The following is a 112584-nucleotide window of genomic DNA, read 5'->3' as shown; positions in this document are numbered from 1 at the left end:
GCACCGGCCAGCCATCCGGGCGGTGCGGGCAGCAGGTGCAGCCGACGTCCCGCCGGCCGCCACACGCCCACGCACGTGCCGCCCGCCACCCCGTCCACACGGAAGGCCACGGCGCACGTCTCCGGTGTGAGCACCAGGCCGGGCTGCGCCGCGAACGGGGCCGGCTCGCGGCCGTCCGCCGGCCGCAGGCACTCGGGGAAGCGCACCGGTCGCGTACTGCCCAGCACGCCCCAGCCGATCCTGTCCTCTCCCGGCGCGTTCGAACGGATCAGCAGCAGGCCGCTGTCCGGATCGGCCAGCAGCAGCCGGTCGTCGCTGTCCTCGGCGATCTGGAGCAGCGGCGACATCTCGCCGCCGCGCTCCAGGTCCACGGCGACGGTCTTCACGACGCCGCCGGCCTCGCGGTCGAGCGCGAGCAGCCGGCCCGTCCGATCCAGCCAGGCGCCGCCCGTGCAGTGTCCCGGTACCCGGGTGACCAGCTCGGGCCCGAAGGCGCCGCCCGCGACAAGCCAGACGTCCGTCGTGCGCGCGCCGGGTACGAGCGCGTACGCGCGGCTTCCGCCCGGCGCGGGCGGGAGGAGCGTGAGCCGCTCGCACTCGACGGCGCCGAGCGGCACCTCGCCCGTACCCGGGCCCGTCGGGTAGAGCAGCGAGAAGACGTAGCTGTCGGCGACGCGGCGGGAGATGAGGACGCGGCCGTCGGACAGCGGCTGCACCTGGCTGTCCGGCTCCTCCGGCTGCCCGAGGGGGAGGGGGACGGCATACGGCTCAGGACCCGCGAGGGTCCAGCGCTCCGGAAACCAGACGGCGGCGCCGGCCCCGGGCCCGGCGGGTGCGACGGGGGCCAGGCGGGCGGCGTACGAGCCGTCCGCGGCGATCGCGATGCCGGCGGGCGCGGCCGCGCCGACGCTCCGGAGAGCGCTGCGGGTGTCCGCGGTCCCGGAGGGCCGAGCGGCTCCCGGCACCCCCGCGGCGCCCGCGGGGCCGGACGCCGGGGACGCGCCGAACGCACCCGGTACATCGGCCGGCCCAGCCGCCCCGCCGACGGCCACCGCTGCCCATGCGACGGACTCCGACCCGGCGCCGTTCGCCCCGGCGGGCCGCGCCGGGACGGCCTGAGCCCGCGGGAATCGCACCTCGACGGCCCGCGTTCCGGCGGGTTCCCACCCGGCGGGCTGCGAGCGGGCACGCACCCGGGCGGCCGGTTCGTCAGCGGGCTCCGCTTCGACGGCCTGCCCACGGGCGGCCTGTGCCCGAGTGGATCGCGCCTGGGCGGGATGCGATGCGGCAGCTTGTTCCCGAGCAGCCGGTGCGCGGAAAGGCTCTGTCCCGGGGGCCTTTGCCTCGTCGGGTTCCCGTCCGGCGGGACGGGGCCGGGCGATCGGTGCCTGGGCCGCCTGCGTCTCGGCGGCGGTCCGCACCCCGGCGGGCTGTGCCTCGACAGTCCGCGCCCCGACGGACTGTGTCTCGGGAGGCGTTGGGGCGGTGGCCTCCGTCCCGGCGGCCCGCGCAACCGAGGGCCGAGCCCCGGCGGGGCGCGGCTCGCCGGGCTCGCCGGCGTTTTCGGCCTGCTCGGCCGAACCCGGCTCCGCCGGCCCGGCCGGTTCCGGGCCGGCCGGCCCGGAACCGGCGCGCTCCTCCTCGACGGTGAGAGCCGTCATCGATGTCATCGGTCCGTCACCTCCGGCCAAGAAGCTAGTTTTCGTACTTCCTGCCGAACAACGCGAGTCGACCGTCTTCACACGTACGAGTGGCGGCGGCCGGATTTGCCGGGGGCTGTCCCGTCGACTGTGCTGCTCCATGAGAATGCGCTTAAGGTAAGGTTCGCCTTACCTAATAGAACCACCGGGAGTCACCATGTCCCTGCGCCGTCGCGCCTCGCTCACCGCGGTCGCCCTGGCCACCGCACTGTCCCTCGCCGCCTGCGGCTCGTCCGACGGGAAGGGGTCGGGCGGCAGTGGCAGCGGCAACGGCAAGAAGGCCGACGTCGCGACCGGCGGCAAGGACTTCGCCAAAGCGGGCGAGCGGACGGCCGCGTTCGGCACGAAGGCGAAGGCCGGGCAGTTCCCCCGCACGGTCACCATGGCGATGGGCAAGGTGACCATCCCCGCGAAGCCGAAGCGGGTCGTGGTGCTGGACGTCGGGGAGCTCGACAACGTGGTCTCGCTCGGCGTGAAACCGGTCGGCTGGGCGCCCACGCAGGCGGGCCAGGGCATCCCCGGGTACCTCAAGAAGGACGCGGGCGACCCGAAGCAGGTCGGCACGATCAGCAACCTCAACCTGGAGGCCATCGCCAACCTCCACCCGGACCTGATCCTCGGCAGCGAGCTGCGCGCCGCGGACAAGTACAAGGAGCTGTCGAAGATCGCCCCGACGGTCTTCTCCATACGGCCCGGCTACACCTGGAAGAGCAACTACCTGCTGAACGCCGCGGCCCTGGACAAGACGGCGGAGGCGAACGCCGAACTCGCCGCCTACGGCAAGAGGGCGGCCGCCCTGAAGAAGGAGCTCGGCCCGCACGAGCCGACCGTCTCGATGGTCCGCTACATGCCGGGGCGCCTGCGGCTGTACGGCGAGGACTCGTTCATCGGGACGATCCTCAAGGACGTCGGCCTGCCGCGGCCGAAGAACCAGCAGGAGGACGAGCTGGCGATCGAGATCAGCCCGGAGAAGATTGACGAGGCGAACGCCGACTGGGTCTTCACGGGCGTCTACGGGGACCCGGCGAAGACGGACGAGGCGGCGGCGACGTCCAACCCGCTGTGGAAGAACCTGCCGGCAGTGAAGGACGGCCACGCGAAGACGGTGAAGGACGAGACCTGGTACCTGGGCCTCGGCGTCACGGCCGCGAACTCGGTCCTCGACGACCTCAGCACGTACCTGACGCACTGACCACTGACGTGCTGACTCGCCGGCGTGGCGCCGCCGTCGCGGGCGCGGGTGACCGTCCTGCGGGCCGGCAGTACGGACAGCGCTGTGATGGCGGCCGACGACGGCCCCATGAGGACGTGGAGGAGCCCGGGCCAGGCCAGGTCACTCCAGCGGTACAGAGCCACCTGCGCGGCCAGGTTCACGAAACTCACCAGTCCGATCACCACCGTCGACACCGTGGAGAAGCGGTGCAGCGCCCGGTGCGAGCGCCACGTGGCAGGGCCGCCCACGACCTTGTTCGCGACCAGGCCGGACAGCGGGCGGTCGGCAACGGCCGCGCACGCGGTCGCCACGCGAGGACGAGCACGGCGGTCAGCGCCGCGGCCGCACCGGTGATCGCGGACAAGGCACGTGATGACATCGTCACGCCGGCTCGGCAGTGCCGGCAACGCCGGCCGCGTCGTGGGAGCGGCGCCGGCCGGTGACCTTGGAGGACGGGAGACGGCCGGCCTTGGAGCTGCCGGTCATCGTGTCCCCGTCCACGGTGACGGTGAAGACCAGGTCGAGGTGCATCGGGCGGGTGATGGACTGCTTCCAGGCCAGTGTGTGGCCGTCGAAGGAGATGTCCTTCAGCGGCAGGCTCTCGCCGGCGCCGTGGGCGGTGCCGGCCGGCACCCCGTCCAGCGTGTGCAGCTCGACGACGGGCCGCACACGCCCGATGGGCGTCACGATGGTCAGGTCCCAGACACCTTCGATTCCAGTGGACATGCGGCAGTGCTTCCTTGCTACGTGACGTACAGGACGGGGGAGGCGTTCAGAAGGCAGCGGGCTCAGGACCGCCCGGGCGCCAGGTCGTGCCGCGGCGCTCATGCGCGAACAACTCCTCCACGGCATGGGCGATCCGCGAACCCACCTCGCGTTCCAGGAGGTACAGGCCGAGATCGAGCCCGGAGGTGACCCCCGCGGCGGTGATCAGGTCGCCGTCGTCGACGACGCGTGCGCGCACCGCGTGGGCACCGGTCGCGTCGAGCAGGTCGAGGCCCAGGTGGTGGGTGGTGGCATGGCGCCCCTGAAGGAGACCGGCCATGGACAGGACGAGCGAGCCGCCGCAGACCGTCGCCACGGTGATGTCCGGGTCCTCCATGGCCGCCTTGAGGAGCGCCGGCAACCCGGTCCTCAGCGTTCGGCCCAGGCGTACCGGGATGGCGTCCTCCTGCGTGCCTCCGTCGTCCGGCTCCGTGCCGTCCGTGCCGTCCGTGCCGTCCGTGCCGTCCGCACCGTCGCCGGGAGCGCCGACGCGCCCCGAGGCGCCGGGTACCAGGACGACACCGGGACGGCCGGGGTCGAGGGCGCCGCCGGCGCGCAACGTCAGGCCGCCGGTGCCGCTGACGACCGCCCGCGGCCCCTCGGCGCTGACCAGTTCCACGCTGACGGCGCCCCCGGAGGCCGTGCCTCCGGCGTGGAGGACCTCGAACGGTGCGATGGCGTCGAGCGGGTCGAACCCGTCGAACAACACGATCTGGACGTGCATGTGCGTGTTCTTTCGTGAGAGCGGCGGCCGGTGATCACCGGCCTCGCCTCGATGCTAGGAACGGCCGCGCACAGGGGGGATGGGCTCGATGGACAGGTTGCAACGGGATCTCGCCACAAGACCGTCAGACACGTTCGCTGCTGCGGAAAGCGGCCCGGTAACTCTGCGGCGTGGTGCCGGCGACCTTTTTGAAGCGTTCGCGGAAGGCGGTCGGGGAGCCGAAGCCGGCCTGGTCCGCGACGCGGTCGATGGTGTGGTCGGTGTTCTCCAGGAGGTACTGTGCCCGCCGGACCCTGGCCCTCAGCAGCCACTGCAGCGGGGTGGTGCCGGTCTGTTCACGAAACCGGCGGCTGAAAGTGCGTCCGCTCATACCGCTGTGCCGGGCCAGACGGCCGAGTGTCAACTCCTCACCGAGGTGCTCCTCCATCCAGGCGAGCACCGGTTCGAGCACGGAGCCCTGGGGCACGGGTGGCCGCGGATGGACGATGAACTGCGCCTGGCCGCCCTCGCGTTCCAGCGGTGTGACCGCCAGGCGGGCCGCGTCTGCGGCCACCGCGGAGCCGAAGTCGCGGCGAATCATGTGCAGGCACAGGTCCAGCCCCGCCGACGCTCCGGCGGAGGTGAGCAGTTGCCCGTTGTCGACGTAGAGGACGTCGGGGCGCACTTCGACCTCGGGGAAGCGGCGGGCCAGGTCGGGGGCGGCCACCCAGTGCGTGGTCGCCGCCGATCCGTCGAGCAGTCCGGTCAGGGCGAGATCGAACGCGCCGACGCAGATGGAGGCGATCCGGGCGCCCCGCGCCGCCGCCGCGCGCAACGCCCGCAGCACTTCCTTACCCGGCGGAGGCGCGCCTTCCGCGCGGCCGGGGACGACGATCGTGTCCGCGTCCGCGAGTTCCTCCAGCCCCCAGGGGGCGGTGATCACGAACCCGGCCGCGGGGACCTGGGCGGCGGGTCCGCACACACGCACCCGGTAGGGGCAGCGTCCGTCGGGCAGGCGTACCCGGGCGAACACCTCCATCGGCGTCGAGAGGTCGAAGGGGATGACCTGTTCGAGCGCCATGACCGCGATGGTGTGCACCTGGCGACTCCTCGGCAAAGGGCTGGCGAGAACCGGATGGATTCTGGCATCCACTCGGGCTGCCGCCTGGTGCGGGTTCGCCGCGCGGCCTGGCTTCGGGGTTGCCGCCCGGCGCCGATCCTGCGGGCTGCCGCTGCTCCCGATCCCCGGGCCGCCCGGCCGGCCCGGGCCCGGGGGCCCGCCGACTGCGGCCTTTCACGCGAGGGGCGGCCGGTCGCTCGGCGGCATCCCGCTCCGGGCGCCGCCGGGGGCAGGCCGCCGGCCCCACGAGCACCGGCCGTGGCTCCCGGGCGCTCCCGCCGTCCCGGCGGTGCGCCCGCCGGCCGGCAGGGGCGGCCCGCGACCGCCCCGTACGCGTGGCGCTCCGTGGCAGGTAGCCTTTCGGGCGTGCCCCGTCTGTCCGAAGTCCTCGCCGAGCTCAACGCCCTCTGGCCGCCGTCGCGGGCCGAGGAGTGGGACGCCGTCGGCACCGTCTGCGGTGATCCCGGCCTGCCGGGGGACCCGGCACGGCCCGGCGCGTCCGTCGACCGGGTGCTGTTCGCCGTCGACCCGGTTCAGGAGATCGCCGAGGAGGCCGTCGCGCTGGGCGCGCAGCTCCTCGTCACGCACCATCCCCTCTACCTCCGCGGCATGCACGGCGTCGCCGCCGACACGTTCAAGGGCCGCGTCGTCCACACGCTGATCGAGAACGGCGTCGCCCTGCACGTCGCCCACACCAACGCCGACAGCGCCGACCCCGGTGTCTCCGACGCACTCGCGGGGGCGCTCGGCCTGCGCGTCCTGCGGCCCCTCGTGCCGGACCCCACCGATCCCGAGGGCCGCAGGGGTCTCGGCAGGGTCTGCGAGCTCGACGCCCCGACCACTCTCGGCCACTTCGCGGCGCGCGCCGCCCACCGCCTGCCCGCCACCGCGCAGGGCGTCCGCCTCGCGGGCGACCAGGACGCGGCCGTCCGCACGGTCGCGGTGAGCGGCGGCTCGGGCGACGGCCTCTTCGCGGCGGCCCGCGCCGCGGGCGTGGACGCGTTCCTCACCGCTGACCTGCGCCACCACCCGGCCTCAGAGGCCACCCAGCACTCCCCACTGGGACTCGTCGACGCCGCGCACTGGGCCACCGAGTGGCCGTGGTGCGAGCAGGCCGCCGCCCAGCTGGACGAGATCTCCGACCGCAACGGCTGGGACCTGCGGGTCCACGTCTCGAAAGCGGTCACCGACCCATGGTCGTCGCACTTCGCGTCCTCGACGCCCGCCTTGACCACCAACCCACCGGGAGCCCCCAACTGAACGCCGCGCCTGCCGACCAGCTCCGACTCCTCGACGTCCAGGCACTCGACGTGCGGCTGTCGCAGCTCGCCCACCGCCGCTCGGCCCTGCCCGAGCACGCCGAGCTCGACTCGCTCGCCAAGGACCTGGCCCAGCTGCGCGACCTGCTCGTCGCCGCGCAGACGGAGGAGAGCGACACCGCACGCGAGCAGACCAAGGCGGAGCAGGACGTCGACCAGGTGCGCCAGCGCGCCGTGCGCGACCAGCAGCGCCTCGACTCCGGCGCAGTGACGTCCCCGAAGGACCTGGAGAACCTCCAGCGCGAGATCGCCTCGCTCGCCAAGCGCCAGGGCGACCTGGAGGACGTGGTGCTCGACGTGATGGAGCGCCGCGAGTCCGCGCAGGAGCGCGTCACCGAGCTCACCGGGCGCGTGTCCGCCGTCGAGACCAGGACCGGGGAGAGCCGCGCGAAGCGCGACACCGCGCAGGAGTCCATCGACGCGGAGAGCGCCGACGTGACGAAGGAGCGCGCGGCCGTCGCGGCCTCCGTCCCCGCGGACCTGCTCAAGCTGTACGAGAAGCTGCGGGAGCAGCAGGACGGCGTCGGCGCGGCCCGGCTCTTCCAGCGCAGGTGCGAGGGGTGCCAACTGGAGCTGAACATCACCGAGCTGAACGACGTACGGGCCGCCGCGCCCGACGCCGTGGTCCGGTGCGAGAACTGCCGCCGCATTCTCGTGCGCACGGCGGAGTCGGGGCTGTAGGCGACGGTGGCCGCACACGACGACACCCTGGCCGGCGGCGGTCAGCCCGCAGAAGCACGAGCACAAGCACAGGCGCCCGCACCCGCGCCCGCCGTCGGCTGGGGTGCAGGCGCCGACATGGGCGCGCCCACGACGTTCCTGCTGCTGCGGCACGGCGAGACGGCGCTGACGCCCGAGAAGCGGTTCTCGGGCAGCGGCGGCTCGGACCCCGAACTGTCCGCCACAGGACGCCGCCAGGCGCAGGCCGCGGCCGCCGCGTTCGCCGCGCGCGGCAGCGCCTCGGACATCGTCTGCTCCCCGCTGCGCCGCTGCCGCCAGACCGCGGACGCGGTCGCCGAACGCCTCGGGCTCGCCGTCACCGTCGACGAGGGCCTGCGCGAGACGGACTTCGGCGCGTGGGAGGGCCTGACCTTCGCCGAGGTGCGCGAGCGGTACGCCGACGACCTCACCGCCTGGCTCGCGTCGCCCGAGGCGGCGCCCACCGGGAGCGGCGAGAGCTTCGTCGCGGTCGGCGAACGCGTCGAGGCGGCCCGCCTGCGGCTCGTGGCAGGCCACGCGGGGCGCACGGTCCTGGCCGTCACACACGTCACGCCGATCAAGACGCTCGTCCGCCTCGCACTCGGGGCCCCTGCGCAGGCCATGTTCCGCATGGAACTCTCGCCCGCGTCGGCTTCGGTCGTGGCGTACTACGCGGACGGCAACGCGTCCGTGAGGCTCTTCAACGACACGTCCTACCTGGACTGACCGGGCCGGCGACCGCACCGGCCGCCGGGTCGGGTCGGGGACTTCACGCCCTGCGGCTGTCCTGGAGCGTCGACGCCTCGCGGGCGAGCGCCTCGACGCGGTCCCAGTCGCCGGCCTCGACGGCGTCCTGCGGCACCATCCACGTGCCGCCGACGCAGCTGACGTTGGGCAGCGCCAGGTACCGGGGCGCGGACTCGGCGGTGATGCCGCCGGTCGGGCAGAACCGGGCGCGGGGGAGCGGGCTGCCCAGGGACTTCAGGTAGGGGATGCCGCCCGCGGCCTCCGCGGGGAAGAACTTCATCTCGGTGACCCCGCGCTCCAGCAGCGCCACCACCTCGCTCGTGGTGGACACGCCGGGCAGGAACGGTACGCCCGACGCCTCCATGGCCGTGAGCAGGCGGTCCGTCCAGCCGGGGCTGACCAGGAAGCGGGCGCCCGCCGCGACCGACTCGGTCACGGCTTCCGGCGTGAGGACCGTTCCCGCGCCGACGACCGCCTCGGGAACCTCGGCGGCGATCGCCTCGATGGCGCCGAGCGCGGACGGCGTGCGGAGCGTCACCTCGATCGCGGGGAGCCCGCCCGCTACCAGGGCACGCGCCAGCGGCACTGCGCCCTGCGCGTCCTTGAGGACGACGACGGGGATGACGGGGGCGAGATCCAGCACGGAGGTCATGCCCTCATCCTGCCGCGCCATGGGCACGTAACGCAACGCCCGTTGCGCAGTACGCAACGAAGCAGGTGGGGGCCGGATTCGTTCAGTGAACCTCGGTCACCACCACGTCGATGCGCCAGGTCCTGCCCGCGCGCGCGGGCTCCTCGGCCTCGACCGTATGGCCGAGGTCCCGCAGCGCTCCGACGAGTCCGGCCGGCGTCTTCGGCGCGGCGCCCGACGTCAGCAGGTCGCGGACGATCCGGCCCTTCGTCGCCTTGTTGAAGTGGCTGACGACGGACCGCTTCTCCTCGCCCGTCCGCTCGTCCACGCGCGCGTGGAGCACCCGCACCGTGGCCGTACGCCCCGCGAGCTCGCCCTTGGGCTGCCAAGCCGCCGCGTACGCGGACGAGCGCAGGTCGAGCACGAGCCCGCGGCCCGCGGCCTCCGGCATGACCGCCGCCATCGGCCCGCGCCAGTGCGCACCCAGTGCGCCAAGACCGGGCAGTTTCACGCCCATCGAGCAGCGGTACGACGGGATGCGGTCACTCACGCGTACAGCGCCCCACAGGCCGGAGAAGATCAGCAGCGACGAAGCGGCGCGGCGCTTCGCGGCGGCGTCGAGCGTGCCGAGGCCGAGCGCGTCGTACAGCACTCCCGTGTAGATCTCGCCCGCGGGACGCGTGCCCGCGGTGCGCAGCGCGGCGTTCTTCGCCACCTCGCCGCGCAGGCCCTCGCTCAGGCCCAGCACCTCGCGCGCCTTGTCCTCGTCGGCCGAGCACAGCTCCACGAGCTCGTCAAGGACGGCGGCGCGTGCGGGGGCGAGGCCCGGCAGCGACAGGGCCTCGCCCTTCAGCGGCGCACCGCGTCCGGGCGCGGCCTTTCCTTCGGACGGCGGCAGCAGCACGAGCACGGCGGTGACTCCTCGGGGCGTGACTGGGCGGGACTCCCGCCCGCAGCCAGTCAGCGTAGGCGACACCCGCACAAGGCGGCGAAGGCCTGCGCCGGTGCCGGGGACCCGCCGCGACCGGTAGCATGTCGGACACGGCAGACGAGTCGGCCGGACGGCCGCGTCGGGATCACCGGTCCCGCCGAGGAACGTCCGGGCTCCACAGGGCAGGGTGGTGGCTAACGGCCACCCGGGGTGACCCGCGGGACAGTGCCACAGAAAACAAACCGCCCGGCACTTCGGTGCCGGGTAAGGGTGAAACGGTGGTGTAAGAGACCACCAGCGCCCGAGGCGACTCGGGCGGCTGGGTAAACCCCACCCGGAGCAAGGTCAAGAGGGGCCGCCGCGAGGCGGCTCTGCGCGGACGTTCGAGGGCTGCCCGCCCGAGTCCGCGGGTGGACCGCACGAGGCCGGTGGCAACGCCGGCCCTAGATGGATGGCCGTCTCGCCGGCCGCCGCGAGGCGACCGGACGACAGAACCCGGCGTACAGGCCGACTCGTCTGCCCCCTACCTGCGCCTTCGTCGCGGGAGAGTACGCCGTCCAACGGTCCCGCCTATGATGGACGCATGGATGGGGAAACCGTGGAACCCACCGCTCCCCTGACTGCCGAGTCCATCGGCATGTACGGCTGCGCGACGGTGGGTGACGCTCTCCGGCACGCTCGCGAGATGCTCCAAGCGCAGACCGCGACCATCTACCTGCTGGCAGCGGACGGACGGTCCTTGGCGGCAGCGATGGCCGTGGACACGCCCCTGGCGTTCACGCTCACCCCGGGGATGCCCTCGGACGACATGCGCTACTCGACGGCCGAGGCCCACCGGACAGGGCAGATCGTCGTGAGCGACTTCACGGAGCTGCGTGCCCTGGTCCGCGACGAGCCGGCGCTTGTGCAGTCGGTGCCGGCCCCGATGACGGCTGCCTCCGTGCCGCTGCGCACCCCCCGTCGGCGATTCGGGGCGCTGACCCTGCGCTGGCTGCCGCCCAGGAGCATTTCCCCGGCGTCGCTCAGCCGCCTGCGGGAGGTGGCGGACGAGATCGCCGAGCGCATCGAGCGCGCCGCCGACGCCGGCAAGGCCCCGGTCGCGCCGGCGGTCCCCGCGTTCGTCCCGATCTCCTCGGGCACACCGGTCCCGCCCGGAGCACCGCAGGACGGCCCGGTGGGTGAGGGGGCGCCGTGCGACTGGCACAGGAGCACCACATTCCTCTATCAGCTCCATCGAATCGCGATGGAGCTCACCGGCGCGGTGAGTCTCCGTGACGTGATCGGCATCGTACGGCGCCACGTCGCCTTGCCGTTCGGAGCACGGTCCGTCGCGTTGTGCCTGGCCGAGAACGCTCGACTGCGTGTCACCGCTTCGGCGGGTTTCGGCGAAGGGGACCGCCGGGACATCGATGGGCTGCTGCTCACGCGAAGTGCCCCCGAGAATGACGCGGCTGTGGGCGTCCAGCCACTGCTGTTCGCGTCGGGCCGTGAGCTGCACGCGGCCTATCCCGATCTGGGCCGCTACCGGGACGCGGGCGCGACCTGGTTCCTCCCCCTGGTCGTGGACGGGCGATCGATCGGGTGCTGCGTCGCGGTGAGCGATCGCCCGGGTCGGCTGGGCAACGAGGAACTCGCGGTCATCATGATCATGATGGGCCATGTCGCCCAGTCGCTGGAGAGGACGCGCTCCCACGAGGCCGAACACCGTCTGGCGCAGAGCATGCAGCGCAGTCTCCTGCCCGGCAGGCTGCCCCACTTGGAGTCCATCGTCGCCACCGGACGCTATCTGCCGGCTGCGGAGAGCGCCCAAGTGGGTGGTGACTGGTACGACCTGATCAACTTGCCGAACGGTCGGGTCGGGCTGGTGATCGGCGACGTCGAGGGGCACAACATCGAGGCCGCGGCCGTCATGGGCCAACTGCGCAGCGCCGTGCGTGCTTACGCGCGGGAAGGCCATGACCCGGCGATCACCCTGGACCGTGCCAACGAACTCCTCGCCGGTCTTGACAGCGACCTGTTCGCGACCTGTTGCTGCATGTGGCTCGACCCGGAAACCGGAACGTCGCGCATCGCCAGCGCCGGCCACCCGATCCCCGTGCTCGTGAATCCGGACGGCCGTGTCGTCGTGCCCGAAGTCCGCGTGGGCCCGCCCCTCGGCGTCGACGCAGCGGCCGTGTACGGTCAACACCGCGAGACGCTGGAGCCCGGGGCGGTCATCGCCCTGCACACCGACGGGCTGGTAGCCGGCCGGCGCCGGCCGAACAGCGAGGCCGGCCCGGCGCGGCTGGTACGCCTCCTCGCCGAAGAGCGGGACAAGGACCTTGAGGACCTTGCCGACGACATCATGTCGGCGAACTGCGACGGCCATCGCGCCGACGATGTCGCGCTGCTGCTCGTACGCTACGAAGGCCTGCGCGACGCGCAGCGCGCACGGATCGCCAGGGTCGCCATCCAGCGCCACGACCTGCAAGAGGTGCGCGAGCTTCGGCACTTCCTCCAGGAGGACCTGGAGGACTGGCAACTCGGTTCGCAGGCCGACGAGTTGCAACTGCTGTTGTCGGAAGTCGTGACCAACGCGCTGATACACGCCGAAAGCGACGTCGACGTGAGGATGCGGCGCTACCCCGACCGGATCCGGGTCGACGTGCGGGACAGCGATCCGCGCCCGCCCGTCGTCGTGGCCGTCGTGGGGGCCGAGGAGGCGACCGACGACCTCGCCGAATCCGGAAGGGGCATGCTCATCGTCGACGCCATGGCATCCGCGTGGGGGACATCACCGTCGGGTCGCGGCAAGACGACCTGGTTCGAACTCGCCACCACGTGAAACGCGCATCACGCCAACACCAACGCCGCCGTCGGCCCCGGCGCAAGCCGGGGACGGTGTGCGGTGCTCGGCGCGCCGAGCACCGCACACCTGGCCGGGTCCGTGCCATGACCGGGCGAGTGGACCGGACATACCCTCATGTGTCCCTGGCAGACGTGCGGTTCTGCGCTGCCGCTCGCCGACAGGACCCGGGTTCGGTGCCCACGCCGGCCGCGTGGGCCGGTGGGCGGTTCAGGGGGTGCGGGGCGGTGCGAAGCGGGCGAGGTACTCCAGGGCGTGGATGTCGTCGATCGCCTCACGGTCGACGACCTGGTCCGGGCGGGAGCCTTCCAGCAGGCGCTTGACGGGGACCTCCGGCCTCTTGCCCGTACGGGTATGGGGCAGGGCAGGGACCTCGATGATCGCGTCGGGGACGTGACGGGGTGACGCCTCGGTCCTGATCGCGGAGATGACGGCTTGGCGCACTTCGCCGGTGAGGCTCAGTCCCGGCTCCATGACGACGAACAGGGGCGTCCAGTCGCCGTCGGGGTGTGCCGCCGTGACGACGAGACTCTCGCGAATGCCCGGGATGAGGTCGACCACCGCGTAGACGTCGGCACTGCTCAGGTGGACGCCGTAGCGGCTGAGCGCGGAGTCCGACCGGCCGGGGACGATGACGCTGCCCCGGCGGGTGCGGATCATCCGATCGCCGTGGCGCCACACTTCCCGGTAGACGCCGAAGTAGGCCGCCCGGTAGGAGGAGCCGTCGGGGTCGTTCCAGAAGTACAGCGGCATCGACGGCATGGGGCGGGTGACGACGAGTTCCCCCACCGCATCGGTGACGGCGTCGCCGTGGGGGTCGTAGGCCTGCAGAGCGACGCCGAGCAGCGGGGCGGAGATCTCGCCGGGCCAGACGGGGGTGGTCGGGGCGCTGCCGGCGAAGGCGCGGTGGGGCTGCCGTCGTAGAGGACGATGGTCGCGCCCACGAGCAGGCCCGAGACGACCATGTTCCACATCATCCAGTTCGTCGTGGTGTGCCAGAGGAAACGGTCACCCGGGCGCAGGTCGAGGTGGAGGCCCAGGAGCTTGCTGTGGTCGAGGAGCACGCCGCCGTGGCCGTGGACGATGCCTTTGGGGGTGCCGGTCGTGCCGGAGGAGAACAGCACCCACAGCGGGGCGTCGAAGGGCAGCTTCTCGAACGACGGCTCCGCGGGACGGGCCGTCGCCTGCCGCCAGGTGGTGGCACGGCTGTGCCCGGGCAGTGGCAGGCCCAGTACGGGGACGTGGACGACGGCGCGGACGGTGGGCAGGGCGTCGCGCAGCTTCCTGACTTCCGCCCGCCGGTCGTGGTCTCGGCCCTGCCTGCGGTAGCCGTCGGCGGTGACGAGCACGACGGGTTCGAGCCGGCCGAAGCGGGCCGCCGCGCCCGAGGCGCTGTAGTCCTGGTCGCAGACGGACCAGATGGCGCCGATGGCGGCAGAGGCGAGGAAGGCGACGACGGCGTGGACGGTGTTGGGCAGGTATCCCACCACCCGGTCTCCCGCGGTGACTCCCTGTTCGCGCAGCCAGCCGGACAAGGCGCCGACCTGGTCGCGCAGTTCCCGCCACGTGGTGGTGGCGGTGGTGCCGTCCTCGCTGACCGAGATCAGTGCGGCCCCGGCGGGGTCACCGGTACGCAGGGCGTGTTCGGCGTAGTTGAGGCGGGCGCCGGGAAACCAGCGGGTCGCCGGCATGGGGGCGTCGTCCAGCGCCTGCAGCCACACGCCGGTGGTCCGGATGTCGAAGAACTCGGCGACAGCGACCCAGAAGCCGGCGAGGTCCTCGGTCGACCACTTCCACAGTGACTCGTAGTCGGGATGGGTGATGCCGGTCTTGCGGCCCACGAGGTCGGCGAACTCGCTGATGCGCGGCCTTCCGGCCGGGTGCGTGGCGGGCTGCCAGATCGGTTCCACCGGGGCCGCGTCCGCCTGCTGGGGCGTACTCATGGTGCGTCTCCCACCTCTTGCGCTTGCGCTACAGTCTCCGCTCCATCTATCGTTAACGCAATAGATTAACGATAAGTTATCCATCTGTCGTTTTTCCTGCTAGGGTGCCTGGCCATGACCGGTGAGAAGCTGACGCGAGCGGGTGCCGTCTACGTTCGGATTCGCGAGGAGATCTTCCGGGGCGACCTGCGGCCCGGGCAGCGACTGCGGCTGGTGGAGCTGGCCCAGCGGTTCTCGGTGAGTCAGTCGGTCGTCCGTGAGGCCCTTACGCGCCTGTCGGAACAGCGGCTGGTCCGCGCGGCACCGCAGCAGGGATTCAGCGTGGTCACCGTGTCCCTCGGGGACCTCGACCAACTCACCGAGGCGCGCATCGAGATCGAGACGATCGTGCTGCGCCGTTCCATGGCGCGCGGCAACCTCGACTGGCAGGCGTCCGTGGTCGCCGCCCACCACCGCCTGGCCGGCACGCCGCTCGTGCTGCCGGACGGCACGTTGAACGGCGAGTGGTTCGCCGTCCACGAGCGCTTCCACCAGTCCTTGCTCGACGGTTGCGGCAACTCGCATCTGCTGGCCGCCGCGCTCACCCTGCGCGACGCTGCCGCGCTGTACCGCCGGTGGTCCCGGGTGGTGGGGCACGACTTCGACCGTGACATCCCCGGCGAGCACCAGCATCTGGCGGACGCCGTTCTGCGTGGCGACGTCGACGCCGCGACCACGCTGCTGGCCCAGCACACCGATCGCACGGCTCAGGCGCTGCGCACGGTGATCGCGGACGGCGACGAGGGCGCGGTGTAACGCAGTCGGACGACCAGTGGCGCAGTGATCGTTGCTTTTTTAATGCATCGATCGATGCGTTTGTGCTACGCTCCTTTTTAACGCAGTGATCACTGCGATGTTCGCGTTCGCCGAGGAACCGGCCTCCGCGGGCATCGACCTCCTGGACGTCACCTCCGGCGTGCTCATGCGCGACGCGGCGGCCCACCCGCCGGCGCGCGCGGTGTTCATGGGACGAGCCCTGCTGCGTGACATCACCGTCAAAGCTATGAAGGGAACGTCAGATGACAACCAGCTACCGTGCCTCCGGGGGCCGTGAGGCCTGGAAGTCTGACGGCGGGAGTGCCCAGCACACACTGTCGGCCCGCGGTTCGCGGCTCGGCCCGGGGAAGGGCGCCTTCGCCGCTGTCGGCGCCGTGTTCATCCTCTTCCTGGCCGCGTCCAGCGCGCCGTCACCGCTCTACGCGGTCTACCAGCAGCAGTGGCACTTCGCCGCATGGGCGCTGACCGTGGTCTTCGCCCTCTACGTGCTCGGTCTGCTCGCGGCACTGCTCACCGTGGGATCGCTGTCGGACCATCTCGGCCGCAGGCCGGTGCTCGCCGCCGCGATCGCACTGGAAGCAGTCGCACTGCTCCTGTTCCTGGTCGCCGGGAACGTGTACGTCCTGTCCGCCGCACGTGTGCTCCAGGGCATCGCGACGGGGGCGGCGACGACCACCCTGAGCGCCATGCTCGTCGATCTCGAGCCGTCACGCGGGCGGGCGGGGGTCGTCACCTCCATCGCACCGCTGGGCGGACTCGCGGCCGGCGCCCTGGGCAGTGGCCTGCTCGTGGAGCTCGCCCCCGCGCCGACCCGGCTGGTCTACGCGCTGCTGCTCGCCGCCATGGCGGCCGCGGCGGTGGCCGTCGCCCGCACGCCCGAGACGTCGCCGCGCAGGCCAGGCGCTGCCGCCTCCCTGCGCCCGCGGGTCGCGATGCCCGCGTACCTGCGCGCGGACTTCGTGCCACTGATACCCGCGGGGGTGGCCGCATGGGCCCTCGCCGGCATGTACCTCTCGCTCGGCCCTTCCGTCGCCGCCCAACTGCTCGGACTGCGCAGCCATCTCATCGGCGGCGTCGTCGTGACGCTGCTGGCGGGCACCGGGGCGCTCGCGATCACCCTGCTCCGTTCCCGGCCCGCCATGTCGTTGCTCGCGCCCTCGTCCGCGGTGCTCGGGCTCGGCACTCTGATATCGCTCGCCGGAGTGATGCAGGATCTCGCCTGGCTCGCTGCTGCCGGCACTGTGGTCGCGGGCCTCGGCTTCGGTGCTTCGGTCCTGGCGACCTTCGGAACCCTGGCCCGTGTCGCGAGGCCGGGAGAGCGCAGCGCCGTCTTCGCCCTGGCGAACGTGATCAACTACCTGGGTAACAGCGTGCCGGCCGTGCTCGGCGGAATCGCCGCCACCACCCTGGGGCTGAGGACGGCGACCGAGATCTACGCGCCGGCCATCGTGGTGATCACGCTCTCCTCCCTCGTCCTGCGCCTGAAGGCGAAGAGGCGCGGCCCGGCCCCGGCAGCCGCACACGGCACCCCGGGCGCCTGAAGCGCCGAGCAGCACCCCGCGCCCAACCGTCCAGCCCCTCACCACCTCGGGCAAGGAGTCCGACATGACCACCAAGAGCAGGAAGAACCTTCAGGTCCAGCGAGCAGGCCACACGACGATCCGGTACACGGCCACCGGCCCGGGCACGGGACCTGCCCTCGTGCTCATCCACGGATGGGGCCTGAACCGGGGCGACTTCGACGCGATCACCGACCACCTGCCGGCCGGCCGACGCGTCCTCGCGATCGACCTCGCCGAGCACGGCGAGTCGCGTTCGACGCGGGACGTCTGGACGATCGAGGAATTCGCCCGGGACGTGGCCGCCGTACTGGAGGCCGAAGCGGTGGACACGGCGATCGTGGCCGGCCACTCCCTCGGTGGAGCGGTCGCCGTCGAGGTCGGCCGGCTGCTTCCTGGCACGGTCTCCCGCGTCGTGGCTCTGGACGCGCTGCACTACATGGGCCTGTTCCCGGCGCAGAGCGCGGAACGGACCGAGGGCATGAGGCGCCTGTTCCGCGAGGACTTCGCCGCGGGGGTGCGCGGCCTGGTCGAAGGCGGCTCGCCGGCCGGGACCGACGAGGCCCTGAAGGACGCCTACTTCGAGAAGATGTCCGCGGTGCGGCAGCCGGCCGGTCTGCGCTCGATCGAGGGGCTGGTGGAGTGGGACATGGACGCGGCACTGGCCGAGACGAAGCAGCCGATCACGGTGTTCGCGATACGAGAGCTGACAGCTCAGGAGGCGATCGACCGCTACGGGGACCGATTCAAGATCGTGCTCATCGACCTGGGCAGCCACCACTTCCCGGTGGAGTCGCCCGAAGGCACCGCCCGGCTCCTGGCAGGCGTGCCGGCCGAATGACGCGCGCCGCCTTCCCGGCGGTGCTCCGGCTACCCGGCGGTGCTCCGGCTACCCGTCGCCACCGGGTGAGAGGCGGGAGGCGGAGCGGAACCCACTGGGCGTCATGCCGGTCCGCTGCCGGAAGAACCCGTTGAAGACGGACGGGTAGGTGAAGCCGACGCTCTCGCTGATCGTCCCCGGCGGCAGGTCGGTGTGCACCAGCAGTCGCTGGGCTTCGAGCAGGACCCGGTCGTCGATGTAGCGTTTCGCGCCGACCCCGACTGCCGCCTTCGTCGCCCGGGTCAGCGTTCGTACGCTGTAGCCAAGCCGGTCCGTGAAGTCCTCGACCCGGTGGGTTCGCGTGAAATCCTCCTCGACGGCCCGGCGAAAGCGGTGGAATGCCTCGCTGCCGGCAGGCTGCGATCGTCCCGAGTCCGCCAGGTGCGCAAGATGCACGACGACGACGGAGACCAGGCCGCGCATCAGCTCCAGCCGGACCGCCACCGGAAATTCCGATACGGCGGAGTACTCGCGCCGCAGCATGTCCATGAATTGGGACAGTTCGGCATGGCGCTCGGGCCCCGGCGTGATCAGCGGATGCGCGGCGCACTCGCCGTCGTGGGCGAGCGCTTCGGGACCGAGGGGCAGGAAGGCGGCTGGAAAAGCGAGCAGCCTGCCCTCGCACGCTTCCGGTCGGGAACGGAAGCGCAGCACCTGCCCCGGCCGAACCCACAACCAACTCCCGGGGTGCACCGTGCAGTTGGTGAAGTCGACGGAGCACGCCAGATCTCCGGCCCGTGCGCAGATTATCAAATGGAATTCCAGTCGCATCGGTCTGGCCAGATCGACGCCATGGCGGCCGGCGCGGGTGAGGAGTTCCTGGAAGTCGATCACCTCGGCTCCCGGTGGGAAACCGGTGCCGGCGTAAAAGGGGACGAGGGGAAACGGAGTCCGTGCGGCGGACGCCTGCGCATGACCGTTTTCATTCATGGAATGCCCGAATATATGAGTCCGGCAGGAGAACGAAGAGATAGGTTGGCAAAAGAACCTGAAGGGCGAACGCACCCGGGCCGAAGTTCCCCGGGCGGCCTTTCACTGTGAAATCAGGAGACGTGCCATGAATTCCGATCCCTCCGCCACCGGGGCACCTGAGCCCGCGGCAGTTCCCGGTGCGCCCGGCATGATCGACGTCCACGCCCACTTCCTCACCGATTCGTACGTCGCCAAGGCACGGGCCGCCGGCCGGGAGTTTCCCGACGGCATCCCCCACTGGCCCGCCTGGAGCGCGGAGGCGCACCTTGAGCTGATGGACCGCAGTGGGATCGCCACCGCGATGCTCTCGACGTCCTCGCCCGGTGTCCACTTCGGCGACGACCGGGCGGCACGCGATCTGGCCCGTGAGGTCAACGAGTTCGGTGCCGGGGTGGTGCGGGCTCATCCGCGGCGGTTCGGGCTGTTCGCCAGCCTGCCGCTGCCTGACGTCGAGGGCGCACTGGCGGAGATCGACTACGCCTACGACACCCTCGGTGCCGACGGTGTGATCCTGATGACGAACACTCAGGGCGTCTACCTCGGCAACCCCGTGCTGGAGCCGGTCTTCGCCGAACTCGACCGGCGCAACGCGGTGGTGTTCCTGCACCCCACCTCACCGGTCTGCTGGGAGCAGTCCGCTCTCGGCCGCCCCCGCCCGATGATCGAGTTCATCTTCGACACGGCCCGTACGGTCACCGACCTGCTTCTCGCCGGCACCCTGGCCAGGTACCCGAACCTGAAGGTCGTCGTGCCGCACTGCGGAGGGGCCCTGCCGGTGCTGGCCGACCGCGTCAACCTGGTCACGCAGTTGTTCCCGGCGGACGACGGATCGCAGGGGCCCGACGCACTCGCGGCCCTGCGCCGGCTGTACTACGACACCGCCGGCACGCCCTTTCCCCGGCAGGTCCCCGCCCTGATGAGCCTGGCGGACCCGGAACGGGTGCTGTACGGCAGCGACTACTGCTGGACGCCTGCCCACGCTGCCGCACAGCACACCGCCTCGTTCGACACCGCACCCGATCCGGTCGAGGGAACCAACTGGCGCCGCCTGACCACCGCCAATGCCCAGCGCCTGATCCCGCGGCTCACCGATCGGCCCCCGGCGCAACGCTGACCGGCTCGGCCGGGCCGGGGACGGCCTCACTCCAGGTGGAGATCACCGCGCGAGTAGCGGACACGGACCGAAAGGGAGCCCTCGTTCAGCATCCACGCCCGGACCTCGAAGCTGCGTGCACCGCTCGCGTGCATCGGGTCCTGCTCCGCCAATGCGATCGCGGCCGCCAGCGACGGGGCACGGTAGACGAACAGCCCTGCACCGTCCCACCTGGAGCCGTCCGTGGAGGACAGCGGGCCGGCGGCGAACATCACCCCCTCCTCTTCGAGCTTGGCCTGGTAGGCGAGGTGGGGGTCGAGGTTGGCGGTGATCGGGCCGAATCCGGCCGTGGGAGTGGAGATCACGGCGAAGAGCTGCTTGGCCAGCAGGCCCTTCTGCTCGGACAAGTCACGAAGGGCGTTCCAGCTGAGAGGTTGCTGCTCGGGGGCCGTGGGGTTGGTCATGGTCGAATTCCCTTCGGTCGGTTCATCGTCGGTGCGGTCGGCGGAACTCCGGGGAGGTCCGCGGGAAGACGGTGTGCGGCGCCCGGGAGGACAGGGCAAGAGCGCCGCACACCTGCTCGGGGGAGCGGACGGCCGGGCCCGGTGGCCCGATCAGGTGGTCGGGGTCGGAGCGAAACGGGTGAAGTACTCCAGGGCCGCGGGGTCGTCGACAGCTTCGCGGCCCGCTACCTGGTGCGGGGGAGCTCCTTGCAGCAGCCGCTTGACGGGCACCTCCAGCTTCTTGCCCGTACGGGTGTGGGGCAGAGCGGGCACCGCGATGATCGTGTCGGGGACATGGCGGGGCGAGGCCCTGGTCCGGATCGCGGAGGTGATCTCGGCCCGGAGCGCGTCGGTGAGGGTGCGTCCGGGCTCCATGACGACGAACAGCGGCATCCAGTAGCCGCCGTCGGGCAGTTCCGCGCCGATGACGAGGCTCTCCAGGACACCGGGCAGGTCGTCGAGGGCGGCATAGATGTCGGCGCTGCCCAGGCGGACGCCGTGTCGGTTGAGCGTGGAGTCGGAGCGGCCGGAGACGATGACACTGCCGCGAGGAGTGGGGGTCATCCAGTCGCCGTGCCGCCACACTCCCGGATACGTGCCGAAGTAGGCGTCGCGGTAGCGGGAGCCGTCCGGGTCGTTCCAGAAGTACAGCGGCATCGACGGCATGGGGCGGGTGACGACGAGTTCCCCCGTGTCGTGCCCGGAGGGATGCCCGTCGGCTCCGTACGCGCTCAGGGCGACACCCAGCATGGGCGCCGAGATCTCGCCGGGCCAGACGGGGGTGGTGGGGGCGCTGCCGGCGAAGCCGCTGACGGGTGGGGCTGCCGTCGTAGAGGACGATGGTCGCGCCCACGAGCAGGCCCGAGACGACCATGTTCCACATCATCCAGTTCGTCGTGGTGTGCCAGAGGAAGCGGTCGCCCGGGCGCAGGTCGAGGTGGAGGCCCAGGAGCTTGTGGTGGTCGAGGAGCACGCCGCCGTGGCCGTGGACGATGCCCTTGGGGGTGCCGGTCGTGCCGGAGGAGAACAGCACCCACAGCGGGGCGTCGAAGGGCAGCTCCTCGAACGACGGCTCCGCGGGCCCGGCGGTCGCCCGGCTCCAGGAGACGGCGCGGTCCTCGTCGGGCAGCGGCAGCCCCAGGTTGGGTACGGACACGGTGACGCGCACCGTCGGCAGAGCCCTGCGGAGCTCGTCGACCTCCGCCCGCCGGTCGTGCTCCTTGCCGTTCCAGCGGTAGCCGTCGGCGGCGACGAGCACGACGGGTTCGAGCTGGGCGAAGCGCCCCGCCGCGCCCGAGGCGCCGTAGTCCTGGGCGCAGGCCGACCAGATGGCGCCGATGCCGGCCGAGGCGAGGAAGGCGACGACGGCGTGGACGGTGTTGGGCAGGTAGCCCACCACCCGGTCTCCCGCGGTGACTCCCTGCTCGCGCAGCCAGCCGGACAAGGCGCCGACCTGGTCGCGCAGCTCCTGCCAGGTGGTGACGGTCGTGGTGCCGTCCTCGCCGACGGAGATCACGGCTTCCCGCATGCCGTCCCGGGCGCGCAGGGCGTGTTCGGCGTAGTTGAGGCGGGCGCCGGGAAACCAGCGGGTCCCCGGCATGGGGGCGTCGTCCAGCACCTGCCCCCGGGCACCGGTGGTCCGGATGTCGAAGAACTCGGCGACGGCCGCCCAGAAGCCGGCGAGGTCCTCGGTCGACCACTTCCACAGTGACTGGTAGTCGGGATGGGCGGTGCCGGTCTTCCTGGCAACGAACTCGGCGAACTCGGTGATGCGCGGCTTGCGGTCGGGGGACGGCGCGGGGCGCCAGATCGGCTCCACCTGTTCCGCGGCCGCCCGCGGGGGATGGGACACGGCCTTCCTCATCCCTGCGGGCTGTGTGCGCCGGTCATCAGCGCGGCCAGGTCGTCGGGTGCCAGGAACGACGGCGGCATGGGAGGCCCCCACGCGTACAGCGACTGGACGCCCTCGAAGACGCCCGGCTTCCACAGCGCGTCGTCGACGATGCAGTCGAGGTCGGAGTAGTACTCGGAGAAGTTGCCCGCCGGGTCCTTGAGGTACCAGAAGAAGTTGGAGCCGATGTAGTGGCGTCCAAGACCCCAGGTGTGCCGGTCGGGGTCGGCCGCCAGCATGGCGGTCGCGCCTCGCCCGATCTCGTCGACGTCGTCGACCTGCCAGGACGTGTGGTGCAAAAACGCGACAGGGGCCTGGTGCACCAGCACGTTGTGATGGTCGCTGGAACAGCGCATGAACGCCCCCTGGTCCTTCACGGAGTCGCTCACCTTGAAGCCGATGCCCTGCTCGAAGAATCGCTGCGACGCCTCATGGTCGGTGGAGCCCAGGACCACGTGCCCGAGCTTGCGCGGCCGGACCGGCCCCTCACGCAGGATGCCCGGGGCACGCTCCTGCAGACGCCCGTCCACGCCCGGCACGTTGTAGGCGGGCAGCCGGGCGGGCCGCTGCTCGTAGCGCGGGGCGATTTCCACGCGGACCAGGACCTCGGTGCCCAGGTCGACGGCCGACACGGCGGTGGGGGTGCGCTCGATCGGCACTCCCAGCCTCATCAGCGCGGAGGCGACGCGGTCGAGGTCGTCGGGGTGGTCCGCGCCGACACCGAGTTCGACCAGACGCCGGCGTGCCGAGTGCACGATGCGAAGCTGTTCACCGCCGTCCACGGTCGACAGCACAGGGGACGGCCGGGAGCGCGGCGCGGTGGGAGCGGGCTCGGCGCCGGGCGTCAGACCGAACTCTCTGTAGTACGCGGCCGTCCGCTCGACGTCGGGCACGCCCATGACGACCTGGGTCAGGCGATGCAATGACATGGATACGGCTCCTTCCGAATCGGTGTGGGATTCCTGGGCGCGGGTCAGGCAGCGACCATCGGGTTGCGCAGCGTGCCGATTCCCTCGATCCACGTGACGAGCACGTCGCCAGGGGCCAGGGACCTCTGCGGACTGCGCCCCATTCCGACACCGGCCGGGGTGCCGGTGAAGATCAGGTCTCCGGGCAGCAGGGGGCACACCGCCGACAGCCGTGCCACCAGCTCGGGCACGCCGAAGATCATGCTGGAGGTGCGGCCCTTCTGCAGGACCTCGCCGCCTTCGAGCATGCAGCCAAGTTCCAGATCGCCGGGGTCGGTGAACTCGTCGATGCTGACCAGCTCGGGACCTACGGGCCCGAAACCGGGGTAGGACTTGCCGAGGGAGAACTGCGGCGCCGGCCCCGCCAGCTGCAGCCGCCGTTCGGACAGATCCTGTCCGACGGTCAGCCCGGCCACGTAGGACCAGGCGGTCTCCCTGGTCGCGTGGTCGCAGTGGCGGCCGATGACAGCGACCAGTTCAGCTTCCCAGTCCACCATGCCATCCGGCAATGCCACCGCTGCCCCGTGCCCGGTCAGCGATGTGGCGAACTTCGTGAAGACAGCCGGCTCCTCGGGGATCCGGAAGCCCGATTCGGCCACATGATCGCGGTAGTTGAGGCCGATCGCGAAAATCTGTGACGGGCGGGGCACAGGAGGTCCCCAGACGGCTTCCGTACCGGTCCGCACACGTGCCTTGTCCGCGACGCGGCTCGCGCCCGTCTCCTGGGCCCAGGCGGTGAGATCGTCCCAGCGGGCGAAGGCTTCCTGCGGATCGGATCCGAAACGGCCCTCGCTCGCGACCTCGACATCCACGTAGCCACCGGAGTCCTTGAGAGCCAGTCGCCCGTTGAGGTTCGCCACCCGCATGTGCGTCTCCTGTGTGTCTCGCGTTCGGTGTCTGTGCCCAGCCTCGACCTTGGAGTAGCGCCAGCGCAACAGATTAACGATTATTTTTTACTTTCTCGTTTTTACGCTAGTCTGCTCGTCACACTGCGTGGCGGACTCCACAGGCCTGCCGCATACGCGAGTGTCCGTGCGCATCCGGGACCCAAGAGGGGTACAAACATGACGAAGCTCGAGATAATCGTGGCCAGCACCCGGCCCGGCCGCGTCGGCCCCGCCGTCGGCGGCTGGGTCGAGGACGTCGCCGTGCGTCACGGCGGCTGCACCGAGGTCGAACTCGTCGACCTGGCCGCGTGGAACCTGCCGTTCATGAACGAGCCGAACCACCCGCGACTGGGCCAGTACACGCACCAGCACACCCGCGACTGGAGCGCGAAGATCAGCGAAGCCGATGCCTTCGTGTTCGTCATGCCCGAGTACAACTTCGGCTACAACGCCGAACTCAAGAACGCGATCGACTACCTCCACGGGGAGTGGCAGTACAAGCCGGTCGGGCTGGTCAGCTACGGGGGCGTCTCCGCGGGCACGCGCGCTGCCCAGATGATCAAGCAGGTCGTCACCACCCTGAAGATGACACCGCTTCCCGAGGCCGTGTCGATCCCCTTCGTAGGACAGTTCGTCAACGGGGACGAACTCACACCGAACGACGTGATGGACTCCGCCGCCAAGACCATGCTCGACGAACTCGTCCGGTTCGCCTCGGCGCTCGCACCGCTGCGCACGGCCGCCCCGGCCGAGTAGCGCGGTCGCCCCGATCCGGCTTCCCGGTACGACCGTGTCCCGGTGGTGTGTCAGCCCCCGACGAGGTCGCGCAGCTGGGAACGGGCGGTGACGCCCAGCTTGGGGAAGCTGCGGTAGAGGTGCGAGCCGACCGTGCGCGGGGAGAGGAAGAGCTTCTCGCCGATCTCGCGGTTGGTCAGCCCCCGGGCGGCGAGCCGGACGATCTGCTGCTGTTGCGGGGAAAGGCCGAGGAGCGCGTCGGGCGCCGCGTCCGTGACGTCGAGGCCGGCGGCCCGCGATTCGGCCCTGGCCCGCTCGATCCACGGCCGGGCGCCCAGACGGCCGAAGGTCTCCAGGGCCTCGGTGAGCGGCTCACGCGCCTCCGCGATGCGCCGACGGCGCCGCAGCCACTCGGCGAGGTCGAGCTGGGCCTGTGCGTGCTCGAACGGCCAGTATTCCAGCACCGGGTCCGCCAGAGCCGCCCGGAAGTGCGGTTCGGCGTCCTCGGGTTCCGCCAGCAGCCCACGGGCCCGGCTGATCAGCGCACGCAGACGAGGTGAGGCGTTGTCCGCCAGTTCGGACGACGCCCGCTCGACGATCGCGGCAGCCTCCTCGCGGTGGCCGCAGCGCACGGCGGCGGCCGCCAGATCCGCGATGGCCGGGTAGGAGGCGTGGTAGTGCACAGGCGCGCCATCCGCCGTGAACGCCCTGCGCAGCCGGCCGTACGCGATCTCGTAGGCGCCTTCCGCGGCCGCCGCGGCACCGAGCGCACGGCGCGCGTAGACGGCGACCGAGCGGCTCTCCAGCGGATCGATCAGCATGAGCGCGTCCTCGGCCCGGCTGACGGCCGCGGACGTATGGCCCTGGAAGGCGAGCACGGTGGCCTCCACACTGATCGCACAGGCCACGGCGTGGTCGAGGCCTGCCGCGTGGCCGACCTCGGCGGTGCGGGCACAGGCCTCACGGGCCCGTTCCCACTGCCCCCGCTCCACGTAGGCCCAGGAGACGGCCCCGCCCAGCCCCTCGGGGAGCGTTCCGCTCAGCTCCCAGCGGTCGAAGGCCCTGTCGAACGCGCGGACCGCCCAGGGGGTCTCGTCCAGCAGCCAGGCCATGATCCCGAAGGGGACGAGCCACTCCGGCCTGGCCTGTGCCGCGCCGGACAAGCGTGGGAGCAGCGACGCGACCTCGGCCCGGCTGTTCCATGGGTCCGAGACGGCCCTCGCCCAGGCGCGAAGGCCCTCCTGCGAGGCGTCCGCGGGGAGGCGCCCCAGGATGTCCAGGACACGGCGGCGCTGGGTTTCCTCTCCGGAGTAGAAGCAGACCACGGCCGAGGAGGCCACGAGGTCGAGTCCGGCGGCCGGCCGGGAGGGCGCCAGCCGCTCCGCGGTGTCGGTCAGCCGGGAGAACACCGTCGTATGGCGCGCGGTCAGGGCCGCCAGCCGCCCGGCCTGGACGGCGGCCGAAGCGGTGATGGCCGCGTCATCCGTGCGCCCCCGGGCCGCGGCGGCCAGCTCCTCGACCCATGCGATGTCTCCGGTGAACACGGCTGCCGCGGCGGCTTCGACCAGGAGCCGCGCACTGTCCTCGCGCCGGGGTGAGAGTTCCGCTGCCCGCTGCAGGGCCCGCGCCGCCGCCGCATGGCCGCCCCGGCGGCGGGCCCGGCCGGCGGTACGTTCCAGCTCGGCCGACACGGCCGCGTCCGGCTGCCGGCAGGCTGCGGCGAGATGCCAGGCACGCCGGTCGGGTGCGTCCCGCAGCATGGCGCCCAGCGCGATGTGCGCCTCGCGCTGCGCCGCCGGGGACGCGGCGTGATACACGGCGGAACGGACCAAGGGGTGGCGGAAGCGCACGCCCCGGCCGGTCCGCAGGACCAGCCCGGCTCGCTCGGCCGGCAGCCAGGTTGATTCCCCGGCGCGCGGCAGTCCCGCCGCCGCGGCCGTCGTGGCGTCGGTGCTGTCCATGGCGGCGAGGAGCAGCAAAGCCCGCGCGGTGGCGTCGGGGAGGCCGCTCGAACGGTCGGCGAAGATCTTCTCCAGCCGCTCGGTGAGCGGAAGCGGGCCGGTTGACGGAGAACCCGCGGTTACGTGCGCGGTGGCCGTACTCGCCAGTTCCACCAGAGCCAGCGGATTGCCACCCGCCTGGTCGAGGACGAGCGCTCTCGCGCGGCCGGTGGGGCTCGCCGGCTGAAGGTCGAGCAACCGGCCGGCCGCGGCGGCGCCGAGCGGTGCGAGTGTCAGTGCCGGCACCTGACGGCCGAAGCCGGGAAGGTGATCACCGGCACGGACCCCGATCAGCACGGTGACCGGTTCACCCGCCAGCCGTCTCGCGGCGAAGGACAGCGCGTCAAGGGAGGCACGGTCGAACCACTGCGCGTCGTCCAGCACCACGACCACCCGACCGCGCTCGGCCAGGCCGGAAAGCAGAGACAGGACGGCGACCCCGACCAGCATGGGCCTCGGCTCCGACGTGGCCGGCCCCTCGCCGAAGGCGTCCCGCACCGCGGCGCGCTGCCTCCCGGGCAGGCCGTCGACCTCGGCGTGCACCGGCCCGAGCAGCTGGTGCAACGCGGAATACGCCAACCTCGACTCCGACTCGCTCCCCTCGGCACGCAGCACGCGGGCACCGCCGTCCTCGGCCCGGCGTGCCGCACGCTCAAGCAGCGTGCTCTTCCCCGTGCCCACGTCACCCGCCAGCATCAGCACCGGGTCGGCCGGCACCGAGTCCACCGCACGGGACAGCCACGCCAGCTCCGCGTCCCGGCCGACGATCAACTCCCCCTGGTCACGGCCCGGTCCCACGGCCGGCTCGCGCCCGCCCCGCCGCACATCCACGCAGTCTCCCGTAACCGTGGCTCACGGCCGGAGCCGCCTTGCCCTTGACCGTCCAGGCTACAAGCAGCCCGGCACCGTGGCCGGGCCCCGTGCGCGGGTGCAGTCATGTTGCGGATACCGCGGGTGTCCAGCCCGCTCCTACAGTCACAAGAAATCTCCGAATTGCCAAGGATTCCTCATGGAAGAAATGAAGCTGGGTGACGTCTCCGTTACGCGCGTATGGGAATACTTCGGCTCTGTCGAAATGACGCCGGAAACTTTCTTCCCGGAAGTTCCCAGGAAAGTGTGGGACGACGGATCCCCCTGGCTGACCCCGTATTTTCTGGATTCCGGCACCAATCTCGTGAATTCCGCGATCCAGACCTGGGTGCTGCGCAGCGAGGGCAGGACCATCCTCGTGGACACGGGGGTCGGCAACCACAAGGACCGTCCGTACGCGCCGGTCTGGAACCGTCTCGAGACGGGTTTCCTGGCCAATCTCGCGCGTGCGGGCGTCTCGCCCGAGGACGTCGACATCGTGATCAACACGCACCTTCACATCGACCACGTCGGCTGGAACACCTACCTGGACGGTCGGCAGTGGGTGCCCACTTTTCCCAACGCCACGTACCTGATGCCGAAGGACGACTTCGATTTCTGGAACCCTGAGAACGGCCATGAGCCGCTGCTCGGCCGGGGCAACCAGAATGTCTTCGAGGACAGCGTGGCGCCGGTGCACCGGGCCGGCCGGACGCTGCTGTGGGAGAACAGCCACCAGATCGACGCCGGCCTCCGCCTGGAGACGGCTCCGGGACACACCCCTGGTTCCTCCGTGCTGACACTCACCTCGGGCACGGACCGCGCGGTGTTCGTCGGCGACATGCTGCACAGCCCGGTACAGATCGTCGAGCCCGACGCCAACAGCTGCTTCTGCGAGGACCCCAGGGGCGCGCGGGCCACCCGCCGCAGAGTCCTGGGCTGGGCGGCCGACAACAACGCACTGGTGATCCCCGCGCACCTGGGCGGCCACGGCGCCGCCGAGGTGGCCCGCGAGGGAGACGGGTTCGCCCTGAAGGGCTGGGCCCCCTTCGCCCCGTACTCCGAGCAGGCCTGAGCCCCCGCGGAAAGGCACGAGACATGAGCAACCACCCGCAGCCTGTCGTGACCACCGCGCAAGGAGCCGTCCGCGGTCTGCGCCGGGGCGGCATCACCACCTTCCTGAACATCCCCTACGCCGCCCCGCCCCGCGGCGCCGGCCGGTTCGAGCCACCGCGACCGCACGAGCGCTGGGACGGCGTACGGGACGCGACCGCGCCGGGACCCAACGCGCCGCAGTCGGAGCGCCGGCTCGGCAGCGTCGACATGTCTCCGTACTTCGGTACGGGCTGGATCCCCGGCGAGGACTACCTCACGGTCAACGTCCGGGCACCCGAGGGCGGCCGCGATCTGCCCGTCATGGTGTTCGTCCACGGTGGCGGATTCGTCGCCGGATCGACGCGGGCCGCGCTGTACGACGGCTCCGGCTTCGCCCGGGACGGCGTCGTCCTCGTCACTCTCAACTACCGGCTCGGCATTGCCGGGTTCCTCGACCTCCCCGGAGCCCCGGCCAACCGCGGCCTGCTCGATGTCGTCGCCGCCCTGCGCTGGGTCGGGGAGAACATCTCCTCTTTCGGCGGCGACCCGCGCCGTGTCACCCTCTTCGGCCAGTCGGCGGGGGCGACCATCGTCGGCGGCGTACTCGCCGCCCCTGGGGCCAGGGGCCTCTTCCGGCGGGCCATCGTCCAAAGCGGCAGTGGACTGGGCGCGTTCACCTCCGAGCAGGCCGCCCGCGTCACCCGGGCCGCGGCCCGGGTGCTGGGCGTCGAGCCGCACGCCGGATCCTTCGCGGACATCCCCGACGACCGCCTGGTCGAGGCCGCGTCCCGGCTCGGGGGCATCGACCTGCGGACCGAAACGCACTACGACCCGCTGATCGGGCTCAGCCCCTTCAGCCTTGTCCTCGACAGGCAGCCCGCCGAGTCCGTCGCCGCGGGCCTGGGCAACGACGCCGACCTGCTCATCGGCACCAACACCGAGGAGGGACACCTGTATCTCGTCCCGGTGGGCACGTACGACACCTCGACGGCCCGTGACGTCGACGACGCGGCGGCGCGCTCGCACCCGGACCCCGCGCGACTCGTCGAGGCGTACCGCAAGGCGCGCCCCGGCGCGTCCCTCGGCGAGCTGCGCTCCGCCGTCATGGGCGGCGCACTCTTCGGCGCGGGCAGCTGGGCCTTGGCGGACGCGCATGCCGCCCGCCCTGGATCCGGCACCTATGCCTATGAGTTCTCGTGGCGCTCCCGCGCCCTGGACGGACGGCTCGGCGCCACCCACGCGGTCGAACTGCCCTTCGTCTTCGACGTCGCCGACTTGCCGCGGCTGCGCGGGCCCGCCGCGCTGCTCGGCCCCGAGGAGCCCCCGGCGGATCTCGCCGGCCGTATGCACGCGGCATGGGTCCGGTTCGCCAGGACGGGCAACCCCGGCTGGGACCCTTACGACGGCGAGCGTCGCGCCACGATGCGCATCGGGACCGAGTGGGCACAGGTCGACGACCCCGGCGGCCGGGAGCGGCAGGCCTGGCTCTGACCGTACGGCGACTGTTGCCCGGCCGGGCGCGGCGTCGAGGTCACCGGTTTCGACGAGGACGCCGAAGGGGTGAGCGCCACGACCGACCGGGGCACGGTACGCGGCCGGTGGCTCGCCGGGTTCGATTTCCCGGTACCGATCCGGGGACAACCGCCCACCACGCCGTCGCCGACGTGGACGGACTGCGGGACCTGGACATCGGCCGGCGGGCGACCGCGACGGGGAGCTACCTCTACGACCCGCCACGCGGGCGCATCACCGTGATCGCGTTCGACAGCCCGCCGGCCGACCGTGACACGCCCGCGACCGCCACGGACCTCGCCGCCGCCATCCGGCACGTCACCGGTGCCGACGCCACCGTCAACACGGTCACGAGCCTGACCCGGTTCACCGACAACGCCCGCCAGGCGACCACCTATCGGCGCGGCAGGGTCCTGCTCGCGGGCGGCGCGGCCCACGTCCACGTCCACGTCCACTGACCCTTCGGGGGGCAGGGGCTCAACCTGCACCGCAGAGCGGCACCCCGCCGGCGCCCGGGTGCTGGACTGGACCCGGGCCCAGATCGCGCTGATGCGCCCGGATCCTTACGCACGCGCGCTGCGCTACGACCTCCCGGGCAACCATCCGCTCGTCGGCAGCAGCGCGCCCGACTACGTGCCGGCCGGCACCGTGACGGCTGCCCCGCTCGACGACGGGGCCCGGCGGCCGCGGTCAGCCGCTGACGCTCGCGGCGCCCGTTTCGAGGTGGCCCGTGAACCGCTGGGACCAGCTGGAGTCGGTGCTCGCGGTGACGGTGAAGTCGTACCAGCCGTGGTTGTAGTAGACGGCGTTGAAGAAGTCGCTCGTGGAGGAGCCGGGCTCGACGGTGTAGGTCCAGGGGCCGTCGGTGCGGTAGGCGTTGGCCGTGATGGTGAAGGTCGTCGCTGTGCTGCCGTTGTTCGCGAGCTCGAAGAAGACGGCGAGCTTGCCGGTGGTCGGGGCGTTGGCGTAGCTCTCGGTCACGGCGAGCTCGGCGCCCGGCTTGTTCGCGTCGCCCTGGAAGCGGCGGAGGAAGCGGTTCGGCCCGACGACGGTCAGGTCGTAGGGGCCGTCGCCGAAGCCGGGGCCGCAGTTGAAGAAGTCCTCGGTCGTGCCGCCCGGGGCGACCGTGTACTGCCAGGGCCCGCCCCCGCGGTGGGCGTTGACGTACGCGGAGAAGTGGGTGGCCGCCGAACCGCCGTTGGCCATGGCGATCCAGTACTGGACGGCGCCGCCCGAGCCGAAGGTGAAGCGGTCGAGCCTGGCGCTCGGCTGGTACGGCAGCGCGCGGGCGGGGCGGCTGCCCGGCTCCTGGGCGGGCAGCGCGTTGTCGACGGGTGCGGGGTTCGCCACCGGCGCGCAGACGGCCAGGCCGATGGTGGCGGAGGTGTCCGGCAGCGACGGCAGGCCGTAGACGGGGTGGGCGAAGTCGAAGGCGCTGGTGAGGTCGCCGCAGACCCGGCGCCTCCAGTCGCTGATGTTCGGGCACTTGGCGGGTCTGCCGATGGCGGCGGTCCACTTCTCCAGGAAGCGCAGCACCGAGGTGTGGTCGAAGACCTGCGAATCGACCCAGCCGCCGCGGCTCCACGGGGAGATGACGATCATCGGGACCCGGAAGCCCAGGCCGATGTTGGTGCCGTCCACGAACTCCCCGGCGGTGCCCGACGGGGCCACAGGGGGCGGGACGTGGTCGAAGAAGCCGTCGTTCTCGTCGTAGTTGAGCAGGATGACGGTGGAGTTGAAGACGTCCTCGTCGGCGGCGAGCGCGTTGATCACCTCGTGCACGAAGTGCGCGCCGTCCTCCGGGGTGGCGTAGGGGTGCTCGGAGGAGGCCTGGTCCGAGACGATCCAGGACACCTGCGGGAGGGTGCCGGCCTTGACGTCGGCCGCGACGGCCGCCGCGATGTCGTCCGGGGTCCTGCCCGTCCTGCGCGGGACCGAGCCCATGCCCTTGGTGGCGAGCGCGCTGCCGGCCGGGGCGTCCGCGAACTGCGTGAAGTACGCGAGGGCGTTGTCCGTGAAGTTGTCGTCGGCGTTCTGGTAGAGCTTCCAGCTCACGCCGGCGTCCTCAAGGGCCTCCGCGTACGTCTGCCAGCGCAGGCCGGACTCCGACCCGCCGTCGATGGCGGGACCTCCCGCCGTACCGGCCGGGTCGATCGTGCCGCTCCAGTGGTAGGTGCGGTTCGGGCCGGTCGCGCTGATGACGGACGAGTGGTAGGCGTCGCAGATGGTCCAGGTGTCGGCGAGGGCGTAATGGAAGGGGATGTCGTCGCGCGTGAGGTGGCCGAGGGTGCGGACGTTGCCCTTGGCGGCCACCCAGGCGTCGAGCTTGCCGCCGTTCCAGGCCGTGTGCTGGTCGGACCAGCCGTGTGCGAGGTCGCCGCTGCACTGCGCCATCCGCTCGGGGTCCGCGCCGCCGGACGGCGAGGTCGCGCTGAACTGCCACGGGTACTGGCGCCCCGAGCCGTTCGGCTGGTTGAAGACGCTGTGGCCGCCGGCGATCCGGATCGCGCTGCGGTCGGCGAAGCCGCGTACGCCCTTCAGCGTGCCGAAGTAGTGGTCGAAGCCGCGGTTCTCCTGCATGACGATCACGATGTGCTTCGCGGCGGTCAGATCGCCGGCGGAGGCCGCGCCCTTTCCGGCAGCGGCGGCAGGGGTCGCGCCCGCCACGGAGGCCCCGGTCACCACCGCGCCGGCCGCGCCCGCGGAGAGGGCCACGAACTTGCGCCGCGTCAGTTCGGTCATGGTCCTGCCATCCCTCTTCCCGGGTGGCACCACGGGTGCCGGAAACAAGCGATTGGAAGATCCCATCGGCTCTCGTCGCTGTCAAGAGGCCCTCGCCGGGCGGCCGTTCACCGGCCGGCCTTCCTCAGAAGCAGGGCGAGGGGCGCCGAGGCGACGCTGATCGCGGCGATGGCGTAGAACGCGACGCGATAGCCCTCGACGACGGCCGCTGCGCCGCCCGCACCGCTGTGCCGGGTGACGGTGGACGCGACGGTGACCAGGGCCGCCAGGCCCAGTGCCCCGCTGAGCTGGCGGCACATGTTGATCAGGCCCGAGGCCACCCCCGCGTCGCGCGGGGCGACGCCGGCCGTCGCCGCGACGATCGCCGGCATCATCATCAGGCTCGTCCCGGCGCCGACGACCAGGGTGGGGAGCAGGATGCCGCTCACGTAGCCGGGATCGGCGGGCAGCCGGGCGAGCCACACCAGACCCCCGGCGGCGACCAGGGCGCCGCCCACCACCAGGCGCCGAGGGCCGATCACGGGAATCAGCCTCTGCGAGACGAGGACGCCGACGCTGAGCACGGCCGCCATCGGCAGCAGGGAGAGCCCCGTGCGCAGGGCGCTGTGCCCGAGCACCTGCTGCAGGTAGAGGGAGAGGAAGAACAGCGGCGCCATGATCACCACGCCCAGGCACAGGGTCAGGACGTTGCCGATCCGGACGTTGTGCAGGGCGAACACCGCGGGCGGGATCAGCGGCTCCGCGGCGCGGCGCTCGATCGCCACGAAGGCGGCGAGCAGCACGAGCCCGCCGATCAGCAGCGCGAGCACCTCGGCCGACCCCCAGCCGTGGTCGGGGGCGATCGACACGCCGTAGACGATCGCGGCGGCCGACAGGGTGATCGTCACGGCGCCCGGCAGGTCCACGCGCCGGCCCGTGCCGTACTCGCCCCCGTCTGACGCGGGCCCCGAGGGCCCCGAGGGCCGCAGGCACGCCAGGCTCACGGCGAGCAGTCCCGCGCCGATCGGGACATTGACGAGCATCACCCAGCGCCAGCTCAGCGACGCGGTCAGCAGCCCGCCGAGCACGATGCCCGCGGCTCCCGCGGAGGAGGCCGCGACGCCCCACCACGTCATGGCGCGCGTGCGCGCGGCGGGCTCGGTGTGGCTCGCGGTGATCAGGCTCAGGCTCGACGGCGCGAGCGCGCCCGCGCCCGCGCCCTGGAGCAGGCGTGCCGCCAGCAGCATCCAGCCGTCCTGGGCGAGCCCGCCGACGAGACTGGCCGCGGCGAAGACCGTGAGGCCGGTCTGGAAGACGCGGCGACGGCCGAACAGGTCGCCGGCGCGCGAGGCGAGCAGCAGCAGGCCCCCGAACGTGATCAGGTAGCCGTTGACGACCCACTGCTGCGCGGTGACCGACAGGCCGAGGCCCGCCTTCATCGAGGGCAGCGCGACGTTCACGATGCTGGAGTCGAGCACCACCATGAACTGGGCGACGCACGCGATCGCGGCGACGGCCGCCAGGCGCACGCCCGGCTTGGCGACCTCCTGCGCCGTGGGCCGCGCGGGGGGCGTCACCGTCGCCACGCTGGGACGTTCGTGAGGCATGGGGCAGCTCCTCGACACATTGACGGATAGGCTGTCCGTCAACTGTAGAGCGATACCGGATAGGCTGTCCACCACTGTCGCCGTCCGGGCGGCAGGCGGATAGCGGCAGGAGCGAAGGAGAGCCATGGCTTCCGACAAGGCGTCGTTCCCCGCAAGGCGGGCCGCCGCGGAACGCAACCGCGACAGGATCCTCGCGGTCGCCCGGGACGCTTTCTCCGCCGGCGACACGTCACTCTCCATGGCCGAGGTGGCGCGGCGCGCGGGCGTCGGCATGGCGACGCTGTACCGCAACTTCCCCGGGCGGCGGGAGCTGCTCGAAGCGCTCTACGCCGACGAGGTCGACGCGCTCTGCGACGCCGCGGTCATCGAGGAGGGCCAGACGCCTGGCGAGGCGCTCACCGCCTGGCTGCGGCGGCAGTTCGCCTTCATCCCGCACAAGCGCCTCATCGTGTCCGAACTGCTGGTCCACGCCGGTGAGGGCGGTGTCCCCAGCCGCCGCGGACGGGCGCTCGACGCCGGGCGGCCACTGCTGGCCGCCGCGCAGGGCGCCCACGAGATCCGCGACGACATCACGCTGGAGCAGATCTTCGACGTCATCGTGGCCATCGCGAGGATCGAGGGCTCCCCGGAGTACCTCGAACCGATCGTCCGGACCATGCTGGACGGGCTCAGGGCGTAAGCGCGGCGGGAGGCCTCACGCCTCCGGCGCGGCCCGGTCCGCGGGGCGCAGGCTGCGTTCCAGGGCCGCGCGCAGCGCCTGCTCCGTGAGGTCGAAGTGGCGGGCCGCCACGCCGGCGGCGGTGTCCCCGTCGCCTGCCACGACCGCGTCCGTCAGCGCGCGGTGGTCGGCCAGCGCGCGCTCGGTCGCGTTGCCGCGGTACGGCTCGATCGGGAAGCCCGCGCTGATGTCCCGCAGCAGCTGCCGGCTGTAGAGCGCGAGCGGTTCGTTCTTCGCCGCCCGGGTGATCGCGTGGTGCAGCGCGGCGTCCGACTGCCGGATCCGCGCCCCGGCGGCCGGCCCCGCGCCGGGCCCGGCGGCCGGGGCGGTCGCGGCCGCCGTGTACTCGGCGAGTGCGCCGGTCATCCGCTCGATGTCCCGCGCGTCCCGCCGCTCGGCCGCGGTCCTGGCGATCAGCGACTCGACCAGGCCGCGGGCGTCGAGCAGCGCCTTGGTCTGCTCCCAGCGGGGCTCCAGGGTGCGCCGCACGGCAGGGGCCGACTCCTCCCGCCACCCGGAGCGCACGTAGTGGCCGCCCGACCTGCCACGCGTGACGTCGAGGCACCCGATGTCGCGCAGCCTCGCCACCGCCGCGCGTACCGTGGGCCGGCTCACGCCCAGGATCGCCGCCAACTCGCGCTCCGCGGGCAGGCGTTCGCCGACGCTGAACTCGCCGAGGGCGATCGCGGTGAGGAGCCTGTCGGCCACCTGGTCCACGGCGCTCGGCACCCGCAGCGTGCCGAGCCCGCCCCGCGCCGGCGACGCGTCGGCGCCCGGCTGCGTACCAGGCCGTTCTTCGTGGACCACGCGATCCCCTCCCTCACCGCTGTGCCCCGGCTCAGCCTGCCAGCACGCTCTCGTTTCGGCGAACTTAAGGTCTTGTTTTCTGACCATTCTTTCATCAGTATGGCCGGGTCCAGTAACGGTCGGCAGGAGGTTGGGCATGGTCCGTAGTGCGCAAGGCAGCGGCCCCGCGTCCGGGGAGCGGGCGCTCGCCGAGTTCGGGTACACCCAGGAGCTCAAGCGCAGCCTCGGCATGAAGGACCTGCTGATCTACGGGCTCGTGTTCATGGTGCCCACCGCGCCGTTCGCCATCTACGGCTCGGTGTTCAACGAGTCCAAGGGCATGGTCGCGCTGACCTACGCCATCGGGTGCGTCGCGATGATCTTCACCGCGTACAGCTACCGCTCCATGTCGCGCGCGTTCCCCGTGGCCGGCTCGGTCTACGCCTACGCGGGGCGCGGGCTCGGCGCGCCCGCCGGTTTCCTGGCGGGCTGGGCGATCCTGCTCGACTACCTGCTGATCCCGACCCTGCTGTACGTCACCGGCGCGGCCGCACTCGGGTCCGTCGTGCCCGAGGTGCCGCAGTGGCTGTGGGTGGTGGTCTTCGTGGCGGTCAACACGGTGGTCAACCTGGCGGGCATCAAGCTGTTCGCGATGGCCAACACCGTCTTCCTGATCGGCGAGGCGCTCGTCCTGGCACTCTTCATCGTCCTCGGCGTCATCGCGGTCGCGAGGGGCGTCAACGGGGCGCACTGGAGCTGGGACCCGGTGTACAACCCGGACCAGTTCCACGTCAGCTTCGTCTTCGGCGCGATCTCCGTGGCGGCCCTCTCCTTCCTCGGGTTCGACGCCATCTCGACGCTCGCCGAGGAGGTCAAGGGCGGCTCGAAGATGGTCGGCCGTGCCACCGTGCTGTCCCTGCTGATGGTGGCGGGACTGTTCGTCGTGCAGACCTTCCTCGCCGGGCTGCTGCTGCCCGGGAAGACGCAGTTCACCGGCGACACGGCGACCAACGACGCCTTCTACACCGTCGCCCGGCTGGTCGGCGGCACCTGGTTCAAGGTCGTGGTCGCGCTGACGGTGGCCCTGTCCGCCGCCCTCGCCAACTCGCTCGCCGCACAGGCGGCCACCTCGCGCCTGCTGTTCTCGATGGCCCGCGACGGGCAGCTGCCGAAGTTCCTCGCGCACGTCGACCCGCACCGCAGGGTCCCGCAGCGGGCCGTGCTGCTGGTCGGCGCCGTCAGCCTGATCCTCGGCGTCTTCTTCGTCGGCCAGGTCGGCCTGCTGTCCAGCCTGGTCAACTTCGGCGCGCTGTTCTCCTTCCTGATGCTGCACGTCACCGTCGGGGTGTACTACCTGGTCAAGAAGCGGCAGCGCACCTACGGCGTGCACCTCGCCGTGCCGCTCATCGGGTTCGCGATCATCGCCTACGTCCTGTGGAACGCCGACGCCAAGGCCCAGATCGGCGGCCTGATCTGGCTGGCGATCGGGGTGGTCGTCGTCCTCGTGCGCAAGTTCACCGGCCGCCCGGTCGAGCTCACCCAGCCGCAGTGAGCCGGCCCGCCCGGGCCACGCCCCACCTCGCCGCGGCGCTCACCGCCGGACGTGCGGACGCAGGCGCCGTGTCGGTGTGGTGCGGCCGCCCCGGCGAACGGCCCGCCTTCACGCACCAGGCGGACCGAACGCACTACGCGGCGAGCCTGATGAAGCCGGCCGTCCTGCGCGCCGCACACCGCAACCTCGACCTGGGCGAGCGGGTCCCGGTCCACGACCGGTTCCCGTCCGTGGTGCGCGGCCACTACCGCGTACAGCGGGGCGACGACAACGACGAGGCGCCCTGGGAGCGGCTCGGCGCCCACATGACGCTCGGCCTGCTGTGCCACCGGATGATCTGCGCCAGCAGCAACCTCGCCACCAGCCTGGTGCTTGAGGCCGTCGGGCTGCCCGCCGCCGCTGCCTGCGCACCGCCCGGCCTGGTGATCACCCGCCCCATCGGGGACCGTGCCGCCATCGGGGCCGGGCTCACCAACACCGTCACCGCCGCGGCGGCCGGCGCCCTGCTGGCCGACGCGGCCGGTGACGCCGCCCTGCTCGCCCCGTACCGCGACCAGGAGTACCGAGACGGGATACCGGCGGCGCTGCCGGCCGGCGTCCCGGTGGCGAACAAGAACGCCTGGGTGGACGGGGTGGAGCACGACGCCGCCCTCATCGAGCCCGCCGACGCGCCCCCGTACGTCCTCGCGGTGTGCACGACCGGCCTGGCACCCGAGCGCGCCCGCGCCGCGATCCATGCCGTGACACGGGCGAGCTGGGCCGACCGGCACTGTCTGGGCCGGCCGGCCGGGCACCTGAGGCCGCTCAGGCCTCGATGAAGGCGAGCAGATCGGCGTTGATGACATCGGCCTGGGTGGTGGGCATGCCGTGCGGGAAGCCTGCGTACGTCTTGAGCGTGGCGTTCTGGAGCAGCTCCGCGGTCAGCGGCGCGGAGTCGGCGTAGGGGACGATCTGGTCGTCGTCGCCGTGCATGACCAGCACGGGGATCGAGATGGCCCGCAGGTCGTCGCTGAAGTCCGTCTGGGAGAAGGCGACGATGCCGTCGTAGTGGGCCTTGGCACCGCCCATCATGCCCTGGCGCCACCAGTTGTCGACCACTGCTTCGACGGGCTCGGCCCCGGGGCGGTTGAACCCGTAGAACGGGCCCGCGGCGAGGTCGCGGTAGAAGGCCGAGCGGTGCTCCGCCGTCTGGGCCTGGAAGCCGTCGAAGGTGGACTTGGGCAGCCCGCCGGGGTTCGTGTCGGTGCGCAGCATCAGCGGCGGCACGGCGGAGATCAGCGCCGCCTTGGACGCCCGGCCCGCGCCGTGCCTGGCGAGGTAGCGCACCACCTCGCCGCCGCCGGTCGAGTGGCCCACGTGGACGGCGCCGTGGAGGTCGAGGTGCGCGGTCAGCGCGGCGAGGTCGTCCGCGTAGTGGTCCATGTCGTGGCCGTCGGGGACCTGCTCGGAGCGTCCGTGGCCGCGCCGGTCGTGGGCGACGACGCGGTAGCCGCGCCCCAGGAAGTACATCATCTGGGCGTCCCAGTCGTCGGACGACAGGGGCCAGCCGTGGCTGAAGACGATGGGCCGGCCCTGCCCCCAGTCCTTGTAGAAGATCTCGGTGCCGTCCGTGGCCGTGATGGTGGGCATGGGTGACTCCTGTCGGTGGCAGGCGCGTTGGGCGCGACGCTGGTCTTCGCACTGCCTACAGGACATGCGCTCTCCGCGCGTGCGGCGGCCCGCCGGCTTGGGCCACCTGGCGGACCGCGCAGTCCCCTCGCCGCGGGCGGGTGCCGACTCAGGCCGGTATGGGCAGCCTCTTCATGCAGAGTGGACCGGCGAGTGGAGGCGAAAGGGAACACATGACAGCCGTGCAGCGCGTCGACGCCTTTCAGCGCAGGCACCGGTGGCTCGGCCTGCCGCTGGCCGTCGTCTACAAGTTCTTCGACGACCAGGGGCCCTACCTCGCCGCGCTCCTCACGTACTACGGCTTCCTCGCGCTCTTCCCCCTCCTGCTCCTGCTCGTGACGGCCCTGAGCGGCCTGCTGCACAACGATCCGCACTTGCAGCACGAGGTGCTGCACTCGGCGCTCAGCCAGTTCCCGGTGGTCGGCGACCAGATCGGCGACAACATCCACTCCTTCCGCAGCAACGGGTTCGCCCTCTTCGGCGGCATCGCGGGCAGCCTCTACGGCGTCTCCGGCGTCATGACGGCGGCTCAGAACGCGCTGAACAACATCTGGGCCGTGCCGCGGTGCGAACGCCTCAACCCACTGAAGTCCCGGGTGCGCGGGCTGCTCTTCCTCGTCGTGCCCGTCGCCGGCCTCGTCCTCACCTCGGCCCTGTCCGCGCTCGCCTCGGTCCCCCGGGTCTTCGGCACCCGCATCGGGACGGGCTCCACGCTCGGGCTGAACGCCGCCGCGATCGTCCTCACCACCGCCATACTGATGGCGGCGTACCACGTCCTCACCCACCGGGCGCAGCACGTGCAGCACGTGGCGGGCGGGGCGCTGGTCGCGGCCTGTATCTGGCAGACGGTGCAGTGGGGCGGCACCTACTACGTCAACCACATCCTGCGCGGCACCACGGCCACCTACGGTCTTTTCGGCATCGTCCTCGGCCTCTTCGCCTGGATCTTCCTCGGCGCCCTGGTCTTCGTGCTGGGAGCCGAGATCAGCACCGTGCGGGCGTTCCGGCTGTGGCCGCGCAGCCTGCTCACCCCGTTCACCGACCGCGTCCTGCTCACGCACGGCGACAGGCTCGCGTACACCCGCTACGCCGCCATCCAGAAACTGAAGGGCTTCCAGGACATCGACGTGTCCTTCGGCCCCTCACCCCTCGACAAGTAGGCCGGCCGGGCAAGCGGGCGACGACAGGTCGGCGCGGTTCATCCGAACAGGCTCTGCGCCACGGCGAAACCGGCGAAGGCCGCGCCGAGACCCGCCACCACCGACGCGGCGACGTTCGCCACCGCGAAGAACCGGGCCCCGGTCTCGGCGAGGCGCAGGGTCTCGTACGAGAACGTCGAATAGGTCGTCAGCGCGCCGCACAGCCCGGTGCCGAGCAGCACCTGCAAAGTGTGGCCCGCCGCCCCCGCCAGGGCCGCGCCCGTCAGGATGCCGAGGATCAGCGAGCCGACGACATTGACGGTGAACGTGCCCCACGGGAAGACCGTGTCGTGCCGCGACTGCACGGCCCGGTCGGTCAGGTAGCGCAACGGCGCGCCCACGGCGCCGCCCAGGGCGACGAGGAGGATGTCGCTCACCGCTCGCCCCACTTCGCGACGACACGGCGGGTGGACCACGCGCCGGCGCTCACCGCCGCCATCGCGGCGACCAGCGTCGCCGCCAGATAGGCCAGCGCGGGCCCGGCACGCCCGTGCTCGACCAGCCGCACGATGTCCACGCAGTACGTGGAGAACGTGGTGAAGCCGCCCAGCACGCCGGTCGCGAAGAACGGCCGCAGCAGGCGGTGCGCGGTGATCACCTCGCTCACCACGACGAGGAAGACCCCGATCACCAGGCATCCCACCACGTTGACGGCCAGCGTCACCCAGGGGAAGCCGTCTGTGCCCGCCGGCCAGAGCCGGGACGCGCCGTAGCGGGCGACGGCGCCGAGCGCTCCGCCGACGGCGATCACGCCGAGGACGGTGTACTGCGGCAGGCGCGGTTCGCGGCGGCGCGGCGTGGGCGAGAGGCCGGCATCGGGGTCGACGGATTCTGCCGACGCCGGCAGGCCGGTCCGCTGAGACGGCATGGTTCTCCCTACGCGTGGTGGCACATCCGCGTGCGCGGAGGCGGTCTTTCACGAGTAGGGACCGTTGGCGGCGGGCTGCCGCGGTTCGGGTACGGCGGGCCCCACCGCCGCGCGGGGCTCTGGGAAGAGCACCGCAAGGGTTCCAGGATAGCGGGCCCGTCGTGCCGCCCTTTCACCCCCCGAGCAGGCCGTACGCCGTCGCCACGAAGGTGTCGCGCAGGCGGCAGCGGCGCGTGCAGGTCGCGGCCAGCGCGGTGCCCGTGCCGGGGGCGAACCCGAGGAAGGTCTGCTGGCCGCTGGTGGCCCCCGCGTGGAAGTAGAGGGGGCCGCGGTCCGTCTCGTGGCGGAACCACGTGAGGGTGTGGACGTGCAGGTGGCCGCGCCCGCGGCGCAGGAGCGGGCGGCGCACCGCGAGCAGGGCCTCGCGCAGCGGCCCGGCCGGGCGCAGGTGGGCCTCCAGGAACGACAGCAGGTCGCCGGGGGTGGCGCGGACCGCGCCCGCCGCCTCGAAGCCGCCGATGAGCAGCGGCGGTGTGGGTTTCGTACCGTCCGCGCCGTGGCCGGTGGCGTCGATGCCGGGGCCCGCGGGGGACAGTGCGGTCCCGGTGAGGCCGAGGGGCGCGAGCACGCCGCCGGTCACCAGCTGCGCCCACGGCTTCCCGGTGGCGGCCACGAGCGCCTGGCCGAGGACGGCGACGCCGAAGTTCGAGTAGCGCCACCGGGTGCCGGGACGGTGGCGCGGGCGGGCCCGCAGGAAGGCGGCGCTCACGCGGTCGGCGCCGTAGTGCGCGTAGGGGTTGGTCAGCCAGTGCCGCACCGCCCCCGGGTACAGGTCGGAGGGCAGCGGCGGGAGCCCGGAGGTGTGGGTGATCAGGTGCGTCAGCGTGATGGGGTCGCGGCCGACGGGGCGTCCAGGGGCGAGGAGCGCGGCGGCCGGCGTGCCGGGGTCCACGGCGCCGTCCCGAGCCAGCCGCTCAAGCAGCAGCCCCGTGTACGGCTTGGACGCCGACCCCGCCTCATAGCGCAGGGCCTCCCGCGGCTCGGGCGGGGGCGGCGCCGTACCGCCGTGGCGTACGGTGCGCACGCCGGCACGGGAGTACGCGACGACCGCGTCGGGCGCGTCCATCGCGAGGACCGCTTCGTCCAGCGCCGGGGCCGGGTCGCCGGCCGTGTCGAGGAGCGTCCGCGTCCGGCCCGCCGTGTCCGTCATGCCGGGTCGCCGGTCAGGCGCGCCATGGCGCGCGAGGTGGCGAGGGTGGAGGCGAAGGCGGCGACGAGCGTCGGGTGGTACACGATGTCGAAGACCTCGTCGGGGCTGCCCTCCGGCATGGTGCGCACGGCCGGCATGGCCCCGTCGCGCCGCTGCGCCGCGGCGAAGGCCTCCCAGGCGCGTGCGTCGAGCGTCGGCTCGGGCAGGCACGCGTCGACGACGAGCAGTTCCCCGAGCAGGTCCCAGCGCTCCAGGTCGAGCCAGTCGTCCAGCCAGGCGGGCAGCCACAGCGCGAGGTAGCGTGCCAGGTCATCCGGCAGCCCCCGCGGGTTCCTGCCCCAGTCCGTGAGGTGGAAGACGGTGTGCGTGATGTCGTAGCCGATGTGTCCCTCGACGGTCCACGGTTCCGGGCGGCGCGCCAGCCACGTCTCGCGCAGGGCGGCGCGGAAGTCGGCGTCCGCCTCGTCCGCCCGCTCCGTGCGGCCCGCGCCGTCGGGCGCCGCGGCGGCCTCGAACCGCCGCCGGAACAGGGCGAGGCCGAGCCGCCGTACGGGCTTGGCCTCGAAGGCGGCCCAGCCGCGCCACCGCTGGTTCATCAGCACCGCACGCTCGACCTCGGGGTCCGCGTACCCCAGCTCGCGAAACGGCAGGTACACCTCGAACGGGATCGGCGAGATGGGCTCGATGCGCTGCCCCCGTACGAGCAGGTGGCCGCTGTCCAGCGTCTCGTGCCACACGTGGTCGAGCAGCCGCCTGACGAGGTCCGCCTGGCGCGAGCCCGCGACGCCCTCGCGGAAGAGGACCGAGCCGATCATGGCGACCTCGCCGATGGGCTTGAACCGTTCGAGGAATCCCGTCTCCGGGTCGACGCCGGGTTCCAGGCGGAAGCCGTCGCGGTGCGCGTACAGCCACTCCGCGGCCTGCGCGCCCACCGAGTGGAGCAGGGAGGTGGCGGCCGTGGCGGCCGCCGTGGTGGTGGTCATGCCGGGGCTCCCTCACTGTCTCGACGGGGGTCGTGCCCGCCCAGCGCGAGCGCGGCGGCGAAGGCGGCCATCAGGGTCGAGTGGTAGCAGTCGGCGAAGCCGCGCCGCCCTGCGCGCCCGTGGCGGCCGGGACCGGTCTCGGGCAGGCCGCCGCCGTGGTCCTGCGCCGCGGCAAGCGCCGACCAGGCGCCGTGCAGCAGCGCCGGTGCCGGGGGCTCGGGCAACGCGGCAGCCACGGCGAGGAGTTCGGCGAGCAGGTCCCACTGGTCGTCCTCCGCGCAGGAGTCGAGCCAGGCGGGCAGCCACAGGCCGAGGTACGAGGCGATGTCGCCGGGGACGCGCGAGGCGTCGCCGCCCCAGTCGGTGAGGTGGAAGACCACGTGGGTGAGCGTGTAACCGGAGGCCGTCTCGAACGTCCACGGCTCGGGCAGTCCGCCGAGCCAGGTGGCGCGCAGCGCCTGCTCGGGGGAGCGGTGCTGGGGCAGGCCGACCCGGCGCTCCGAGTTCAGCACGCCCAGGCGGCGGTTCGGCTGCTGCTCCGTCAGCCGCCAGCCGCGCGTGCCCGCCATCGTCGCCGCGAGCTCCTCGAACGCGGCGTGCCGCAGGCCCGCGGCCGCGAAGGCGGCGTAGACCTCCAGGGCGTACGTGGCGAAGGGTTCGAGGCGCAGGACGTCGTGGAAGCAGGCGCCCTCACCGGTCAGCGCCCATGCGTAGCGCAGCAGGTCGTCCGCGGTGTCGTGCAGGGGGTCCCCGGCGCTGGTCGCCCGGCGCACGGAGAGGCTGACCTGCGCGAGTTCACCGAGCGGTTTCCACGTGCGGTTGACGTCCCCGGCCGTGTCGAGCGCGTCCGCGCCGAGCCGGAAGTCCGCGCGATGGTCGCGGATCCAGCCGAGTGCGGCCTCGCCGACGGCTCTGACCGCCCCGGGGGAGGTCACGCGGCGGTCCCCGCCCGCAGCTCCTGCGCGACGTGGACGTGCAGCGCGACGCGCGCGTCCGGCGCGCCCATCTGCGCGACGAAGGCGAGGCCCGCGTCGAGGCCCAGGGTGTCCGGTGCGCCTCCGGTGGCGGACAGCCACCTCCCCGCGCCCGCGGCCTGCAGCCAGTCGCGGCGGCGTACGGCGCGCACGAAGCCCCGCGCGACGTCCACCGGCCTGCGTTCCGCGACGCGCGCGACGCCGCAGTCGGCGCCCGGTACGGCGAGGGCGGCGAGCACGGCGAGCTGGTGGGTCAGCGTCTGCCAGGGCGCGTCGTCCAGCCAGCCGGTGCCGGGCTCGGCGGCCGCCTCCGCCCCGTCGCCCGGTGCCGGGCCCGCGGCCGGGGGAGAGCCCGGCCGGGTGTACGTGCCGACCGCGTCGGTGGTGCCGGCGAGCCGCAGCAGGGTACGCGTCATGGCCCAGTGGCTCCACGCCGAGACGGCGGGGGCGTCCTGCGCCGGGGGGAAGACCGAGACGGCCCGCTGGAAGAGCGCGAGATCGGCCGCGTCGGCGGGGCGGCCGAGCATGGTGCTCGGCAGCAGCACGTCACAGCCGAGTACCCGTACGGCGGCGAGGCCGGGGCCGTCGTCCGTGCCGATGCCGGCGCCCCCGCACACACCGCCGACGTGGTCCCCGCCCCGGAGGGCGGAGACCACCTCGAACGCGAGGTCCTGCACCGCGCCCGTCAGACGGGTCGAGGTGCCTGACTGCTCCGTCATGGAATCCCGTCAGCCCTTCTTCGGCCGCGGGGTCGGGGGCGACAGCAGGACCTGTCCACCGCCGGCGGCCAGGGCGAGTGCCGCGCACTCACGGGTGTCACGGAAGGTGCCGGCCGCCTCGAGCGGGTTGAGCGCCGCTTCGAGTTCCGTGTCCTGAAGCTCAGTGAGGTCGCGGGTCACGGGTTCGACGGAAGCCATCCCCACCATCCCCTTTCGATCGGCTCTTTGCTTGCAGATCCATCGCAACACACACACGGCATAGGGAGCAAATGGGGCAAAAGCTCACGTAACTCTGCATGTTGCAGAGTTCAATCCCCAGACTGCGGTGTCGCTCCCGTCAGCCGATCGACGCCCCCAGGGCCGTCAACGCCTCCGGGACCGGCTGGAAGTACGTCTCGCCCCCGGACGTGCAGTCGCCGCTTCCGCCGGACGTCAGACCCAGCGCCGTGGACGAGTCGAACAGGGGGCCGCCGCTGTCGCCCGGCTCGGCGCACACGTCGGTCTTGATGAGGCCGCTCACCGTGCCCTCCTGGTAGTTGACGGTGGCGTCGAGGCCCGTCACCTTGCCGGTGTGGGTCTTCGTCGTGGACCCGCTGCGCTCGACGGACTGGCCCACCAGCGGGGTCCCGGCCTCGGTGATCGGCTGGGACGTGCCGTTGTAGAGGTCCACCTCGCTGGGGTGGGCCGCGGTGTCCGTGTACTTCGCCATCGAATAGTCGTTCGTCGGGAAGCTCACGGTCTCGGTCTGCGCGATCTTCGCCCCGTCCTGCGTGGACGACCAGGTCTTGACGGCCTTTCCGCAGTGACCGGCCGTCAGGAAGTAGGGCTCGCCGTCCTTGACCACGTTGAAGCCCAGGGAGCAGCGGGCGGTGTCACCCCAGATGGCGTCGCCACCCGCGATGGACAAGGACAGCTTGCCCGGGGTCCTTTCGAGCACCGCCCGGCTGCCCAGGTCGCCCACGATCTTGTTCAGCCGCGCCAGCCTGTCGTCGTCCACCGTGCGGTCCGCCGTCACCACGACCTTGTCCGCCCTCGGGTCGATGACCCACGCAGTGCCGACGATGTTCGCCTTCGCCTTGAGTGTCGCGGTGGCGGACCTGAGGGCAGCGAGCGAGTTGGACACCAGCCGCGGCGTCGCCCCGCCGGCTCGCACGGTGTCGGCGGCCGACTCGTCCAGGACGTTGACGACGAGCCGCCGGTGGGCGGAGTCGTAGAACGAGCCCTGGGAGGTGTCGCCGAACCGGGCCGCCAGCGACCCGGCGGACGCCGCGGACAGTCCCTGGGGCCCCGGTGCGGCGGGGGCGGCCGCGTGCGCGTTCGACGCGGCGAGTGCGGCGGTGGTGGCCAGGGCGAGGGCGCAGGCACCGGCCAGCCGGGCGCGCCGCGTCGAGATCTGTCTGTAGTACAACTCAGAGCCCTTCGAGGACAGGGGTTCGGCACGGTCGCGCGCGGAGGACGAACCGCTCCGCGTCGCACCCGCGCCCGGTTGCGTCGACTACTTCCCGCCCTGTGCGCGCAGCCGTGTGATCCGCGCCGATTTCGCACGAGCGGGTTGTGTGCTGCGCCAACCGGCCCCACCGCCGGGCGTGGCCCCGCGCTCCCCGGTAACGCGCGTGCGCCTGCCGCGTGCGCCTACCGCGCGTGCGCCTGTCCCGCGTACGCCGCGTGCGCCGCGTCGTGGAACGCGCGGCGCACCGCGCCGATGGAGTCGCCCTGCCGTGTCGGGTGCACCCGGTTCGTCAGCAGGACGGCGTAGAGGCCGGTGTCCGGGTCGACCCAGACACTCGTGCCCGTGAAGCCCGTGTGCCCGTACGAGGCGGGCCCGAAGGCCGTGCCGACCGGCGAGCCCACCGCGTCGAGCCCCTGCCACGCGAGGCACCTGCGCAGGCCGAGGCCGTCCGTGTGCGGCGCCGTCATCCGTGCGTACGTGCCGGGGCGCAGCATCTCGCGCGCGCCGCCCGCGAGCGAGATGCCGAGCCGCTCCATGTCCCCGAGCGGCGCGAACAGGCCCGCGTGCCCGCACACGCCGCCCAGCACGGCCGCGTTCTCGTCGTGCACCTCGCCGACGACGGTCCTGCCGCGCCACGGGCAGTGCTCCGTCGCCACCGCGCGCGCCCGTCCCACCGCGTCCGGCGCGAATCCGGTGCCCGCCATGGACAGGGGGCCGGTCACCGCTTCGGCGACCAGCGCGTCCAGCGACTGTCCCGATGCCGCCTCGGCGATCAGCCCCAGCAGCATGAACCCCTGGGAGGAGTAGGCCACCCGGGTGCCGGGCGGGCCGGTGAGCGTGAGCGTGCCGAGTGCGGCCAGCAGCGACTCGCGGGTGGGGTGATCGCGGTACATCGGTACCTGACCCGGCAATCCCGAGGTGTGGGTGAGCAGTTGACCGACCGTGAGGCGCGCCTTGTCGGTCGCGGCGTACCGGGGCAGATGCGCGGCGACCGTGTCGGCCAGGGCGAGCCGGCCCCGGTCCACGAGCGCCATAACCGCGAGTCCCACGATCGGCTTCGTCACCGATGCCAGGTCCCACAGCGCGCCGCCGTCTGCCTCGGGCGCGCCCTCGTCCCAGGCGCGGGTGCCGAGCCACCCGCGGTCCAGCACCTCGTCCGCCGTGCCCACCGACCAGGCCGCGGCCGAGTAGACCCGTTCGGCCCTGCCCCGCTCCAGGATCGCCCGCAGCTCGTTCACGCGACGCCCCCGTCCGCCACAAGACCGAGCCTCGGCACCCCGGCCATACCTGACGAGACCGCTTTCGCCGCCGCCCGCACCATCGGGCCGAACAGCTCGACGCCCGCCGCGTCCAGAGCGAACGTCAGCCCGCGCACCGCGATCGCGCCCACCGCGCGGCCGTCCGCGCCGACCACCGGCGCGGCCACCGCGCGTGCGTCCTGCTCCTCGAACTCGTCGTCCACCGCGTACCCGCGCCGCCCGCAGTCGGCCAACTCGGCCCGCAGCGCCGCCGGATCCGTCAGCGTGTGCGGCGTGCGCGCGGGCAGCGGGCCCGCGCCGTCCAGCACGTCGCCGACCTCGGCGGGCGGCAGCGCCGACAGCATCGCGAGCCCGGCCGCGCTGCAGTACAGCGGCGCGCGGCCGCCCGGGCGCGCGCTCATCCGGTACTCCCGCGAGGGCTCGGACAGGGCCAGGAAGACGGCATCGTCCGCGTCGCGCACCGCGTAGTACGCGAGGAGCCCGGTGCGCTGCCGCAGATCCGCCAGCACGGGACGGGCGAGGCCGAGCCCGGGGCCCGCGTCGAGCGCGGCGGCGGCGAGCCCGAGGAGCCGGGGGCCGGGTCGGTAGCTGCCGCCCTCGGCCACCTGGGCGAAGCCGTAGTCGGCCATGGTGCGCAGGTGGCGGTGGACGGTCGGTTTCGTCAGGCCCGTGCGGCGGGCGATCTCGCCGAGGCGGTGCGGGCCGCCACCCCCCTCGACCAGCGCTTCGAGCACCTCCATCGCCTTGTCGACCGGGCCCTTGACGGGCTCCTGCTCGCTGCGGCGGGTGTTGACCGGTTTCCCCATGTCGCTTAGCTTAACCCAACCGCATTCCATCTGACGGAACGGATGTGCTGTTCAATGGAACGAATACGGCCGGGACGTGCGCGCCGCGACGGGCCGCCCCGTCGCGACGTGCTGCGCCTCGGGGCCCTCCTCGCGCCGGCGCTCGCCGCGCCCGCCCTGCTCACCGGCTGCGGCGCCGACCCCGCGAGCCGTGTCGGCAACGTCCTGCGGGTGTCCCAGACCGGCGACCCGGAGACGATGGACCCGCAGAAGCAGGGCGACATGACGTCGATGAACGCCCTGATCAACATGTTCGACACCCTCACCACCCGCGGCGCCGACGGCCGGCTGCACCCGCGGCTCGCCCTGACCTGGAAGGTCGTCTCCCCGCTCACCTGGCGCTTCACGCTCAGGCCCGGGGTCACCTTCCACAACGGCGAGCCGTGCGACGCCGACGCGGTCAAGTTCTCCATCGAGCGGCTGCTCGACCCCGCCACCAAGTCGCCCATCGTCGAACTGCGCTACGTCAAGGGCGTGTCCGTCGTCGACAAGCACACCGTCGACCTGCACACCTCACTGCACGACCCGATCATTCCCGAGAAGGTCTCCCTCTTCGGCGGCGTCGTCGTGCCACCCCGCTACCTCGCCCGCGTCGGCGACCACGGCTTCGCACAACACCCCGTCGGAACAGGCCCGTTCACGTTCGCCGAGTGGCAGCGCGACCATCAGCTGCGCATGAAGGCATACGCGCACCACTGGGCAGGCCGCCCGGACGTCGACGAACTCGTCTTCAGCCCGGCGCCCAACGCGTCGTCCTCGCTCGCCGCCCTGCAGAGCGGCGGCGTCGACCTCGTCACCGGCCTCACTCCTGACGCTGCGCAGCAACTGGACGGATACACCGGTGTCTTTCTCGACAGCTACACCGGCATCCGCACCTCCTACCTCTCCCTCAACACACTCGACAAGGGTCCGCTGCACGACAAGCGCGTGCGCCAGGCGCTCAACCACGCCGTGGACGTGCCGCTGCTCATCAAGGCCGTGCTCGGCGGCAAGGCCACCGAGGTGCCCGCGATGATCCCGCGCGGCGCCTTCGGCTTCGACCCGGACGTCAAGCCCTTCACCCGCTCCGTGGCCACCGCACGCAGGCTGCTGTCCGAGGCGGGCTACCCGCACGGCTTCACCACCCGGCTCACCGCATCCAACATCGACTCCAACGTCGCCGAGGCCGTCTCCGGGCTCCTCGCACGCGCCGGTGTCCACGCCAAGGTCGACCTGATCGACCCGGGCACCTACTCGGACCGGCTGACCTCGAACGACCACGGAGCCCTCGGCCCCATGTACCTCGCCGCGAGCACCGTGTGGACCCTGGACGGCGAGTCCATGCTCCAGTCCAACGTGCGCAGCGACCGCAGGCAGAGCCGCTGGCACAACAAGGAGGCCGACCACCTCGTCGACGTGGAGGAGCTCGCCGTCTCACCGAGCGAGCGCCGCCGCGCCTTCTCCCGACTCCAGCGGCTGATCCAGGACGAGGCGCCCTTCGTGCCGCTCTACCAGATCGACAACATCTACGCCCGCAACCGGCGCCCGCACTGGAAACCGGGCCCCGCGGGCGTGCTGAAGATGGCGAGCGCGGAGGTGTCCCGATGACGGACGTGACACTCGGCCCTGCCCCCTCCGCGGGAGCGCCGGGCGGTACAGGACCCGGGGCCGCAGCGCGGCGCGGCGGCGGCGGCCACCTCGTGCGCATGGTGCTCACCCGCGTCGGCACCGCGCTGCTGGTGCTGCTGTGCACCGCCACCGTGTCGTTCTTCCTCGTACGGCTCTCCGGCGACCCCGTCAAGCTGCTGCTGCCGCCCGACGCCACCGCACACCAGGAGGCCACGCTCCGCGCGAGCCTGGGGCTCGACCGGCCCCTGATCACGCAGTACCTGGACTACCTGTGGGGCCTGCCGCGCTTCGACTTCGGCAACTCCCTCTTCTACAACGAGCCCGTCAGCCGCGTGCTGGCCGACCGGCTGCCCGCCACCCTCGAACTCGCCGCCGGAGCCATCGTGGTGACCCTCGGCGTCGCCGTGCCCGCGGGCATCATCGCGGCGATGCGCCGCGGCCGGGCAGCGGACCGCGGTGTGATGACGGGCGTCCTGCTCGGCCAGTCCACACCGCCGTTCTGGGTCGGCATCCTGCTCATCCTCGTCTTCGCCGTCGGACTGCACGCGCTGCCGGCCTCCGGCTACGGCACGTTCGCCAACCTGGTGCTGCCGTCCGTCACACTCGCCGTCTACTCCGTCGCCGTCGTCGCCAGACTGCTGCGATCGTCGCTGATCGACGTGCTCTCCTCCGACCACATACGCACCGCACGGGCCAAGGGGTTCGGCCCGCTGAAGATCGTCTTCGTGCACGCGCTGCGCAACGCGTCCCTCCCCGTGATCACCGTGGTCGGCCTTGAAGTGGGCAGCCTGCTCGGCGGCGCCATCCTCACCGAACAGGTCTTCTCCTGGCCGGGCGTGGGACAGCTGACCATCGAGGCCATCTCCAACCGCGACTTCCCGCTCGTGCAGGCCACCGTCATGTTCTTCGCCGCGGTGTTCGTCGTGGTGAACCTGCTCGTCGACCTCTCCTACAGCCTCCTCGACCCGAGAGTGAGGACGTCCCGTTGACCGCCACCTCCGCATCGGCCACCACCGCACCACCGCGGCGGCGGGCCGGATCGCGCAGCACGAGGGCCGTCGCCGTACGCGCCCTGCTGCACAACAAGCTCGCCGTCGCCGCGCTCGCCGTACTCGCGCTCATGCTGATCGCGGCCGTGTTCGCGCCGCTCATCGCCCCGGACGACCCCAATGCGCAGGACCTCCTCACGCGGCTGCGTCCCCCCGCCTGGGAGCACGGCGGCAGCAGCGCACACCTCCTCGGCACCGACCAGCTCGGCCGCGACATGCTCTCGCGGGTCATCTACGGCTCGCGCGTGTCGCTGCTCGTGGGTGCGAGCGCGGCGCTGCTCGCCGGTGTGATCGGCACCGCGGTCGGGCTCGCGTCCGGATACCTCGGCGGCTGGCTCGACAAGGTGCTGATGCGCCTGGCCGACGTCCAACTCGCCTTCCCCGCCATCCTGCTGGCGCTCGCCATCGTCGGCTTCCTCGGCTCGGGCCTGTGGTACGTGATCCTCGTGCTCGGCTTCACCGGCTGGGTGTCGTACGCACGCGTCGTACGCTCCGAGGTGTTGTCGCTGCGCACGCGCGACTTCGTCACCGAGGCGCGCGCGATCGGTGTGACCGACGCCGGCATCATGCGCCGCCACCTGCTGCCCAACGTCATGGCGCCGCTCGCCACGATCGGCACCCTGCACGTCGCGGCCGCCATCGTCGCCGAGGCGTCCCTCAGCTACCTCGGCCTCGGCGTGCCGAAGGAGACCGTCACCTGGGGCTCCATGCTCGCCGACGGCCAGCTCTACCTGGGCACCTCCTGGTGGGTCGCGGTCTTCCCCGGCGTGGCCCTGATGCTCACCTCGCTCGCCGTCAACATCACTGGAGACGCCCTGCGGGACGTCGCGGACCCGAAGGCGTACCGCCGATGACACCCACACAGAAACCGGGACAGGACCCGGCACCGAAACCGGCCCCGAAACCGGCACACGCGCAGGCGCCGAAGTCCGCGCCGCGCGGCGAACCCGTCCTGTCCGTCGAGGACCTGAGCGTCGACTTCCGGCTCGACGGCGGAGCCGTGCACGCGGTGCGCGGCGTCAGCTGGCAGGTCGCAGCCGGCGAGACGCTCGCCGTGGTGGGGGAGTCGGGCAGCGGCAAGACCGCGAGCGCCCTGTCCGTGCTGCGGCTCAACCCTGAGCCGCCCTGCGTCTACACGGGCGGCCGGATCCTCTTCGAGGGCGACGACCTGCTCTCCTGTACGGACAAGCGGCTCGGGCGCGTCAGGGGCAGCGCGGTGTCCATGGTCTTCCAGGACCCGATGACGAGCCTCGACCCGCTGCAACGCGTGGGCACGCAGGTCGCCGAGGTGCTCAGACACCACGGCGGCGCCTCACGCGCCGAGGCGCGGGACGCCGCCGTCGCCGCGCTCGACGAGGTCGGCATCCCCGACGCGGAACGCCGCTACCGCCAGTACCCGCACGAGCTGTCGGGCGGGCTGCGGCAGCGCGTGATGATCGCCGCCGCGCTCGTCGGCCGGCCGCGCGTGCTGATCGCCGACGAGCCGACGACCGCGCTCGACGTCACCGTGCAGCGGCAGATACTCGACCTGCTCGTCGCCCTGCAGACACGGCACGGCATGGCGGTCGTCCTGATCACGCACGACCTGGGCGTCGTCGCGCAGACGGCGGACCGGGTCGCCGTGATGAACCAGGGCGAGATCGTCGAGAGCGGAGACGTACTCGACGTGTTCGAGCGGCCCGAGGACCCCTACACACGGCGGCTGCTCGCGGCCACACCGCGATTGGAGCGCACGGCATGAGCGGCGGTAAGAGCGGCGGCACGGGCGGTGTTCCCCTGCTGGAACTCAAAGGCCTGCACAAGGAGTTCGGCGGCGGCCGGCGCGGACCCAGGGTGGCGGCGGTGTGCGACGTGTCGCTGGCCGTGCGCGAGGGCGAGACCCTCGCGCTCGTGGGCGAGTCGGGGTGCGGCAAGACCACACTGACCCGGCTGCTGCTGCGCCTCACCGAGCCGACGGCGGGCACCGTGTCGTACGACGGACGTGACCTCGCGACCCTCCCGCCGGCCGAACTACGGCGCACACGACGTGAGATGCAGGTCGTCCTCCAGGACCCGTACTCCAGCATGAACCCTCGGCTGCGGGTCGCCGACATCGTCGCGGAACCGCTCGTCACCCACGACCCGGCGATGCGCGGACGGCGCGGCGGCGCGCGCGCCAGGCTCCGCGAGCGCGTGGGTGCCCTGCTCGACTCCGTGGGTCTCGACGCCGGGATCCAGGACCGCTACCCGCACGAGTTCTCCGGCGGGCAGCGCCAGCGCATCTCCATCGCGCGCGCTCTGGCACTCTCGCCGCGCCTCGTGGTGCTCGACGAGCCGACGAGCGCGCTCGACGTGTCCGTCCAGGCCTCCGTGCTCGACCTGCTCGCCCGCCTCCAGCGCGAGCACGGCCTGACCTACGTGTTCGTGTCGCACAACCTCGCGGTGGTGCGCCAGGTCGCCGACCGGGTCGCCGTGATGCGGGCCGGGCGGCTGGTGGAGGTGGGGGACGCGGCGGAGGTGTTCCGTGCGCCACGGCACGCCTACACCAGGGAACTGCTGGCCGCGGTCCCCGACCCCGACCCGCGCGCGGCCCGCAGGCACAGGGGAGTGGTCGCCGGATGAGGCGGTCACCCGGGCGGAGCCGTGCGGATCGCGGCCGCTGCCGAACGCCCGCCCGGCGCGCCGCCCTCCGGGGCGTAGGCCATGGGCGCCGGGGCTCCGGTGCCCCCCGCAGGACCGATCCCCCCTGCGGGCAACGCGGGCCGGTGAACGGTGGGCCCGGGGCGGCGGCGCGCAGCGGTGCGGACCGGAGCCCGACGCCCTCGGGCGGGGGCGGGCGTCACAGGTGGGAGAGCACCAGCCCCGCGCCGCCCAGCAGGGCGACGTCGTCCACCGCGGCCTCGCTGACCACCACGCGCGGCAGCTCCGCGCCCGACGCCGCCACGTCCCGCCGCAGGCGCGTCTCCAGCAGCGCGCGGAAGTGCTCGCCGCCCTCCTTCGCCTCGCCGTGCAGCACGAAGAGACCTGGCGCGAACAACTGCTGGACGTTGACGAGTCCGAGCACCAGGTTCTCCGCGTACTGCGCGAGGAGCCGCCCCGCACGCTCGTCGCCGTCCGACACCAGCGAGCCCAGCGTCCGGTCCGCGCCGAGCCCCAGCGCGTCGGCGCGCGCCCTGAGCCACCGCGTCGTCGCCACCGTCTTCCAGCAGCCCGTCGAACCGCACGTGCACGGCCGCCCGCCCGCAGTCACCGTCATGTGCGCGCCGCTGCGGCCGCCGGGGGGCGCCAGCACCTCGCCCTCGTACAGGATCCCGACGCCCAGCACCTCGCCCGTCGACACCGACGCGAACGTCCGCCTGCCGCGGCCCGCGCCGAACCACCGGTCACCGAGAACCTGGAGGCGCGCCCGGTGCTCCACGCGCACCGGCACGCCCGTCAGCGCCGCGAGGCGCTCGGTCACCGGATACCCGTGCAGCGCCGGTACGTCGTTGACCTCGACGATCAGGCCAGCCGCCGGGTCCACGATGCCCGCGGCAGCCACACCGATCCCGGTCGGCGCGTGCCCGGTGAACACACCGGCCACCTCGGCCAGCGCCGCGTCCACGGCGCCACGGCCCGGCGCGTCGGGCGCGTACGCGGTCTCGGCGCGCGCCAGCACACGGCCGGAGACACCGAGCACCGCGGCCCGCACCCGGCCGGGCACGAGCTCGACCGCGCCGAGCGTCCTGACCGGCGCGGACGCCGGCGACTCGTCCCGGGGCCCGACCAACCGCAACCGCGTACCTCTCTGCGCCATGCGCCGAACTCTGCCACGTCAGCGATTCCCGGAGACAGCACTGTGAGCCAACGAAAAATGTCCGAGCTGTCCGAGCTGACCTGGCGCGAGGTGCGCGCCGCGGGCGACGGCGGCATCGCCGTGCTGCCCATCGGCTCCCAGGAGCAGCACGCCGCCCACCTGCCGCTCGGCACCGACACCCTCCTCGCCGAGGCGGTGCTGGACCGGGCCCTCGCGATCCTGGCCGACGAGAAGGAGGGTGCGGGCGTCGCGGAGATCGTCACCCTGCCCGCCCTGCCGTACGGGCACAGCCCGCACCACCTCTTCGCCGCCGCCGTCTCGCTCTCCGCCGCGACCCTCACGGCCGTGCTCGACGACATCCTCGCCTCCCTCGTCACGAGCGGCTGCCGCCGGATCATGATCGTCAACGGCCACGGCGGCAACGACGAGATCATGCGGCTCGCCGTCAAGCGCTTCGCGCTGCGGCCGGAGAGCGCCGGCGTCACCGTCGCGGCCTGCTCGTACTGGACGGTCACCGACACCGACACCGACAACGGCGCCGAGCGGCCCGCCGTCACCCCCGGCCACGCCGGGTGGTTCGAGACCTCGCTCATGCTCGCCGCGCACCCGGGACTCGTCCGAGCCCCCGTGCCGGCCCGCACCCCGGTCGAGTCGCCACCCCTGTTCGACAACCCGCCGTACCCGGGGCTCACCACCGAGCGCCACGGCGAGTGGGCCCGCGTCGGCGGGTCCACCGACGACGCGTCCCACGCCGACGCGGACACCGGGCGCCTGCTGCTCGACGCCCGCGCCCGCGGCCTCGCGAAGGCCGTCGCGGCCTTCGACGCCGCCACCCGCCCCGCACCCAAGGAGTCCCATGAAGATCACTGACGTCGACGTGCAGGTCGTCAACCTTCCCCTCGTCAACCCGTTCACCAGCTCGTTCGAGACGAAGACGGGGGAGACCCGCACGGTGGTGCGCGTGCGCACCGACGACGGCGTCGAGGGCTGGGGCGAGACGATGTGGGGCAGGCCCGTCGCCGCCATCGTCGAGTCGATCGCCGAAGACCTCATCGGCACCAGCCCGTTCGCCCTGGAGGCATTCCACCGCAAGCAGCACATGGTGCCGTTCTTCCACGGCTACCTCGGCTACGCGGCGATCGCCGCACTCGACGTGGCCTGCTGGGACGTCATGGGCAAGGCCACCGGCCAGTCGGTCACCGACCTGCTCGGCGGCCCGGTGCGCGACGAGGTGCCCATCACCGCCCTGATCACCCGCGCCGACGCGCCCGGCGCCGGTGCCGCCTCGCTCCCCGCCGAGCTCGCCCGGCACGCGGAGCGCGTCGTCGCCGAGGGCGGCTTCCGCGCCGTCAAGCTCAAGGGCACCACGGACGTCGACGGCGACGTGGCGATCCTGCGCGCCCTGCGTGCCGCGCTGCCCGACGTGCAGTTGCGCGTGGACCCGAACGCCGCCTGGTCCGTGCCCGACTCGGTACGCGCGGGCATCGCGCTCGAAGAGCTCGACCTGGAGTACCTGGAGGACCCCTGTACGGGCATCGAGGGGATGAGCCAGGTGCGCTCGCGGGTCCGCATACCGCTGTGCACCAACATGTGCGTCGTGCGGTTCGAGGAGTTCGCGCCCGCGATGCGGCTCGGCGCCGTCGATGTCATCCACGGCGACGTCTACAAGTGGGGCGGCATCGCCGCCACCAAGGCGCTCGCCGCGCACTGCGAGACCTTCGGGCTCGGCATGAACCTGCACAGCGGCGGCGAACTCGGCATCGCCACCGCCGCGCACCTCGCGGTCGTCGCGTCCACGCCGGTGCTCTCGCGCGCCATCGACTCCATGTACTACCTGCACGCGGACGACATCATCGAGCCCCTGCACCTCGCAGGCGGCAGGCTGCGCGTACCGACGGGCCCGGGGCTCGGCGTCACGGTGGACGAGGACAAGCTGCGCCACTACGCGGCGGTCAACGAGAGGGAGGGCGACCTCACGGGCTGACCACGCGGCCCCCACGGACGGCGCGCGGGGCGCCCCGGTCCCGCGCGCCCGTGGCGTGTCTCAGCGGTGCGGTACGGGCGGTCACACAGTCGCGGCCGGCACGGCACGGCGCTGTGCCGGCCGCGTCCGGGACCCGCGCCGGCCCGTCACGAGCGGGCGCGGTCGTCCACTCTCCGCAGGTGGCCGGCGAACACCCGCTCCGCGTCCTGGTTGAGCGTCCGCAGCGCGACCATCGCCGTCACGATGACGTCGCACAACTCGGCCTCCACGTCCCCCCAGCTGTGCGTGACGCCCTTGCGCGGGTTCTGGCCCGTGGCGCCGATGACGGCCGACGCGACCTCGCCCGTCTCCTCCGACAGCTTCAGCAGCCGCAGCAGCCGCTCCTGCTCCGCGGGCAGCGCCGAGCGCTCGTCCAGCCACGCGTGCAGCCGCTCGACGGTGGTCCATGGGCTGCCGGGATGCGGTGGCGCTTCTTCCTCGTGCTCCATGCGGGAAGTGTGGCACCGTGGCCCGTCCGAAAACCCTGCGGGTAGTTTCGGGCCCATGAGGATCGCAATTCTTGACGACTACCAGCACGTCGCGCTCGGCTTCGCCGACTGGGACTCACTCGGCGCCGACATCGAGACCTTCCACGAGCCCTTCGCCGACGAGGACGCGCTCGTGCGCCGGCTCGCCGGGTTCGACGTCGTCGTGGCGATGCGCGAGCGCACCCCGCTGCCCGCTCAGGTGCTGCGCCGGCTGGCCGATCTGCGGCTGCTCGTCACCACGGGCAAGGGCAACCGCTCCATCGACATCCCGGCGGCCGGCGAACTCGGCATCACGGTCTGCCACACCGGCTACATGTCCCACCCGACAGCCGAGCTGACGTGGGCGCTCATCCTCGCCGCCGTGCGCGGCCTGCCCGCCGAGAACCGCTCCGTGCGCGACGGCGGCTGGCAGACCGGGGTCGGCGGGGACCTGCACGGCAGGACGCTCGGACTGCTCGGCCTCGGCCGCCTCGGGTCGCGCGTCGCGGCGATCGGCCAGGCCTTCGGCATGGAGACCATCGCATGGAGCCGGAACCTGACGCAGGAGAAGGCCGCGGAGCACGGCGTGCGCGCGGTCGCGAAGGACGAGTTGTTCGCCTCCGCCGACGTGGTGTCGATCCACCTCGTGCTCAGCGAGCGCAGCAGGGGCCTTGTCGGCGCGCCCGAACTCGCGGCGATGAAGCCCACCGCGTTGCTGGTCAACACCTCGCGCGGGCCCATCGTCGACGAGGACGCCCTGCTCGCCGCGTTGCGCGAGCACCGCATCGGGGGCGCCGCGCTCGATGTGTTCGCACAGGAGCCGCTGCCCGCCGCCCACCCTCTGCGGCGCCTCGACAACGCGCTGCTGACGCCCCACGTCGGCTACGTCACGCGCGACACCTACGAGGTGTTCTACCGCGACGCGGTCGAGGACATCGCCGCGTGGGCGGCGGGCGAGCCCGTGCGGGTACTGACCTGACGGGCCGCCGGGCGGCGCGTGCTCACCCCCGTCCGGCTCACCCCCTCCGGCTCACCCCCGTCCGACGAACGGCATCGCCGTCGCGAGGACCGTGGCAAACTGGACGTTGGCCTCCAGCGGCAGCTCGGCCATGTGCCGCACGGTCCGCGCGACGTCCGCCACATCCATGACCGGCTCGGGCACGACCCGGCCGTCCGCCTGCTCCACGCCCTGCCGCATCCGCTCCGTCATGTCGGTGGCCGCGTTGCCGATGTCGATCTGCCCGCAGGCGATGCGGTACGGCCTGCCGTCCAGCGACAGCGACTTGGTCAGGCCCGTCAGCGCGTGCTTCGTCGCCGTGTAGGGCGCGGAGGACGGGCGCGGGGCGTGCGCGGAGACGGAACCGTTGTTGATGATGCGCCCGCCCCGCGGGTCCTGCGCCTTCATGCGGCGGAACGCGGCCTGGGCACAGAGGAACGCGCCCGTGAGGTTGGTGTCGACGACCTTCTGCCAGGCGGAGAGGGGCAGTTCGTCGAACGGGACGCCGCCGGGGCCGAACGTGCCCGCGTTGTTGAGGAGCAGGTCCAGGCGCGGCCGGAACGCGGCGGCCTCGCGGAAGAGGCGCTCGACGTCGCCGGCGCGCGAGACGTCGGCGGCGACGCACAGGACGCCGGCGCCCTCGATGCCCGCCCTGGTCTCCTCCAGGGCGGGCAGCCGCCGGCCGGCGAGCACGAGATCCCAGCCGGCGGCGCCCAGCTCACGGGCGACCGCACGGCCGATCCCGGATCCGGCGCCGGTCAGCAGCGCGACACGGGGTGTACGAGGTGGCTGAGTCATGCGGCGAGGCTATGCCCTGCCAGGAGGGGCCGCGGCGCGCGTAGCGCGCGGGCCGTACGCTTGCCGGTCGCGCCGCGCGCCCTGACGTCCGCCGCCGCCCCGCGCACCGGGGCCGCCCCCCGCCTGGTGGCGGCCCGCGCCCGGGACCGCCGTCGGGGCCACCACCGCACGCCCGGCGGCGTCAGCGCGGCGCGTCCTGCGCGTAGTGGACGCCGATCCGGGAGCGCACCGCGTCCAGCGTGCGCATGACCGCCAGCGTCCCCGACAGCGGCACCAGGGACGACTCCAGCGCGCCTGACGCCAGGCAGGACGCCACCTCGGCCGCCTCGTGCTGCATGCCGTGCAGGGGCGACTCCACCGTCACCACCTCGGGTTCCGCGCCGCCCTCGCGGTGCAGGACGAACGAGCCGGGCGCGAAGAAGCCCGACGGCACGTCGATCCGGCCCCGCGTGCCCGTCACCGTCGCCCGCGTACCCGAGCGGCCCTCGATGCCGCACGTCAGCGCCGCCACCGCGCCGCCCTTCCAGCCGAGCAGCATGCCCGTGTTCAGGTCCACGCCCTCGGGCGACAGGCGCGCGTCCGCCTGGACCCGCTCCGGTTCGCCCAGCAGCAACTGGGCGAACGAGACCGGGTACACGCCCAGGTCGAGCAGCGCGCCCCCGCCGAGCTTCGGGTCGCGCATGCGGTGGCCGGCGGGGAACGGCCCGGCGATCCCGAAGTCGGCCTGGACGGACTGGACTTCACCGATCGCGCCGTCCCGCACCAGCTCCACGAGGCGCCGCACCACCGGGTCGCAGTACGTCCACATCGCCTCCATCAGGAAGAGCCCGCGCTCGCGCGCCAGCGCGACCAGCTCCCGCGCCTCCCGCGCGTTCATCGTGAACGGCTTCTCGCACAGCACCGGCTTTCCCGCGTCGAGCGCCGCGGACGCGGCCGCCAGGTGACCGGAGTGCGGCGTTGCGACATACACCACATCCACGTCCGCGTCCGCGAACATCTCCGTCCGGTTTCCGTACGCGCGCGGGATCGAGAACCGGTCGGCGAACGCGCGCGCCGACTCCTCCGCGCGCGACGCCACCGCCACGACCTGCGCGTCCTCCATCTCCTGCACGTCCCGCGTGAACCGCTCCGCTATCCCGCCCGTCGCCACCACGCCCCAACGCAGCACCGTCCCGCCTCCTCGTCCCCGGTTTTCCCGGTCGTCCGCGACCACTGAGTGCTGCGAGCATATGAAACGACACGACGACCAAGGAGAAGAGATGCCGGCCGGCGGCCCCTCCGTCCACGCAGAGCCCGAGCCCCCAAGTCCCCTTCACCGCACCGATCACGTACCCGCCCGCAGGGCCGGGCTCCTCGTCACCCTCGTACTCGGCGGGCTGACCGCCCTCCCGCCGCTCTCCACCGACATGTACCTCCCGGCGCTCCCCGCCGTGACGAAGTCCCTGCACGCGCCCGCCGCCACCGTCCAGATCACGCTCACCGCCTGCCTCATCGGCATGGCGCTCGGCCAGATCGTCATCGGCCCGATGAGCGACAAGTGGGGCAGGCGCAGGCCCCTGCTCGCCGGCATGACCGTGTACGTGGCCGCGAGCGTGGTCTGCGCCCTCGCGCCCAACGCCGAACTCCTCATCGCCGTACGCCTGATACAGGGCCTCGCGGGCGCCGCGGGCATCGTCATCGCCCGTGCCGTGGTCCGCGACCTGTACGACGGTGTGGCCATGGCCCGGTTCTTCTCCAGCCTCATGCTGGTCTCGGGCGTCGCGCCGATCGCCGCGCCCGTGTTCGGCGGCCAGCTGCTGCGCTTCACCGACTGGCGGGGCGTCTTCGTGGTGATCACCGTCGTCGGCACCCTGCTGACGCTCGTCGCCGCCAAGTGGCTCCACGAGACCCTGCCGCCCGAGCGGCGCCACAGCGGCGGCGTCGGCCACACGCTGCACACGATGCGCGGCCTGCTCGCCGACCGCGCGTTCAGCGGCTACCTGCTGACGGGGACGCTCGCGTTCACCGCACTGTTCGCCTACGTGTCCGCCTCGCCGTTCGTCATGCAGGTCATCTACGGCGCCTCGCCGCAGACCTACAGCGTCCTGTTCGGCCTCAACGCGATCGGCTCGGTCGGCGTGGGCCAGCTCAACGGGCGCGTGCTGGTCGGCAGGTTCAGCATGCACAGGATCATGGCGGGCGGCCTGGCGGTCATCACCACCGCTTCCCTCGCGCTGCTGCTGATGACGGCAGGCGCTTTCGGGCACGTCGGCCTCGCGCCCGTCGCGGCCGGCCTCTTCGCGCTGATGACGGGCATGGGGCTGGTCAATGCCAACGCGAACACGCTCGGCCTGATGCGCGCCTCGCACGCGGCGGGATCGGCCTCCGCGCTGCTCGGCACCTCCTCGTTCCTCGTCGGCTCGCTGGCCTCGCCGCTGGTCGGCGTCGGCGGCGAGCACACGGCGCTGCCGATGGCGCTCGTCCAGGTCGTCTGCTCGCTCGGCGCCGCCACCTGCTTCGTCACCCTCGTACGGCCCTGGCGGCGCGCCAGGGCAGTGGCCCTACCCACGGCGCCGGTGGCCGCGGGCGGGCGCGCGACGGCCGGTGGCGCTCGCGAGCAAGGCGCACACGAGCAAGGCGCTCGCGCACACCGCGGCCGGTGATGTCCGCGGGACCCAGTACGGTTCATGCGTATCGACGTGCACCGTACTGGGGGAGCCCGCATGAGCAGCGTCACCACCACGCCGAGGGGCGACCGGCGGGTCAGTCCCGTGTTCCTCGGCATCGCCGCCGTCATGGCGGTCTCCGGCTACGCCGTGTGGAAGGGGTTCTCGGACAACGCGGCCTTCGCCGTGTTCCTCTTCGTGGTGTCCGCGTGGGTCGTCTCCCTGTGCCTGCACGAGTACGCGCACGCGCGCACCGCCCTGCACAGCGGCGACATCACGATCGGCGCCAAGGGCTACCTCACGCTGAACCCGCTCAAGTACACGCACGCCCTGCTGAGCATCGTGCTGCCCGTCGTGTTCGTCATCCTCGGCGGCATCGGCCTGCCGGGCGGCGCCGTCTACATCGAGCGCGACCGGGTGCGCGGCCGCTGGCGGCACAGCCTGATCTCCGCCGCGGGCCCGCTGACGAACGCGCTGTTCGCCCTCGTGTGCGCGATGCCGTTCTGGCTCTTCGGCCTCGGCGGCGTGCCGCTGGCGTTCAGGCAGGCCCTCGCCTTCCTGGTGTTCCTCCAGGTCTCGGCCACCCTGCTGAACCTCGTCCCCGTCCCGGGGCTCGACGGGTACGGCGTGATCGAGCCGTGGCTGTCGCACCGCATCCGCCGCCAGATCGCGCCCTTCGCGCCGTTCGGCCTGATCGCCGTCTTCGTCGTGCTGTACCAGGGCACGGTCAACAACGCCTTCTTCGACCTGATCTACGCCATCCTCGGCCACCTCGGCGTGGACCAGAACTCCATCTACTGCGGGCAGGACCTGTTCCGCTTCTGGTCCACGCAGGACCCGCGATGCTCCGTCGCGGCCTTCTTCGGCCCCTGACGGCGCTGTCGGCCCTGACGGCGCGGGCCCCCGGGGTCAGCGCTGTTGTGACGTGGCCGTCGCCATCCGTGCGCGCCGTACGTAGTACCAGGCCATGTTGGAGGAGAGGCCTGCCAGCAGGACCCAGATGATGCCGAGCCAGCTGCCCTGGACGAAGGAGAGTACGGCCGCGGCGACGGCGAGCACGCAGACGGTGACGGCGTAGAGGGCGAGGCGGGGCATGGGGTTCTGCTCCTGTCGGGACGGCGTGACGGTGTCACCCCAGTCTCCCCCATGGGGGTGCCCGTCCCGCCCCCGCCTCCGCGTCCGTGCGTGACGCGGAGGCCAGGCGGAGGCCGCCGTCAGAGGTCGGTGACGCGCAGCCCCGCGTGCGCCTTGTAGCGGCGGTTGACGGAGACCAGGTTGGCGACCAGCGACTCCACCTGGTGCGCGTTGCGCAGCCGGCCGGCGAAGACGCCCCGCATGCCGGCGATGCGTCCGGCCAGCGCCTGCACGACGTCCGTGTCCGCGCGGGACTCGCCGAGCACCATCACGTCCGTGTCGATCCGGTCGACCTCCGGGTCCTGGAGGAGCACGGCCGACAGGTGGTGGAAGGCGGCCGTCACCCTCGCCTGCGGCAGCAGCACCGCGGCCTGCTGCGCCGCGCTGCCCTCCTCGGGGGTCAGCGCGTACGCGCCCTTCTTGTCAAAGCCCAGCGGGTTGACGCAGTCCACGACGAGCTTGCCCGCGAGCTCGTCCCTGAGGGATTCGAGGGTCTTGGCGTGGCCCTCCCACGGCACCGCGACGATCACCACGTCGCTGCGGCTCGCACAGTCCGCGTTCGCCGCGCCCTCGACCCCGCCCCCTAGCTCCCCGGCCGCCGACCGGGCGCGCTCCTGCGACCGCGAACCGATGATCACCCGCTGCCCGGCGCGGGCGAACCGGTAGGCGAGCCCCCGGCCCTGGTCGCCCGTGCCGCCGAGCACGCCGACGACGAGTCCCGACACGTCGGGCAGTTCCCAGGGGTCCTTGGCCGGTGCCTTGGTCGCGGTCTTCCCCGGCTCGCCGGAGGGTGAGGGAGTGGCAGAAGTAGAAGTCATGGGTCCAGCTTTCCCTTTCGGGTGAGGTGTCCGCCACTCCCGGACGTGTGGCGTGGTTCTCGGGCAGGATGCGGGCCCATGGATGCCGTACGCGTCGCCCTGCTGCGTGAGGTGCTCGCCGGTACCCGCTGGCCCTCCGAGGCCCGTGGCTTCGCCGGCGCGCTGCGCTCGTGCGTCGTGCCGCAGGGCGGCGGCCTGCTGCTCGTCGGCACGCGCGCGTACGAGCCCTGGCACCTGGCGGCCCATCTCGTCGACGAGGCGGCGTGGTCGGGCCGGCCCGAGCTGGCGCCGACGCTCGTACGGCACGAGGTGCCCTGCGGCGCTCCCGCGCACCTCACGGTGGGCCTCGGCCGCCTGGAGGGGGCGGGGCGCGGCGAGACGCTGCTGGTGGTCGCGCCGGGGGCGGCGGACGAGTGCCTGCTGGAGCGCGTCCACGGCGCGCGTCGCGCGGGCGCGACGGTCTTCTCGCTCGACGGCGGCGACCCGGAGATGCACGCGCTGGCGCACGAGGTGCTCACGGTGGCGTGCGCGGCCGGACCGCCCCTGCTGCCGGCCCAGCCACGAGCGGCGGGACCCGGCCGTCCAGGGGATCCACCGGACGGTACGGAGTCGGCCGGTGCGGAGCCGGTCGGCGCTGAGGCGGCCGGTGCTGGGCCGGGCGGCGCGAACGGGCCGGGCGGCGCGGGTGAGCCCGGCGGCGCGGGCGAGTCCGGCGGCGCCGATGCGCCCGTCGATGTGGACTTCGACACAGTGCAGCACCTGGTGAGCGCCGCAGCGGGGGAGTCCGCGCTGCCCGCCGCCCGGGGCAGGCGCCGCTTCAGGGACCGGCTCTCCCTGCTCGCCGACCGCCTCACCGCCCCGCCTCCCGCCCGCTGGTGAGAACGGAAGCTTGAGCGCGAGCACGCGGCCCCGGCGCGGCGCGCGCCGCGCACGCCCGGAAGCCGGTTGCCCTGCGCACGTACGAGCGCCGAACATGACACCTCGTGCCGCACCCCTCGTCCCCCCGCCTCCTGCGCCGCGCCTCCCGCAGGGCCCTCGCGGTCCTGCCCGACCTGGCGCCGCTGCGCACGCTGCGTGACTTCCGCCTGCTCTGGTTCCAGGGGCTCGTGACCTCGTTCGGCAGCTCGATGACGATGGTCGCGCTGCCCCTGCAGATCAAGGAGCTGACCGGCTCACCGTTCGCCGTGGGGGCGATGGGCGGCGTCGAACTGGTGCCGCTGATCGTCTTCGGCCTTTACGGCGGCGCGCTCGCGGACGCCGTCGACCGGCGCCGGATCATCCTGTTCTCCGAGGCCGGGCTCGGCGTACTCGCCCTGGGCCTGCTGGCCAACTCGCTGCTTGCCCGCCCGGCGCTGTGGCCGCTGTACGTGGTCGCGGCCGGGGTGTCGGCGCTGTCCGGGCTCCAGCAGCCCGCCCTCGGCTCGCTGATCGCGAGGATCGTGCCGCACGACCGGCTGACGGCGGCCTCGGCGCTCAACTTCATGCGGGGCCAGCTCGCCGCCGTGGTCGGCCCCTCTCTCGCGGGCGTCGTCGTCACGTACGTGGGGCTGCCTGTGGCGTACACGGTGACCGTCGTCGGCTTCCTGCTCACCGTCCCGATGTGCCTGCGGCTCGCGCCCGCGCCGCCGCTCCACGAGATGTCGCGCCCTTCGCTGCGCAGCGTCGTGGAGGGCGCCAGGTACGCGTGGAGCAAGCCGGTGCTGCTGGGCACGTACGCGATGGACGTGGCGGCGATGTTCTTCGCCTACCCGGTGACGCTGTTCCCGTTCCTCGCGGACGAGCTCGGCGCCAGGTGGGCTCTCGGGCTGATGTACGGCGCGATTCCCTTCGGTTCGATGCTCGTGACCGGCACCAGCGGGTGGGCGGCGAGGACCAGGCGGCACGGCCGCATGGTCGCGATCGGGGCGGGGAGCTGGGGGCTCGCCATGGCCGCGGCCGGGCTGATGTCCAACGTCTGGCTGGTCCTCGTGTGCCTGGCGGTCGCGGGCGGCGGCGACATGGTCAGCGGCCTGGCGCGGCACACGATCTGGGACCAGACGGTCCCCGACGAGCTGCGCGGCAGGCTCGCCGGCATAGAGGTGCTGTCGTACAGCTGCGGCCCGCAGCTCGGCCAGGTACGGGCGGGTACGACCGCCGGCATCACGGGCACGCGCCCGGCGATCTGGGGAGGCGGTTTCGCGTGCGTCGCGGCGGTGGGGCTGCTGGCGGTGGCGCTGCCCGGGCTGATGACGTACCACGCGGACACGGACCCCGACGCGGTGCGCAGGCGCGCGCAGAAGGAGGCGGCGGCGCGCGCCACCGCCCCGGACGACGCGCCCGGCGCCGGGGCCGCGGCCGAGGCGCCGGGGGCGTAGGGCTCCGTGCGGCGGGGCACGGGCCCCGGAGGGGGCGGGCGCGGCGGCGCCCGCCGCCCGCTCCGCCACGCGGCCACCCGCCTGCCGTCCGAGGCGCCGGGCCTGCCGGCTTGCCCCTGTCCGCCGTCCACGGCGCGAGGCTTGCCGCCGCGTCGCCGTCCGGCCCGCCTGGTCCGCCCTCCACGGCGCCGGGCCCGCGGCCACACGGCCGTCTGCCGTCCATGGTGCGGGAGCCGGGCCTCGCTCCGGGGCCGCCGCCCTCCACGGCGCCGGGCCCGCGGCCACACGGCCGTCTGCCGTCCATGGTGCGGGAGCCGGGCCTCGCTCCGGGGCCGCCGAGGGTGTGGGCGCGGGGGCCTGCCGTCGCGCCTCCGTCCGGGCCGCCCAGGCCGGGCGCTGGGGCCGGCGAAGGGGGCGGAGTCGGCCGTCGAGGTCATCGCGGCGGCCGTGCGGGGCCCGCGGCGATGGTCCCGGGCAGGGCCGAGCCGGCCGGCAGGCCGACGGCCCCGCGCTACCCGCGGTGGGCCGCACGACGGGCTCGGTCCGTGCCCCGTGGCGGGTGGCGGGTGGCGGCCCGGGCCCGCCGCCCGCTACGGGCGAGGCGCGTCACCGCCGTCGTTCCACTTCGGGTCGGTGTCCCACTCGCGGTTGCGTTCCTTCACCTTGTCCATCGCGTGTTCCGCCTCGGCGCGTGTCGCGTACGGCCCGAAGCGGTTCTTCGCGGGGCACTGCATGCCTTCCTCCACCGCCTTGTGCTGGAGGCAGTAGTACCACTCGCCCGCCTTGGGCTCCGTGCGCTTCTTGAACAGTGCCATCGTCGTCCGTTCCTTCCGTCTCCGTCACGGTCATGCTGCCCCGCCGGGCGCGGCGGGACGCTGGTTAGACTCGCTCCATGTCTGGCCAGCCGCTTCTCGTACCAGGAAAGCTCTCCCCCGTGCGCGCCGTCCCCGCCGCGATCCCGCGGCCCCCGTACGTCGGCAAGCCGGCGCCCGAACCGTACGGCGGGCCCGACGTGCAGACGGACGAGACGGTCGAACTCATGCGGATCGCCGGTCGCATCGCCGCCGACGCGCGCGAGGAGGCGGCCAAGCACATCGCGCCCGGCGTCACCACCGACGAACTCGACCGCGTCGCACACGACTACATGTGCGACCACGGCGCGTACCCGTCCACGCTCGGCTACCGCGGTTTCCCCAAGTCGCTGTGCACCTCGGTCAACGAGGTCATCTGCCACGGCATCCCGGACTCCACGGTGCTGCGGGACGGTGACATCGTCAACCTCGACGTAACGGCCTACATCAACGGCGTACACGGCGACACCAACGCGACCTACCTGTGCGGTGACGTGGACGAGGAGTCCCGGCTGCTCGTGGAGCGCACCAGGGAGTCGCTGGCCCGCGCGATCAAGGCCGTGCGCCCCGGCCGGCAGATCAACGTGATCGGGCGGGTGATCGAGTCGTACGCCAAGCGGTTCGGCTACGGCGTGGTGCGCGACTTCACCGGCCACGGCATCAACACCGCGTTCCACTCCGGGCTCGTCGTGCCGCACTACGACAGCCCGCACGCCACCACCGTCATCCGTGAGGGCATGACGTTCACCATCGAGCCGATGCTGACGCTCGGGTCCTACGACTACGACCTGTGGGACGACGGCTGGACGGTCGTCACGAAGGACCGCAGGCGCACGGCGCAGTTCGAGCACACGCTGGTCGTCACGGCGGCGGGGGCGGAGATCCTCACGCTGCCCTGAGCGGGCCGGCGGGCTGCCCTCAGGCAAGCAGGCAGGCAGGACGCCGGCGCGCGGTCGCCGGCGCGCGCGGTCCCGGGCGTCCCGGGTTACGGTTTTTCCGCGACGCGACACCGGGTGCGCGAGGGCGGGCGGACGGGCGGCAGGGCTGGCTAGTTAGGTGAGCCTAAGCTAACCTTCTGGCGTTCCGGTCGTCCCCCGTGCCAGGAGGTTCCGCCCGTGCCGACAGCCACCGTTCCCTTCTCCGTCCAGCTCCGCGAGGCCTCGGCGTGCCGGCATGCGGCGGCCAGGGCATCCGGCTTCGTCAGCGCGCTCCTCGATGGCGGGCTCGGGGTCGACGCCTTCGCCCGCTACACGGAGCAGCTCTGGTTCGTCTACGCGGCGCTCGAAGGGCGCGCCACGGGCAAGAGCCCGGAGGAAGACCCCGTCGCAGGGCCGTTCCGCAGGCCCGAACTGGCCCGTACCCCGGGGCTCGCGCGCGACCTCGCCTACCTGCGCGGCCCCGACTGGCGCCACGACCTGGCCCCGCTGCCCGCCACCGCCGCGTACGCGGCGCGGATCGAGGAGTGCGCGGCCGGCTGGCGCGGCGGCTACGTGGCGCACCACTACACCCGCTACCTGGGCGACCTGTCCGGCGGGCAGGCCCTGGGCGACCGGGCGGAGAAGCAGTGGGGCTTCGCGCACCGCGGAGACGGCGTCCGCTTCTACGCATTCGACGGGATCCGCAACCCGGCCGCGTTCAAGCGCGAGTACCACAGGCGGCTCGACGCGCTGCCGGTGAGCGGGCAGGAGAAGTCGCGGATCGTCGACGAGTGCCGGCGCGCGTTCGACCACAACAGCGCGGTCTTCCGCGAGCTGGGCGAGCTGTACCTCACCTGAGGCTCTGCCTCAACCGCCTGAGGGCTCCGCCCCGACCCGCGGTGGCGTGCCCCGCACCGCGGGCGACAGCAGGACCAGCGCCACCGCCGTGGCCAGCGCGCCGACCAGGAACGTGCCGCGCACCGCCACCAGCGGCAGCGTGAGCCCGCCCGTCAGGGCGCCGAGCGCCACGCCGGTGTTGAACGCCGCCGAGTTCGCCGCGACCGCCGTCTCCGTGCGGCCGGGCGCCACCCGCAGCACCAGCGCCTGCGCCGCCATCACCACCGGCGCGACCGCCAGGCCGAGCAGCGCGAGCATCACCACCGTCACCCAGCGCACGCCGCCCGCCGCCCACAGGCCGAGCATCGCGGCGGTCTGCAGCGCCACCGGCACGGCCAGCATGGTCCACGGCAGCCGGTCGAGGAGCGGCCCTGCCGCCGCGATGCCCGCGAGGGCGGCGACGCCGAACACGAACAGCAGCGGGCTCACGGCCGCCCCGGAGAAGCCGCTGACGTGCGTCAGGAACGTCTCGATGTACGTGAAGCCCGTATAGGCGCCCGTGCCGGACAGCGCCGTGGTCGCCAGCACCACCGCGAACGCACGCCGGTCGGGCGCCGCGCCGTACGCCGCGTGGCCGGTGCCGGGACGCGACACCGGAAGGCAGGCCGCCACCAGGACGAGCGCCGTCGCGCCGAGCACCGTCAGCACGGCGAACGGCGCCTGCCAGCCCGCGTGGCGGCCGAGCCACGTGCCCGCGGGGACGCCGAGCGCCGTCGCGAGCGAGCCGCCGACCGACAGCAGGCCGATCACCCGGCCCCTGCGCGAGGGTGGGAAGAGACCCACCGCGGCGGGGCCCATGACCGCCCAGAACAGGGCCTGCGCGAGCGCCGTCGCCAGCCGGGCGGCCAGCAGCACCCCGTACGAGCCCGCGAGCGCGGACGCCAGGCTCGCCGCCACCAGCACGGTGAGCACCCCGCCCAGCACGTGGCGGTGCGGGACGGCGCGCGTGGCGCGGGCCAGCGGCAGCGAGAACACCGCCACGGTCAGCCCGTACCCCGTGACCAGGTAGCCGACGGCGGCGAGCGGCACGCGCAGGTCGCGCGAGACGTCGGCGAGCAGGCCGACCGGCAGGTTCTCCGTCGAGTTGAAGGTGAACGCGGCGAGCATCAGGCCCGCCACGACGATCGCGGAGCGCGCGGCGGACGCGCTCGCGGGGCGTGCGGTGGTTGCCGGCTCGATGGCCAACGGTTCCTCCGGGAGGACGGCGGGGCGTGGCAGGGCGCCGGTGGAGAGCGTGGCCGCCGCCGTCGGCCGGGCACTAGTGTTTCGGCCTGAGCCGAATCGAACGGCGGCCGGGAGGACCCACGCCATGCCCCTGCACATGCGTCTCGGCACGGAAGACCTCACGCGCTGCCGGTTCGCCGTCTCGCCGCTGTGCCAGACCCACGAGGCGCTGCGCCTGCTGCGCCGCCCCGAGCGGCACCGCTACCACCGCGCCTGGCTCACGCGCGTACGGGCGGCGGCGTCCCGGCTCGACCTGTCCGACCTCTGGCTGTTCATGCCGCGCGGCCGCGGCTACACGCCGGACTTCCTCGGGCCGCCGCCCGAGGCGCCCGTCGCTGCCTTCGAGGACGAGATCGCGCGCTTGAGGGCGACGGACCCCGCCATGGCGCGTGTGGAGATGGCGCGTTCGCTCGAGTGCACGCCAGGCGCGCTCGAGTCCGCCCGCGGCAGGGAGTTGCTGGCCGATCCGGCCGCGGCCGTACACCTGCTCGCGGACGTCACCGAGCGCGCCTGGCACACCCTGCTCGCCCCCGACTGGCCCCGTCTGCGCGCCCTGTTGGAGGCGGACATCGCGCACAGGTCGCGGCGGCTCGCGAGCGGCGGGCTCGAAGCGCTCTTCGCCGACCTCGACGACCGTGTCGTGTGGTCGGCCGGCACCCGAACCCTGCGGGTGGGGGACGTGTTCCCGGGGTTCCCCATCACGCAGCGCCTGGACGGGCGCGGTGTGCTGCTGATGCCCAGTGTGTTCGTGTGGCCGGACGTGATCAGCGGCTTCGCGCCGCCGTGGCAGCCGACGATCCTCTACCCGGCCCGCGGCATCGGCGAGTTGTGGGGAGGGACCGCGCGCCCCGACGCGTCGGATGCGCTGGTGCGGCTCATCGGCGCGAACCGCGCCCTGCTGTTCGCCGGGCTCGTCACCCCGGCCTCCACCACCGAGTTGGCACACCGGACGGGCTTGGCCCCCTCGTCCGTCTCCGGGCACCTGTCGGTGCTGCGGGACGCGGGGCTGCTGACGTCACGGCGCCACGGCCACCAGGTGCTGTACGAGCGGACGGCACTCGGCCGGACGCTGACCGATCCGGGCCGGTAGGCTGCTGCGGACGGTTGGGGGCTCCACGAGGGCCGGGGATCCGGGAAGCAGAAGGCGACCGATGAGAAGGCGTATGCGAACGGCGTGGCTCGCGATGGCGACGACCGCGGTCCTGTCGCCGGCCGCGAGCGGATGCGTGACGGTGCACGGCGAGCTCGCGGTCGTCCCGGCCGTGAAGCGGGGGGAGGCGGCGCAGGCGCTCAAGGGGTTCGTCGCCGCGTACAACGCCGCCGACAAGGCGTACGATCCGGCCCTCGACAGGGGCGAGGTCTCCGGCGCGCTCGGCGCGATCAACCAGGCGGGGCTGAAGTCGAAGTCGGTGACCAGTCCGGGCGGCAACGAGCAGCACAAGGACCTGGTGCTGACCGACGCGCGCTACACGATTCCCGAGAAGGCGGGCTGGCCCCGCTGGTTCGTCGCCGACGCCGCGCCCCAGGGGCAGCGGGCGGGCGGCTCGCATGCCCGGTGGGTGCTGGCGTTCGTCCGCGACGCCCCGGACGCGTCCTGGCGCGTCGCGTACCTGACGATCATGGCGCAGGACGCGATACCGCAGTTCAAGAAGGACGGCGACGGGTACGCGGTCGCGGTCGACGGCACGGCGGACGGGCTCGCGGTCGCTCCGGGACGCCTGAGCTCCGCGTACGCGAAGTACCTCAAGACCGGCAGCCCCGACGACTTCGCCCCCGGCCCGCACACGGACCAGTGGCGCGCGCAGCGCGCCAAGACGGCCAAGCAGCCCGCCTCCACGATCCAGTACGTCGACCAGCCCCTGAAGGACGGCGACTTCAAGCCGCTGGCGCTGGCGACGAAGGACGGCGGCGCGCTCGTCTTCTTCGCGACGCGCTACTTCCAGCGCCAGACCACGGCGGCCGGCTACCGCCCCGACCTCCCGGCGGACGTCAAGCCGCTGACGAAGGGCACGGTGAAGTCGAGCCTCACCAAGGAGTGGGTGTCGAGCCAGGTCGCCGAGGTCCCGAAAACGGGCAAGGTGCAGGTGGTCAGCCGCCTGGAGGGCGTCATCGCGGCGACGGGCTCGTAGCGGCGGTCCCCTCCCGGAGGCGACCGGCCCCGCCCGAGGGCGTGGACGGCCCTCTTCCGCGGCCGGAGCACTCACACCGTCAGGTTTGTTGCGTGGTGCGAACACGCACGCGGACGGTGGTCTCCTTGTGCGTCTCGACCTGGAGCTTGTGGCCGATCGATGCCTCGTCGCCCCAGACGAGTGTGAGTTCGGTGCCGTCGACGGCCATGGCCTCCTCGATCATCCCGAGGGAGACGAAGTGGCCGTGGTTGACGGTGTACATGGGGTCCATGGCGACGCCGGCGACGTCGTCGCCCGCCAGCACCTTGTCGTAGTGGATGACGCCGAAGCGGGTGGTGGGCACGCCCAGGTGCTTCGCCCTCCCGGAGGCCCCGAACAGGCTGCTGGCCATGACGCGCGCCACGTCCTCGTCGTGCCACTCCAGCCACACCTTGCGACGGTGCGGCCCCTCGGTCATGTTCTCCAGGGCCTCCCGTCCGATGAAGTCGTGGTCGAACGCGATCACCCTTCCGTAGCCGAGGTCGTAGGGCGTGACGTAGTAGTCCTCGGCGTTCTCGGAGTGGAAGCTGCCCGCGAGGGAGGCCCTCGCCTCGAAGCCCATGGCCGGCAGCCACTCACGGTAGGCCTTCATGTCGTCGCCCGTGTACACCGCGGCGAGGGGAAGGCCGATCCAGCCGGACTCGTTCGATGTGGTCGGGTAGGAGCGTGCGCCACCGATCCTCATGCCGAACGGCCTGCCCGCTTCGACGAGTGCGGAGTAGACCTTGTCGTGGTCCTTCCAGGGCCCGGTCATCTCAAGACCGGTCATCTCCTGGCCCGGGACTCCGACCATGGTGTGGTTGAGCGCGCGGACGGTCGTGCCCGCGATCCCGAACTCGCCGATGTTGAAGAACCTGATCCGCGGGATCGATCCGCCGGCGGCGGCCTTGACGATCTCAAGCGCGTGCGGGCCCTGGACCTGCAGGCGAAAGAGCAGCCGGTCGCCCGGGTTCCACGGAGAGGCCTCGTCGCGGGTGACGGTGACGTCGTAGTCGCCGATCTCGCACTGGTACTGTACCCAGTTCGCCGCTGCCGGCCCCCCGACCAGCGAGTACTCGTCATCGGCGAAGGCGAAGACGATCGCGTCGGCGATCATCCGACCCTGCGGGTTGACGGCGACGAACTGCTTTGCCTTGTCCTTCCCGAACTTGGCGAAGGAGTTGACGCCGACGTCGGAGAACAGCCGCTTGACGTCGGGGCCCTTGAAGTAGACATCGCTCATGTGGAACGACTGGTCGAACAGGATCGCCGTGCGGCGCCACGACTCCTGTTCGTCGCGCCAGTTCGTGTACTCCTCCTGCGGAATCGGAAAGCGGTAGGAGCCGCCGGGCAGATGGCGGAGCATGAGAGCCGGGTTGCCCCCGGCCTGCTGGATAGCCTGTTCGAGGCTTGTCGGGTTCACGGGTGGGTGCCTCCTCGTAGTGGCGCGGCGGGGCCGACAAGGCCCGGACGTGCAGGACGACGCTACGAAGGGCGTACCGGCGCGACTATCCGTTGCGGCCCGTAGGCCTGTGCATTTTCCGAATTCTCAGCGCCCGGCGCGGGCGAGCGTCTCCCCGGGCATCTCGCCGAACCGAGCACGGTACCGGGCCGCGAAGCGCCCGAGGTGGCCGAATCCCCACCGGTGGGCGATCTCGGTGACGGTGATACGCGGCGGATCGTAGTCGCGGAGGTCCTCGTGGGCGCGTTCCATTCGGACGCGCTGGAGGTAGTGCAGCGGGGTCTCGTCGAGTTCCCTGCGGAATGCCAGTTCGAGCGAGCGCACGCCGACGTTCACCGCGCGAGCGAGGTCCGGAACGGTGTACACGGCCTGCGACTCCGTGGCGATGAGGTCGATCACCTGCCGCACGCGAGAACCGCTCGTTGGCTGATCGGTGCTGTAGATGACGTCGGTGTGGTTGTTGGGCACCGACAGCCAGATGGTGCTCAGCGCCTGCTCGCGAAGATGCCTGGCCAGGGGCAGTGGCATGGTGTGGTTCGGGCCGAACCGCGAGAACACCTCCGCGAAATGGTGGATCGTCCCCAGCACGGAGTTCGGTCCCAGGCCGGTCGTCAGCGGAGAGGTCGCCCTGAACGGTTGTTCGCCGGCTTGGGGAGCGATCCAGTGCAGCGCTCGCGAGAGCTCCTCCGTGTCCGCCTTCAGTGCCATCACCACGGTGTGCGGTATCCAGCGAAGGCGCATCGCGCCGTGGCCGGGCGAGAACACCACCATGGACCGGCCCGGTGTGGCGACGTACTCCCGCCCACGTTGCTCGACGGACAGCGCTCCGCTGATCGGCACCAAGGCCGAGACGCTGCCGTCGAAGCCCGGGCGGTCGATCGTGATCTCGGCCCCGTAGCGGACGACGCCCACGGTCACGGGCTTGACCTGCACTGATTGGAAGGCCGCCGAGAAGTCCGCCAGCCTCCCACTGACCTGCAGCCGGTGCGGCGAGGTGATCAGCATCGCCTGCTCCTGCGCCTTCAAGGGGTCCCTGGTCCGGAACAGTTCGAAGTCGAGGAGAGGATCGGTCTCGTGCCGGGTCATGGTCGGATCTCCAACGCATCATCGCGGGGGAGCGGCTCTGTCCGACCTATCTCGCTCCTGGCGGCCTCGGAGTGTGTCGGACAGGCTCCACGGCAGCACGGTAGCGCAGTCTCGGCACGGCGGCCTGGGAGCCGCCGGGCATTCCCCGGTATTGCCTGGCTAGGCGCGATTCGCGGCCCCGGTCGACTGGGTGGTGTAGGCGAACGGGGCAGGTGCCACCGTCGCCCTGATCTCGGCCTGCCGGTGCCGCTCGACCCGGGGCTTCCGCGATCCTCCGTCGGGCTCGCCCCACACGACGGTGACCTCGGTGCCCGGGGCGGCGTATGCCGCTTCGATCATCGCGAGCGAGAGGACTCTGCGCTCGTTCGCGGTGTAGCCGCAGAACGTCGAGAGCCCGACGAGCCGGGAGCCGACGCGGATCTCGTCGCGCTGGGCGAGCAGCCCGTAGTCCGCGATGGGGAAATCGAAGTATTTGCAGGGAAGCTCCTGCTCCCGGTCGAGCATGGACGCGATCACGGCCAGTACGTCATCGCGGTCCCAGACCAGTGTGACCCTTCGGCGGGGAGGGTGCTCGGCCAGTGTCTCCAGAGCGGCCCGCCCGATGAAATCGTGGTCGAACTTTACGATGTGGTCGTAGCCGAGATCGTAGGGAGTCACGTAGTAGTCCTCGATGTCATCGCCCCGGTAGCTTCCCGCCAACTGGAAGTTCGCCTCCCAGCCGTCCGCGCTCAGCCATTCGCGGTAGCCCCGCATGTCTTCGGCCGAGTACACGGCGGGAAGCGGCCCGGCGATCCAGCCGGACTCGTAATTCGTGCTGAAGTATGACTTCAACCCGCCCAGCCTGAGCCCGTGTTCCTTTCCTGCTTCGATGAGCGCGCCGCGCACGGCGGCCCCGTGTCCGAACGGACCCGAAATCTCGTAGGCGCGATGGCGGCCGGCCATCCCGTGGCGCAGCACCATGACATCGACGCCCCTGACTCGGGCGTCGAACACGCGGAACGATCCCGATCGCGGAAGGGGCTCCTCGGCCACGGCCTGGAAGATCTCGGTGGCTCTCGGCCCGTCAAGCTGGAACCGGAAGCGGGCTCGGGTGCCGGATTCGTTCTCGGCCGTGTTGTTGTCCCGCTGGATCTCGACGTCCCACGGCCCGGTGGTCGCCTGGTACTCGATCCAGTTCAGCAGTGGCATGCTGCTCACGAGTTCGTAGGTGCCGTCGGCATGCGCGTACAGGATGCAGTCGCCGATGACCTGCCCCTGCGAGTTGCAGCCGATGAACTGCTTGGCGATCCCCGGCCCGAGGTTGGCGAGGCTGTTGACGCCGATCCGGTTCAGCAGCTTCAGCGCGTCGGGCCCGCGCAGGAACAGCTCGGGCATGTGGTGCGACTGATCGAAAAGGATCGCCGACTCGCGCCAGGCCAACTGCTCGTCCCGCCAGTTCGAGAACTCCGCCGGAATCGGGATGAGGTCGCCGCGGGTACGGATGTTCGGACCGAGCGTGTCATTGGAGAAGTAGTCGACCGGATCTGCTGTGGAGTCCAACAGGTCCTGGAGTGACATGCCTGCGCTCGTGCTCATCTCCGGGCCTTTCTCGAGTTGCTGAGGGCTGGTCCTCTGGACTCCGGTGACGCTAGGCCGGCGCATCGCGCGGCTCAATCCGCGCAGCGAAGGGCCAGGTGCGCTTTGCGAAGCCCCCGAGCGGAACGCTCACCGCGGCCCACCGCCGCGGCCGCCTCGCACAGCAGGTGCGACGACGCGCAGGTGTCCGCCGGGGCGCGTCGTCCCGCTCTCCAGGCGTGGGCCACCCAGGGGGCATGGGAAAACGCCATGTGCTCAAATTATCGAGAATCACTTGCAATCTCGACGGCGATGAGGCAGCCTGCCGGAGGCGCGATCGGCCGGCCGCGGAGCATGCATGCCTGCTCCAGGGCCTGCGCCTGCGCCCGGGCACCTCGCCACGTGGATCTCGCTTCGAATAGTGCACGGCAGGCGTTCGCTGGATGGCTCGGCTCGGCCGGCGCCGCACGTTAGCTTTTCCTCTCGACATCCGCGACCTGTTTCCTCGATATGGCCCGCGGTATTCCAGAGAAGGTTTCACGAGTACGCCCGTGGCCGAGCGCTGCGCGCACGAATGCAGAGGTGAAGGGAAAACCATGACGCTGGATGAGTGTGAGAGCGTCAGCCGTCCGGGGCTTCGGCAACCGGCCGACCTGATCGCTGCGGCGTCGCTGGAGGTGATTCCACTCAAAGGGGCCGCCGAGAAGCTCAAAGCGGCGCCGACGGGTTCGACGGTGACGATCACCTGTTCGCCGAAGTTCGGGCTGGAGCGGACGCTTGAGCATGTCGAGTCGGCGGTAGCGGACGGATACCGGGTGGTGCCGCACCTGGCCGCGCGGATGGTGCCGGACGAGCAGTCGCTGCGCCGGTTCGTGGCCCGGGTGCGCGAGTTGGGCGTGGACGGCCTCTACGTCATCGGCGGTGACGCGGACGAGCCGACAGGGAAATTCGACTCGGCAGGTCAAGTCCTCGACGCCCTGTCGCTGTTCGACCACCGGCTGGGGCGGATCGGCGTGGCGTGTTACCCGGAGGGCCACCCGAAGATACCCGACACGGACCTGCTGGAGGCGCTTCGGGACAAGCAGGTCCACGCCGACTACATGGTCAGCCAGCTGTGTTTCGACGCCGGGGTTCTCGCCGCCTGGATCAGGCAGGTGCGGGCCGCGGGAGTCGGGTTGCCGCTCCGCATCGGGCTGGCAGCGCCGATCAAGACGGCGCGTCTGGTGGAACTCTCGCTGAGGATCGGGGTGGGCCAGTCCATCCGGTACCTGTCGAAGCAGCAGGGAATGGTCGGCAGCCTGCTGCTGGGCCGCTCCTATGCCCCGGAGGAACTGCTTGCCGGGATGGGAGAGGGGCCGGCGAGCGACGATTCCCGGGTCGAGGGCCTGCACATATTCACCTTCAATCAGATCGACGTGACGGTCGCGTGGCAGCGACGGCTCACCTCACGCGGCGGCACGCCGGACCCTGACAGGGGAGCGCGGCGATGACGGCCGAGGTCATCGACGGCAGGAAGACCGCCTTCGAGTTGAGGGAAGTGGTCGCCGAGGAGCTGCGCTCGGCCACCGTGGCCGGGGTGGCGGTGGGCCTGGCCACCGTGCTGGTCGGGGACGACCCCGCGGCGGCCGCCTATCTACGGCGCATCGACCGGACCGCGGCCCGACTCGGAGTGGCCCGAAGGAGGGTGGCTCTCCCCGCTGCGGCGCAGCAGGCCGAGGTCATCGGGGCACTGGCCGGGCTCAACCAGGATCCGGCGGTGTCAGGAATCCTGGTGCTGCGCCCGCTGCCGGGGCACATCGGCGAAGCGGCGGTGTTCTCGGCGTTGGCCCCCGTCAAGGACATCGAGGCGGTACACCCCGAGAACGCCGGACTGCTGGCGCTGGGTTCGCCGCGGTATGCGCCCTCCACGGCGGCGGCGGTCTTCCACGTCCTGGACCGGTGGCTCGACCAGGCCGGCGAGGAACGCTCGGACTTCTACCACCGGGCTCGTCTGCTGGTGGTGGGCCGGTCGAACAACGTGGGCAAGCCGCTGGTGTCCCTCGCCTTCGCCAGGCAGGCCGCGGTGGGCAGCGTGGACGAGTGGGCGAGTGCCGGGAACCGGCTCGGTGCCCACACCCGCGGGGCTGACGTGCTCATCGTGGCCGCCGGTGTGCCGGGGCTGATCCGGGCCGAGCACGTCCGTGCGGGAGCGATCGTCCTGGACGTCGGGATCAACCTCGTCCCCACCGCCGGCGGAGGCCGGCGGATCACCGGGGACGTCGCGTTCGACGAGGTCGCTGCCCGGGCTCGCGCCATCACCCCCGTACCCGGCGGGATCGGCCCCGTCACCGACCTGTTGCTGGTGCGCAACACCATCGTCGCGGCCCGCAACGCCGCGGGGGCGGATCCGTGTGGGGCGAACGAGAGGCTGGAGACGTGACCGAGACCGGTGTGCGGCCCGAAGCCGGGCTGGTGCTGACCCTCTCCTGTCCTGACCAGGCCGGTGTCGTGCTGGCCGTGGCCCGGTTCGTGGCCGAACAGGGGTGCACCATCACCGAGAGCCAGCAGTTCCGCGACCCGGAGCAGGGCCGGTTCTTCATGCGCCTGCGCTTCGAGCAGGTCAACGGCCGGACGCTGGACCTGCCCCTGGTGAGAAGCGCCTTCGCCGCTGTCGCCGCCCCGTTGCTGATGTCGTGGCGTCTGACCCGGGCCGCGGAGCGGCAACGCGTGCTGATCATGGTGAGCAGATACGGGCACTGCCTCAACGACCTGCTCTACCGGGCATCGACCGGCGCACTGAACATCATCGTGGCCGCCGTCGTCTCCAACCACCCCGATCTCGGCGCGATGGCCGACAGCCACGACGTGCCCTTCCACCATGTGCCGGTCATCCCGGAGAAGAAGGCAGCCGCCGAAGCGCGCCTCCTGGAACTCGTCGATGACCTGGACGTGGACCTGGTGGTGCTCGCTCGGTACATGCAGGTCCTCTCCGGGGAGCTGTGCCGCAAGCTCGACGGGCGTGCGATCAACATCCACCATTCGATGCTGCCGAGCTTCAAGGGCGCGCGCCCTTACCACCAGGCCCACCGGCGTGGCGTCAAGCTGATCGGTGCCACCGCCCACTACGTGACGGCCGACCTCGATGAAGGGCCCATCATCGAACAGGAGGTCACCCGCGTCGACCACTCGATGTCCGCGAGGCAAGTCACCGCCATCGGCCGCGACAACGAATCCCTCGCACTCTCCCGAGCTGTCCAGTGGCATGCCGACAACCGTGTGCTGCTCGACGGCCCGCGCACCGTCGTCTTCCGCTGACGCGGCTCGATCGGGCCGTCCGGATCCACCGGCCGGTGCCGCCGCCCCTCCGTCCATCGGCGCTCAACGAGGAGTTGCAGAATGACCAGTAATACGGACCCGAGCACCTTTGTCCACGAACCCCTGACAGAGCGTGCCCGCAAGGCACTGGAGGAGTCCGTCGCCCGGCTGACGTCGGCCGAAGTGGCCGGCGACCTCGACGACCTCACGCCACCCCGAGCGAACCACGACGGCGACACCGAGACCATCGGCTCGACGTCTGTCACCCATCGGTTCGCCGATGCTCCCGGCGAGAGCGAGACAGTGCGCTGGCACTACGTCGAGGCCGGGCCCTCCGACGGTGAGCCGGTCGTCATGCTGCACGGCATCCCCGACTCCTGGTACATGTGGCGCCACCAGATCGACGATCTGGCCCGGCGCGGCCACCGGGTGCTCGCCATCGACCTCAAGGGTTACGGCCAGTCCGAGAAGCGAGCCGGCGACTACCGGCACGAGGGTGTGTCCGAGCAACTGCTCGCGCTGCTCGACCTCATCGGAGTCGACCGGTTCAACATGATCGGCCACGACCGCGGCACGGTCATCCTGGACTACCTGGGGGGCAACCACCCGGAGCGCGTCCTGCGCTACGTCCGCGGCGAACAGCACCTGTGGTACTTCAACCCCGAGCTCGCGCCTCAGGAAGCGCTCTTCGCCGACTACCGGCGCAACGTCATCATGCGCGAGCCCGGACGTTTCGTCCTGCTGTGCTACGGGGCCCTCGCGGTCCGCCCGGTCCCGCGGGAGGACCTGGTGCGCACGGCACAGGAGTGGAACCGCGAAGGGATCGCCGACGCGGCGCCCCGCTACTTCAACTCCTCCACGTTCCGCAAGGAGTGGATCGACCGCAGGACCCGGCTGATCCCGGCGTGGAACTTCCCGATCCTGCTGCTCCAGAGCCGGCATGACGGCTTCCAGCCCCATGAGTTCTACGAGCGGGCACTTGAGCACGTACCGTCCGCGCGCCTGCGCCTCGTGGACGCGGGGCACTTCTACCAGCTGGAGAATCCGGAGGAGACCGGCACGGCCATCAGGGAGTTCCTCGCCGAGCCTGCGACCGCGTAGCCCCGTGCCGTGCGGCGCCGTCAGGCTGCCTGGGGGACGGGCAGCTCGAAGCGGTGCGACGTGACGCCCCGCAGCGTGCGCCGGGTCAGTCCTGACAAGGTGGCCCCGGGACCCATGTCGAGGAAGTCGGTGCAGCCCAGCTCCTCGTGCAGCACACCGAGCGTGTCCGCCCACCGCACCCGGCTGACGAGCTGGCGGGCGCACAGGTCGCGCCAGTGGGGGCCGCCGCGGTGCGGCCTCGCGTCCACGTTGGCCACCAGCGGGATCGTTCCCTCGGCGAACTCCGTGGCGTCCAGGGCGCGGCGCAGATCCGCGCCCGCCGGCTTCATGAACGGGGTGTGGCAGGCGGCGGTGACCGGCAGTACGCTGCAGCGCAGGCCCGCCTCGGACGCTCTCGCCGACGTGTCCGCCACGGCCTCGCGGCTGCCCGCGACCACCGTCTGCCGGACGCTGTTGTGGTTGGCCACCCACAGCTCTGCGCCGTTCGCGCGGGCGGCGTCCACCAGGGCCGTGACGTCCGCCAGTTCGCCGCCCATCACCGCGGCCATCGCCCCGGGCCGGCGCGCGGACGCCGCGGCCATGGCGCGGCCGCGCTCGCCCACCAGCCAGGCGGCGTCCGCCACGGGCAGTGCCCCGGCCGCCACCAGCGCCGAGTACTCGCCGAGGCTGTGCCCCGCGACGGCCGCCACCCGGGTGTCCGGCTCGCGCCGGCGGAACTCCGACCAGGCCATCAGGGACACGGTGAACACGGAGATCTGCGCGTGGTCGGTGCGGGACAGGGTCTCCTGGCCGGCCGAAAGCAGCAGCTCGGCGACGTCGAAACCGGAGGCCCGGGAGACGGCGTCGACCAGCTCCCACGACGGGGTCCCCCGCCACGGCTCGCCCATGCCGGGGCGCTGGACGCCCTGGCCGGGAAACAGGACGGCGTAGCGCGGCCCGGCGGTGGGCCCGTGAACGTGCGCGACCATGATCTGCCCTCTCGGTGAATTTCGTCGAGTCCTACGTCGTTCCCGTACAGCGTCCCCGGGACCGCTCAAGACTCGCGTGCGTTCCGCTCAAGGCCCGGAAAAGGGGACAGCGGCTTTTTCGCGCCTTGAGTCAGGCATTGTCCGCGCCCCCGAATCCTTCTACCGGGCTGCCGACCGGTGGCGCCCCGAAGGGAGGAACACGGCATGACCACCGTGGTCGAGAAACCCGTGACGGAGAATTCGGTGTCCTTGGCGCGGCCCGCTGCGCCGGCTTCAGGACCGCATTCCGCGGCGGAACCCATCCCCGCGCCCGAGCCCGAGCAGCCCGCCACCGTGCGGGCCCGCGTGGACTCTCTGCGCCGGCTGCGCGCCGAGGTGCAGGCAGGACCGGGCCCGCGTGCCACCGAGGCCCAGCACGCCAGGGGCAAGCTCACCGCCCGGGAGCGCATCGAACTGCTCCTGGACGAAAGTTCGTTCACCGAGCTCGAGCCGCTGCGGCGGCACCGTGCGACGGGGTTCGGGCTTGAGCACAAGAAGCCGCACACCGACGGTGTCGTCACCGGCTGGGGCACGGTCGAGGGACGTCAGGTCTTCGTCTACGCCCACGACTTCCGCATCTTCGGCGGCGCGCTCGGCGAGTCGCACGCCGCGAAGATCCACAAGCTGATGGACCTGGCCGAGGCGTCCGGCGCGCCCTTGGTGAGCCTGTGCGACGGCGCCGGCGCCCGCATCCAGGAGGGCGTCACCGCGCTCGCCGGATACGGCGGCATCTTCAGCCGCAACGCCCGCTCCTCGGGCGTCATCCCGCAGATCAGCGTGATCCTCGGCCCGTGCGCCGGCGGCGCGGCCTACTCGCCGGCGCTGACCGACTTCACCTTCATGGTGCGCGGCGTGGCCCAGATGTTCATCACGGGGCCCGACGTCGTGCAGGCGGTCACCGGCGAGCGCGTCAGCATGGACGAACTCGGCGGTGCCGACGTGCACGCCACGGTCTCGGGCGTCGCGGCGTTCGCCTACGACGACGAGGCCGGCTGCCTCGAGGACGTGCGCCACCTGCTGTCGTACCTGCCCTCCAACAACCGGCAGGCGCCCCCCGTGCTGCCCTGCGACGACCCTGCGGAGCGGCGCACCGACCGGCTGGCCGAGGTGGTACCGGCCGACCCGGCGCGCGGGTACGACGTGCGGGAGGTCGTCGAGGAGGTCGTCGACGACGGCGAGTACTTCGAGATCCAGCCGGCCTGGGCGCTCAACGTGGTGTGCGCCCTGTCCCGGATCGACGGGCACGTGGTCGGCATCGTCGCCAACCAGCCCATGGCGAGCGCCGGTGTGCTCGACATCAAGGCCAGCGAGAAGGCCGCGAGGTTCGTGTCGCTGTGTGACGCCTTCAACATCCCGCTCGTCACGCTGGTGGACGTGCCCGGCTTCCTGCCCGGCGTCGACCAGGAGCACGGCGGGGTGATCCGGCACGGCGCCAAGCTGCTGTACGCGTACTGCAACGCGACCGTCCCGCGGGTCCAGGTCATCCTGCGCAAGGCGTACGGCGGCGCGTACATCGTGATGGACTCCCGCTCGGTCGGGGCCGATCTGTCCTTCGCCTGGCCCACCAACGAGGTCGCCGTGATGGGCGCCGAGGGCGCGGCCAACGTCGTCTTCCGCCGGCAGATCGCCGCGGCCGACGACCCCGCCGCCATGCGCGAGCGGATGGTCAAGGAGTACAAGGCCGAGCTGATGCACCCGTACTACGCGGCCGAGCGAGGCCTCGTCGACGACGTCGTGGAACCGGGGGAGACCCGCGCGGTGCTCGCCCGATCGCTGGCCATGCTGAGGGCCAAGCACCGTGCGCTGCCGCAGCGCAAGCACGGGATCACACCGCTGTGAGGGGCGTACCGTCCGTCGCCGACGTGCTGGGCGAGGCGGCCTTCCGGGTCGTGCGCGGCAACCCGGGGCCCGATGAACTGGCCGCGCTCGTGGCCGTGGTGAGCGTCGTACGCGCCCGGGCGGCCGCCGCCCCGGCCGGGCCCGACCGCCCTGCGGCGCCCCGCGCGACCTGGGACCGGCCCGACGACACCTACAGCTCTCCGCTCGCCTGGGTGGCCGGATAGCGCTCGCGCCTTTTCGCGGGCGCGGCCTTGAGCCCGCTTTTAGTCCGCGATGTGCCACCCGCCCCGACAATGAAATCAAGCGAAAAGAGAAAGAGCTCCGCCCGGAATCCTTCTCCTTTTCGCGCCGTATCAGGAGGACGCAGAAATGACACGTGCCGAGAAGAAGACCTGCCTTCCGGGTGCCGCGAACCTCGAATTCATGCGCACCGTCGACCGTTCCCTGCTGCACCGCTGGGCGCTCTCCGAGGTTTTCCTCACGGACGCCCGCAAGACCGGGGACGAGGAGTTCCTCGCCGCCGCCCAGCTCCCGCCGCTGCACGCCTACTACACCGGGCACACCTCCCGGCTCGGCAGCCCCGACCCGATGCTGCTGCTCGAGTGCTGCCGGCAGGCCGAGACGTACGGCGGACACGAGTACGCGGGGGTCTCGCGCAGCAGCAAGTTCCTGCTGCGCAACTGGACGATGGAGCTGCCGGGCCTGCTGACCGTCCCGCGGCAGGAGCGGCCGGGCGAGCTGCGGATCGCGGTGCGCACCAGCAACCGACGCGGCTCCCCGGGCGACGTGCGCCGGCTGACGTTCGGCATCGACATGAAGCTCGCGCAGCGCTGCCTCGGCTTCGTGCGCATGGATGTCGGCTACATACCCGCCGAGGTCTACGACACCGTCAGGATGCAGGGCAGGAACCGCCCGTTGGTGTCCTTCCAGGACCTGCCCGTCCAGTCCTCGTCCGTCGACCCGCACCTGGTCGGCCGCAGCGACCCGGCGAACGTCGTCCTCGCCTCCGCCACCGTGGGCAGCGACAACGCCTCCGCGACCGTCCGCGTCCCGCTGGACAACCGCAGCATGTTCGACCACGGCCAGGACCACCTGCCCGGCATGGTCCTGATGGAGGCCGCGCGCCAGCTCTGCCTGCTCGGCGTGTCCGACCTCTGGGGCGCCTCCGCCAACCGCAGCACCGCCGCCGGCTTCGACTTCTCCTTCACGCGCTACGCCGAACTCGACGCTCCCCTCCGCGTGCACATCCGCAAGACGGAGCCGTACGCCCACGAGGACAACCTCAGCCTGATGCTGCCCGAACTGCGCACCTTCTACATCGACTTCGAGCAGGAGGGCGACATCATCGCCTCCGGGCGCATGCACACCACCACGGCGTCCACGGGCGTCCCGCTCCTCGACGGCGAGGAGTGCGCATGAGCACCGGCCGTATGTGGATCGCCGCCGCCGAGTGGCTGCCGTCCACCGCCGCGAAGACGGTGGACGCGCTGGCCGCCGGCCGGGTGACCGCCCAGGAGGCCGAGGCGATGGGCTACGAGCAACTGCCCGTCTCCCACGACCTGTCGGCCCCGCAGATGGCGGTGCGCGCCGCGCGCCGGGCGCTGGAGCGTGCCGGTGTGTCCGCCGGCGGCGTCGCCGCCGTGCTGCACGCCTGGACCTACTACCAGGGGCACGACTTCTGGTCGCCCGCCCACTACGTGGCCGCCGAGGCCGGCGCGCACGGGGCGGTGCCGACCGGGATACAGCAGATGTGCAACGGCGCGGGCGCCGCCTTGCGCCTCGCGCTGCACCAGCTCGCTGCCTCGCCCGCCGCGGGACCCGTGCTGATCACCACCGCCGACCGGTTCGCCAGGCCCGGATTCGACCGCTGGGGCGGCGACTACGGTGTCTGGTACGGCGACGGCGCCACCGCCGCCGTGGTCGGCACAGGGCATGCCCCCGAGGGCGCGCTGACTGTGCGCGCCCTGCACACCAGGGCGGTGCCCGTGCTGGAGAGCGCCCACCGCGATGCCGCCACGTTCCACGCGGCGCCGCACCTGGCGAGCGCGGCCGTGGACGTCCGCAGGACCAAGAAGGCGTACTTCGGCGTCCACGGCAAGGAACCCTTCCTCGACCGGCTCGGGCGGGAGACCACGGCGGCCCTGGCCGCCGCTCTCGCCGAGGCGGGCGCGGGCACACGGGAACCGCGCTGTGTGCTGCTGCCCCGCCTGGGCGCCGCGACCGCGCGCGACGTGTACGGGCCGGCCGTGGCACGTGCCACCGGCGCGCCCACGGCCGACCTGGGGGAGCGCACCGGGCACCTCGGCGCCGGCGACCTGCTGTCCAACCTGGCGGCCCTGGCCGCTCCCGGCGGCCCGCACGCGCTGGAACCGGGCGAACGCGCGGCGGTGCTCAGCGCCGGCGCCGGCTTCACCTGGAGCACGCTCGTGGTCCAGCGGCCCACGTGAACCGCCCTGCCCCGCACACCCGTCACCCCTTCCGCCTCCGGGCGGACCCCGATCGAACGAAAGGCAACGTCATGACCGATCCGCATCGCGAGGGCCCTCGTGAGCGGCGTCCCGTCCTCGTCGTGGGCGCCGGCCCCGTAGGCCTCGTAGCGGCCACGGAACTGCTCGCGCAGGGCGTCCCGGTACGGCTGGTCGACCACTCGGCCGCCGGGCCCGCCCAGCACTCGCGCGCCAGCGTCGTGTGGCCGCGCAGCCTGGAACTCCTCGGCCGCATCGGCGCGTCGGAGCCGCTGATCGAGCTGGGCAACCGGCTGGACGCCGTGCGCTACTACTCCGACAGGCGCCACATAGGCTCAGTCGAGATGAGCCGGCTCGCCGGCACCCCGTACCCCTTCGGCGTGGTCATCCCGCAGGACACCACCGAGGAGGTGATACGCGGCCGGCTGGCCGCGTACGGCGGCGAGATCGAGTTCGGCTCCCTCACCGGACTCGACATCTCGGGCCGGCGGCCAGTCGCCGACGTGCGGGGTGCCGACGGGACCACCGAGCGGATCGAGGCCGAGTACGTGATCGGCGCCGACGGGGCGCGCAGCGCGGTGCGCCGGTTCGCGGGGATCGAGTTCCTCGGCAGCGGCAACGACGTGCTGTTCGCCATCGGCGACGGCCCCGTGGCCGGTGACATGGACCCGCACGCCCTCGTCTACGGCTACTCGCGCTCCGGCGCCCTCGGCATCGCCCCGTTCGGGCACGGGCAGTTCCGACTCGCCATCAGCGTCCCGGACTGGCAGGGGGAACAGGGCCCGCCGCCCGAGCTGTTCCAGCGGTTCGTCGACGAGCGCTCCCCGCGCCCGGGGATCGTCGGCGGGCTCGAGTGGTCGACCATCTTCCGCGCCAGGCGCCGGGTGGCCGAGACCATGCGCGCGGGCCGGGTCTTCCTCGCGGGCGACGCCGCCCACGTGTTCAGCGCGGCCGGCGCCCAGGGCATGAACACGGGCATCCAGGACGCGGTCAACCTCGCCTGGAAGCTCGCCGGAGTGGCGAACGGCCTCTTCGAGCCCGGCATCCTCGACACCTACGACAGCGACCGCCATCTGGCCGCCGAGCGCATCGTGCTCACCACCGCGAAGCAGACCAGCTGGGGCCTGTTCAAGCGCCGCCACGAACTCGCCCTGCGCGACGCGGCCGTGCGCCTGGCACACCGAACCGGTGCGCTCCAGCGCTTCGGCGCCCCGCTGATGGCGCAGCACGACGTCAGCTACCGGCCCGCCGAGTCCCTGCGGGACACGCTGCCCGGGCTGACGCGCAAGGTGAGCGCCGGCGACCGGCTGCCGGTGTTCGCCGCGCACGGCGCGCCCCAGCCGGGCGCCGACCGCTGGCCCTGCGTCGACCCGGCGCGGCCGACGCTGCTGCTGTGGGCGGGCGACCGGCAGGACGCCGACTGGGTGGCGGCGCGGCAGGCAGCCGCCGCTGCCGTGCCGGACGGCGTGGAGGTGCGCGACATCTCGGCCTGGCCCGGGTTCTCCCCGCTGCTCGGCACGGAGCCGAAGGCCGTTCTGGTGCGGCCGGACGGGCACGTCGTGGCCCTCACCGCGCCGGAGCCCGCCGCGGTCCGCACGGCCCTGCGCCGGGCGCACACCACCTTCCGCCGGGCCGGGGTCGCGCGGGACGCTGCCGCAGGAGCGGCGGGGGCACCCCTCACCGCCGTCGCGACGCCGGCCGGCGGCGCGGGCGGAGCGCACCCCGCGCGCGAGGTCGAGGAGCTGGCGTCGTGAGCCGCGCCGCTGTCCTGTGCGGCCTCGGCGGCGCGCTTCCCGCGACGGCCGTCACCAACGACGATTTGGCCGCCGAACTCGACACCTCGGACCGGTGGATACGCACCCGCACCGGCATCGGCGTCCGCCATGTCGTCGCCCCGGGCGAGGCCACCTCCGACCTCGCCGTCCGTGCCGGGCAGGAGGCCCTCGCCTCGGCCCTGCGCGCGGGGGGCCAGGATGCCGCCGTCGACCTGGTGGTGCTGGCCACCAGTACCCCGGACCGGCCCTGCCCCGCCACCGCGCCGGACGTCGCCCACCGGCTCGGCCTGCCGGGCGTGCCCGCCTTCGACGTGGCGGCGGTGTGCACCGGATTCGTGTACGCCCTGGCCACGGCCTCCTCCATGATCACTGCCGGCGTCGCACAGCGCGCCCTGGTGATCGGCGCGGACACCTTCTCGACCATCCTCGATCCGGACGACCGCACCACCAGGGTCATCTTCGGCGACGGCGCGGGAGCCGTGGTGCTGCGAGCCGGCACGGCCGACGAGCCGGGCGCTCTGCTCGGCTTCGACCTGGGCAGCGACGGCTCGGGCGCCGACCTGATCACGGTGCGCGCCGGGGGTTCCCGGCAGCGATCGAGCACCGAACCACCGGGCGCGGGCGACCACTTCTTCACCATGGACGGCCGTCCCGTCTTCACCCGGGCCGTGCTGGACATGAGCAGGTCCTCGCAGGAGCTGCTCGACCGGATCGGCTGGAAGGCCGGCGAGCTCGACAAGGTCGTGGCACACCAGGCCAACATCCGCATCCTGCACGCCGTGGGCGGCCAGCTGGGCGTGGACGAGGACCGGATCGTCGCCAACCTCGACCGGGTGGGCAACACCGTGGCCGCCTCGATCCCGCTCGCCCTGCGCGACGCCGTCGCCGACGGCGGCCTGCGCCCCGGTCACCGGGTGCTGCTCACCGGCTTCGGCGGCGGGCTCACCTGGGGCTCGGCTGCGCTGGTCTGGCCCGACCTGGACCCCCGCTGACCACCGGCACACACCGAAACACACCATGCAGAACACACGAGAGGAAACCGTCATGAACACCCCCGTCATCGAGGTCCAGGAGTCCGTCAAGCACCGCGTGTCCGCCCTGATCTGCGAGAAGTTCGGCTTCGACGAGGCGGAGCTGCTCTCCGGCGTCACCTTCGACGAGCTGGAGATCGACTCCCTCATCCTCGTGGAGCTGAGCCTGATCCTGCGCAAGGAGATGGGCATCGTCCTGGCGGAGGGGGACCTGAAGTCCTCCTTCACCCTGGACGAGGCGGTCGCCGTGATCCGCGCGAAGGCGGAGCAGGCGTGAGCGGCGTGGCCAGGGGCCGCGGCGTCGCGGTCACCGGCATGGGCCTCGTCACCCCGGCCGGCATCGGAGTGGAGGAGAACTGGCGGCGCGTCCTGTCCGGCGTGTCCGCCGCCGCCACCGATCCCGACCTGAAGGGCGAGAAGGTCGACATCTCCTGCAGGGTCCCCGGCTTCGACCCGACGGCCGAGCTTGGCCGGCGCACCGCATGGCGGCTCGACCGCTTCGCCCAGCTCGCCGTGGTGGGCGCCCGGCAGGCGGTGGCCGACTCCGGACTCGACACCGATGCCTGGGACTGCACCCGCGTGGGCGTCGTCATCGGCAACTCCCTCGGCGGAGTGGCCACCCTGGAGAAGCAGTTGCGCACGTACTTCGAGGGGACCCCCGACGACGTGTCCGCGCTGATGATCCCCATGGGCATGGTGAACATGGTCGCCGGCTACGTCGCGATGGACCTGCGCATCCACGGCCCGAGCCTGGTCACGGCGACCGCGTGCGCGTCGGGGGCGTCCGCGATCGGCACAGCACGCGAATGGCTGCTGTCGGGCCTGTGCGACATCGTCCTGGCAGGCGGGGCCGAGTCGGCCATCAGCCCGGGCACACTCAACGGGCTCTCCCGCATGGGAGCGCTGTCGGGCCGTACGGACGACCCGGCGGCGGCGTCCCGACCGTTCGCCGCCGACCGGGACGGCTTCGTGGCCGGCGAGGGCGCGGCGCTCCTGGTGCTTGAGCGGTGCGAGGACGCCACCGCGCGCGGCGCCAGACGCTACGCGGACATCGCCGGGTTCTGCGCCACCTCCGACGCGCACCACGCCACCGCCCCGCATCCGCAGGGCGAGGGTCTTTCGCGGGCCCTGCAGGCCGCGCTGCGGGAGGCGGGCGTGTTCCCCGACGAAGTGGAGCACGTCAACGCGCACGGCACATCCACCCCGATGAACGACCTGACGGAGGCACGCGCCCTGCACGCGGTGCTCGGCGACCGCGCCGCGGTCACGTCCACCAAGGGCGTCACCGGCCACACGCTGGCCGCGGCCGGCGCGGTGGAGGCCGCCTACACGGCGCTGTCGCTGTACCACGGCGTCGTGCCGCCCACCGCCAATGTCGAGTCGGTGGACCCGTCGATCGACGTCGACATCGACGTGGTCACCGGGGCGCCGAGGCGCCGCCGGATGAACGTCGCGGCGAGCACCTCACTCGGGTTCGGCGGGCACAACGCCGCCCTGGTCCTCACCGCCGCCTGACGGGGCCGGGGCGCCCCCACGCCCCGGCGCCGGCCCCTCGGCCCGTCCCCGCACCCCCGTCCCCTCGTTATCAGGTCGCCGAGTGCCGCCTCCGGCCGCACACCGGCACGACCCCACCAACGATTGTTTGAACGAATGGAGTTCGCGTGATCGCGCGTCGCGTCGGCCCGACAGGCCTCGCCGTCCACCCCGTCGGCCTCGGCTGCATGGGAATGAGCTGGGGTTACGCCGAGTCCCGGCGCGACGACTCGGTCTCCGTCGAGGTGATCCGCCGGGCCCTGGACGCGGGCCCGATCCTGCTCGACACCGCCGACGCCTACGGCGCAGGCCACAACGAGACCCTGGTCGGCCGGGCCCTGGCCGGCCGGCGCGCCGACGCGGTGGTCGCCACCAAGACCGGGATCGTGGTGGACGACCTCGCCACCAGGACCCTGAGCCGCAACGCCTCGCCCGAGCGCATCCGCCGCTGCGCGGACGCCTCGCTGCGCCGTCTCGGCGTCGAGGCCATCGACCTCTACTACCTGCACCGCGTCGACCCGGACGTCCCGCTCGCCGAGTCCTGGGGCGCCCTCGCCGAGCTCGTACGGGCCGGCAAGGTGCGCCGCCTCGGACTCTCCGAGGTGACCCGCGAGCAGGCGAGCACCGCGCACGCCATCCACCCGGTGGCCGCGGTGCAGTCCGAACTGTCCCTGTGGACCAGGGAACCGCTCGACCCGGAGACGGGGATCTCCGGCTGGTGCGCCGCCCACGGCGCCTGCTTCGTGCCCTTCGCGCCGCTCGGCCGGGGCTTCCTCACCGGCCGCTACACCGGTCCCGGCGACTTCGAGGCGGGTGACTTCCGGGCCGGCAACCCGCGCTTCGCCGACGAGGCGTTCGCCGCGAACCTGCGCATCGTGCGGGCTGTCGAGCGGGTCGCCGCCCGGCACGGCGCCACCGCCGCCCAGGTCGTGCTGGCCTGGACCCTCGCCCAGGGCGACCACGTCATCCCGATCCCCGGCACCAAGCAGACCCGCTACCTCGCGGACAACCTGGCCGCCGGCGCCCTGCTCCTGACGGAGCGGGACCTCGGTGACCTCGACGCCGCCCCCGCTGCCACAGGCAGCCGCTACTGACCACGTTCGTCCCACGACAGGCAGGAGCTCCACCATGATCGACACTACCGAGCAGCGCGACGGCGCGACGGCGCAGGACCCCCGCACCGTGGCCGTCGTGGGCCTCGGCGGCCACGGCCTCGCCCTCGCCCGGCGGCTGGCCCGCGCGGGTCTCGACGTCATAGGCGTGGACCACGATCCGGCCGCCGTCGCCCGCGCCATGGAACCACGCGGGAGCGAACACCTCCGGGCGGTGGCCAGGTTCCCCGACGGCATATCCGGGGCCGACCTCGTCATCGAGGCGGTACCTGAACCCCCCGCGCTGAAACGCGTGGTGCTCGCGGAGGTGAACCGGCGCCGCACCCCCGGCACGCCGGTGCTCACCACGGCGCTCACCACCCCGCTCGCCGAACTCGCGGACGTCGCGGGGCCCGGCCTGTTCGCCCTGCGCTTCCTGAGCTCCGACAGCCTGGACGGCGCCGAGCTGGCCGCCGCCCCCGACGCCGCCCCCGCACAGGCCGAACGGGTCGCCGAGATCCTCGGCGAGGCCGGGATCGCGGTCCACCCCAGTGCCGACCGGCCCGGATCGTACGCTCCAGGACTCCTGCTCGGCCTGCTCAACCGGGCGGCGTGGATGGTCCACGACGGATACGCGAGCGCCCAGGACGTGGACGACGCCATGCGCCTGGGCTGCGGCTGGCACGAGGGGCCGCTCGCCGTGCTGGACGCGATGGGCCTCGACACCGCGCGTGACGTACTCTCCCGGCTCGCCGACGCGGGGGAGGGGCACGTGGCGCCGGCGCCCGTCCTCGACGAGCTGATCGCCCAGGGGGCGCTGGGCCGCAAGACGGGGCGGGGCTTCCACCGGCATGACGGGCGCACCGGCCCGCGCCCCACGGTGGCGCCGACCGCCGCTCCCGGGCGCAGGGTCGCGGTCGTCGGCTCGGGCGTGATGGCCACCGGCATCGCCGAGGCGTTCGTGCGCGGCGGCTTCGACACCACCCTGCTCGCCCGGACCGGGGAGAAGGCACGGGCGGCGGCCGAACGGGTGGAGGCCGCGCTGACCCGCGCGGACGACGGCCGGACGGGGGCGGCCTTCACCGCGACCACACGCCGCTCGGTACTCGGCGCTGTGGACATCGTCGTCGAGGCCGTGGTGGAGGACCTGGACGTCAAGCGGCGCCTGTTCGCCGAACTCGGCGAGGTCTGCGCGCCGCACACCCTGCTGGCGACCTCCACCTCCAGCCTGCCGGTGGCCGCCTGCACCGAGCCGGCCGGACGCCCGGGCGACGTGCTCGGCCTGCACTTCTTCAACCCCGCGCCGATGATGCGGCTGGTGGAACTGGTACCGGCCGGCGGCACCAGCGCACACACACTCGCCCGGGCACGCGCGGTGGCCCGGTACCTCGGCAAGCGTGCCGTGCAGTGCGGCGACCGGGCCGGGTTCATCGCCAACGCGCTGCTCTTCCCGTACCTCAATCAGGCCCTGGAACTGCTTGACGCGGGTGGTACCACGACCGCCGCGCTCGACGCGTCCGTGCGGTCCGTGGGCGAGCAGCCGCTCGGCCCCGTACGGCTGCTCGACATGGTCGGCGCCGACGTGGCGCTCGAGGTGATGCGGCGGCTGCACGCCGACCCCCGCTGCCGGGCCCCACGCCCCGCCGGCCTGCTGGAGCGCCTGGTGGCCGCCGGCCATCTGGGCCGCAAGACGCCCGGCAGGAACACCCGCACCTATCTGGCGGCGCACGCCGCCCTGCCGGCCCCGCTCCCCGCGGCCATCTGACCCCGGGCCCCGTCCCCATGCCACGTACCCCGCATGCCAAGTACCCCGCAAACGGAAGGCACGCGCCCATGCCCGTCCCGCCGGACCCGGATCACCCGAACCGCCCCGTGGACGTCGCGTTCTTCGACGTCGACGAGACCCTGATCACCGTCAAGAGCATGTTCCGCTTCCTGGAGTTCCACTACCGGGCGCGCGGACTGCCGCCGTCCGCCTACGGGCAGGCGGCGGGCACACTGCGCCGCAGGTCGGCGGAGGGCGTCTCGCGGCTGACGACCAACCGCGAGTACTACCGCCTGTTCGCCGGCCGGCCGCGGGACGAGCTGTTCTCGCACGGCCGGGCGTGGTTCGAGGCGGAGAGCGCCGCGGGCGGTCTCCTGCATCCGCCCGTGGTCAGCGCCCTGAGGCGGCACCAGGAGCAGGGGGCGCTGATCGTCCTCGTGTCCGGGTCGTTCCGCCCGTGCCTCGAACCGGTGGCCGGCGCGCTCGGCGCCGACGAGATCCTCTGCAGCGAGCCGGAGTACGCGGACGGGCTGTGCACCGGTGTGGTGCGAAGCCCGGTGATCGGCGTGCAGAAGGGCCGGCTGGCACGTGAGCTGATGCGGCAGCGCGCCGTGCCCCCCTCGCGCGCCGCCGCCTACGGGGACCACGCGTCCGATCTCGAACTCCTGCGTTCCGTGGGGCATCCCGTCGCCGTCGGCGACGACCTGGTGCTCGGGGCCCACGCCGCCCGTACGGGCGGCGGCACACTGCCGGGCACCCGCCGGACGGCGGGCCCCGGTCAGGCGGCCGGTGTCACGCGGCCGGCCGGCCCGCGACCGACACCAGCGCGGTGAAGCACAGCTCGTCGTTCTGATGCATCGTCACCAGCAGCCGTGCCCTGCCTGTCTGGTCGTCCGGCAGCACGTCGGCGTCCACCTGGCAGGGCGCGTCAAGCTCCACGTAGCGGTGGAACACGGTCTCCATCGCCTCGGCGGTCCCGGCCCTGGGGTGCCGTACGGTACGCGCGGCCTGCTTGGCCGCCTCCAGCAGGAGGATGCCGGGGACGTGGTCGCTCGGGTGGTCGAAGTACATCGGGTGGTGTGTGTCGACGCGCAGCAGCCAGCGGTCGCGCGCGTCGGTGGGGGAGAGCACCGCGTCGCGGAACTCCTCGCTCGCCCCGGAGACCGGGGGCGGCAGCGGGCGGCTGCGCGCCAGTTCCATCATCCGGCCGGCGTCGCCGTGCGCGCCGCGCAGCCGCTGGACGATCGCGGGCGTCTGGATGATGAACCGCGTGTAGGCGGTGGCCAGTTGCTCGCCGTCCCGCACGACGGTGATGTCCATGGAGAGGCCGCTGACCCGGCCGCGGCGGCGCACCACGTCGTGGCAGCGTATGTGCAGATCGGGCCGACCGCCGAGGCCGCCGTCGTGCAGGGCGGCGAGGTTCAGTGTGTAGCGGTACTGGTCCCACAGCAGCCGCTCGCCGAACGGCACGTCGTACCCGGCGTGTGCCAGCAGCGGGAAGCACTGCCGGATCGTCTCGGTGATCAGGACGGCGTCGTCCAGGCCGCCGTGCCGGTGTGCGGCGAGTTGGCTGGTGTCCGTCCAGTCGGCCGCGACGAGGAACTCGTCCTCGCCGAGGCACCGCAGGCCCGCGAGCAGCACCTGCCCGGCGTCGTGCTTGTGGACGAGGTCCCTCGCGACCCGGTTCGCTCTGGAAACGGCAGCCGTGACCGACTCGTTCATGGTGGTTCCCCCTGATTCGAAAGCGCTGGAAAAGCGCTGCCCCCACGCGGTGGTGGAGCCGCGCCATGTCCCGTAACATAGAGGACGTTCTTTTTTTTGTCGAGACCGGGGCGCAGCCATGGCACCAGAGAAGCAGGACCGCGTACTCAAGCAGGAACGCGCCATCCAGACCCGAGAGCAGCTCCTGAGGGCGGCGGCGGAGGTGTTCGACGAGTACGGCTACTCCGGCGCCGGGATCAACAAGATCCTCCAGCGCGCCGGCGTGACGGCGGGGGCGCTGTACTTCCATTTCAAGAGCAAGCAGAACCTGGCGGTGGAGGTGATGAACGCCCAGCGCACGGCCATCGAGCCGCACGTGCCGACCACCGGCCTCCAGCGGCTGGCGGACCTCACCCTCACCTGGTCGCACTCGCTCCAGGCTGATCCCTTGCTGCGCGCGGGCGTCCGGCTCACCGGCGAGCAGGCCAGCTTCGGGCTCCAGGACGCGACCCCGTACGCCGTCTGGGCGCGCAGCTTCGAGGAGTGCCTGGAGGCGGCCCGTGCCCAGGGCGAGCTGCGCGAGCACGTGAACCCCGGCGAGCTGGCCGAGTTCGTCGTCGGTGCGTGCACCGGCATGCAGGAGTACGCGCAGGTCGTCTCCAAGCGGGCCGACCTGCCCCGTCGCACGGTGAACATGTGGCGCCTGCTGCTTCCGGGCATCGCCACGGCCCCGGCCCTCGACCGCATCGAGATCAGCGAGGAGCGCGCGCTGTCCCTGTGGGCATCCGTGAGCGCGCCCGTCACCAAGGGGGAGACCGACCATGAATGACCGTCCCGTGAACGACCGTACGCGCACACTCCGGCTTGCCGCCGTCAACATCGACGGCGTGCTCCTGGAGGACACCTTCAGCCCGCTCATCCACCGCTTCGTGACGCGCCGCGGCGGCACGTACTCGGCGGACGTCGAGCGCAGTGTCTTCTCGCAGCGGCAGGTGGACGCGGGCCGCGCCCTCGCGGCCGCGGTGCCGCGGGAGATGACCGGCGAGGAAGCCCTCGCCGCCTACTTCGAGGAGCGCGCCGCCTACCTGGCGGACCGTCCGGTGGCCGTCACCGACGGCGCGGAGGCCCTGCTGCGCAGGCTGGGGGCGGCCGGGCTCGACGTCGTCTGCTACGGAGGCCTGGCGAAGAGCCACTTCGACGAGCACCTCGGCCGCTGGGCGTCGCTGTTCACGCCTCCCGGCTACATCTGCACCAACGACGTGCGCCCGGGGCTGCGCGAGATCACCGCGCACTTCGGCCTCCGCGACGGCCAGGTCCTCTTCATCGACGACGTGGCACGCGTCGCCGAGGCCGCCCGGGAACTCGGCGCCCCGTTCGTCGGCCACCCGAGCGCTTTCGCGCACAGCCACCAGGCCGGCCTCATGCGCCTGGCCGGCGTGCGCCACATCGTCCCTGACCTCGGCCACATCGACGGGGAACTGCTGCGCACCCTGGACGCGGAGGCGGCGGCCGGCACGTCCTGGCAGGCCCACGCGATGAGCTAGGCGCGGCGGGACGGGCGGTCGTGCGGGTGCTCCGCGCCCGCGCGGCCGCCCGCGTCAGACCGCCAGCGTCCCGCCCTCAACGGGCAGGGTCGCGCCCGTGACGAAGGACGACGCGTCGCTGCACAGCCACAGGGCCGCGCGGGCGATCTCCGCCGGGGCGGCGAAGCGCTTCTGGATGGCGCGTGCGAAGAACGTCTGCTCCACCCCCGGCATCTGCTCGACCACGGACTCCATCATCTCGGTGAGCGTGCTGCCGACGGCCAGGGCGTTGACGCGGATGTTGCGGTCTCCGTACGAGGCCGCAGCCGCCTTGGTCAGCCCGATCACGGCGTGTTTGGCGGCCACGTAGGGGGCGCCCACGCCGGTGGCGAGAAGACCCGCCACGCTCGCGGTGTTGACGATCGATCCGCGGCCGCCCGCGAGCATCGCACGTGCCTGGTGGCGCATGCAGTTCCACACCCCCCGCACGTTCACGTCCATGACGGTGTCGTAGTCGCCGTCCGGTATCTCGTGCGGGTCGCGGCCCGGGGTGGCCTGGCCGGCGTTGTTGAAGGCCGCGTCCAGCCGGCCGAAGCGGTCGAGTGCCGTGCCGACCACGTGCTCCATGTCCCGGCTGCGGCGTACGTCCCCTGTGACGTACGCCGCCCGGCCGCCGCCGGCCTCGATCTCCTCGGCCAGCGCGGCGAGTTGCTTCTGCCTGCGGGCCGTGAGCACCACGTGTGCGCCGTGTTGCGCGAACAGCCGTGCCGCCGCCGCGCCGATGCCCGACGAAGCACCGGTGATCATGACTACCCTGCCGTCCATGTCGCACGTCTGATCGATCATGAGGGGCAGTCAAGCAAAGGCGCGCACGGCCGTCAGCCGGATCGGGGTCCCTCTTACCGGCCAACCTGCCAAGAACGTTCCGAGCTGCCGCTTCTCCTGATCTCTTGGGCAACTCTTGACCTACTGTGAGGTCTGTTCCAGACGGCGTACCGGGCCGTCGCGTTCCGCTGCCCGCACCACGGGCCTGCCATGGAAGCCGCCCGGCGCGCGGGAGACGAGAGGGCGTGCGGGCCACGTGGCGAAGCAGGAGCGGGCGGAGCAGACCCGGCAGCGGCTCATCGAGGCCGCGGCCGCGGAGTTCGCCGAACACGGCTACGCCGGCACCTCGCTGCACCGGATCGTCGGCTCGGCCGGCGTCACCATGGGGGCGCTGACGTTCCACTTCTCCAGCAAGTCCGCTCTCGCGGACGCCGTCCAGAGGGCGGGCGCCGACGATACGCGTGCGGCACTCCACCGCGCGGAACGCACGCTCGGAGCCCAGGGTCTGCTCGACGAGGTCCGTGCGCTGGCCGACGGCCTGCGCACCCGCCACAGCATCCGGGCCGCCGCCCGCCTCGCCCGCGAGCGCCAGGCCACCGGCCCCGGCTGGTACGGCTCGTGGGCGCCAGGACTGCGAGAGGCGCTGGAGCGTGCGTGGCGCGAGGAGCGGCCGGAGGGCGGCCCCGTGCCGCCGATGGTCGGCGCCCTGCTCTGCCACGTCCTGCTCGGCCTGGAGAACGCCATCGCCGTCCCCGACGTCCTGCGCACCATCACCGGCGAGGAGCCCGAGGAGAGCCTCGCGCACGCCCTGTCGGCGGTGGAGGCGCTTCTCGCCCCGCGCGCATGACTGAACGTGACCTTCCGCGCACGCGAACGACACGTTCCGCCCGTGCGCGTCCGGCGTCCTGATGTCCTCGTGGAGATTTCCGCGCCGGGGCCCACCGCGGGCGCGCCGCTTCCCTCGCAGCTCAAGCACGATGGCGGCGGATCGGCCGGCGACCGGAGTGGACCCTTCCACCGATTCGCCCCCTGGCGCACTCCAAAAACATAGAGAATGTTCTCTATACTTCGTGGCGACGGTGAGAAGAGAGGAGCCCGCCCATGTACGCGGCCGAAGCCCACCCCCGCGCCCCCGGCGCGCCGGCCCCCGCCCCGGTGGCCCACCGCTTCTTCGCGCACCTCGCACGCGCCGACCAGCGGCTGTGGGCAGGCGTCTATGTGCAGGGCCTGCTGACCACGCAGGGAAAGAAGTCGCTGCGCCGCATGGCCGCCTCCGTCACGCCGTCGCCGACGGCGCCGCAGTCCCTCCAGCAGTTCGTCAACGACAGCGCCTGGCAGTGGCGCCCGGTCCGTTCCGAGCTCGTCCGCTGGCTCACCGAGCGGACTGCCGTACGGGCGTGGACGCTCGCCCCGCTCGTCGTCCCCAAGCGCGGCCGGCTCGCCGTAGGCGTCCACCGCCGCTTCGTGCCGGCCTCGGGACGCACCGTCAACTGCCAGCTCGCCATCGGCGCGTTCCTCTCCGGCGACAGCGGCGACCACTCCGTGGACTGGCAGCTGTACCTGCCGCCGCGCTGGACCGAGGACGAGCAACTGCGCCACAAGGCCCGCATCCCCGAGACCGCGACCCACGCCTCCGCGGCCGGACTCTGCCTCGCGCTCACCGACCGGCTTGCCAGGACGGCACCGCGCAGGCCGGTCGTCGTCCACACCGGCGGCCACGTCGACGCCGGCACCGTCATCGAGGGGCTCGACGCGCGCGGTCTCGACTGGATCGTGGACGTTCCCCGCGCCGCACCGCTGCCACCGCTGCCGCTCTCGTCCGCGCACCGGCGGCCCGGCACCGTGCACGTGCTGGAGCCCTCGTCCACGGGCCGCCCGGCCGTGTCACGCACGGCCGGCGCGCAACCCGGCCGCCGTGCACGCGCCGGTCACGTCTGGCTGACCAGCCTGCCGCCGGCCCGGCACGCCCAGGCCCGCGCGCTCATCGGTTCTGCCGGTGCCGCGCCGGCCGGCGCCGCCGAAGCCGAACTCGGCCTGCACGACTTCGCCGGCCGGTCCTACCCCGGCTGGCACCGCCACGCCACGCTCGTCTCCGTCGCCGCCGCCTACCGCGGCTTGGGATACGACCGGTGCCCCGGGCCGTACCCGGGCGCCGCGTCTGACGGCGCCTGACGGCACACGGCACCACACGCACTTGCACAGCACGCACAGCACCACACCGCGCCTGCCCACCGCAGGACCGGTGCCGACCCGTTCGCCCGCACACCGCCGGCCGCGCCGGAGTGTGATGCCCACCCCGAGGAGGGGCTGTGGAGTTCCGAGTTCTCGGACCGATCGACGTCCGCGCGCAGGGGCGTGACCTGACGCCCAGCGCACCCAAGCAACGGCAGGTGCTCGCCCTGCTCGTGGCACAGGCCAACCACCGGGTCTCGGTGCCCGCCCTGCTGAACGAGGTGTGGGACTGCGAGCCGCCGCGCACCGCGACCACCGCGCTCCAGACGTACATCGGGGCGATACGCAAGGCGCTGGCCGCCGCCACCGGTGCGAGGGCCGGTGACATCGCCGCCCGGCGCCTGGTGACCGACGGCAACGGCTACGTGCTGCGGCTCGCGGAGGACGAGTGCGACCGTCCGCGTTTCGAGCGGCTGGTCCTTGAGGCGCGCGGACTCATGGAGCGGCGCGAGGCTCACACCGCCACCGAAGTACTCGGCCGGGCACTGGCGATGTGGCGCGGCGCGCCCTTCGCCAACGTCCGCCAAGGCAGCCGGCTCACCGCGCAGGCACGCGTGCTGCACGAGACGCACCTCGCCGCGTCGGAGGCGCGCATCGACGCGCTCCTGCTGTGCCGCCGCTTCCCCGAGGCCGTCGCGGAGGCCGTCGCCCTGGTCGGCGACCACCCGTACCACGAGAACGTGCACGCGCAGCTGATGCGGGCGCTGTACGCATCGGGCCGCCGCGCCGCCGCGCTCGACGTGTACCAGTCGCTGCGCCGCAGGATGACCGACGACCTCGGCATCCCCCCATCTCCGTCCACCACCACCCTGCACCACGTGATGCTCCAGGACGCCCCTGACCAGCGCTACTTGGCCGCCGCGGGCGCCGGAACCCTGCTCTGAGCCGCGGCGGCGCGCTCCCCGCCGAGGGCGGCACCGTCCCTCGCCCTCACGCCCCCTCGCCGTCCCACAGGCTCTCCACCGCGTGTGCCGGCCCGCCCACCCCGCCCACGTGCCGCAGCGCCAGCCGCGTGAACTCCCGCAGCCTGGCCGTCTCGTGCCCGGTGCGCCAGATGAACGCGTACTCGATGCGCGGGGCGTCGGAGAGCGGCCGGAAGACCAGGCCGGGACGGCTGTAGTAGTGCGCGCCGGCGGCCGCGACCGGTGTGACACCCTTGCCGGCCAGGACCAGGGAGAGCGCGTCCTCCCAGTGGGTTATGGCCTGCCCGTGCGGGATGGGCCGCCCCGACGGCGTCTGCCGCGGGAAGTGGTGGTCGAGCCAGTGTGACGGCACGCTCCCCCCGACGGTCAGCAGCGTCGCCTCGGCGAGATCCTCGAGGCCCACCGACGCGCGACGCGCGAACGGGTGCGACGACGACATCAGCAGCACCCTGGGCTGCGAGACCAGGACAGGACCGAGCGTCAGGTCGGTCTCGGTCAACGGCGGCTCGGTGACCTGGAGTTCCACGTCCCCGGACCGCAGAGGGCCGTACGGGTCGGAGATCTGCACCTGCCGGATCTGCACGTCGACGCCCGGATGGCGGCGCCCGAACTCCTCCGCGACGCGGTGCAGCAGGTGGCCCGTGAACGCCCCCGAGAAGCCGATGCGCAACGAGCCGGTGATGCCGCGGCCCGCCGACATCGCCTTCGCGAGCGCCTCCTCCACACCGCGCCACGCGGGCGCGAGGTCGCCGCGGAACTGCTCCCCGATCGGTGTCAGTGTGACCCGGCGGCTCGTCCGCTCGAACAGCTTGGCACCGACGCGGCGTTCGAGGCGGGCGACGGTCTGGCTGACCCTGCTCTGCGACACCCCGACCCGGTCCGCGGTCCTGCCGAAGTGCAGTTCCTCGGCAAGGGCGAGGAAGATCTCGATCTCCTGGCGTTCCATTGCCCGATCCCCGTGTCCCTCCCGACGTCGAACGATGAGTCCAGCGGATCGATCGTTGCACAGATCGTTCTTGTTGCGCAGGTGCGCGGGATCGAAGCTGGTCAGGCCGGACAGATCTCAGTCGGGCCACCCCCCCAGACGCATCCCACGGAAGGACCGGCCATGGCCGTCACCGAATCCTCGCCCCCCGCCGACCCCACGCCCGAGGCGCTCGCGCCCCCGGGGCCGTCCGCCGCGCGGCAGGCCGCGCCGGCCCCGGCGGCCGGCAGCGCCTTCGCGGCGCGCGAGTGGCTGGTGCTGATCACCCTGTGCTGCGCCACCTTCATGTGCGGCCTCGACTTCTCCATCGTCACCGTCGCCCTGCCGGACATCGGCAGCGGCCTCGGCTTCTCCTCGACGGGCACGCTCCAGTGGGTGGCGACCGCCAGCCTGCTGCCCTCGGCGAGCCTGCTGCCACTCTTCGCCCGGGTCGCCGACCTGATCGGCCGCAAGCGGCTGTTCACACTCGGCGTCGTCGTCTTCACGCTGTTCTCGCTCGGGGCGGCCCTCGCGAACAGCCCCGGCCTGCTGATCGCGGCCCGCATCGGCCAGGGCACCGCGGCCGCGATGATCGCCCCGGCCGCCATCGCCCTGATGACCGGCTACTTCGCCGAGGGCCCCCAGCGCGCCCGCGCGCTGGGTCTCAACGGCGCGGTGATGTCGCTCGGCTTCGTGCTCGGCGCGCTCGGCGGCGGTGTCATCACGAGCGGCTTCAGCTGGCGCTGGACGATGGTCGCGCTGTGCGCGATGGGCGTGCTCGCGCTGGCCGGTGCGCTCGCCCTGCCGGCGATCCGGGAGTCCGGCGCCGCGCACCGTATGGACATCCCCGGCGCGATCCTCGCCACGTTCGGCCTCTTCGGCCTGGTCTACGGCATCTCCACCGGAGGGGACCAGGGCTGGAGCCGCCCGGACGCGTTCGGCCCGATCGCCGGCGGAGTGCTCCTGCTCGCGGCCTTCCTGCTGGTCGAGCGGCGCCACCCGGAGCCGCTGGTCTCGCTCTCGGTGCTGAACCGGCCGACCGTGAAGTGGTCCGGTCTCTTCGGTGTCATCACCTTCGGCATGTGCGCGGGCACCACCGTGCTGCTCAGCCTCTACATGCAGGACGTGCTCGGCTTCAGCGCCCTCCAGGCCGGCCTCAGCTACCTCGGCGAGGGAGCCGCCGCGACCATCGGCGGACTGTTCGTCGCCAAGCTGCTCGGCCGCTTCGGCGGGGTGAAGGTGCTGGCCGCCGGCCTGCTCATCCAGGGCGCCGGCACGGTCATGATGTTCACCCTGCCGCAGGACGCCGACCTGACCGCCCTGCTGATCACCTCGTCGGTGATGGGCCTCGGCCACGTCTTCAGCGTCGTCTCCTTCATCACCGTGATGACCTCGGGCGTCTCCGAGGAGGACCAGGGCGTCGTCGGGGGCCTGTCGCAGCTGCCGCAGTACGTCGCGGCGATCGGCGTCTCGGCGCTCAGCGCGATCGCCGCCGCCCGCACCCTGGCGCTCGCCGGCGGCAGCTCCGCGCCGTCACGCGCCGACACCCTGGGCGGTCTGCACGCCGGCATGGTGACCGCCGGGATCGTGGCCCTCGTGGGCTCGCTGCTCGTCGGTGTGGTGCTGCGCAAGCGGACCCCCGCGTAGGAAGACGGGCCAGGCCGCCCGTGCCAGGCGCCGGCCGCCGGCACCGTCCGCACACCCGGCGCGTCCATCCGCCCCCGCAAGGGCGGCCGGACGCGCCGGCCGGAATCCGAGCCGCGCCGGGCCGCCTTGGCCGCCCGGGAGGGGATCATCCGTGAACGACATCCGGCTGCGCAGGCCCTCGGCGGTGCGCTCCTTGAGCGTGGGCGAGCTGAGGGTCAGCTACGTACCGGACGGCGCCATGCTGCTCAAGCCGGACGGCTGCCTGCCCGCGGCGGCCGACCGTATCCGCGCCGTCCACGGCGCCTATCTCAACGACACCCGAAGGCTCGTCGCCAACACCGGCGGCCTGCTGGTCGAGCACGGCGCACGCGCCCTGCTGATCGACGCCGGATACGGCCCGCACGCGCTCCCCGAGGACCCGGACCACCCCTACAGCGGCGCGGTGCACGGCGGAGGACTGCCCGGCAGCCTCGCCCTCGTCGGGCGCTCACCGCGGACGATCGAGACGGTCGCCTTCACCCACCTGCACCCCGACCACATCGGCTGGGCGCGCGCCGAGCCGCCCCTGTTCACCCGGGCCACCTTCGTCGTGCCGAAGGCCGAGTGGGACCACAGGGGACCCGGCACCTGGCCGATCGAGGCGAAGGTACGCCTCGTGCTGCCGGGCGAGGAGGTCTTCCCCGGGGTGCACGCGCTGGCCCTGCCGGGGCACACCGCGGGGCACACCGGCTTCGTCATCGCCTCGGGCCCCACCCGCCTGCTCGCGTTCGGCGACGCCCTGATCACCCCGCTCCAGGTCAGCCACCCCGACTGGTCGCCCGTCCCGGACGACGACCCCGGCCAGTCCGCCCGCCACCGACGCCGCCTCCTCGCCGAACTGGAACGCTCCGGCACGCTCGGCTTCGGCATCCACTTCGCCGACGTCGTCTTCGGGCGCGTCCGCCGGACGGCGCAGGGACTCGCCTGGCTCCCGGTGTGAACCGACCGAACCACCCGAACGGATCACTGCGGACAGCGGCCACCGCGGCGCACGATGTGGGTGTCACGCACAACGTCGTGCGCGACCACCGTCCGTGAGGAGTACACCGTGCACCGTGCCGCCTCGCCCCGCAGCTACCTCATGTGCCCGCCCACGCACTTCGAGGTCACCTACTCGATCAACCCCTGGATGGACCCGGCCAAGCCGGTGGACGTGCGGCTCGCCGTCGCCCAGTGGGAGATCCTGCGCGACCGCTACCTCGCGCTCGGGCACACCGTCTCCTTCCTCGCGCCGCGCCCGGGACTGCCCGACATGGTGTTCGCGGCCAACGGCGCCACCGTCGCCGACGGCCGCGTGCTCGGTGCGCGCTTCGCTCACGGACAGCGCACGGAGGAGGCCGGGGCGCACCTCGCCTGGTTCCGCGCACACGGCTTCGCCGACGTCCGAGAACCGGTCCATGTCAACGAGGGGGAGGGCGACTTCGCGGTCACCGCGTCGTACATCCTCGCCGGACGCGGCTTCCGCTGCGTGCCGCTCGCACACGACGAGGCGCAGGAGTTCTTCGGCAGACCCGTCATCGGCCTGGACCTCGTCGACCCGCGCTTCTACCACCTCGACACCGCGCTGTGCGTCCTGGACGACGCGAGCGACGAGGTCATGTACTACCCCGAAGCCTTCTCGCCGGGCAGCCGCTCCGTGCTCGCCCGGCTCTTCCCCGACGCGCTGCTCGCCGACGCGGGCGACGCCGCGGCGCTCGGCCTCAACGCCGTGAGCGACGGACTGCACGTCCTGCTGCCGCAGGCCGCTGTCGGTCTTTTCGGGCCGCTGCGCGACCGCGGGTTCGAGCCGATCGGCGTCGACCTCGGGGAGCTGCTCAAGGGCGGCGGCAGCGTGAAGTGCTGCACGCAGGAGCTACGCGTCTGACCCCGGGTCCCGTTCACGCTCCGCGCCGCCTTGCCGGTGCTCCCGCTGGGGCGGCGGCCACGCGTCGCCCCAGTCCGCGGAGCGTGCCGCGCGGTACTCGGCGCCCCGCCGCTTCGTGACCGTCTCCCGGCGCAGTCCGTCCGCCACCGTGCACAGGTCGAGCAGCACCTGGCCCTTCCTGGTCATCGGCCTGCGCACCACCCGCGCGGGCGCGGCCTGCGCCGGCAGGCGCACCGCGGCGACGTAGCTGAACTTCTCGTCCTCGTACGGCAGCGAGCCGCCCTTGACCTGCCGGTGCAGCGACGACCTGCCGACGCGCGCCGCGAAGTGGCACCAGTCGGCGCCCCGCTCGATCGGGCACGCACCGTCGTGCGGACAGGGCGCCGCGATCCGCAGGCCCGCCCCGATCAGCAGGTCGCGGGCCGCCATGATCCGCTCGTAGCCGTCCGGGCTGCCAGGTTCCACGACCACCACGGCGCGCGCGGCCCGCGCTGCGCCCGCCACCAGCGCCGCTCGGTCGTCCGGCGTCAGTTCCTTCAGCACGTAGCCGACGGTGAGCAGGTCGCAGGCGGGCAGCTCACCGGCCGCCCCACCGACACGGGCCCGCGTCCACCGGGTGTCGCGCAGGGCCGGGACACCGGCCGCGAGGTCCCGGCCCGCGGCGAGTGCCGGCCCGGCCCAGTCGAGCACCGTCGTCGTCCGGCTTCCGGGCCAGGTCGCGGCGGCCGCCCAGACGGCCGCGCCGGTGCCGCCGCCCACGTCGACATGGCTGCCGGGCGCCCAGCCGGGCGCCGCGTCCGCGAGGGCGCCGAGGGCGGCGCGCTCGGCCTCGAAGGTGGCCGGCATCCGGTACGCGGCGTACGCGGCGGCGTCGGCGGCGTCGCGCAGTACGGGCGTGTGGGTGGGGGTCGTGCCGCGGTAGGTGGCGATCAGCCGGTCGACGGCCGCGGCCGTCCGCGCGGGCGGCTCCCCTTCGAGCAGGCCGGCGAGGGCCGCGCGCAGGGTTTCCGAGGTGGGGAGGGTCGCGTTCACCGCGGGAAGTCTAGACGCGAGGGACGGGCCCGACGGTACGGGCCGACGGTACGGCCCGACGGGACGGGCCCGAGCGCGCCGGCGCCCGGGGCGCCCGGATCGGCTGAGACGCCCGCTGGGAGACAATGACGCCATGCGCTACCGCATCCTCGGCACGACCCGCGCCTTCCACGACGACGGCACCCCCGTCGCCATCGGGGGCGCGCGCCTGCGCGCCCTGCTCACCTCGCTCGCGATGCGCCCCGGCCGCACGGTGCCGGTCGGCGTGCTCGTCGCCGACGTCTGGGACGGCGACCCGCCCGCGGACGGCGTCGCGGCGCTGCAGGCCCTGGTCGGCCGGCTCCGCAGGGCGCTCGGGCACGACGCGATCGCGTCCGCCGAGGGCGGCTACCGGCTGTGTGCGGCCGAGGACGACGTGGACGGCCACCGTTTCGTCCGCCTCACCGCCGAGGGCGTGCGCGCGCTGGAGACGGGTGACCCGGTGAAGGCGAGCACGCTGCTCGCGGACGCGCTGGCGCTGTGGCAGGGCCCGGCGCTCGCCGACCTGCCGGACCGGGGCGGGGACGCCGCCCGCCTGCGGACGCGCCGTCAGGACGCGCACCGCACCGCGCTCGCGGCCGCGCTCGAACTCGGCAAGGCGGACGAGGCGCTGCCCGAACTGACCGCGCTGTGCGAGGAGTTCCCGCTGGACGAGCGCCTGCACGCGCTGCGCGTGCGCGCGCTTCGCGACAGCGGGCGCCCGGCGGAGGCGCTGGCCGCCTACGAGGAGACGCGCCGGCTGCTCGCCACCCGCCTCGGCACCGACCCGGGGCCCGAACTGCGCTCCCTGCACAGCGCGTTGCTCGCGGGCGACACCGGCCGCCAGGACCGCTCCGGGCGTCCGGAGCGTTCCAGGCACCCGGAGCGGCGCGCCCCCGATGCTCCGGCGCCACCCGCGTCCCTCACCCCCACGCCGCCGGCGCCGCCCGGGAACCTCCGGGCCCGCCTGACCTCCTTCGTCGGGCGCCAGGACGACATCAGGGCCCTCCACGGCGACCTCGCGCGCTCCCGCCTCGTCACGCTCACCGGCCCGGGCGGGTCCGGCAAGACCCGCCTCTCCCAGGAGGCGGCCGAGGCGGCGGGCGGCCCCTCGTACCCCGACGGCGTGTGGCTGGCCGAACTCGCCCCCGTCGAGGACCCCGGCGGGGTGCCCGAGGCGGTGCTCGGAGCGCTGCGCGCCCGCGAGACCGTCCTGCGCGGCGCGGGCGCCGAGAGCCTCCGCGCGGCGGACCCGCACGCGGACGACCCGCTGGAGTCGCTGGTCGAGCACCTGGCGCGGCGGCGCGTGCTGCTGGTGCTCGACAACTGCGAGCACGTGGTGGACGCGGCGGCGGCGCTCGCGGAGGTGCTGCTGACGCGATGCCCCGGCCTTTCGGTGGTGGCGACGAGCCGCGAGCCACTGGGCGTGCCGGGGGAAGTGGTGCGCCCGGTCGAGCCGCTGCCGCCGGGCTCGGCGTTCCGGTTGTTCGCCGAGCGCGGCGGCGCGGCGCGGTCGGGGTTCGACGCGGAGGGGGACCCGGAGGCGGTCGAGGAGATCTGCCGGCGTCTCGACGGGCTGCCGCTGGCGATCGAGCTCGCGGCCGCGCGGCTGCGGCTGCTGACGCCGCGGCAGATCGCGGACCGCCTTGACGACCGGTTCCGGCTGCTGACCGGTGGGAGCCGTACGGTGCTGCCGCGGCAGCAGACGCTCCGAGCGGTGGTGGACTGGTCCTGGGAGCTGCTGGACGAGGGGGAGCGCGCGGTGCTGCGGCGGCTGTCCGTCTTCGCCGGCGGCTGCGACCTCCCCGCCGCGGAAGCCGTGTGCGCGGACCCCGCGCCGGGGGCGGCCGCGTGCGGCGAGGCCCCCGCCCCGGGCTCGCGCGCCGGGGGCGGCCCGCGCAGCGCCGACGGCGCGGCGAGCGTCAACGGCGGGGGCAATGGGCCGAGTTCGGCTGAGGCGAACGGGACGTCCGGCCCTGGGGGTGGCGCACACCGCGTGGAGGACGCGTTCCGCCCGGGGCATGCGATCGGTCAGGGGCACCTGGGGGTGCACGGCGACGACATCGCGGCCGTGCTCGGGTCGCTCATCGACAAGTCCCTCGTGGTCGCCGTCCCGGGGACCGGCCCCGACGCCGGCATGCGCTACCGGCTCCTGGAGACCGTCGCCGAGTACGCGGCACACCGGCTCGACCAGGCAGGCGAGCGGGGGGCGACCGAGCGCGCGCACATCGTGCACTACCGCGAGCTGGCGCGGACCACCGACCTCCAGCTGCGCGGCCACGGCCAGCGCACGGCTCTCGAACGGCTCCAGCGCGAGTGGGAGAACCTGCGCACCGCCATGCGCAGGGCGCACGCGGCGGGCGACGAGCAGGAACTGCTCTGCTTCGTGCTCTCCCTCGCCTGGTACTGGCAGATGCTCGACCAGCGCGCCGAGGCGCGGCACTGGGCCGGGATCGCGGTGGAGTTCAGCTCCGACCCGTTCGCACCGCCGGCGGCGCCCGCCCCGCCGATCCACGAGCGGTGCACCGACGCGCCGCCGCCGATGCGCGACGAGGTGCTGGCGGAGGCACGGCGCGAGGTGTGGCTGTTCCGCATGCTCCAGGCGGAGTTCACCGCGGAGGGCTGGCTCGCCGGGCAGCAGGAGTGGCTGTCGAACGTCGCCCGGGTCTACCGGGCCGGGCTGCCCCAGACCTGCCGCTTCCCCGGCACGTTCTGGCTGCTCGCCATGTTGTTCACCGGGAACATCGACCGGCTCCTGGCGGGGCTCGACGCGACCGTGGAGGCGTGCGAGCGCCTCGGCTACGACTGGGACCTCGCGAGCGTGCTGCAGATGCGCGCCAACGTCATGGCCAACCGGAGCGCCTACGCCGAGTCGGCCGCCCGCGACGCCGACCGCGCCCTCGTCATCTTCGAGCGGCTCGGTGACCACTGGGGGGCCGCCGAGTCGCTGTCCGCGCGCGGTGAGGCACATGAGCGGCTGGGCCGCTTCGAGGACACCGTCGACGACTTCGCGACGGCCGTCGAGTACGCCGAGGGCCTCGGTGCCGGCAACCACGTCTCGCTGCTGAAGGTCAGGCTCGGGCAGAACCTGTTCGAACTCGGGCGCGGCGCCGAGGGCGAGAAAATGATCAGGGGCGTGCTCGCGGCCGACGAGGGGAGTGCGTCGGCCGGCCACGAGGTGGTCCCCGTGGCGAGGATGTCCCTCGCCCTCCAACTCGGCCGCGCGGGCCGCAGGGCGGAGGCGCGCGAACTGCTGACCCAGGCCAAGGAACTGCTGGCGACGACCGGCCCGATCATGATCTTCCGCTCGCTCGTGCTGTCCGGTCTGGCCTGGCTCGACGCGGAGGACGGCGCCTACGCGCGGGCGCGTGAGGGCATACGCGCCGTAATGGTGCACGCCGAGATACCGATGTCGGAGCTGGTGGCACCGGAGATGAGCGCGGTCCACCTGCTGATCGCGGCCAGGGCCCTGGCCGGCCTCGCGACGGCGCCTGACGGAGCGGACGGAGCGGACGGAGCGGACGGCCGAGGCGGCGAGGACCGCGGCGCCCTCGCCTACGACGCGGCGCGCCTGGTGGGCGCCTACGAGGCGCTGGTGCCCGAGGGACACGTGCGCGCCTCGTTCGAGAAGGAGCTGTACGAGGTGGCGTGGCAGGAAACGCTCTCGGCGCTCTCCGGGGACACCGCCGCGCACGCCGAGGCGCACGACCGGGGCGCCGCCCTGACCATGGCCGAGGCCAGGGCCATCATCTGACGCGGCGTCCGGTCGCGACGCTCCGGTGCGGGCCGCCCCCCGGCGGCCCGCACCGCACTCGGTGCTCGGTGCACGCCGCTCAGGTCTTGTCGCGGAACTTGCGTACCGCGAGCGGCGCCATCACCAGCGTGATCCCCGCCGCCCACGCGAGCGTCATCCAGGCGGAGTGCGCCACCGGGCCCCCGTTGACCAGGCCGCGGGCCGCGTCCGCCAGGTTGGACAGCGGGTTGTAGTCCGTGAACGCCTGCAGCCAGCCGGGCATCGTCTTCGTCGGCGCGAAGATCGAGGAACCGAACTGCAGCGGCATCAGCACGATCATGGCGACCCCCTGGACGGCCTGGGCCGTCTTCATCGTCAGCCCCAGCAGGATGAAGATCCACATCAGCGCGGCGCCGAAGAGCAGGGAGAGCCCCACCGCCGCCAGCAGGCCGAGCACCGACGTCTGCACCGTCATGCCGAGCGCGAACCCCATGCCGAGCAGGATCGCCGTGGCGACGATCATCCGGCCGACCTCGACCACGATCTTCGCGATCAGCACGGACGACCTGGCGATCGGCATCGTGCGGAAACGGTCCATGACCCCCTTGCGGAAGTCGTCGTTCATGCCCGTGCCGACGGCCATGGCGATGTTCATGCCCATCATCGCCATCAGCCCGGGCACCACGTAGTTCAGGTAGTCGTGGCGGTCACCGCCGAGGCTCGCGCCCACCGACCCGCCGAACACGTACACGAACAGCACCGTGAAGACGATCGGCATCAGCAGGACGTCGAACATCGACTCGGGGTCCTGCTTGATCTGCAGGGCGTTGCGCCGCGCGAGTGCGCCGATGTGCCGCAGGTGCGCCCGCAGCCCGATCCGCCCCTCCGCGCCGGCGCGGGTACCGGGACCGCCCGGGGGAGCGGAACCCTGCGGCGGGGCGCCCCGCTCCACCGCGGCCCCGCCTGCCGCGTGCGTCGCCTCCGTCGTCGTACCCGCCGCCGCGCCCGCCGTGGCGCCCGTCTCGTTCGTCGATGTGGCCGTCATGCGGCAACCCCCTCGGTCTCGGCGGCACCCGCGGTGCCCGTCGTCTTCTCGCCCGTGATGGCCAGGAACACCTCGTCCAGGCTCGGCAGGTGCGTGCCGATGTGCGCGATGGAGAAGCCGCGCTCACCGAGCAGCCCGATCACCGCGGTCAGCTGCTCGTCGCTGAGGATCGGCACGTACAGCGCGCCCTCGTCAGGCACCGCCGTCGCCCCGGACACCCCGTCGAGCCCCGTCTCGGCGAGCGTCCGCGCCATCGCCGCCACGGTGGCCGGATCGCTCGGCACGATGCGCAGCGTCCTGCCGCCGACCTTGGCCTTCAGCTCGTCCACCCGGCCGCTCGCGATGACGCGGCCGCGGTCGAAGACCGTCAGCTCGTCCGCGAGCTGCTCGGCCTCCTCCATGTACTGCGTGGTCAGCAGCACGGTCGCCCCCTCGCCGACCAGCCGCTGCACCTCGTCCCACACCTCGTTGCGCGTGCGCGGGTCGAGGCCCGTCGTCGGCTCGTCCAGGTAGAGCACCGACGGCCTGCCGATCATGGAGGCCGCCAGGTCGAGCCTGCGCCGCATGCCGCCCGAGTACTGCATGGCGGGCTTCTTCGCGGCGTCCGTCAGCGAGAAGCGCTCCAGCAGCTCGTCCGCCCTGCGCCGGGCGTCGGACCGGGGCAGGTCGAGCAGGCGCCCGATCATGTACAGGTTCTCCCGGCCGGACAGCTTCTCGTCCACCGAGGCGTACTGGCCGGTCAGGCCGATCGTGCGGCGCAGCTGCCTGGGCTGCCGCAGTACGTCGTAGCCCGCGACCCGCGCCGAGCCGGCGTCGGGCCGCAGCAGCGTGGAGAGGATGCGTACGAGCGTGGTCTTGCCCGCGCCGTTCGGCCCCAGCACGCCGAGGACCGTGCCCTCGCGCACGTCGAGGTCGACCCCGTCGAGGGCCCTGGTGCCCTGGGAGCCGCCGAACTGCTTGACGAGCCCCCGCACCTCGACGGCGATGCCCCTGCGGTGACCGCTCGGGTTCTTGTCGATTCGCGTCATGGCCACCATCAGACCAGCCGCCACCGACAACGCACCGACATGTCGCCGACAGGCGGGTGCGGGACGTGCGGCAGACGCGCGGCAGCCCGCCGGCGGGGGACGTCCGGCGGGCTGCCGATGGTGCGGGCAGTGGCTCAGGGGCGCGGCAGCACGGTGGGACGTGCCGCTCAGTGGAACGTGTGGTCCTCCTGCGGGAACGTTCCCTCGACGACCTCGTCGGCGAACGCGCGCGCCGCGTCGCGCAGCGTGCCGCGCACGTCCGCGTACTGCTTCGTGAAACGCGGCACACGGCCGGGCGTCAGGCCCACCATGTCCGTGTAGACGAGCACCTGCGCGTCGGTCTCGGGTCCGGCGCCGATGCCGACCGT

101 protein-coding genes, 1 other RNA gene and 4 pseudogenes (2 of these 106 running past the window's edge) are annotated in these 112584 nt (G+C 72.8%); 59 read left to right on the top strand and 47 right to left on the bottom strand.

What is annotated here, in order from left to right; genetic code table 11:
* Positions 1-965, bottom strand: the 5' portion of a protein-coding gene (locus IH48_RS33650) for a hypothetical protein (RefSeq protein ID WP_234434395.1). 355 nt of this gene lie to the left of the window's left edge; only the first 965 of its 1320 coding nucleotides appear in the window; its start codon is at positions 963-965; its stop codon lies beyond the left edge, outside the window.
* 892 nt (positions 966-1857) lie between these two features.
* Here IH48_RS33650 and IH48_RS0127095 point away from each other — a divergent pair.
* Positions 1858-2892, top strand: a complete 1035-nt coding sequence (locus tag IH48_RS0127095; RefSeq protein ID WP_030910067.1) for an ABC transporter substrate-binding protein — start codon at positions 1858-1860, stop codon at positions 2890-2892.
* Positions 2893-2957: 65 nt separating this feature from the next.
* Here the strand turns inward: IH48_RS0127095 and IH48_RS37170 are convergent.
* The 4 genes and pseudogenes from IH48_RS37170 to IH48_RS0127080 all read right to left on the bottom strand — a co-directional run.
* A pseudogene (locus IH48_RS37170) lies at positions 2958-3224 on the bottom strand (DUF3159 domain-containing protein); the annotation flags it as partial.
* 70 nt (positions 3225-3294) lie between these two features.
* Positions 3295-3639, bottom strand: coding sequence for a hypothetical protein (locus IH48_RS0127090; protein WP_030910064.1), 345 nt, complete (start codon positions 3637-3639; stop codon positions 3295-3297).
* 46 nt (positions 3640-3685) lie between these two features.
* Positions 3686-4402, bottom strand: a complete 717-nt coding sequence (locus IH48_RS0127085; protein WP_030910061.1) for a DJ-1/PfpI family protein — start codon at positions 4400-4402, stop codon at positions 3686-3688.
* A gap of 124 nt (positions 4403-4526) precedes the next feature.
* On the bottom strand, positions 4527-5480 hold the full coding sequence (locus IH48_RS0127080; RefSeq protein ID WP_037843291.1) for a GlxA family transcriptional regulator: 954 nt from the start codon (positions 5478-5480) through the stop codon (positions 4527-4529).
* 387 nt (positions 5481-5867) lie between these two features.
* On the opposite strand from IH48_RS0127080, the gene IH48_RS0127075 reads away from it, so the two are divergent.
* From IH48_RS0127075 to IH48_RS0127065, 3 genes and pseudogenes are all read left to right on the top strand, one after another.
* A complete protein-coding gene (locus IH48_RS0127075; RefSeq protein ID WP_037843289.1) occupies positions 5868-6761 on the top strand; it encodes a Nif3-like dinuclear metal center hexameric protein in 894 nt (297 codons plus the stop codon).
* A complete protein-coding gene (locus IH48_RS0127070; protein ID WP_199810022.1) occupies positions 6758-7501 on the top strand; it encodes a zinc ribbon domain-containing protein in 744 nt (247 codons plus the stop codon). The genes IH48_RS0127075 and IH48_RS0127070 overlap by 4 nt, the downstream gene beginning before the upstream one ends.
* A 63-nt stretch (positions 7502-7564) precedes the next feature.
* A pseudogene (locus tag IH48_RS0127065) lies at positions 7565-8245 on the top strand (histidine phosphatase family protein); the annotation flags it as partial.
* 43 nt (positions 8246-8288) lie between these two features.
* Here IH48_RS0127065 and eda read toward each other — a convergent pair.
* Positions 8289-8918: a bifunctional 4-hydroxy-2-oxoglutarate aldolase/2-dehydro-3-deoxy-phosphogluconate aldolase gene (gene eda / locus IH48_RS0127060; RefSeq protein WP_030910048.1), complete on the bottom strand. Its 630-nt coding sequence runs from the start codon at positions 8916-8918 to the stop codon at positions 8289-8291.
* An 82-nt stretch (positions 8919-9000) separates the two neighbouring features.
* A complete protein-coding gene (gene yaaA / locus IH48_RS0127055) occupies positions 9001-9807 on the bottom strand; it encodes a peroxide stress protein YaaA (RefSeq protein ID WP_030910045.1) in 807 nt (268 codons plus the stop codon).
* 139 nt (positions 9808-9946) lie between these two features.
* On the opposite strand from yaaA, the gene rnpB reads away from it, so the two are divergent.
* Together rnpB and IH48_RS0127050 are read left to right on the top strand one after the other, a co-directional pair.
* An RNA gene (rnpB, locus tag IH48_RS34570) (RNase P RNA component class A) lies at positions 9947-10347 on the top strand.
* Between the two features lie 64 nt (positions 10348-10411).
* Complete coding sequence (locus tag IH48_RS0127050) at positions 10412-12652, top strand: SpoIIE family protein phosphatase (RefSeq protein ID WP_078850061.1); 2241 nt, start codon at positions 10412-10414, stop codon at positions 12650-12652.
* A 231-nt stretch (positions 12653-12883) separates the two neighbouring features.
* On the opposite strand, the pseudogene IH48_RS33645 reads toward IH48_RS0127050, so the two are convergent.
* Positions 12884-14616, bottom strand: a pseudogene (locus IH48_RS33645) (AMP-binding protein).
* Positions 14617-14730: 114 nt separating this feature from the next.
* Between IH48_RS33645 and IH48_RS0127040 the strand changes: the two are divergent.
* From IH48_RS0127040 to IH48_RS0127025, 4 genes are all read left to right on the top strand, one after another.
* Positions 14731-15411 carry a GntR family transcriptional regulator gene (locus IH48_RS0127040; protein ID WP_030910040.1) on the top strand — a complete coding sequence of 227 codons (681 nt, stop codon included), beginning with the start codon at positions 14731-14733 and terminating at the stop codon, positions 15409-15411.
* A gap of 85 nt (positions 15412-15496) precedes the next feature.
* Complete coding sequence (locus tag IH48_RS0127035) at positions 15497-15709, top strand: hypothetical protein (RefSeq protein ID WP_158710356.1); 213 nt, start codon at positions 15497-15499, stop codon at positions 15707-15709.
* On the top strand, positions 15675-16973 hold the full coding sequence (locus tag IH48_RS0127030) for an MFS transporter (protein ID WP_078850060.1): 1299 nt from the start codon (positions 15675-15677) through the stop codon (positions 16971-16973). Before IH48_RS0127035 ends, IH48_RS0127030 begins: the two co-directional genes overlap by 35 nt.
* A gap of 64 nt (positions 16974-17037) precedes the next feature.
* The gene (locus IH48_RS0127025; protein WP_030910030.1) at positions 17038-17832 is read left to right on the top strand and encodes an alpha/beta fold hydrolase; all 795 of its coding nucleotides are present in this window, start codon (positions 17038-17040) and stop codon (positions 17830-17832) included.
* 48 nt (positions 17833-17880) lie between these two features.
* Here the strand turns inward: IH48_RS0127025 and IH48_RS33640 are convergent, their stop codons facing one another.
* Entirely contained in the window at positions 17881-18801 is a 921-nt protein-coding gene (locus IH48_RS33640; RefSeq protein WP_030910028.1) for a helix-turn-helix transcriptional regulator, read from the bottom strand.
* 127 nt (positions 18802-18928) lie between these two features.
* Here IH48_RS33640 and IH48_RS0127015 point away from each other — a divergent pair, with 127 nt between their 5' ends.
* On the top strand, positions 18929-19957 hold the full coding sequence (locus IH48_RS0127015; protein WP_051840641.1) for an amidohydrolase family protein: 1029 nt from the start codon (positions 18929-18931) through the stop codon (positions 19955-19957).
* 26 nt (positions 19958-19983) lie between these two features.
* On the opposite strand, the gene IH48_RS0127010 is transcribed toward IH48_RS0127015, so the two are convergent.
* The 4 genes and pseudogenes from IH48_RS0127010 to IH48_RS0126995 all read right to left on the bottom strand — a co-directional run bounded on the left by IH48_RS0127010 (position 19984) and on the right by IH48_RS0126995 (position 24164).
* The gene (locus IH48_RS0127010) at positions 19984-20400 is read right to left on the bottom strand and encodes a YciI family protein (protein ID WP_030910024.1); all 417 of its coding nucleotides are present in this window, start codon (positions 20398-20400) and stop codon (positions 19984-19986) included.
* Positions 20401-20550: 150 nt separating this feature from the next.
* Positions 20551-22303: pseudogene (locus tag IH48_RS33635) on the bottom strand (acetoacetate--CoA ligase).
* Positions 22300-23259, bottom strand: coding sequence for a VOC family protein (locus IH48_RS0127000; protein ID WP_030910022.1), 960 nt, complete (start codon positions 23257-23259; stop codon positions 22300-22302). Before IH48_RS0127000 ends, IH48_RS33635 begins: the two are co-directional and overlap by 4 nt.
* A 44-nt stretch (positions 23260-23303) precedes the next feature.
* Positions 23304-24164 carry a fumarylacetoacetate hydrolase family protein gene (locus tag IH48_RS0126995; RefSeq protein WP_030910020.1) on the bottom strand — a complete coding sequence of 287 codons (861 nt, stop codon included), beginning with the start codon at positions 24162-24164 and terminating at the stop codon, positions 23304-23306.
* A gap of 198 nt (positions 24165-24362) precedes the next feature.
* Between IH48_RS0126995 and IH48_RS0126990 the strand changes: the two genes are divergently transcribed.
* A complete protein-coding gene (locus IH48_RS0126990; RefSeq protein WP_030910018.1) occupies positions 24363-24941 on the top strand; it encodes an NADPH-dependent FMN reductase in 579 nt (192 codons plus the stop codon).
* Between the two features lie 50 nt (positions 24942-24991).
* On the opposite strand, the gene IH48_RS0126985 is transcribed toward IH48_RS0126990, so the two are convergent.
* On the bottom strand, positions 24992-27751 hold the full coding sequence (locus IH48_RS0126985) for a helix-turn-helix transcriptional regulator (protein WP_051840638.1): 2760 nt from the start codon (positions 27749-27751) through the stop codon (positions 24992-24994).
* Positions 27752-27929: 178 nt separating this feature from the next.
* Here IH48_RS0126985 and IH48_RS0126980 point away from each other — a divergent pair, with 178 nt between their 5' ends.
* From IH48_RS0126980 to IH48_RS37675, 3 genes are all read left to right on the top strand, one after another.
* Positions 27930-28844 (top strand): MBL fold metallo-hydrolase, encoded by a 915-nt coding sequence (locus IH48_RS0126980; protein WP_030909997.1) that lies wholly within the window; start codon positions 27930-27932, stop codon positions 28842-28844.
* Positions 28845-28867: 23 nt separating this feature from the next.
* Positions 28868-30355, top strand: a complete 1488-nt coding sequence (locus tag IH48_RS0126975) for a carboxylesterase/lipase family protein (RefSeq protein ID WP_030909994.1) — start codon at positions 28868-28870, stop codon at positions 30353-30355.
* A gap of 173 nt (positions 30356-30528) precedes the next feature.
* Positions 30529-30834, top strand: coding sequence for an FAD-dependent monooxygenase (locus IH48_RS37675; protein WP_030909992.1), 306 nt, complete (start codon positions 30529-30531; stop codon positions 30832-30834).
* Positions 30835-31066: 232 nt separating this feature from the next.
* Here the strand turns inward: IH48_RS37675 and IH48_RS0126965 are convergent, their stop codons facing one another.
* Positions 31067-33118 (bottom strand): phosphocholine-specific phospholipase C, encoded by a 2052-nt coding sequence (locus tag IH48_RS0126965; protein WP_030909988.1) that lies wholly within the window; start codon positions 33116-33118, stop codon positions 31067-31069.
* A 107-nt stretch (positions 33119-33225) separates the two neighbouring features.
* A complete protein-coding gene (locus IH48_RS0126960) occupies positions 33226-34704 on the bottom strand; it encodes an MFS transporter (RefSeq protein WP_051840636.1) in 1479 nt (492 codons plus the stop codon).
* Between the two features lie 124 nt (positions 34705-34828).
* On the opposite strand from IH48_RS0126960, the gene IH48_RS0126955 reads away from it, so the two are divergent.
* Entirely contained in the window at positions 34829-35383 is a 555-nt protein-coding gene (locus IH48_RS0126955) for a TetR/AcrR family transcriptional regulator (protein ID WP_030909983.1), read from the top strand.
* Between the two features lie 15 nt (positions 35384-35398).
* Here IH48_RS0126955 and IH48_RS33625 read toward each other — a convergent pair whose 3' ends face one another.
* Complete coding sequence (locus IH48_RS33625) at positions 35399-36229, bottom strand: FadR/GntR family transcriptional regulator (protein ID WP_051840634.1); 831 nt, start codon at positions 36227-36229, stop codon at positions 35399-35401.
* Between the two features lie 136 nt (positions 36230-36365).
* Here IH48_RS33625 and IH48_RS0126945 point away from each other — a divergent pair, with 136 nt between their 5' ends.
* Complete coding sequence (locus tag IH48_RS0126945) at positions 36366-37760, top strand: APC family permease (protein ID WP_030909977.1); 1395 nt, start codon at positions 36366-36368, stop codon at positions 37758-37760.
* Positions 37757-38578 carry a serine hydrolase gene (locus IH48_RS0126940; RefSeq protein ID WP_051840632.1) on the top strand — a complete coding sequence of 274 codons (822 nt, stop codon included), beginning with the start codon at positions 37757-37759 and terminating at the stop codon, positions 38576-38578. Before IH48_RS0126945 ends, IH48_RS0126940 begins: the two co-directional genes overlap by 4 nt.
* On the opposite strand, the gene IH48_RS0126935 is transcribed toward IH48_RS0126940, so the two are convergent.
* The gene (locus IH48_RS0126935; RefSeq protein WP_030909972.1) at positions 38565-39389 is read right to left on the bottom strand and encodes an alpha/beta fold hydrolase; all 825 of its coding nucleotides are present in this window, start codon (positions 39387-39389) and stop codon (positions 38565-38567) included. The two genes, IH48_RS0126940 and IH48_RS0126935, sit on opposite strands and share 14 nt — an antisense overlap.
* Positions 39390-39601: 212 nt before the next feature.
* Between IH48_RS0126935 and IH48_RS0126930 the strand changes: the two genes are divergently transcribed.
* A complete protein-coding gene (locus IH48_RS0126930) occupies positions 39602-40588 on the top strand; it encodes a YihY/virulence factor BrkB family protein (RefSeq protein ID WP_030909969.1) in 987 nt (328 codons plus the stop codon).
* A gap of 38 nt (positions 40589-40626) precedes the next feature.
* On the opposite strand, the gene crcB (IH48_RS0126925) is transcribed toward IH48_RS0126930, so the two are convergent.
* From crcB (IH48_RS0126925) to IH48_RS0126880, 10 genes are all read right to left on the bottom strand, one after another.
* Positions 40627-41004, bottom strand: a complete 378-nt coding sequence (gene crcB, locus IH48_RS0126925; protein ID WP_030909965.1) for a fluoride efflux transporter CrcB — start codon at positions 41002-41004, stop codon at positions 40627-40629.
* Positions 41001-41495: a fluoride efflux transporter CrcB gene (gene crcB / locus IH48_RS0126920; RefSeq protein ID WP_051840630.1), complete on the bottom strand. Its 495-nt coding sequence runs from the start codon at positions 41493-41495 to the stop codon at positions 41001-41003. The genes crcB (IH48_RS0126925) and crcB (IH48_RS0126920) overlap by 4 nt, the downstream gene beginning before the upstream one ends.
* Positions 41496-41667: 172 nt before the next feature.
* Positions 41668-42705 carry a serine hydrolase domain-containing protein gene (locus tag IH48_RS0126915; protein WP_078850057.1) on the bottom strand — a complete coding sequence of 346 codons (1038 nt, stop codon included), beginning with the start codon at positions 42703-42705 and terminating at the stop codon, positions 41668-41670.
* Positions 42702-43688 carry a DUF6895 family protein gene (locus tag IH48_RS0126910; RefSeq protein WP_030909956.1) on the bottom strand — a complete coding sequence of 329 codons (987 nt, stop codon included), beginning with the start codon at positions 43686-43688 and terminating at the stop codon, positions 42702-42704. Before IH48_RS0126910 ends, IH48_RS0126915 begins: the two co-directional genes overlap by 4 nt.
* Positions 43685-44623 (bottom strand): DUF6895 family protein, encoded by a 939-nt coding sequence (locus IH48_RS0126905; RefSeq protein ID WP_051840629.1) that lies wholly within the window; start codon positions 44621-44623, stop codon positions 43685-43687. Before IH48_RS0126905 ends, IH48_RS0126910 begins: the two co-directional genes overlap by 4 nt.
* Positions 44620-45381 (bottom strand): hypothetical protein, encoded by a 762-nt coding sequence (locus tag IH48_RS0126900; RefSeq protein ID WP_030909943.1) that lies wholly within the window; start codon positions 45379-45381, stop codon positions 44620-44622. Before IH48_RS0126900 ends, IH48_RS0126905 begins: the two co-directional genes overlap by 4 nt.
* Positions 45382-45390: 9 nt before the next feature.
* Positions 45391-45579: a hypothetical protein gene (locus IH48_RS0126895; protein WP_030909939.1), complete on the bottom strand. Its 189-nt coding sequence runs from the start codon at positions 45577-45579 to the stop codon at positions 45391-45393.
* 139 nt (positions 45580-45718) lie between these two features.
* Positions 45719-46789: a S1 family peptidase gene (locus IH48_RS0126890; RefSeq protein WP_030909936.1), complete on the bottom strand. Its 1071-nt coding sequence runs from the start codon at positions 46787-46789 to the stop codon at positions 45719-45721.
* Between the two features lie 224 nt (positions 46790-47013).
* On the bottom strand, positions 47014-48069 hold the full coding sequence (locus IH48_RS0126885; RefSeq protein ID WP_030909933.1) for a serine hydrolase domain-containing protein: 1056 nt from the start codon (positions 48067-48069) through the stop codon (positions 47014-47016).
* Positions 48066-48896, bottom strand: coding sequence for an IclR family transcriptional regulator (locus tag IH48_RS0126880; protein ID WP_030909930.1), 831 nt, complete (start codon positions 48894-48896; stop codon positions 48066-48068). Before IH48_RS0126880 ends, IH48_RS0126885 begins: the two co-directional genes overlap by 4 nt.
* Before the next feature lie 54 nt (positions 48897-48950).
* Here IH48_RS0126880 and IH48_RS0126875 point away from each other — a divergent pair, with 54 nt between their 5' ends.
* Genes IH48_RS0126875 through IH48_RS0126855 form a run of 5 tightly spaced genes read left to right on the top strand, consistent with a single transcriptional unit; the run spans position 48951 to position 54193 of the window.
* Complete coding sequence (locus IH48_RS0126875) at positions 48951-50522, top strand: ABC transporter substrate-binding protein (protein WP_030909927.1); 1572 nt, start codon at positions 48951-48953, stop codon at positions 50520-50522.
* Complete coding sequence (locus IH48_RS0126870; RefSeq protein WP_030909924.1) at positions 50519-51532, top strand: ABC transporter permease; 1014 nt, start codon at positions 50519-50521, stop codon at positions 51530-51532. The genes IH48_RS0126875 and IH48_RS0126870 overlap by 4 nt, the downstream gene beginning before the upstream one ends.
* The gene (locus IH48_RS0126865; protein WP_030909922.1) at positions 51529-52446 is read left to right on the top strand and encodes an ABC transporter permease; all 918 of its coding nucleotides are present in this window, start codon (positions 51529-51531) and stop codon (positions 52444-52446) included. Before IH48_RS0126870 ends, IH48_RS0126865 begins: the two co-directional genes overlap by 4 nt.
* A complete protein-coding gene (locus tag IH48_RS0126860; RefSeq protein WP_051840625.1) occupies positions 52443-53333 on the top strand; it encodes an ATP-binding cassette domain-containing protein in 891 nt (296 codons plus the stop codon). Before IH48_RS0126865 ends, IH48_RS0126860 begins: the two co-directional genes overlap by 4 nt.
* Complete coding sequence (locus IH48_RS0126855) at positions 53330-54193, top strand: ATP-binding cassette domain-containing protein (RefSeq protein ID WP_051840623.1); 864 nt, start codon at positions 53330-53332, stop codon at positions 54191-54193. Before IH48_RS0126860 ends, IH48_RS0126855 begins: the two co-directional genes overlap by 4 nt.
* A gap of 217 nt (positions 54194-54410) precedes the next feature.
* Here the strand turns inward: IH48_RS0126855 and IH48_RS0126850 are convergent, their stop codons facing one another.
* Positions 54411-55367: an ROK family protein gene (locus IH48_RS0126850; RefSeq protein ID WP_051840621.1), complete on the bottom strand. Its 957-nt coding sequence runs from the start codon at positions 55365-55367 to the stop codon at positions 54411-54413.
* Positions 55368-55424: 57 nt separating this feature from the next.
* Here IH48_RS0126850 and IH48_RS0126845 point away from each other — a divergent pair, with 57 nt between their 5' ends.
* A complete protein-coding gene (locus IH48_RS0126845) occupies positions 55425-56237 on the top strand; it encodes a creatininase family protein (protein ID WP_030909911.1) in 813 nt (270 codons plus the stop codon).
* Positions 56224-57351: a mandelate racemase/muconate lactonizing enzyme family protein gene (locus IH48_RS0126840; protein WP_030909908.1), complete on the top strand. Its 1128-nt coding sequence runs from the start codon at positions 56224-56226 to the stop codon at positions 57349-57351. The genes IH48_RS0126845 and IH48_RS0126840 overlap by 14 nt, the downstream gene beginning before the upstream one ends.
* Positions 57352-57497: 146 nt before the next feature.
* Here the strand turns inward: IH48_RS0126840 and IH48_RS0126835 are convergent, their stop codons facing one another.
* Positions 57498-57839, bottom strand: coding sequence for a MazG-like family protein (locus IH48_RS0126835; protein ID WP_030909905.1), 342 nt, complete (start codon positions 57837-57839; stop codon positions 57498-57500).
* A 55-nt stretch (positions 57840-57894) separates the two neighbouring features.
* Here IH48_RS0126835 and IH48_RS0126830 point away from each other — a divergent pair, with 55 nt between their 5' ends.
* A complete protein-coding gene (locus tag IH48_RS0126830) occupies positions 57895-58836 on the top strand; it encodes a D-2-hydroxyacid dehydrogenase family protein (protein ID WP_030909902.1) in 942 nt (313 codons plus the stop codon).
* A gap of 51 nt (positions 58837-58887) precedes the next feature.
* Here IH48_RS0126830 and IH48_RS0126825 read toward each other — a convergent pair whose 3' ends face one another.
* Positions 58888-59652: an SDR family oxidoreductase gene (locus tag IH48_RS0126825; protein WP_030909899.1), complete on the bottom strand. Its 765-nt coding sequence runs from the start codon at positions 59650-59652 to the stop codon at positions 58888-58890.
* A gap of 181 nt (positions 59653-59833) precedes the next feature.
* Positions 59834-60817 (bottom strand): Gfo/Idh/MocA family protein, encoded by a 984-nt coding sequence (locus IH48_RS34540; RefSeq protein WP_078850100.1) that lies wholly within the window; start codon positions 60815-60817, stop codon positions 59834-59836.
* A 94-nt stretch (positions 60818-60911) separates the two neighbouring features.
* Here IH48_RS34540 and IH48_RS0126815 point away from each other — a divergent pair, with 94 nt between their 5' ends.
* Together IH48_RS0126815 and IH48_RS0126810 are read left to right on the top strand one after the other, a co-directional pair.
* A complete protein-coding gene (locus IH48_RS0126815; RefSeq protein ID WP_078850056.1) occupies positions 60912-62294 on the top strand; it encodes a multidrug effflux MFS transporter in 1383 nt (460 codons plus the stop codon).
* Between the two features lie 60 nt (positions 62295-62354).
* Complete coding sequence (locus IH48_RS0126810) at positions 62355-63170, top strand: site-2 protease family protein (protein WP_030909890.1); 816 nt, start codon at positions 62355-62357, stop codon at positions 63168-63170.
* 36 nt (positions 63171-63206) lie between these two features.
* On the opposite strand, the gene IH48_RS0126805 is transcribed toward IH48_RS0126810, so the two are convergent.
* Both IH48_RS0126805 and npdG read right to left on the bottom strand, forming a co-directional pair.
* Positions 63207-63392, bottom strand: coding sequence for a hypothetical protein (locus IH48_RS0126805; RefSeq protein WP_030909887.1), 186 nt, complete (start codon positions 63390-63392; stop codon positions 63207-63209).
* Positions 63393-63511: 119 nt separating this feature from the next.
* A complete protein-coding gene (gene npdG / locus IH48_RS0126800) occupies positions 63512-64249 on the bottom strand; it encodes an NADPH-dependent F420 reductase (RefSeq protein ID WP_030909884.1) in 738 nt (245 codons plus the stop codon).
* A 78-nt stretch (positions 64250-64327) separates the two neighbouring features.
* Between npdG and IH48_RS35950 the strand changes: the two genes are divergently transcribed.
* Together IH48_RS35950 and IH48_RS0126790 are read left to right on the top strand one after the other, a co-directional pair.
* Positions 64328-65128 carry a hypothetical protein gene (locus tag IH48_RS35950; RefSeq protein ID WP_030909881.1) on the top strand — a complete coding sequence of 267 codons (801 nt, stop codon included), beginning with the start codon at positions 64328-64330 and terminating at the stop codon, positions 65126-65128.
* A 104-nt stretch (positions 65129-65232) separates the two neighbouring features.
* The gene (locus IH48_RS0126790) at positions 65233-66603 is read left to right on the top strand and encodes an MFS transporter (RefSeq protein ID WP_234434392.1); all 1371 of its coding nucleotides are present in this window, start codon (positions 65233-65235) and stop codon (positions 66601-66603) included.
* A 590-nt stretch (positions 66604-67193) separates the two neighbouring features.
* Here the strand turns inward: IH48_RS0126790 and IH48_RS0126785 are convergent.
* Complete coding sequence (locus tag IH48_RS0126785; protein WP_030909867.1) at positions 67194-67418, bottom strand: hypothetical protein; 225 nt, start codon at positions 67416-67418, stop codon at positions 67194-67196.
* A 77-nt stretch (positions 67419-67495) separates the two neighbouring features.
* Here IH48_RS0126785 and map point away from each other — a divergent pair, with 77 nt between their 5' ends.
* Complete coding sequence (map, locus tag IH48_RS0126780) at positions 67496-68353, top strand: type I methionyl aminopeptidase (protein ID WP_030909864.1); 858 nt, start codon at positions 67496-67498, stop codon at positions 68351-68353.
* 216 nt (positions 68354-68569) lie between these two features.
* Positions 68570-69229 carry a heme oxygenase (biliverdin-producing) gene (locus IH48_RS0126775; protein ID WP_030909861.1) on the top strand — a complete coding sequence of 220 codons (660 nt, stop codon included), beginning with the start codon at positions 68570-68572 and terminating at the stop codon, positions 69227-69229.
* Positions 69230-69238: 9 nt separating this feature from the next.
* Here IH48_RS0126775 and IH48_RS0126770 read toward each other — a convergent pair whose 3' ends face one another.
* A complete protein-coding gene (locus IH48_RS0126770; RefSeq protein WP_051840743.1) occupies positions 69239-70375 on the bottom strand; it encodes an MFS transporter in 1137 nt (378 codons plus the stop codon).
* 202 nt (positions 70376-70577) lie between these two features.
* Between IH48_RS0126770 and IH48_RS0126765 the strand changes: the two genes are divergently transcribed.
* Together IH48_RS0126765 and IH48_RS0126760 are read left to right on the top strand one after the other, a co-directional pair.
* A complete protein-coding gene (locus tag IH48_RS0126765) occupies positions 70578-71582 on the top strand; it encodes an ArsR/SmtB family transcription factor (protein ID WP_030909854.1) in 1005 nt (334 codons plus the stop codon).
* A gap of 73 nt (positions 71583-71655) precedes the next feature.
* Positions 71656-72621 (top strand): hypothetical protein, encoded by a 966-nt coding sequence (locus IH48_RS0126760; RefSeq protein WP_037843280.1) that lies wholly within the window; start codon positions 71656-71658, stop codon positions 72619-72621.
* Positions 72622-72700: 79 nt separating this feature from the next.
* Here the strand turns inward: IH48_RS0126760 and IH48_RS0126755 are convergent, their stop codons facing one another.
* The 3 genes from IH48_RS0126755 to IH48_RS0126745 all read right to left on the bottom strand — a co-directional run bounded on the left by IH48_RS0126755 (position 72701) and on the right by IH48_RS0126745 (position 76762).
* Positions 72701-74062 carry a glycine cleavage system protein T gene (locus tag IH48_RS0126755; RefSeq protein WP_030909847.1) on the bottom strand — a complete coding sequence of 454 codons (1362 nt, stop codon included), beginning with the start codon at positions 74060-74062 and terminating at the stop codon, positions 72701-72703.
* A 126-nt stretch (positions 74063-74188) separates the two neighbouring features.
* A complete protein-coding gene (locus tag IH48_RS34535; RefSeq protein ID WP_051840619.1) occupies positions 74189-75187 on the bottom strand; it encodes a helix-turn-helix transcriptional regulator in 999 nt (332 codons plus the stop codon).
* Positions 75188-75346: 159 nt separating this feature from the next.
* Positions 75347-76762, bottom strand: a complete 1416-nt coding sequence (locus IH48_RS0126745; protein WP_030909842.1) for an aminomethyltransferase family protein — start codon at positions 76760-76762, stop codon at positions 75347-75349.
* 575 nt (positions 76763-77337) lie between these two features.
* On the opposite strand from IH48_RS0126745, the gene IH48_RS0126740 reads away from it, so the two are divergent.
* The 4 genes from IH48_RS0126740 (at position 77338) to IH48_RS34530 (ending at position 81136) form a co-directional block, all read left to right on the top strand.
* Positions 77338-78231, top strand: a complete 894-nt coding sequence (locus IH48_RS0126740) for a methylenetetrahydrofolate reductase (RefSeq protein ID WP_051840617.1) — start codon at positions 77338-77340, stop codon at positions 78229-78231.
* Entirely contained in the window at positions 78228-79160 is a 933-nt protein-coding gene (locus IH48_RS0126735; RefSeq protein ID WP_051840615.1) for a bifunctional 5,10-methylenetetrahydrofolate dehydrogenase/5,10-methenyltetrahydrofolate cyclohydrolase, read from the top strand. Before IH48_RS0126740 ends, IH48_RS0126735 begins: the two co-directional genes overlap by 4 nt.
* Positions 79157-80035: a formyltetrahydrofolate deformylase gene (gene purU, locus IH48_RS0126730; protein WP_199810008.1), complete on the top strand. Its 879-nt coding sequence runs from the start codon at positions 79157-79159 to the stop codon at positions 80033-80035. Before IH48_RS0126735 ends, purU begins: the two co-directional genes overlap by 4 nt.
* Positions 80036-80116: 81 nt before the next feature.
* On the top strand, positions 80117-81136 hold the full coding sequence (locus IH48_RS34530) for an alpha/beta fold hydrolase (protein ID WP_051840613.1): 1020 nt from the start codon (positions 80117-80119) through the stop codon (positions 81134-81136).
* A gap of 20 nt (positions 81137-81156) precedes the next feature.
* Here the strand turns inward: IH48_RS34530 and IH48_RS0126720 are convergent, their stop codons facing one another.
* Positions 81157-82104, bottom strand: a complete 948-nt coding sequence (locus tag IH48_RS0126720; RefSeq protein WP_051840611.1) for an ACP S-malonyltransferase — start codon at positions 82102-82104, stop codon at positions 81157-81159.
* 204 nt (positions 82105-82308) lie between these two features.
* Between IH48_RS0126720 and IH48_RS0126715 the strand changes: the two genes are divergently transcribed.
* The 11 genes from IH48_RS0126715 (at position 82309) to IH48_RS33610 (ending at position 94475) form a co-directional block, all read left to right on the top strand.
* Positions 82309-83982 carry an acyl-CoA carboxylase subunit beta gene (locus IH48_RS0126715; RefSeq protein WP_078850054.1) on the top strand — a complete coding sequence of 558 codons (1674 nt, stop codon included), beginning with the start codon at positions 82309-82311 and terminating at the stop codon, positions 83980-83982.
* Entirely contained in the window at positions 83979-84206 is a 228-nt protein-coding gene (locus tag IH48_RS0126710) for an acyl-CoA carboxylase epsilon subunit (protein ID WP_078850053.1), read from the top strand. The genes IH48_RS0126715 and IH48_RS0126710 overlap by 4 nt, the downstream gene beginning before the upstream one ends.
* A gap of 145 nt (positions 84207-84351) precedes the next feature.
* Positions 84352-85401, top strand: a complete 1050-nt coding sequence (locus tag IH48_RS0126705) for an AfsA-related hotdog domain-containing protein (RefSeq protein ID WP_051840609.1) — start codon at positions 84352-84354, stop codon at positions 85399-85401.
* On the top strand, positions 85398-86429 hold the full coding sequence (locus tag IH48_RS0126700; RefSeq protein ID WP_037843276.1) for a hypothetical protein: 1032 nt from the start codon (positions 85398-85400) through the stop codon (positions 86427-86429). The genes IH48_RS0126705 and IH48_RS0126700 overlap by 4 nt, the downstream gene beginning before the upstream one ends.
* 71 nt (positions 86430-86500) lie before the next feature.
* Positions 86501-88201: an FAD-dependent monooxygenase gene (locus tag IH48_RS0126695; RefSeq protein ID WP_051840607.1), complete on the top strand. Its 1701-nt coding sequence runs from the start codon at positions 86501-86503 to the stop codon at positions 88199-88201.
* A complete protein-coding gene (locus IH48_RS0126690) occupies positions 88198-89214 on the top strand; it encodes a beta-ketoacyl-ACP synthase III (RefSeq protein WP_030909811.1) in 1017 nt (338 codons plus the stop codon). The genes IH48_RS0126695 and IH48_RS0126690 overlap by 4 nt, the downstream gene beginning before the upstream one ends.
* Before the next feature lie 52 nt (positions 89215-89266).
* A complete protein-coding gene (locus IH48_RS0126685) occupies positions 89267-89530 on the top strand; it encodes an acyl carrier protein (protein ID WP_030909808.1) in 264 nt (87 codons plus the stop codon).
* 5 nt (positions 89531-89535) lie between these two features.
* Entirely contained in the window at positions 89536-90768 is a 1233-nt protein-coding gene (locus IH48_RS0126680; protein ID WP_420705551.1) for a beta-ketoacyl-[acyl-carrier-protein] synthase family protein, read from the top strand.
* 146 nt (positions 90769-90914) lie between these two features.
* Positions 90915-91880 carry an aldo/keto reductase gene (locus tag IH48_RS0126675; protein ID WP_030909804.1) on the top strand — a complete coding sequence of 322 codons (966 nt, stop codon included), beginning with the start codon at positions 90915-90917 and terminating at the stop codon, positions 91878-91880.
* Positions 91881-91914: 34 nt separating this feature from the next.
* A complete protein-coding gene (locus IH48_RS0126670; protein WP_051840606.1) occupies positions 91915-93642 on the top strand; it encodes a 3-hydroxyacyl-CoA dehydrogenase family protein in 1728 nt (575 codons plus the stop codon).
* 68 nt (positions 93643-93710) lie between these two features.
* A complete protein-coding gene (locus IH48_RS33610) occupies positions 93711-94475 on the top strand; it encodes an HAD family hydrolase (RefSeq protein WP_051840604.1) in 765 nt (254 codons plus the stop codon).
* Here IH48_RS33610 and IH48_RS0126660 read toward each other — a convergent pair.
* Positions 94435-95364, bottom strand: a complete 930-nt coding sequence (locus IH48_RS0126660; RefSeq protein ID WP_051840602.1) for a ScbA/BarX family gamma-butyrolactone biosynthesis protein — start codon at positions 95362-95364, stop codon at positions 94435-94437. The genes IH48_RS33610 and IH48_RS0126660 overlap by 41 nt on opposite strands.
* 118 nt (positions 95365-95482) lie before the next feature.
* On the opposite strand from IH48_RS0126660, the gene IH48_RS0126655 reads away from it, so the two are divergent.
* Positions 95483-96172, top strand: a complete 690-nt coding sequence (locus IH48_RS0126655; protein WP_051840600.1) for a ScbR family autoregulator-binding transcription factor — start codon at positions 95483-95485, stop codon at positions 96170-96172.
* Positions 96165-96887 (top strand): hypothetical protein, encoded by a 723-nt coding sequence (locus tag IH48_RS0126650; protein WP_030909789.1) that lies wholly within the window; start codon positions 96165-96167, stop codon positions 96885-96887. The genes IH48_RS0126655 and IH48_RS0126650 overlap by 8 nt, the downstream gene beginning before the upstream one ends.
* Positions 96888-96941: 54 nt before the next feature.
* Here IH48_RS0126650 and IH48_RS0126645 read toward each other — a convergent pair whose 3' ends face one another.
* Positions 96942-97712, bottom strand: coding sequence for an SDR family NAD(P)-dependent oxidoreductase (locus IH48_RS0126645; protein ID WP_234434391.1), 771 nt, complete (start codon positions 97710-97712; stop codon positions 96942-96944).
* Between the two features lie 235 nt (positions 97713-97947).
* On the opposite strand from IH48_RS0126645, the gene IH48_RS0126640 reads away from it, so the two are divergent.
* The 3 genes from IH48_RS0126640 to IH48_RS0126630 all read left to right on the top strand — a co-directional run bounded on the left by IH48_RS0126640 (position 97948) and on the right by IH48_RS0126630 (position 100807).
* Complete coding sequence (locus IH48_RS0126640) at positions 97948-98538, top strand: TetR/AcrR family transcriptional regulator (protein ID WP_051840598.1); 591 nt, start codon at positions 97948-97950, stop codon at positions 98536-98538.
* A 254-nt stretch (positions 98539-98792) separates the two neighbouring features.
* A complete protein-coding gene (locus IH48_RS0126635) occupies positions 98793-99863 on the top strand; it encodes a transposase (protein ID WP_051840596.1) in 1071 nt (356 codons plus the stop codon).
* 137 nt (positions 99864-100000) lie between these two features.
* Positions 100001-100807 carry an AfsR/SARP family transcriptional regulator gene (locus IH48_RS0126630; RefSeq protein WP_030909779.1) on the top strand — a complete coding sequence of 269 codons (807 nt, stop codon included), beginning with the start codon at positions 100001-100003 and terminating at the stop codon, positions 100805-100807.
* A 46-nt stretch (positions 100808-100853) separates the two neighbouring features.
* On the opposite strand, the gene IH48_RS0126625 is transcribed toward IH48_RS0126630, so the two are convergent.
* Positions 100854-101792 (bottom strand): LysR family transcriptional regulator, encoded by a 939-nt coding sequence (locus IH48_RS0126625; RefSeq protein ID WP_030909777.1) that lies wholly within the window; start codon positions 101790-101792, stop codon positions 100854-100856.
* A 162-nt stretch (positions 101793-101954) separates the two neighbouring features.
* Between IH48_RS0126625 and IH48_RS0126620 the strand changes: the two genes are divergently transcribed.
* The 3 genes from IH48_RS0126620 (at position 101955) to ddaH (ending at position 105360) form a co-directional block, all read left to right on the top strand.
* A complete protein-coding gene (locus IH48_RS0126620; protein ID WP_234434390.1) occupies positions 101955-103457 on the top strand; it encodes an MFS transporter in 1503 nt (500 codons plus the stop codon).
* 151 nt (positions 103458-103608) lie between these two features.
* Positions 103609-104436 (top strand): MBL fold metallo-hydrolase, encoded by an 828-nt coding sequence (locus IH48_RS0126615; RefSeq protein ID WP_234434389.1) that lies wholly within the window; start codon positions 103609-103611, stop codon positions 104434-104436.
* A gap of 60 nt (positions 104437-104496) precedes the next feature.
* Entirely contained in the window at positions 104497-105360 is an 864-nt protein-coding gene (ddaH, locus tag IH48_RS0126610) for a dimethylargininase (RefSeq protein WP_420705545.1), read from the top strand.
* On the opposite strand, the gene IH48_RS0126605 is transcribed toward ddaH, so the two are convergent.
* The gene (locus IH48_RS0126605) at positions 105349-106392 is read right to left on the bottom strand and encodes a small ribosomal subunit Rsm22 family protein (protein ID WP_051840594.1); all 1044 of its coding nucleotides are present in this window, start codon (positions 106390-106392) and stop codon (positions 105349-105351) included. The two genes, ddaH and IH48_RS0126605, sit on opposite strands and share 12 nt — an antisense overlap.
* A 133-nt stretch (positions 106393-106525) precedes the next feature.
* Between IH48_RS0126605 and IH48_RS0126600 the strand changes: the two genes are divergently transcribed.
* On the top strand, positions 106526-110164 hold the full coding sequence (locus IH48_RS0126600; protein WP_030909763.1) for an AfsR/SARP family transcriptional regulator: 3639 nt from the start codon (positions 106526-106528) through the stop codon (positions 110162-110164).
* A 79-nt stretch (positions 110165-110243) separates the two neighbouring features.
* Here IH48_RS0126600 and IH48_RS0126595 read toward each other — a convergent pair whose 3' ends face one another.
* The 3 genes from IH48_RS0126595 to panB form a co-directional block, all read right to left on the bottom strand.
* A complete protein-coding gene (locus tag IH48_RS0126595; protein WP_078850046.1) occupies positions 110244-111188 on the bottom strand; it encodes an ABC transporter permease in 945 nt (314 codons plus the stop codon).
* Positions 111185-112225 carry an ATP-binding cassette domain-containing protein gene (locus IH48_RS0126590; protein ID WP_030909755.1) on the bottom strand — a complete coding sequence of 347 codons (1041 nt, stop codon included), beginning with the start codon at positions 112223-112225 and terminating at the stop codon, positions 111185-111187. The genes IH48_RS0126595 and IH48_RS0126590 overlap by 4 nt, the downstream gene beginning before the upstream one ends.
* A 158-nt stretch (positions 112226-112383) precedes the next feature.
* On the bottom strand, positions 112384-112584 hold the 3' portion of the coding sequence (panB, locus tag IH48_RS0126585; RefSeq protein ID WP_030909754.1) for a 3-methyl-2-oxobutanoate hydroxymethyltransferase. The gene runs 708 nt beyond the window's last position; the window shows 201 of its 909 coding nt (coding positions 709-909); the start codon falls outside the window, past its right edge; its stop codon occupies positions 112384-112386.

The organism is Streptomyces sp. NRRL F-5126, from assembly GCF_000721265.1.
Lineage (GTDB): Bacteria > Actinomycetota > Actinomycetes > Streptomycetales > Streptomycetaceae > Streptomyces.
Note: the sequence above shows the minus strand (reverse complement) of the source record. Positions and strands in the feature narration are given on the sequence as shown.

Bases quoted from the DNA above. Each gene is read 5' to 3' on its own strand.
- IH48_RS0127095 (WP_030910067.1), top strand. From the start codon at position 1,858: ATGTCCCTGCGCCGTCGCGCCTCGCTCACCGCGGTCGCCCTGGCCACC.
- IH48_RS0127090 (WP_030910064.1), bottom strand. From the start codon at position 3,639: ATGTCCACTGGAATCGAAGGTGTCTGGGACCTGACCATCGTGACGCCC.
- IH48_RS0127085 (WP_030910061.1), bottom strand. From the start codon at position 4,402: ATGCACGTCCAGATCGTGTTGTTCGACGGGTTCGACCCGCTCGACGCC.
- eda (WP_030910048.1), bottom strand. From the start codon at position 8,918: ATGACCTCCGTGCTGGATCTCGCCCCCGTCATCCCCGTCGTCGTCCTC.
- IH48_RS0127050 (WP_078850061.1), top strand. From the start codon at position 10,412: ATGGATGGGGAAACCGTGGAACCCACCGCTCCCCTGACTGCCGAGTCC.
- IH48_RS0127040 (WP_030910040.1), top strand. From the start codon at position 14,731: ATGACCGGTGAGAAGCTGACGCGAGCGGGTGCCGTCTACGTTCGGATT.
- IH48_RS0127030 (WP_078850060.1), top strand. From the start codon at position 15,675: ATGACAACCAGCTACCGTGCCTCCGGGGGCCGTGAGGCCTGGAAGTCT.
- IH48_RS0127025 (WP_030910030.1), top strand. From the start codon at position 17,038: ATGACCACCAAGAGCAGGAAGAACCTTCAGGTCCAGCGAGCAGGCCAC.
- IH48_RS33640 (WP_030910028.1), bottom strand. From the start codon at position 18,801: ATGAATGAAAACGGTCATGCGCAGGCGTCCGCCGCACGGACTCCGTTT.
- IH48_RS0127015 (WP_051840641.1), top strand. From the start codon at position 18,929: ATGAATTCCGATCCCTCCGCCACCGGGGCACCTGAGCCCGCGGCAGTT.
- IH48_RS0127010 (WP_030910024.1), bottom strand. From the start codon at position 20,400: ATGACCAACCCCACGGCCCCCGAGCAGCAACCTCTCAGCTGGAACGCC.
- IH48_RS0127000 (WP_030910022.1), bottom strand. From the start codon at position 23,259: ATGTCATTGCATCGCCTGACCCAGGTCGTCATGGGCGTGCCCGACGTC.
- IH48_RS0126995 (WP_030910020.1), bottom strand. From the start codon at position 24,164: ATGCGGGTGGCGAACCTCAACGGGCGACTGGCTCTCAAGGACTCCGGT.
- IH48_RS0126990 (WP_030910018.1), top strand. From the start codon at position 24,363: ATGACGAAGCTCGAGATAATCGTGGCCAGCACCCGGCCCGGCCGCGTC.
- IH48_RS0126980 (WP_030909997.1), top strand. From the start codon at position 27,930: ATGGAAGAAATGAAGCTGGGTGACGTCTCCGTTACGCGCGTATGGGAA.
- IH48_RS0126975 (WP_030909994.1), top strand. From the start codon at position 28,868: ATGAGCAACCACCCGCAGCCTGTCGTGACCACCGCGCAAGGAGCCGTC.
- IH48_RS0126965 (WP_030909988.1), bottom strand. From the start codon at position 33,118: ATGACCGAACTGACGCGGCGCAAGTTCGTGGCCCTCTCCGCGGGCGCG.
- IH48_RS0126960 (WP_051840636.1), bottom strand. From the start codon at position 34,704: ATGCCTCACGAACGTCCCAGCGTGGCGACGGTGACGCCCCCCGCGCGG.
- IH48_RS0126955 (WP_030909983.1), top strand. From the start codon at position 34,829: ATGGCTTCCGACAAGGCGTCGTTCCCCGCAAGGCGGGCCGCCGCGGAA.
- IH48_RS0126945 (WP_030909977.1), top strand. From the start codon at position 36,366: ATGGTCCGTAGTGCGCAAGGCAGCGGCCCCGCGTCCGGGGAGCGGGCG.
- IH48_RS0126935 (WP_030909972.1), bottom strand. From the start codon at position 39,389: ATGCCCACCATCACGGCCACGGACGGCACCGAGATCTTCTACAAGGAC.
- IH48_RS0126930 (WP_030909969.1), top strand. From the start codon at position 39,602: ATGACAGCCGTGCAGCGCGTCGACGCCTTTCAGCGCAGGCACCGGTGG.
- crcB (WP_051840630.1), bottom strand. From the start codon at position 41,495: ATGCCGTCTCAGCGGACCGGCCTGCCGGCGTCGGCAGAATCCGTCGAC.
- IH48_RS0126915 (WP_078850057.1), bottom strand. From the start codon at position 42,705: ATGACGGACACGGCGGGCCGGACGCGGACGCTCCTCGACACGGCCGGC.
- IH48_RS0126910 (WP_030909956.1), bottom strand. From the start codon at position 43,688: ATGACCACCACCACGGCGGCCGCCACGGCCGCCACCTCCCTGCTCCAC.
- IH48_RS0126900 (WP_030909943.1), bottom strand. From the start codon at position 45,381: ATGACGGAGCAGTCAGGCACCTCGACCCGTCTGACGGGCGCGGTGCAG.
- IH48_RS0126895 (WP_030909939.1), bottom strand. From the start codon at position 45,579: ATGGCTTCCGTCGAACCCGTGACCCGCGACCTCACTGAGCTTCAGGAC.
- IH48_RS0126880 (WP_030909930.1), bottom strand. From the start codon at position 48,896: ATGGGGAAACCGGTCAACACCCGCCGCAGCGAGCAGGAGCCCGTCAAG.
- IH48_RS0126875 (WP_030909927.1), top strand. From the start codon at position 48,951: ATGGAACGAATACGGCCGGGACGTGCGCGCCGCGACGGGCCGCCCCGT.
- IH48_RS0126870 (WP_030909924.1), top strand. From the start codon at position 50,519: ATGACGGACGTGACACTCGGCCCTGCCCCCTCCGCGGGAGCGCCGGGC.
- IH48_RS0126860 (WP_051840625.1), top strand. From the start codon at position 52,443: ATGACACCCACACAGAAACCGGGACAGGACCCGGCACCGAAACCGGCC.
- IH48_RS0126855 (WP_051840623.1), top strand. From the start codon at position 53,330: ATGAGCGGCGGTAAGAGCGGCGGCACGGGCGGTGTTCCCCTGCTGGAA.
- IH48_RS0126850 (WP_051840621.1), bottom strand. From the start codon at position 55,367: ATGGCGCAGAGAGGTACGCGGTTGCGGTTGGTCGGGCCCCGGGACGAG.
- IH48_RS0126845 (WP_030909911.1), top strand. From the start codon at position 55,425: ATGTCCGAGCTGTCCGAGCTGACCTGGCGCGAGGTGCGCGCCGCGGGC.
- IH48_RS0126840 (WP_030909908.1), top strand. From the start codon at position 56,224: ATGAAGATCACTGACGTCGACGTGCAGGTCGTCAACCTTCCCCTCGTC.
- IH48_RS0126835 (WP_030909905.1), bottom strand. From the start codon at position 57,839: ATGGAGCACGAGGAAGAAGCGCCACCGCATCCCGGCAGCCCATGGACC.
- IH48_RS0126830 (WP_030909902.1), top strand. From the start codon at position 57,895: ATGAGGATCGCAATTCTTGACGACTACCAGCACGTCGCGCTCGGCTTC.
- IH48_RS0126825 (WP_030909899.1), bottom strand. From the start codon at position 59,652: ATGACTCAGCCACCTCGTACACCCCGTGTCGCGCTGCTGACCGGCGCC.
- IH48_RS0126815 (WP_078850056.1), top strand. From the start codon at position 60,912: ATGCCGGCCGGCGGCCCCTCCGTCCACGCAGAGCCCGAGCCCCCAAGT.
- IH48_RS0126810 (WP_030909890.1), top strand. From the start codon at position 62,355: ATGAGCAGCGTCACCACCACGCCGAGGGGCGACCGGCGGGTCAGTCCC.
- IH48_RS0126805 (WP_030909887.1), bottom strand. From the start codon at position 63,392: ATGCCCCGCCTCGCCCTCTACGCCGTCACCGTCTGCGTGCTCGCCGTC.
- npdG (WP_030909884.1), bottom strand. From the start codon at position 64,249: ATGACTTCTACTTCTGCCACTCCCTCACCCTCCGGCGAGCCGGGGAAG.
- IH48_RS35950 (WP_030909881.1), top strand. From the start codon at position 64,328: ATGGATGCCGTACGCGTCGCCCTGCTGCGTGAGGTGCTCGCCGGTACC.
- IH48_RS0126785 (WP_030909867.1), bottom strand. From the start codon at position 67,418: ATGGCACTGTTCAAGAAGCGCACGGAGCCCAAGGCGGGCGAGTGGTAC.
- map (WP_030909864.1), top strand. From the start codon at position 67,496: ATGTCTGGCCAGCCGCTTCTCGTACCAGGAAAGCTCTCCCCCGTGCGC.
- IH48_RS0126770 (WP_051840743.1), bottom strand. From the start codon at position 70,375: ATGCTCGCCGCGTTCACCTTCAACTCGACGGAGAACCTGCCGGTCGGC.
- IH48_RS0126765 (WP_030909854.1), top strand. From the start codon at position 70,578: ATGCCCCTGCACATGCGTCTCGGCACGGAAGACCTCACGCGCTGCCGG.
- IH48_RS0126760 (WP_037843280.1), top strand. From the start codon at position 71,656: ATGCGAACGGCGTGGCTCGCGATGGCGACGACCGCGGTCCTGTCGCCG.
- IH48_RS34535 (WP_051840619.1), bottom strand. From the start codon at position 75,187: ATGACCCGGCACGAGACCGATCCTCTCCTCGACTTCGAACTGTTCCGG.
- IH48_RS0126745 (WP_030909842.1), bottom strand. From the start codon at position 76,762: ATGAGCACGAGCGCAGGCATGTCACTCCAGGACCTGTTGGACTCCACA.
- IH48_RS0126740 (WP_051840617.1), top strand. From the start codon at position 77,338: ATGACGCTGGATGAGTGTGAGAGCGTCAGCCGTCCGGGGCTTCGGCAA.
- IH48_RS0126735 (WP_051840615.1), top strand. From the start codon at position 78,228: ATGACGGCCGAGGTCATCGACGGCAGGAAGACCGCCTTCGAGTTGAGG.
- IH48_RS34530 (WP_051840613.1), top strand. From the start codon at position 80,117: ATGACCAGTAATACGGACCCGAGCACCTTTGTCCACGAACCCCTGACA.
- IH48_RS0126720 (WP_051840611.1), bottom strand. From the start codon at position 82,104: ATGGTCGCGCACGTTCACGGGCCCACCGCCGGGCCGCGCTACGCCGTC.
- IH48_RS0126715 (WP_078850054.1), top strand. From the start codon at position 82,309: ATGACCACCGTGGTCGAGAAACCCGTGACGGAGAATTCGGTGTCCTTG.
- IH48_RS0126705 (WP_051840609.1), top strand. From the start codon at position 84,352: ATGACACGTGCCGAGAAGAAGACCTGCCTTCCGGGTGCCGCGAACCTC.
- IH48_RS0126700 (WP_037843276.1), top strand. From the start codon at position 85,398: ATGAGCACCGGCCGTATGTGGATCGCCGCCGCCGAGTGGCTGCCGTCC.
- IH48_RS0126695 (WP_051840607.1), top strand. From the start codon at position 86,501: ATGACCGATCCGCATCGCGAGGGCCCTCGTGAGCGGCGTCCCGTCCTC.
- IH48_RS0126685 (WP_030909808.1), top strand. From the start codon at position 89,267: ATGAACACCCCCGTCATCGAGGTCCAGGAGTCCGTCAAGCACCGCGTG.
- IH48_RS0126670 (WP_051840606.1), top strand. From the start codon at position 91,915: ATGATCGACACTACCGAGCAGCGCGACGGCGCGACGGCGCAGGACCCC.
- IH48_RS33610 (WP_051840604.1), top strand. From the start codon at position 93,711: ATGCCCGTCCCGCCGGACCCGGATCACCCGAACCGCCCCGTGGACGTC.
- IH48_RS0126660 (WP_051840602.1), bottom strand. From the start codon at position 95,364: ATGAACGAGTCGGTCACGGCTGCCGTTTCCAGAGCGAACCGGGTCGCG.
- IH48_RS0126655 (WP_051840600.1), top strand. From the start codon at position 95,483: ATGGCACCAGAGAAGCAGGACCGCGTACTCAAGCAGGAACGCGCCATC.
- IH48_RS0126650 (WP_030909789.1), top strand. From the start codon at position 96,165: ATGAATGACCGTCCCGTGAACGACCGTACGCGCACACTCCGGCTTGCC.
- IH48_RS0126645 (WP_234434391.1), bottom strand. From the start codon at position 97,712: ATGATCGATCAGACGTGCGACATGGACGGCAGGGTAGTCATGATCACC.
- IH48_RS0126635 (WP_051840596.1), top strand. From the start codon at position 98,793: ATGTACGCGGCCGAAGCCCACCCCCGCGCCCCCGGCGCGCCGGCCCCC.
- IH48_RS0126625 (WP_030909777.1), bottom strand. From the start codon at position 101,792: ATGGAACGCCAGGAGATCGAGATCTTCCTCGCCCTTGCCGAGGAACTG.
- IH48_RS0126620 (WP_234434390.1), top strand. From the start codon at position 101,955: ATGGCCGTCACCGAATCCTCGCCCCCCGCCGACCCCACGCCCGAGGCG.
- IH48_RS0126600 (WP_030909763.1), top strand. From the start codon at position 106,526: ATGCGCTACCGCATCCTCGGCACGACCCGCGCCTTCCACGACGACGGC.
- IH48_RS0126595 (WP_078850046.1), bottom strand. From the start codon at position 111,188: ATGACGGCCACATCGACGAACGAGACGGGCGCCACGGCGGGCGCGGCG.
- IH48_RS0126590 (WP_030909755.1), bottom strand. From the start codon at position 112,225: ATGGTGGCCATGACGCGAATCGACAAGAACCCGAGCGGTCACCGCAGG.